Source organism: Microbacterium yannicii PS01 (assembly GCF_000304335.1).
In the GTDB taxonomy this organism is placed as follows: domain Bacteria; phylum Actinomycetota; class Actinomycetes; order Actinomycetales; family Microbacteriaceae; genus Microbacterium; species Microbacterium yannicii_A.
In genome coordinates, this window is record NZ_CAJF01000003.1 from 57,008 (window position 1) to 170,759 (window position 113,752).

Consider the following 113,752-nt stretch of genomic DNA (forward strand, 5'->3'; position numbering starts at 1 on the left):
TTCCTCTCCAGCGATTCGGCGCGGCGCCGATACTGGGTCGGAAGCCACCTGGGATGGAAGGCCTTCGCCGCCGCGACGCCGAACGGCGGTCACCGCGCGATCGCCGATCTCGAGTCACGCGGCCTCGCCACCGGGGTCGTCACCCAGAACGTCGATGGCTTGCATGTGCGCGCCGGCAGCCGCCGGGTGGTCGAGCTGCACGGCACGATGCGACGCGTCTTCTGCACCCACTGCGGCCAGGTGTTCGACCGTCGTGATCTGGCGCGCCGGGTCGAGGAGGACAACCCCTGGATCACCGTTCCCGAGAACGTGCCCCTCGGTCCGGACGGGGACGTGCTGCCCGAGAGCACCGACGGCTTCCGGATCCCCTCGTGCAGCGTCTGCGGCGGGATGCTGAAGCCCGACGTCGTCTTCTTCGGGGAGTTCATCCCGGCCGAGAAGTTCCGCGAGGCGGAGCAGCTGGTCCACGCGAGCGAGGGACTGGTGATCGCCGGCTCGTCGCTGGTCGTGAACTCCGGCATCCGGCTTCTCGAGCGCGCGCGCCGTCGGCGCCTGCCGGTCGTGATCGTGAACCGCGGGGCGACGCGCGCCGACGCCCGCGCGACCGTCAAGGTGGACGCCGGCACGAGCGAGGTCCTGCGGGCCCTCGCCGATCGGCTTCCCTCCCTGGGCTGATCCCCTGCTGAGCCCGGCGGGTAGGCTCGAGGGGTGACCGCGCTGATCCTGATCCGCCACGGCGAGACCGATTGGAACCGCGATCGCCGCATCCAGGGTTCGACCGACATCCCTCTCAACGACACGGGTCGGGACCAGGCCCGTGCCACTGCCGCGACGCTCCGCGGACGACTCGACCTGAGCCTGCCCGTGACAGTGGCGGCCAGCGACCTCTCTCGCGCCCGTGAGACGGCCGAGATCATCGCCGCCGAACTCGGCGTGGCGGAGCCGCGCACCTATCGCGGGCTGCGTGAACGCTCCTATGGCGAGGCCGAGGGCCTCGAGGTCGAGGAGTTCCGCCGCCGATGGGGCGACTGGCACGAGGCCGAGGTCCCCGGCGCCGAGCCGTGGCCCGACCTGCGCGCACGCGGCATCACTGCTCTCGGCCGCGCCGTCCGCGACCATCGCCGCGCGACGGCCCCGGCAGCGGGGACGCTGATCGTCGTGAGCCACGGCGCCCTGATCCGCGAGATCATCCGTCACGCCACCGCGGGCGAGCTGCCTCCGGTGGGCGAGCGCCTCGCGAACGGCTCCGCCCACGACTTCTTCTACGACCGCGACCACCTGCGGCTCGTCGCCTACGCCGGCATGGTGGTGTGATCAGCGCACGGTCGGACTCGACCTCAGTCGGTCACCGCGCGGCGCGCTCGAGCACGTGGCGTGCGTGGCGCAGGACGGGCTCGTCGACCATCCTCCCGTCGTGGGCGAACACGCCCCGCTCACGCTCGGCCGCGGTGAGGACCTCCCGGGCCCACGCGACCGATTTCTCGTCGGGCCGGTAGGCGGCCCGGATGATGGGCACCTGGCTGGGATGGATGCACGCGGTCGCCGTGAAGCCGGATGCCGCGGCATCCGCGGCCTCGATGGCCAGGCGCTTGACGTCGGCGATGTCGAGATGCACCGCGTCGATCGCCGCCTTTCCCCGGGCGCCCGCTGCCAGCAGCACCCGTGCGCGAGCATAGCGCGCGATGTCGCGATAGCGCCCGTTCGGCTTGCGGCTCGACGTCCCGCCGAGGCTGGCGACGAGGTCTTCGGCGCCCCACATGAGGGCGATCACGTTGTCGAGCGCGGCGAGGCGGTCCGCCTGGGCCACGCCCTTGGCCGTCTCGCACAGGGCGACGACCTCGAACCGGGCATCCAGGCGCCCGATCCGCTTCGGCGACTCGGACTTGGCCACCATGATCCGGCGGTAGTCGGTCTGCGACAGCGTCGCCAGGTCGGCGACGAAGGCATCGGTGTGCGGAGGGTTGACGCGCACGATGACGCGGGCGGGGTCCAGCTCGGACTCGATGAGGTGCCCGCGCGCCCTCGCCTTGTCAGCGGGAGACACGGCGTCCTCGAGGTCGAGGATGACGGCGTCCGCCCGCTCGTGCGCCTTGGCGAAGCGCTCGGGGCGGTCGGCAGGGCAGAACAGCAGCGCGGGGCCCAGTGCGAAACTCATGCGGTTCCTTCGCTCGAGGACGGTGCGCACCACATCAGCGCCACGCGGGTGGCGGTCGCCACGACCTCGCCGCGCTGGTTGCGGCCGGTGTGGCGCAGCGTGACGATGCCCTGTCCCGGCCGCGACGACGAGAGGCGCCGGTCGACGACCTCGGTCTCGGTGTAGAGGGTGTCGCCGTGGAAGAGGGGCGCGGGGAACGAGATGTCGGACAGCCCCAGCTGCGCGACGAGCGTGCCCTGTGTGATCTGCCCGACGGATGCGCCCACCATGGTGGCGAGCGTCCACATCGAATTCATGAGCCGCTGCCCGAAAGGCTGCTTCTCGGAGAACGCGGCGTCGAGGTGCAGGGCCTGCGTGTTCATCGTCAGCGAGGAGAACAGGACGTTGTCGGCCTCGGTCGCGGTGCGTCCCGGGCGATGCAGGTACCGGGCGCCGACCTCCAGCTCGTCGTAGTAGAGGCCGCGCTGCACGATGGCGGAGGCGTCCGTGGGCAGGCCGGTGTCGTCCACGTTCCTCACGCTACCCTCACGCGACCCCGAGCGCCCGGGCGATCACGAGCAGCTGCACCTCGTTCGTGCCCTCGCCGATCTCGAGGATCTTCGAGTCCCGGTAATGGCGGGCGACGGGGTACTCGTTCATGAAGCCGTTGCCGCCGAAGACCTGCGTGGCGTCGCGCGCGTTGTCCATCGCGGCGTCGCTCGCGGTCAGCTTGGCGATCGCCGCCTCGGTCTTGAAGGGCTTGCCGGCGTCGCGCAGACGCGCGGCGTGATGCCAAGCGAGCCGTGCGACGTGCACACGCTGCTGCATGCGCGCCAGGAGGAACTGGATGCCCTGCCGACCCGAGAGCGCTTCGCCGAACACCGTGCGCTTCTGGGCGTAGTCCACGGCCGCCTCCAGGCACCCCTCCGCGGCGCCCACCGAGAGCGCCGCGATCGCGATGCGTCCCTCGTCGAGGATGTGGAGGAAGTTGGCGAACCCGCGCCCGCGCTCGCCGAGCAGGTTCGCCTCCGGCACGCGGGCGTCTTGGAAGGTGAGCGGATGCGTGTCGGACGCGCGCCAGCCGACCTTGTCATAGCCGGGCTCGACGGTGAATCCCGGCGTGCCGTGCGGCACGACAATCGTGGAGATCTCCTTGCGCCCCTCCCGCTCCCCCGTCACGGCGGTGACGGTCACGAAGCGGGTGATGGCGGTGCCCGAGTTCGTGATGAACTGCTTCGATCCGTTGATCACCCACTGTCCGCCCTCGAGTCTCGCGGTGGTCCGGGTGGCTCCGGCATCGGAACCCGCCTCCGGCTCGGTCAGGCCGAAACCGGCGAGCGCGCGCCCGGCGAGGAGGTCGGGAAGGAGCTCGCGCTTCTGCTCCTCGGTCCCGAACCGGAAGACCGGCATCGCCCCGAGGCTCACTCCCGCCTCGAGCGTGATGGCGATCGACTGGTCGACGCGTCCGAGCGCCTCGATGGCGAGGCACAGCGCGAAGTAGTCGCCGCCCTGCCCGCCGTACTCCTCGGGGAACGGCAGGCCGAACAGTCCCAGCTCGCCCATCTGCGCGACGACGTCCATCGGCAGCGTGTGCGTCCGGTCCGCCTCATACGAGCGCGGCGCGACGACCTCGTCGGCGAACGCGCGCACCATCCCGGCGAGCTCCCGCTCGTCCTCGGTCAGGGCGTAGGTCCCGTAGTTGTCCATGATGCTCCTCGGTGGGTCAGGAGGGGGAAGGCGTCGCTGTTTCGTGGGCGGCCGCCGGGGATTCGGGGGAAGACGCGGTCACATGGGCGAGCACCTGATCGCGACGGACCTGGTCGCCGACGGCGATGTCGAACCGGACGACTCCTCCATGGGGTGCGACGACCGGGTGCTCCATCTTCATCGCCTCGATGGTCACGATGCGGTCGCCCGCCGCCACGGTGTCGCCGGGCGCGGCGTGCAATGCGACCACGGCTCCGGGCATCGGGGCCCGCAGCTCGGGATCGGTGGCGGTCGCGTCGCGCTCCCGCGCAGCGAGCCGTCGCTCCATCGCCTGACGGCGGGTCAGCGGGCGAAGCCGATGGGCGGCGCCCTCGGCGTGCACCCAGAGCCAGCCGTCGGCGTCGACGGCCGACACCGCACCGCCGGGGAGGGCACGCCCGATGGCCCGGTCTTCGCGCGGGCGTGTGCCCACCGAGACGACCGGCCCGTCATCACCGGGCATCGGCGCCGACACGAGCTCGCCGGCATCCGTCTCGAACGTGCACGTCACGGGGGCGGCCGGCCCACCGGGTCGCCAGCCGCTGCCCGAGCGCCACAGCGCGCTCGCGAACTCCCGCGACCGGTGAGACGTCACTCCCGCGACGAGACCGTGCACGCCCGCCGGACTCCCGTCACGGGGATTCCGTCGCGCGAACAGGGCGGCGGCGCCGAGCACCCCGGGGCCGGGCGTGGGAGCCGTGAACGGCGGCAGCCGGTCGATGAGGCCAGTGTCCATGTCACCGGCCCGGACGGCGGCGTCGTCGAGCAGCGACCGCAGGAAGGCGATGTTGGTGTCGACGCCGAGCACGACGGTGCCGGCGAGCGCGGTGTCGAGGCGCTCCAGCGCCTCCGCGCGATCGGCGCCGTGGGCGATGACCTTGGCGATCATCGGGTCGTAGTCGGACGACACGACACTGCCCGACTCCACCGCGGCATCCGTCCTCGCCGCCGAGGCCGCGCGCCACACGAGCACGTCGCCGGTGGCGGGGAGGAATCCGCGCTCCGGGTTCTCGGCGTACACGCGGGCCTCGATGGCGTGGCCCGCCAGTCGGATGTCGTCCTGTGCGAGCGCGAGGCGCTCACCCGCGGCGACACGGAGCTGCTGCTCGACGAGATCCACGCCGGTGACCAGCTCTGTCACCGGGTGCTCGACCTGCAGACGCGTGTTCATCTCGATGAAGAAGAACTCGTCCGGCCGGTCCGCGGCCACCAGGAACTCCACGGTCCCGGCGCCGCGATAATCGACCGATGACGCGGCCGCGCACGCCGCCGCGCCCAGGCGGGCCCGCGTCGCGACGTCGACGACCGGCGACGGCGCTTCTTCGATCACCTTCTGGTGCCGGCGCTGCAGCGTGCACTCCCGCTCGCCGAGGTGGATGACGCCGTGCGCGTCGGCGAGCACCTGCACCTCGATGTGGCGCGGCCGCTCGATCAGCCGCTCCAGCAGCAGGGCGTCGTCGCCGAACGCCGCCCCGGCGACTCGCCGCGCGGTAGCCAGCGCCGCAGCGAGATCGGCCGGCCCGCGCACCACCTGCATGCCCTTCCCGCCGCCGCCGGCGGACGGCTTCACCAGCAGCGGATACCCGGTCGCCTCAGCGGCGGCCGCGATCTCGTCATCCGTCATCGCTCGGCCGTCGTCGTGCACGGCATTGAAGCCGGGAACGGTCGGCACGCCATGCGCCTCGACGTGCTGCTTGGCGCGGATCTTGTCGCCCATGACCTCGAGGGCACGCTCCCCGGGACCGATGAACACCACGCCGGCCGCTGCGCACGCGCGCGCGAACGCCGCGTTCTCGGAGAGGAAGCCGTAGCCGGGGTGGACGGCCTGGGAGCCCGTCTCGCGGACGGCACGCAGGACGGCGTCGATGTCGAGATAGGAGGCCGTGGCGGCAGCCGGGCCGATCCGCACGGCGACGTCGGCGTCGCGGACGTGCGGCGCGCCGGCATCGGCATCGCTGTAGACCGCGACCGAGCGGATGCCGAGGCGGCGCAGCGTGCGGATCACCCGCCGCGCGATCTCGCCGCGGTTGGCGACCAGCACGGTCTCGAAGAGGGGGGCGCTCATCGGGTCACATCCGGAAGACGCCGAAGCGCTGGTCGGGCAGCGGAGTGCGCGAGACGACGTCCAACGCGAGTCCGAGCAGGTCGCGGGTGTCCAGCGGATCGACGATGCCGTCGTCCCACAGCCGCGCGGTGGCATAGAACGGGTTGCCCTGCTCCTCGTACCGCTCGCGGATCGGCGCCTCGAACGCGGCCTGCTCCTCGGCAGGCCACTCCTCTCCGCGCGCCTCGAGCTGGTCGCGCTTGACGGTCGACAGCACCGAGGCGGCCTGCGGCCCGCCCATCACCGAGATGCGGCTGGCGGGCCAGGTCCACAGGAACCGCGGCGAGTACGCGCGCCCGCACATCGAGTAGTTGCCGGCTCCGAACGACCCCCCGATGACGACCGTCAGCTTGGGCACACGGGTGGTGGCGACGGCCGTCACCATCTTCGCGCCGTCCTTGGCGATGCCGCCGGCCTCGGCGTCCCTGCCGACCATGAACCCCGAGATGTTCTGGAGGAACAGCAGCGGTACTCCGCGCTGATCGCACAGCTCGATAAAGTGCGCGCCCTTCTGCGCCGACTCGCTGAACAGCACGCCGTTGTTCGCCACGATCCCGACGGGGTGGCCGTGGATGCGCGCGAACCCGGTCACGAGCGTGTCGCCGTACTCGCGCTTGAACTCGTGGAACGCGCTCGCGTCCACGAGACGGGCGATGACCTCTCTGACGTCGTAGGGCTGGTTGACGTCGACCGGCACGACGCCGTACAGCTCTGAAGGGTCCGCGGTGGGCGGCACCGTCGGCTGGACGTCCCACGCCGGCGCTTCGGGAGCCGGAAGCGTGGCGACGATGTCGCGCACGATCTCGAGTGCGTGCTCGTCGTCCTCCGCGAGATGGTCGACGACGCCAGACCGGCGCGCGTGCAGCTCTCCGCCGCCGAGCTCCTCTGCCGTCACGACCTCGCCGATCGCCGCCTTCACCAGTGGCGGACCGCCGAGGAAGATCGTGCCCTGGCCGCGGACGATGACCGTCTCGTCGCTCATCGCGGGGACGTAGGCGCCGCCCGCTGTGCACGAGCCGAGGACGGCCGCGATCTGCGGGATGCGCGCCGCGGACAGGCGGGCCTGGTTGTAGAAGATCCGGCCGAAGTGATCGCGATCAGGGAAGACCTCGTCCTGCATCGGCAGGAAGGCGCCGCCCGAGTCCACGAGGTAGATGCACGGGAGCCGGTTCTCGAGCGCGATCTCCTGCGCCCGCAGATGCTTCTTGACCGTAAGCGGATAGTACGTCCCGCCCTTGACGGTCGCATCGTTGCACACCACGAGCACGTGGCGGCCGTGGACGAGCCCGATCCCGGCGATGACCCCGGCCGCTGGCGCGTCTCCTCCGTAGAGCCCCTCGGCGGCGAGCGGGGCGATCTCGAGGAACGGACTTCCCTCGTCGAGCAGACGCGTCACGCGCTCGCGGGGCAGCAGCTTGCCGCGGGCGACATGACGTTCGCGCGATGCCACCGGACCGCCCAGCGATGCCTCCGCGATCCGCTGTCGCAGCCGCTCCGCCAGTGCACGCTGGGCGTCGCGTGTGCGCGTGAACGCCTCGTCGTGTGCTGCTGCGGTGGCCGGCACGCTCATCTCGTCTCCCTCGCACATCGCCGTCGACGTCACGATCGGGTCACGCCCGTTGTCCGAGCAGGACCGCATTGGTTAGTGTTCACTAACTGGAGTTCAGGTTAGCGAGGATTAACTGGAATGACAAGCGGTGCGACGGATCGGGAGCGGGCGAAAGCCGACCGGCACGCGGCGATCCTGCACGAGGCGGCCACGCTCTTCGCCGAGCGCGGCTTCAGCGGGGTGAGCCTGGAAGAAATCGGCGGAGCGGTCGGCATCAGCGGACCGGCCCTGTACCGCCACTTCGCCAACAAGCAGGCGCTCCTTGGGGCGATCCTGGTCGAAGTGAGCGAACGTCTCCTCTCCGGCGGTCGCGCCGTCCTCGCCGCGCACGCGTCGCCGGGCGCTCGACTCGAGGCGCTCATCGACTTCCACGTCGCTTTCGCCCTGCGCGACGCCGATGTCATTCGCGTGCAGGACCGGGACCTCGCCAGCCTGAGCGATGAGGACCGCCATACCGTGCGACGACTGCAGCGAGAGTACGTAGAGGTGTGGATCGGCATCCTTTCCGCCCTGCACCCTGCACGCGACCCGGACGACCTGCGCGTGCGGGCTCACGCGTGCTTCGGACTCATCAACTCCACGCCCCACAGCGTCCGCGCGCTGCGCTCCCCCGGCGGGCACGATGTCCGCGGCATCCTCCGATCGATGGCGCACGCCTCGCTGACGGCCTGAGCCCGGGTGGCCCTACGCTGGATCCACGATGACGGGGCGGGGCGAGATGGGCGAGCAGGGCGAGCGGAATCGTGACGACAACGCGGGAGCCGACCTGGCCTCACGGCGCGACTTCCTGAAGTTCGGCGGCATCGCCGCCGCGGGCCTCGTGGTCGGCGGTGGTGTCGGCGCCGGTGCCGCCGGATCTCTCGCCTACGGTCAGGGATACCGCGAGGGCTCGATCGACATCGGAGCCGTACCCGCGCGGTCGGAGCCCGGGTTCGACCACGTCGTGGTCGTCATGGGAGAGAACCGCAGCTTCGACAATCTGCTCGGCTGGCTCTACCAGCCCGGAGACCTCGCCGACGGCGAGACCTTCGACGGCCTGGCCTTCGGGGACTATGCGAACCCGGCGCCCAGCGGCGAGAGCATCGCCGCGCACACCTACACCGGTCCGACGGACGAGGTGATGGGGCGGCCCAATCCCGACCCCGGCGAGGAGTTCCCGCACGTCAACACCCAGCTGTTCGGAACTGTCACGCCGTCCTCGAACGCGACGAGCCAGGTCGGAGACATGGCGGCGCCGTTCAACGCTCCGGCGGCCGGGACCGCGCCGAGCATGGACGGCTTCGTCGTCGACTACTGGAACAACATCGAGCGGCTGCACAAGGGCGCGGCGCCGACACTGGACGAGGCATCCCACATCATGGGCGGGTTCTCGCCCGAACAGCTGCCCGTCCTCTCCACGCTCGCGAAGGGGTTCGCCGTGTTCGACGCCTGGTTCGCCGCGGTTCCCTCGCAGACGTACTGCAACCGCTCGTTCTTCCACGCCTCGACCTCGCACGGGTTCGTGACCAACAAGCACGGCGGCGGCTACGACAAGTGGCTCGACGCCCCGGCCACCCCTACCATCTTCAATCGCCTGGAAGAGGCCGGCATCGCGTGGAAGATCTACTTCGACGAGATGCAGCTGGTGTCTCTGACAGGCGTCATGCATGCGCCGGTGCTCGAGAAGTACTGGCGCACCGGGCGCTTCGGCCACATGTCGGAGTTCTACGAGGATGCCGCAGCGGGGCGCCTGCCCGCGTACGCCTTCATCGAGCCGCGCATGGTGTACAACCACAACGACTTCCATCCGCCGTTCGGGAGCTTCCGCGAGAGCGACATCGGCGGGCAGCCCGTGCTGGACTCCGCGGTCTCCGACGTGCGCGCGGGAGAGAAGCTCGTGGCCGACGTCTACAACGCCGTCAAGAGCAGCGCGACGCCCGACGGCTCCAACGCGCTGAACACGCTGCTGCTGATCACGTTCGACGAACACGGCGGCACCTATGACCATGTCCCGCCGCCGGCAGCGACGCCACCCGTCGCGGGCGCCGAGCCTGGCGAGATGGGCTTCACGTTCGACCGTCTCGGTCTGCGCGTGCCCGCGATCGCCGTGTCGGCCTACACCCGCGCCGGCACCATCGTCCACGACGAGCTGCACCACGCCGCGGTGATCGCGACCCTCACGCGCCTGCACGGTCTCCGGCCGCTGACGCGGCGGGACGCGGAGGCCGGCGACCTCTTCTCCGTCGTCAATCTCGAGGCGCCGCGCGATCCGGCGACCTGGCCGGTCGTGCACCCCATGTACGTCCCGCCGAATCCGAACGAGGACGAGCAGATCGACCTGAAGGACGGGGCGCACAAGCACAAGCCGCTCAGCCCGCCCGGACGCGGACTGCTGGGACTCCTGCTCGCCAAGTACGCGCCGTCCGGTGCCGTCGAGCCCGAGACGTACGCCGAGGCCTATGACGTGCTGCAGAACCACGGGCTGGGGCTGTTCTATCCGAAGGACTCCTGACAAGTCCGCAGCCCCCGCCTGCGCTCTGATCAGCGCAGCAGCATCGCGCGGCCGGGCTCGCGCAGCACGTCCGCGACGTCTGCGAGGAAGCGCGACCCCTGCTCGCCGTCGACCAGACGGTGATCGAACGACAGGGCCAGTGTCATGACGTCGCGCAGCGCGATCTCGCCTCGGTGCTCCCACGGCTGGCGCCGCACCGCGCCGAGCGCGAGGATCCCCGCCTCCCCCGGATTGATGATCGGGGTGCCGGCGTCGACGCCGAACACGCCCACGTTCGTGATCGAGAACGTGCCGCCCATCATGTCGCCCGGTGTGGTCTTGCCCGCCCGCGCCGTCTCAGCGAGACCGCGGATGGCGTCCGCGAGCTCGACCAGGGTGAGGTCCTGCGCGTCGCGGATGTTCGGGACCACCAGGCCGCGGCCCGTAGCCGCCGCGATGCCGAGGTTGACGTAGTGGTGCTCCACGATCTCCCCGGCCCCGTCGTCCCACCGCGAGTTGAGCCCGGGGTGACGCCCCAGCGCGAGGCAGACGGCCTTCGCCGCGACGGCGAGGACGCCGATCTTGTGGTCCTGCAGGGAGCGGTCGTTCTTCAGGGAGGCGATCAGCTCGGTCGTCGCCGTCACGTCGGCCGTCAGGAACACCGTCACATGAGGAGCGGTGAACGCGCTGCTCACCATCGCCTCGGCGGTGAGCTTCCGCACCCCGCGGATGGGTGTCCGCGTGGTGCGCTCGCCCGATCCCCCGCGCTGAGTCGCGGTCGCCGGCGCCGGATCGACGGCCTCGGTCGCTCCAGCCGACGACGGCGCTGTCGCACCGACGCGCGCCGCATAAGCCTCGACATCCGAACGCGTGATGATCCCCGACGCGCCGGTCGCCTCGATCAGCGCGAGGTCCACGCCGAGCTGCTTGGCGAGCTTGCGCACCGGGGGCGTGGAGCGTGGTCGCTCGATGGGCCGCTCGGTGATGTCGCCGAACTGGATCGCGTCGTGCGGAGCCGCTTCGAGCACGGCGGTGTCGGACGGGGCGGGGCGCCCGGCGACCGCGCGTGATCGACGCTGCGGCCGTGCCGCGCCTCGAGGGGCGGCACCGTAGCCGACGAGGTTCGGCTCCGCTTTGGCGGGCTCGGCCTCCGGCGCAGCCGATGCCGGTGCAGCGGTCGCCGCGGGAGCCTCAGCAGCTGCGGGCGTCGGTGCCGCGGCATCCGCCCCTTGCGTGTCGAACGAGATCAGCACCGAGCCCACCGCGATGACATCCCCCGCGGCGGCGTGCAGCGCCGTGACGGTGCCCGCGTGCGGCGAGGGGAGTTCGACGACGGCTTTCGCGGTCTCGACCTCGGCGATGGTCTGGTTGAGCGCGACCTCGTCGCCCTCGGCGACAAGCCATTGCACGAGTTCCGCCTCGGGAAGCCCTTCACCCAGGTCGGGGAGCCGGAAGTCCTGGATCATGCCCACCTCTCCGCTCCCTTCATCGCCGTCCGCTTCGCGGCCGGGTCGCCCGCGCTCACGCTTCCACTCCGCTCATCGCCGTCCGCTTCGCGGCCGGGTCGCCCGCGCTCACGCTTCCACCAGGCCGGACAGGCTGTTCGGCCGGTCCATCACGCGGTCGACGGCATCGAGGATGCGGTCGAGATCAGGAACGTGGTGCTTCTCGAGCTTTGCGGGCGGATAGGGGATGTCGTGACCGGTGACGCGCTGCGGGGCGGCCTCGAGATAGTGGAAGCAGCGCTCGGTGACGCTCGCGATCAGCTCGGCGCCGACCCCCGCCTCGCGGGCCGCCTCGTGCGTGACGACGACGCGTCCGGTCTTGCGCACCGACGCCGTGACCGTGCGGTAGTCGACAGGAGAGAGCGAGCGCAGGTCGATGACCTCGATCGACACGCCCTCGTCCTCCGCTGCGGTCGCGGCGTCGAGGGCGATCGAAACCTGCGAGCCGTAGGTGAGCAGCGTGACGTCGCTGCCTTCCCGCACGACCCGCGCCAATCCCATCGGCGGCGCGTCCGCCAGCTGCAGGTCGAGGTCCACCTCGCCCTTGGTGTGGTAGAGCCGCTTGGGCTCGAAGTACACCACCGGGTCGTCCGACGCGATCGCCTGCCGGAGCGCCACATACGCATCCTGGGGGTTCGAGACGGCGATCACGCGCAGCCCCGACGTGTGCACGAAGTACGCCTCCGGCGATTCGGAGTGGTGCTCCGCGGCGCCCACGCCGCCTGCCCAGGGGATGCGGATCGTGATCGGCATCTTGACGTTGCCGCGCGTGCGGTAGTGGAGCTTCGCCACCTGACACACGATCTGGTCGAACGCGGGGTACACGAAGCCGTCGAACTGGATCTCGACGACGGGGCGGTAGCCGCGGAAGGCGAGGCCCACGGCGGTGCCGACGATGCCCGCCTCGGCGAGGGGGGTGTCGATGACCCGCTGGGCGCCGAACTGGTCGAGCAGCCCGTCGGTGATGCGGAACACGCCTCCGAGCTTTCCGATGTCCTCGCCCATCACGAGCACCTTGGGGTCGTCGGCCATCGCGCGGCGCAGGCCCTCGTTGATGGCCTTCGCCATGGTGAGCTGGGTCATCGTGCCTCTCCCACGGTCGCGGCCTCGGCGGGCGCGAAGCCGTCCAGGTAGGCGCCGAACCAGGCGCGCTGCTCGTCCAGCCCGGCATGCGGCTCGGCATAGACGTTGTCGAGCACGGTGAGGGGCTCGCGTGTGACGGCTCCCATCGCCGCAGCGCGCACCTCGGCGGCGAGCGCGTCCGCGTCGGCGGCGACAGCCGCCTCGAAGGCGTCGTCGAACTCGCCCTCCGCGCGCAGCAGCGCCTCGACGCGGGCGATCGGGTCACGCCGGCGCCAGCTCTCCACCTCTTCCTTGTCCCGGTAGCGGGTCGGGTCGTCGGACGTCGTGTGAGGGCCCATGCGATACGTGACGGCTTCGATGAAGGCCGGTCCGTTGCCGCGGCGAGCGTTGTCGAGGGCCCAGCGCATCGCGGCGAGGCACGCCAGGACGTCGTTGCCGTCGACGCGCATGCTCGGGATGCCGAATCCCGGCGCCCGCCCGGCGATCGGGAACTTCGCCTGGACGGCGACCGGCTCCGAGATCGCCCAGTGGTTGTTGGTGCACACGAACACGGTGGGAGCGCGGAAGGAGGATGCGAAGACCATGGCCTCGTTCACGTCGCCCTGGCTGGAGGCTCCGTCGCCGAAGTACGAGACGGCCGCCTGGTCGGTGCCGTCGCGCTGGATCCCCATCGCGTAGCCGACCGCATGAAGGGTCTGCGCGCCGATGATGATCTGCTGCGTCGCGGTGTTGATCTCGTACGGGTTGTAGGTGGAGTGCTCCTCGCCGCGCCAGGCCAGCACGAAGTCAGCCGGCCGGGCGCCGCGGGCGTAGACGACACCCGTCTCGCGATAGCTGGGGAAGACGAAGTCGTCGGCTCGGAGCGCGCGAGCCGTGCCGATCTGCGTGGCCTCCTGCCCCTGGCACGGCGGCCACAGTGCGAGCTGTCCCTGGCGCTGGAGGGCGACGCCCTCGGTGTCGATCCGGCGCACCAGCACCATGTCGCGGTACAGATCCCGCAGCGCGGCGGCGTCGACGTCCTTCACCCAGCGGTCCAGGTCCGGGTCGGCGATGCGCTCGCCGGCGGGTGTCAGCAGCCGTGCGATGTCGTCGATCTCGGTCGCGGGGTCCGCGGTCGGAGTCAGGGTGTGCGTCATCGTCATCACTCCTCGGTACGGAGCTCCCTCGTGAGGAGCCGCATCCAATGCCCGGCGTCGTCGCCGGATAGCCCGAGAGTACGTCGGCTCCGCACATGGCTCAAGCATGCGAGAAGTTCTTGAGCATGTTGACAAGCAAGGACGAGCAGGACCGTGCTATCGTTTCGCACTATGAGCGCTCTCGATCACGTCGACTTGGAGCTGCTGGCAGCACTCTCCGCCGACCCCCGCGCCACCGTCGTCGCGCTCGCCGAGCGGCTGGGACTGTCGCGCAACACAGTGCAGGCCCGCATGGCGCGGCTCGAGCGCTCCGGCGTCTTCCTCTCGTACGAGCGGGCGATCTCGTCAGCCGCGCTGGGCTTCCCGATCGAGGCGTTCGTGAGCGTCACCGTGCGGCAGGCCGAGCTTCCGCGCATCGCCGACGAGCTCGCCCGCGTGCCCGAGGTCGTGCAGGCCCACGGCCTGTCGGGTCAGGTCGATCTGCTGGTGCGCGTCGCCTGCCGCGACACCCAGCACCTGTTCGACACCGACGCCCGCATCCTCGCGATCGAGGGCGTCGAGCGCACCGAGACGTCGCTGGTGATGGGCGAGGTCATCCCCCACCGCGTCACGCCGCTCATGGAGCTGGCGCAGCGGGACTAGACGAGGCTCGAGCCGTCGCCCGGTCGCCCGATGAGGCGTCGGCCCGCACGAGGATGACGCCGACGAGGATGAGCGCGCCGCCGGCGAACTGGATCGGGGCGGGAACCTCACTGAGGAACAGCCACGCGAAGCCGAGGGCGAAGAGCACCTCCGACAGCCCGACGAACGACGCCACGCGTGAGCCGATGAGCGGCACCGCCATGACCCCGAACGCGTACCCCAGGGTCGTCGCGATCCCGGCGACCCAGAGCATGGGCACGAACCACGGCACCTCCGCCCCGGCGAGCACCACGGTGACCGGCGGAGCGATGAAGGGCATGATCCCGGTGAGGCACAGCACACCCATGACGAGGGCACCGGCGAGCAGTCCGCTCGCTGCGAGCGCGAGCGGAGGAAGGTCGTCGCCGGCGCGCTCCGAGATGACGAAGTACGCGCAGACGCACACGGCCGCAGCGAGCGCGAACAGGGTTCCCAGCAGGTCGAACGAGGCTCCCGAGACGTCGACCACGAGGACGAGCCCGATGATCGCCACCGCCGAGCCCCACAGCACGAGCGCCGAGGGGGACCTCCTCGTCCGTATCCACACCAGTGCGACGAGCATGACCGGCGCGAGGTATTGGATCAGCAGGGCCACGGCCACCGGCATCCGCTGCATGGCCGAGAAGAAGAAGAGCTGGCATCCGAGAACGGGCATGAGACCGAAGCCGGCGATCAGTCGCCAGTTCCGCCAGAGGAACGATCGCTGGCGCCGGATGGCGAGGAACAGCGCGGGCGAGAGCACCAGCCCGGCGATCCCCATCCGCATGAGCAGGGCGGCGCCGAGGGACCATCCCGCTTCGAGAAGGGGCTTGACGAAAGGGCCGCTGGACGAGAACGCCAGTGCCGACACGACGCCGAGGAAGAGGCCGGTGGTGCGCATCCGCGCTGTCGAGCCGGGCATGGCCACCACCGGGAGGACCGGGATCGGTGCGGTCGGAGCAGACATGGGCGTCATCCGGCTGTCAGGGGTGAATGGTGCTTACACTGGTGACAGTATCGAAGCGGATGTCAGGAGTCAACATGGTCTTCATTCATGACACGAAGCAGAATCTGGAAGCCGCGGTATACCTCGTGAACACGCTGCCCGGCTTCGACGGGGTCGACACCCTGACCACGCTGGCGGACTTCGACGCCTACCTCGCGGTCAACCCCTACACCGGAGTGATCCGGCGCGACGAGGCCGAGCTCTCCGCCGTGCGCGACGTGCGCGACCGGCTGCGGGAGTTGTGGAACGTCGACCGTGGCGGCGCCGTGCCGCTCGTGAACGCGATGCTCGAGGACGGCAAGGCGCTCCCCCGCCTCGTGATCCACGACGGCTTCGACTGGCACATCCATGCCACGAGCGACGACTCCCCTCTGGCCACCCGCGTCCTGGTGGAGGCGGCGATGGCATTCGTCGATGTCATCCGCGCCGATGAGTACGACCGTGTGCGCGTGTGCGCCGCGGACGACTGCGAGAGCGTCTACGTCGACTACTCGAAGAACGGCTCGAAGCGCTACTGCGACACCGGCAACTGCGGCAACCGCATGAACGTCAACGCCTACCGGCGTCGGAAGGCGCGAGAAACCGTGTGATCGCGTCGGCCGCGGCGGCCGGCGTCTCGTAGTGGATGAGGTGCCCGACGTCGGGGATCTCGATCAGGCGCGCATCGGAGAACATCTTCGCGAGGCGCCGCTCCGCCTCGATGGGGGTGATGTCGTCGCGCTGGGCCGCGATCAGCAGCGTGGGCTGCGCTATGCGCGGAGCGAAGGCGCGCACGTCGTGCGACACGGACGTGACGAAGGAGTCGTGCAGCACATCGCGATCGGCGAAGCGGGAGAAGTACGTGTCGTGCTGGTCGTGGACGAACCGACGGATGCCGGGGTCGCGGGTCTTCGCCATCGACACGCTCATCACCCGCACGATCAGCCCGTTGCGCAGGAGCGCATCCCCCCAGCGCCGAGGCAGGCGCGCGCCGGCCCAGTAGTAGAAGACCGCCAGCCGCGTGAGAAGGCCCCGCGGGCCCTCGAGCGCGGGCGCGCCGATCGGATTCACCAGGATCACGCGGGGCGTCTGAAGCCCCCCGGCGACCGCGGCCGCCACCACGATCGATCCGAACGAGTGGCCGAGGATCACCGCGCCCGGCGCGACGGCCGCGGCGAAGTCGGTGAGCCACTCCCGGAAGAGCGAGAGATCGTGCCGTCGCCCGGGCACCGGAGCCGTCTCGCCGAAGCCCGGGAGGTCGGGCGAGATGACGCGGACGCCGGGGAGATGGGCGACCACGGGCTCGAGCCCGTGATGCTCGCCCCGGAACCCGTGGACGGCGACGATCGTGGTCTCGGCGTCGGCGGGCCCGTACTCCCAGTACACCGTCGACCCGCCGAGCACCGCGACCTCGTGACGCGTCACCGGGATCTGCGCGAGCAGGGGGGCGTACGGATTGGTCACGGGCACCCGTCGAGTCTACGAGGCTGCGGCGGAGAGCCTCCGTGCCCATGTCGGACGCCCCACATACCGTGAGCGGCATGAGACGGATCCGGGCTGATCATCGCGACGATCCGTTCCTGAGCCCGTCGGCGAAGGACGCCCCCGAGTGGACGCGAGTGATCGGCGTCTTCGATCTCGAGACCACCGGAATCGACGTGACCTCCGACCGCATCGTGACGGCTCACGTCGGGCTGCTGGATGCCGCGGGCCGCGTCATCAGCGCGCGCGACTGGCTCGCCGATCCCGGTGTCGACATCCCGGAGGGCGCCAGTGCGATCCACGGGATCACCACGGCGCGCGCCCGCGCCGAGGGTCGTCGATCCCGGGATGTCGTGGCCGAGGTCGTCGAGGCGGTGCGCGCGCTGCTGCATGCCGGCATCCCCGTCGTCGCGTACAACGCCCCGTTCGACTTCTCCCTCCTCAAGTCCGAGGCGGTGCGCCACGGTCTCGAGCCGATCGTCGATCCGTTCCCGGTCATCGACCCCCTCGTCGTCGACAAGGCGTACGACCGGTGGCGCCGCGGCAAGCGCACACTGCAGGTCGTCGCCGCCCACTATGCGGTCAGGCTCGACGGCGCGCACGAGGCGGCGGCCGACGCCGCCGCTGCGGGCCGTGTGGCGCAGGCGCTGGCGGAACGGTTCGCGCCCTGGCTTCCGGGCACCGCCCACGAGCTTCACACCCGGCAGATCGCCTGGGCGCGCGCGCAGGCCGCGAGCCTGACCGAGTACTTCATCCAGATCGGACGGCTCGATCCCGACGACCGCGTCGACGGCCGCTGGCCGATCCGCTGAGGCGGACCACTCCGTCGCGAAACGACGAAGACCCCGCCGGACGGCGGGGTCTTCGACAGCGGGGCTTACTTGGAAGCGCCGCCGAAGTTCTTGAAGCGCTGGTTGAACTTCTCGACGCGGCCGGCCGAGTCCATGATGCGCTGCTTGCCCGTGTAGAACGGGTGCGAGGCCGACGAGATCTCGACGTCGATGACGGGGTACTCGACGCCGTCGAGCTCGATCGTCTTGTCGCTGGTCACCGTCGAGCGGGTGAGGAACGTGTCGCCCGAGCCGAGGTCGCGGAAGACGACCGCACGGTAGTCGGGGTGGATGTCAGTCTGCATGGTGGTCCTTTGAAGGTGGTGCGCTGGATTTTGCCAGTGCGGTCAAAGTCTGCGGTGCGAGCGCACCAAGGGTCGATTCTACCAGGCCGAAGCGGTCTCGGAGAATCGGCCCTCCGCGGGCTCAGGAACCCGCGACGGCGCTCGCAGCGCGCGCGGCGTAGCGGCCGTCCTCCTCCGAGAGCCGGATGGGCACCCCGAAGGAGTCGGTGAGGGCCTCGGGCGTGAGCGTCTCGCGGATCGGCCCGGCGGCCACGGCCTGACCCTCCCGCAGCAGCAGCACGTGGGTGAAGCCGACCGGGATCTCCTCGACGTGATGCGTGACCATGATCATCGCGGGCGTGGTCGGCGCCTGGGCGTAGCCGCCGAGCAGCGCGAGAAGCTCTTCCCTGGCCCCCAGGTCGAGGCTCGCGGTGGGCTCGTCGAGAAGGAGGAGCTCGGGGTCGGTCATCACCGCGCGCGCGATCTGGACGCGCTTCTGCTCGCCGTCGCTCAGCGTCCCGAAGGTGCGATCGGCGAGGTGGTCGAGCTTCCACTCCGCGAGCACCCGGAGGGCGCGGCGCTCGTCGATGTCCTCATAGTCCTCGCGCCAGCGGCCGAGCACGGAGTACGCGGCGGTCAGGACGACATTGAGCACGGTCTCCTCGGGCGGCACGCGCCGAGCCATCGCCGAGGAGGCGAAGCCGATGCGCGGGCGCAGCTCGAACACGTCGGTACGGCCCAGCCGCTCGGCCAGGATGGTCACGGTTCCCGACGTCGGGTGGAGCATCGTGTCGGCCATCTGCAGCACGGTCGTCTTGCCCGCGCCGTTGGGTCCGAGGATGACCCAGCGCTCGTCGTCGCGCACGGTCCAGTTCAGGTGATCGACGATGTTCCGGGCGTTTCGGCGGACGACGACGTCGGAGAATTCGAGCACCTGGGGCATGCCGCTAGCCTATCGGGCGGCCGTGGCGACCTCGTCGTACAGCGACGCCGTCTGCTCGGCGATGCGCTGCCAGCTGAAGTCGTTCGCCGCCCGTTCCCGACCTGCCGCGCCGTAGGCACGGGCCTGCTCTGGATCGCTCACCACCTCGGTGAGGATCCGCGCCAGGTCGGCGACATAGCGCTCCGGGTCGGTCGGCGTGCCGGTGCCGTCCTGCACCTGCTCGATGGGCACCAGGCGACCGGTCACCCCGTCGACGACGACCTCGGGGATGCCGCCTGTCGCGGTTCCCACCACGGCCGCCCCGCACGCCATCGCCTCCAGGTTCACGATGCCAAGCGGCTCGTAGACCGAGGGGCACACGAAGGTGGTGGCGGCGCTCAGGATCGTGCAGAGCTCGTGCCGCGAGAGCATCCGGTCGAGCCACACGACACCCTCGCGCGACTGCTGCAGGCCACGGACGAGCTCCTGCACCTCGGCCATGATCTGCGGCGTGTCGGGTGCGCCCGCGCACAGGATCACCTGGACGTCGGCGGGCAGCCGCTCGGCGGCGCGCAGGAAGTAGGGCAGGCCCTTCTGTCGGGTGATGCGGCCGACGAAGACGACGGACGGCCTCGCGGGATCGATGCCGAGCCCGGAGAGGAGCTCCGGGTCTTCGACGGGATGCCATGCCGAGACGTCGATGCCGTTGTAGATCACGCGCACGCGTGCGGGGTCCAGCGCCGGATAGCTGCGGAGGATGTCGGCCCGCATCCCTTCGCTCACCGCCACGACCGCCGCGGCGCTCTCGTACGCGCTCTTCTCGATCCAGCTCGAGACGGCATAGCCGCCGCCGAGCTGCTCGGCCTTCCACGGACGCAGCGGCTCGAGGCTGTGCGCGGTGACGATGTGAGGGATGCCGTGCAGGAGCGACGCGAGATGGCCGGCGAAATTCGCGTACCAGGTGTGGCTGTGCACCACGTCGGCGCCGGCGACATCCGAGACGATCTCGAGGTCGGTCCCGAGCGTCTGGACGGCGGCGTTGGCCGCCGTCAGCTCGGCCGGGACGCCGTAGGCCGTCGTTCCGGGTTCGTCACGGTCGGCGCCGAACGCCCGCACGCGGACGTCGACGAGCGTGCGAAGCGCCTTGACCAGCTCGGCGGCGTGGACCCCCGCACCCCCGTAGACCTCGGGCGGGTACTCCTTCGTGACGATGTCGACGCGCATGGCACGAAACCTAGTACACGCGGCGCACCTGGCAAACCCGCTACCCCGGTCGCACATCGGCGCCCTAGGGTGGTCCCATGCCAGCAGCGCCCAAGGTCTTCGGAATCATCCTCGCCGGCGGGGAGGGCAAGCGGCTGATGCCCCTGACCGCGGATCGCGCCAAGCCCGCGGTGCCGTTCGGAGGGCAGTACCGGCTCATCGACTTCGCGATCTCCAACCTGATCAACTCGGGGCTTCGCCAGATCGTGGTGCTCACGCAGTACAAGTCGCACAGCCTCGATCGCCACATCTCCCAGACCTGGCGGATGTCGGCGCTGCTGGACTCGTACGTCACATCGGTTCCCGCGCAGCAGCGCCTGGGCAAGCGGTGGTTCTCGGGATCGGCCGACGCCATCCTGCAGAGCCTCAACCTCATCAATGACGAGCAGCCCGACATCGTGGTGGTGATCGGTGCCGATCACGTGTACCGGATGGACTTCCGGCAGATGCTGGCAGCTCACATCGAGTCCGGCGCGCGGGCAACGGTCGCCGGCATCCGCCAGCCCATCTCGCTCTCGAACCAGTTCGGCGTCATCGACGTCGACAAGGACGACCCTGTCAAGATCAACGAGTTCCTCGAGAAGCCTCTCGACGCGACAGGTCTGGCGGATGCGCCGGATCAGGTCCTCGCGTCGATGGGCAACTACATCTTCGACGCCAACGCGCTCATCGAGGCCGTCGAGGCCGACGGCGAGCTGCCGACGTCGAACCACGATATGGGCGGCGACATCGTGCCGTACTTCGTCGGCCGCGGCGAGGCCGGGGTCTACGACATGAACCGCAACGACGTCCCCGGCTCGACGGACCGCGACCGGTACTACTGGCGCGACGTCGGAACGATCGACTCGTTCTACGACGCGCACCGCGACCTGATCTCGACCCTGCCGATCTTCAATCTGTACAACATGGACTGGCCGATCCACTCGCAGGCCGTCAACTCGCCGCCCGCCAAGTTCGTGCGCGACTCGGTGGGACGCATCGGCAACGCGATCGACTCGATCGTCTCGCTCGGCTCGGTGCTGTCGGGCACACATCTCGAGCGCAGCGTGGTGGGGCCGTGGACGCTCGCCGGCGGCGGGTCGACGATCACCGACTCGGTGCTCTTCGACCACGTGCACGTGGGCGCAGGTGCCCGCATCCACCGCGCGATCCTCGACAAGAACGTCGTGCTCGAGGAGGGCGCGACGGTGGGCGTCGACCGCGAACGAGACCTCGCGCGGGGCTTCACGGTCACCGACACGGGAATCACCGTGGTGGGCAAGGGCATCCGCGTCGAACGATGACCGGACCGGCGGGGACCGCCCGGCGCTCCCGCTAGCGTGGAGGGATGCCCGCCGCGCCCGTCCGCTTCCTCGTCGTGCTCGACGCCGACTCCACGCTGATCCGCAACGAGGTCATCGAGCTCATCGCTGACGAGGCGGGCCGCGGCCCCGAGGTCGCCGCGGCGACCGAGGCGGCGATGCGCGGCGAGGTCGACTTCGCCACGAGTCTGCGGTCCCGCGTCGAGGTGCTTGCCGGGGTGCCGGTGACGGCTTTCGCCCGGGTCCTCGCACGGATCGAGCCGACGCCCGGCGTGCACGAGCTGATCGACGCCGTCCACGACCGCGGCGGAGCAGTGGGCGTGGTGTCGGGCGGGTTCCACGAGATCCTCGACACGATCGCCCCCCGGCTCGGCGTCGACGTGTGGCGCGCGAACCGCCTGGCCACGGCGGACGAGGCGCTGAGCGGCCTCGTGGACGGAGACATCGTCGACGCCGCGGGCAAGGCGCAGGCTCTGGGCGAGTGGGCCGCCGAGCGCGGCGTCGCGCTGAGCCGCACCATCGCGATCGGGGACGGCGCGAACGACCTCCTGATGATGGCGGCGGCCGGCCTGGGCGTGGCGTTCAACGCCAAGCCCGCGGTCCGCGCCCAGGCCGACGTCGTCGTGGGCCCGGTCGATCTGAGCGAGATCATCCCGCTCCTCCCCTGAGTCCGGCGCGACGCGCATGTCGGAGACGCGGAGTACCGTCGGGGCATGCACATCATCCTCATTCCCGGTCTGTGGCTGGACGCGTCGACGTGGGGCGAGGTCACGCCTGCTCTCGAAGCGGCGGGTCACCGCACTCATCCGCTCACGATGCCAGGGGTCGGCGCTCCCGCGGCCGATTCGAGCCGCATCGGAATCGCCGACTGGGTCGCCGCCGTCGTCGACGAGATCGACGCTCTCGACGGCCCCGTCGCCGTCGTCGGTCACTCGGGTGGCGGCAACGTCGCGTACGGCGCCGCCGATGCTCGGCCCGAGCGCGTGACGCGCGTCGTGTTCCTCGACACCATCCCTCCCACCGACGGCGGCTCGATCTGGGAGTTCCCCGTGGTCGACGGAGTCATCCCGTTCCCGGGATGGGACTCGTTCGAAGAGGCCGAGATCGCCGACCTCGACCCGCAGACGAGAGCGGATGCCGCCGCCCGGGCGATGTCGGTGCCCGAGCGAGTCCCCACCGACCCGCTGCGGCTCACCGACGAGCGGCGGCGGGCCGTGCCCGCCACCATCATCACCAGCACGGTGCCGGCGGACGACATCCGGGAGTACATCGCGAAGGCTCCCGCGTGGGCGGCCGAGCTCGCCGCCATCGAGAATCTCGACATCATCGTCCTGAACGGGCCGGACGAGGCCACCGGCCACTGGCCGCAGTTCTCGAAGCCGGGCGCCGTGGCCGAGGCGATCCTTCAGGCGATCGGCTGAGCCGCGAGTCTTCGCTTCCGCTCAGTGCCCCATGCCCAGGCCGCCGTCGACCGGGATGACGGCGCCTGAGATGTACGCGGCGTCGTCCGAGGCGAGCCAGGCCACGACTCCGGCGACCTCGTCCGCCGTGGCGAAGCGCCCGGCGGGAATGCTCTTCTTGTACTCCGCCTGCGTCTCTTCGGCGAGCTCGGCGGTCATGTCGGTCTCGATGAAGCCCGGCGCGACGACGTTCGCGGTGATCCCGCGCGCCCCGAGCTCGCGCGTGAGCGACCGCGCGAAGCCGACCAGCGCGCTCTTGGAGGCGGAGTAGTTGATCTGTCCTGCGGAGCCGTAGAGGCCGACGACGCTGGAGATGAGGATGACGCGACCCCATCGGGCACGCAGCAGGCCCTTCGACGCGCGCTTGACGACACGGAAGGCGCCGCCGAGATTGGTCGCCACGACGCTGTCGAAGTCGTCCTCGGTCATCCGCAGCAGGAGCGTGTCCTTCGTGATGCCGGCGTTGGCGACGACGATCTCGACCGGACCCAGCTCCTTCTCGACCTGCGAGAATGCGGCGTCCACCGACGCGGCATCCGTCACGTCGGCTCGCACGGTGAGCGTGCCCTCGGGGCCTTCTCCAGACCGGGCGGTGACGGCGACGCGGTACCCCTGCGCCACGAAGCGCTCCGCAATGGCGCGGCCGATGCCGCGGTTTCCGCCGGTGACGAGGACGACGCGATCGCTGGACATTTGAGGCTCCCCGGGAAGTGACGGATCCGCCCCAGCCTACCGGCGCCCCGCGCGCGGGACGGCTCAGATTGACACTGCGCGACGTCCGCTGAAACTCTGGGGGCAGGACTTCGACGAAAGGCGCCCCGTGAGCGACACCACCCCCGAGCCCGGCCGACCCCCGCAGCCTGCTCCCGGCGCGTATCCGCCCCCGCCGGCGCAGGGCGCGTACCCTCCCCGGCACAGGGTTCCTACCCGCCGGCCTACGGCGCTCCCGCCCAGGGTGCGCCGGGACAGGCCTACGGTCAGGCGCCGGGGTACGGCGCTCCCTACGGCGCCGCACCGGCCTACGGCTACGGCGCACAGCCCAAGACGAACGTGCTCGCGATCGTCTCGCTCATCGCCTCGATCGTCGGATTCATCGGCATCCTGCCGATCATCGGCTCGATCGGCGCCGTCATCACGGGCCACATCTCCCTGAACCAGCTCAAGACCAACGGTGAGAACGGGCGCGGCATGGCGCTCGCCGGGACGATCGTCGGCTACGTTGGCCTGGCCTTCTGGATCATCGGTGCCATCGCCCTGTTCTCGTTCATCGCGTGGGCCGCGAGCCAGAGCTCGGGGTACACCTACAGCTCCTGACGGAGACGGCACGGCCCGACCGGCGTACGCTGGAAGGACCGTGAAGAGCTCGAACCGCGCCCCTTCCGCCACGTCGCTGCCCCGGGCACCTCGTGACGAGGCGGGTGCGCGCTCGGCGCGGTATCTCGTGATGATGGGGATCCGCATCCTCTGCTTCATCCTCATGGTCGTCATCACCCCGTACGGGTGGTACACCTGGGTGCTGGGAGCGGCGGCGATCCTGCTGCCCTACCTCGCCGTCGTCTCGGCGAATGTCGGCGAAGAGGCGCGCAGCAATCGCCGCGAAGACCCCGAGCGCGCTCTGCCCGCCGCGCCCAGAGCGACCACCGCCGCACCGCCGGAGCCGCAGGCGCGCGTCATCCGCATCGAGGAATCGCGACCGGTCGAGAGCCGAACGCCTCCTCCCTCCCCCGATCAGCCGGACCGCACCACATGAGCCACGCCCCATCCGAGCCGGCCGCCGACGCGACCTGCTCGCGCGCAGGCTGCCGCGCCGACGCGCGGTGGCGCATCGACTGGCGCAATCCGCGGATCCACAGCTCGGACCGCACGAAGACGTGGGTCGCGTGCGACGAGCATCGCGACTATCTGCGCGACTTCCTGGCCGCGCGCGACTTCCCTGTCGTGGTGGCAGCGCTCGCCGGCACCGAGGCGCCGCGATGAGCGCGCGGCGCGCCGTGAGCATGCAGGACGTGCCACGCGCCGGGCGCTGGGCGATCTACATCGGTCTGGCCGTCGTCTTCGCGATCGCCTGCGCGTTCCTGTCGAACTGGCAGTTCTCCCGGAACGAGGACCGCAGTGCGCAGCTCGAGCTGGTCGAGCAGAACTACGACGCGCCCCCCGTCCCCCTGTCAGAGCTGATCCCGGCGGGTGGCGAGCTCGACGGCTCGGACGAGTGGCGTCCGGTCGAGCTGATCGGCGAATATCTCGACGACGATCAGCTGCTGGCACGGAACCGCCCGCACGGCGGCACGTCCGCGTTCGAGGTGCTCGTGCCGTTCCGTCTCGAGGACGGCCGCGTGATCCTCGTCGATCGCGGGTGGGTTCCGCCGGGTCGGGACCAGCCCGACCCGGACGCCGTTCCGGCACCTCCTTCCGGCGAGGTGACGGTCATCGTGCGGCTGCGCCCCGGCGAACCGCTGCCCGGCTCGGGCCGGTCGGCGCCGGACGGTCAGGTGCCGACGATCCACCTCCCGCTCGTCGCGAAGACCGTGTCCCCCGCCGCCGGCGATGCGATGGAGGTCAGCGCGTACGGCGTGCTGGTCTCGGAAGACCCGGCGCCCGGGTCGGCGCCGAACGCCCTGGAAGCACCCTCCGAGGATCCTGGCCCGCATCTGTCGTACGCCATCCAGTGGATCCTCTTCGCCGTCATGGGCTTCGTCTTCATCGGCTACGTGATCCGCACCGAACGCCGTCACCGGCGGGAAGATGCCGAGGATGACAGCGTCGAGGACCCGCTCGATGCGTCCACGCCGTCCGTCGCGGCATCCCGTCGCAGACGCGATCGCGACGCCGACGACGAGGACGCGATCCTCGACGCGGCGCGCTGAGCAGGACCCGGGCCGCGACGACCGGACGCGAAGCGGATCAGGTCGGGTCGATCACGCGAGGCTGATCAGGTCGGCGTAGTCCCGGCCCCAGATGTCTTCGACGCCGTCGGGCAGGATGAGCACGCGCTCGGGATTGAGCGCCTCGACCGCCCCTTCGTCGTGCGAGACGAGCACGACGGCCCCTTCGTAGTGGGCCAAGGCACCGAGGATCTCTTCGCGCGACGCGGGATCGAGGTTGTTGGTCGGCTCGTCGAGCAGCAGCATGTTGGCACTCGAGACGACGAGCGTCGCCAGCGACAGCCGCGTCTTCTCGCCCCCCGAGAGGACACAGGCCGGCTTCAGCACGTCGTCGCCCGTGAACAGGAACGAGCCGAGCACCTTCCGCGCCTCTGTCGCGGTGATGTCGGGTGCCGCCGACATCATGTTGTCGAGCACGGAACGGCTCACGTCGAGGTTCTCGTGCTCCTGCGCGTAGTACCCGATCTTCAGCCCGTGGCCTGGCTCCAACTGACCGGTGTCGGGCTGGTCGACTCCGGCCAGGATGCGCAGCAGCGTCGTCTTGCCGGCGCCGTTCAACCCGAGGATGACGACCTTCGAGCCGCGGTCGATGGCGAGATCGACGTCGGTGAAGATCTCCAGGGAACCATACGACTTCGACAGGCCGGAGGCCATGAGCGGCGTCTTCCCGCACGGCGCCGGCTTCGGGAAGCGGAGCTTCGCGACCCGCTCCTCCTGGCGCACCTCGTCGAGCCCCGAGAGCATCTTCTCGGCCCGCGCGACCATCTGGTGCGCGGCGGCGGCCTTGGACGCCTTGGCGCCGAAGCGCGCCGCCTGCAGCTGCAGCGCGGTCGCCTTCTTCTCGACGTTGACGCGCTCCTTCTTGCGGCGCTCCTCGTCGGCCACCCGCTGACGCAGGTAGTTCTTCCAGTTCATGTTGTAGACGTCGATGATCTGTCGGTTCGCGTCCAGGTAGAACACGCGGTTCACCGTCTCGCCGACCAGCTCGACATCGTGGCTGATGACGATGAGGCCGCCCTTGTAGCCCTTCAGGAACTCACGCAGCCACACCACGCTGTCGGCATCGAGGTGGTTGGTCGGCTCATCGAGGATCATCGTCGCCGCGTCCGAGAAGAGGATCCGCGCCAGCTCGATGCGACGCCGCTGCCCGCCCGAGAGCGTCTTCAGCGGCTGATCGAGGATGCGGTCCGGCAGCGACAGGTTGTGCGCGATCGAGGCGGCCTCGGCCTCGGCGGCGTAGCCGCCCTGCGCCTCGAAGCGCTCGGTGAGATTCCCGTACTTCCGCATGGCGCGAGCTGCGGCATCCGCGTCATCGCTGGCCATGGCCAGGGATGCCTCGTGCATGCCGAGCGCGAGGGTTCCGAGTCCTCGCGCGTCGAGGATGCGGGTGCGCGCCAGCATCTCGGGGTCACCGGATCGCGGGTCCTGCGGCAGGTAGCCGAGCTCCCCGGAGCGATCGACACGACCCTCGGAGGGAAGAAGGTCGCCGGCGAGCACCTTGGTCAGCGTCGTCTTGCCCGCCCCGTTGCGGCCGACCAGTCCGATCTTGTCACCGTCGGACACGCGGAAGGAGACGTCCGACATGAGCACGCGGGCGCCTACGCGGATCTCGAGGTCGTGCACGGCGAGCACAGCGAATCGTCCGTTCCGTCGAGGGGAGGGTGAGTGGCCGAACGGCCAGCCTCCCAGTATAGGCGGCGGACGAACCGAACGAGCCGCCGCGCGTTTCGCCATGTGGCAGGGCCGATTCGACCCGCCTCCGTCTCGCAGGTAATGTAAGCCTGTCCTTACTTCCTCCCCTTCTTCTCCGGAGATCACCGTGCCTCGTACCCGAACCGCCGCCACGACCGCCCTGGTCGCCATCTCCGCCCTCGCCCTCGCCGGCTGCTCGAGCGCCGGCGCAGCGGACGACGCCGCGGGCGGCGCACCGGCCTCCGGCAGCGAAGGCGGCTTCCCTGTCACCATCGAGCACGCGTTCGGCGAGACGACGATCGAGTCCAAGCCGGAGCGCGTCGCGACGGTGTCGTGGTCGAACCAGGAGGTGCCGATCGCGCTGGGTATCGTGCCGGTCGGGATGGCCGAGGTCACCTGGGGTGACGACGACGGCGACGGCGTCCTCCCGTGGGTCGAGGAGAAGCTCGAGGAGCTGGGCGGCGAGGCTCCGGTGCTCTTCGACGAGACCGATGGCATCGACTTCGAGGCCGTCGCCGACACGCAGCCCGACGTCATCCTCGCCGCGTACTCCGGCCTCACGGAGGAGGAGTACGACACGCTCTCGAAGATCGCGCCCGTCGTGGCGTACCCCGACCTCGCCTGGGGCACCTCGTACGAAGACATGATCCGCCTGAACTCGCAGGCGCTCGGGCTCGCCGAGGAGGGCGAGACGCTGATCGAAGACCTGCAGGCCGAGGTCGACGAGGCGCTCGCCGCGCAGCCCGCCCTCGCCGACGCGACGGTGCTCTTCTCGTACATCGACCCGTCCGACTTCAGCAAGATCGGCTTCTACACGAGCCTCGACACCCGTCCCGGATTCCTCACCAGCCTCGGACTGCCCGAGCCGGCCGTCGTGGTCGAGGAGTCGGAGGGGAACGAGTCGTTCTACGCCGAGCTCAGCGCCGAAGAGGCCGACCGCTTCGCCGATGTCGATGTCTTCGTGACGTACGGGGACGCGAGCGGCTCGATCATCTCGCAGCTGCAGGCCGACCCGCTGCTGTCGCAGATCCCCGCGATCGCCGAGGGCCGCATCGCGATCCTCGAGGAGTCCACTCCCCTCGCCGCCTCGGCGAACCCGTCGCCGCTGTCGATCGGCTGGGGTGTGGACGAGTACTTCGCCGTCCTCGCCGACGCCCTGAACTGATCACCCCCACTCCCCCGTCACGAGGTCGGAACCGTTGACCCTCCTGCAGACGCAGACGCCCCTGCCGGACGCCGCAGCCCTGCGGCGTCCGGCGGTGGTGCGTCTGGCATGGTTCGGCGTCGGGCTGGCCGTGCTTGCGGCACTGTGCGTGGCGTCCGTCGCCTTCGGCGCGCGTGACGTGGCTCTTGAGGACGTGCTCGCCGGGCTCGCGGGCGGCACCGACGACGTCTCGCAGGCCGCGGTGGTCGCGCGGCTGCCGCGCACCGTGCTGGCACTCCTCGTCGGAGCCTCGCTCGCGATGGCGGGAACCGCGATGCAGGCGGTCACGCGCAACCCACTGGCGGACCCCGGCATCCTCGGGATCTCGGGCGGGGCGGCCCTCGCGGTCGTCATCGGCATCGCCTTCTTCGGCATGTCCACCCCGTACGCGTTCATCGCGGTCGCCGTCGCCGGCGCTGCAGGTGCCGCGGTCTTCGTCTACGGCGTCGGATCGTTGGGACGCGGTGGCGCCACCCCTCTCAAGCTCGCGCTCGCCGGCGCGGCGTCCACCGCCGCCTTCATGTCGCTCGTCAGCGCGATCCTGCTTCCCCGCGTCGACATCGCCGAGTCCTTCCGGTTCTGGCAGATCGGCGGTGTGGGCGGTGCGACCTGGGATCGGATCACCGTGGTCGCTCCGGTGCTGGCCATCGGGGCGCTCGTCTGCCTGCTCTGCGCGAGAGGTATGAACTCGCTCGCCCTCGGCGACGACGTCGCCGCGGGACTCGGCGAGCATGTGTTCCGCACGCGGCTCGTCGCCTTCGCCGGGGCCGTCATCCTCGCCGGTGCGGCAACGGCCATCGCCGGGCCGATCGCCTTCGTCGGGCTGATCGTCCCGCACATGTGCCGTCTTCTGGTGGGAACCGACCACCGGTGGCTGCTGCCGTTCTCCGCGGTGGTCGGGGCTGCGCTGCTGGTCATGGCCGATATCATCGGCCGCGTCATCGCCCGGCCGTCCGAGATCGAAGTGGGGATCATCACGGCCCTCGTCGGGGCGCCGTTCTTCATCTGGATCGTGCGTCGTCAGAAGGTGCGGGAGCTGTGAGCACGCCGACTCTCGAAGCCGCCCGCTCCCTGCCGGCCGATGTGCGCATCGCCGCCGTCGTGGCCGGGCGCAAGCGGCGCGGCAGGCGCCGGTGGCTCGTCACCGCCCTCCTCGCCGCGATGATCGTCGTCGTCTTCGTGGCGTCGCTGATGGTGGGCAAGTCGTTCTACGGGCTCGACGAGGTGATCCGGGTGGTGCTCGGCGAGACCGTGCCCGGGGCGTCGTTCACCGTCGGCGAGCTTCGGCTGCCGCGCGCCTCGCTCGCGGTCCTGGCCGGGTTCGCCTTCGGGATCGCCGGCGTCACCTTCCAGACCATGCTGCGCAATCCGCTCGCCTCTCCCGACATCATCGGGATCACCTCGGGCGCGAGCGCGGCGGCCGTCTTCGGCATCGTGACGCTGTCGCTGAGTGAGACGCTCGTCTCGCTCATGGCCGTCGCGGGTGCCCTCCTGACCGCCGTGGCGATCTATCTGCTCTCCAACAAGGGCGGCTTCGCCGGCACCCGGCTGATCCTCATCGGAATCGGCGTCGCCGCCATGCTCGACGCCGCCGTGACCTACATCCTCTCGGACGCCGCGGTGTGGGATCTGCAGGCCGCCATGCGCTGGCTGGCGGGAAGCCTCAACGGCGCGACCTGGTCCCTCACCCTGCCCCTCGCGCTGGCGAGCATCGTGCTGATCCCGCTCCTGCTCTCGCAGGGACGCGGCCTGGATGTCATGCGCATCGGCGACGATGCGGCGGCGAGCCTCGGCGTGCGGCTGAGCGCCACCCGGGTCACCGCGATCGTGGCCGCCGTCGCGCTGCTGGCGTTCGCCACCGCTGCGACCGGTCCGATCGCCTTCGTCGCGTTCATGGCCGGCCCGATCGCCGCGCGCATCGTCGGACCCGGATCCTCGCTCCTGGTCCCCTCCGGGCTCGTGGGGGCCCTTCTCGTGCTGGTGGCCGACCTCCTCGGCCAGTTCGCATTCGACAGCCGCTACCCCGTGGGCGTGGTCACGGGTGTGCTCGGCGCCCCGTACCTCATCTACCTCCTCATCAGGACGAACCGCTCCGGAGGCTCGCTATGACCGCATCCCACAGCCTCACCGCCGACGCGCTGACCCTCGCCTACGGCGACCGCGTCATCGTCGACGATCTCCAGCTGCAGGTCCCGCCCGGGAAGATCACGGCGATCGTGGGCGCGAACGGCTGCGGCAAGTCGACCCTGCTGCGCGCCCTCGCGCGTCTCATCTCCCCCAACGCAGGCCAGGTGGTGCTCGACGGCAAGGCGCTGCACGCCCGTCCGTCGAAGGAGATCGCCCGCACCCTCGGCCTGCTGCCGCAGAGTCCGATCGCTCCGGAGGGCATCGCCGTCGCCGACCTCGTGGGCCGAGGACGCCATCCCCACCAGAAGCTCCTCGCCCGCTGGAGCGCCCGCGACTACGAGGTGGTCGCTCAGTCCCTCGCCGTCACCGGCACCGACGACCTCGCAGAGAGGCCCGTCGACGAGCTGTCGGGCGGTCAGCGTCAGCGGGTGTGGATCGCGATGGCACTCGCGCAGGAGACCGACATCCTGCTCCTCGACGAGCCGACGACCTTCCTCGACGTCGCGCACCAGGTCGAGGTGCTCGACCTGCTCACAGACCTCAACCGGGATCGCGGCACGACCATCGTCATGGTCCTGCACGACATGAATCTGGCGGCGCGATACGCCGACCACCTCTTCGCGCTCCGGACGGGCCGGATCGTCGCGAGCGGCGCGCCGAACGAGGTCATGACGAGCGAGCTGATCCGCGAGGTGTTCGACCTCGACGCGCTCGTCGTCCCCGACCCGGTGTCGGGATCCCCCATCGTCCTTCCCCGCGGCCGCCACCATGTCTCGCCCGGAGGGGCCCGGATGGCGACCGTGACCACAACGACAGGATCAGAGTTCGCCGATGGCCGCTGACACCAACCGCTTCTTCCGTGTGCGCGTGACGGCGATCACGGACCTCACGCCCAGCTTCCGCCGGTTCACGTTCGCCGGCGACGATCTCGCGCACTACGGCGATCCCGGCTTCGACCAGCGGATCAAGATCGTCTTCCCGACACGGGCAGTGCCGCTGGCCGCCATGCCGACCGGCGACGACTGGTACACGGCCTGGCGCGCTCTGCCCGAGGCCGAGCGGCCGCCCTTCCGCACCTACACCACGCGCTACGTCCGCAACGACGTGAACGAGGTGGACGTCGACATGGTCTCGCACGACGTGCTCGGCCCGGCATCCGACTGGATCGCGCGCGCCGCGATCGGCGACGAGGTGCTGATCTTCGCGCCGACGACGGCGCACACCGGCGTCAGCTACGGGATCGACTTCGTGCCGCCCGCCCGGGTCGACAGCATCCTCCTCGCCGGCGACGAGACGGCCGCTCCGGCGATCGCCGCGATCCTCGAGCAGCTGCCGGCAGAGGCCACCGGTGTCGTGGCCCTCGAGGTGCCGCACGCGGACGACATCGCGTACCTGCCCCACCACCCGGGCTTCGAGTACCGGGTCGGCGCTCGCGATGCCGCCGGTCGGCACTCCCACCTCATCGCGTCGGTCACCGAGGCCGCCGCTGCACTGGCCCCTGCCGGCCGCGGAGCCGACGTCGAAGAGGTCGACATCGACCACGACATCCTGTGGGAGGTGCCGCGGACGGCCAAGGGCGGCGCTGCGCTCAAGAGCGCGCGCCTCTACGCGTGGCTCGCGGGCGAGGCGGGCGCGATCAAGTCCCTGCGCCGGCACCTCGTGGCCGAGCGGGGCGTCGACCGCCGCGCCGTTGCCTTCATGGGGTACTGGCGGGTCGGTCGCGCAGAGAACTGACGCCGGGCTCACCCGGCCTGCTCATCCGCAGGCCGGGGACGAGCGCCGCGAGGGCGAGCAGCCCGGCGATGGCGAACACGGCCGGGAATCCGGCATCCGTTCCCGCCAGCGCGGTGAACACGAGCCCGAGCACGGCGATCGCCGACGCAGCGCCGACGGAATCCGAGATCGACAGCGCGGACGAGTTGAACCCCTGGTTCTGCGGTGTGGAGTACGCCAGCGTGAGCACGGTCAGACGGGGATACATCAGCCCCATGCCGGCGCCTGCGAGCGACCAGCCACCGATGAGCACGGCGGGATGCAGCTGCCAGATCGCGGTCAGCGCGGCGATCACGAGCGAGGTCACCAGCAGCGCGGTGCCGATGAGGGTGATGCGCGCATTGCCGAGCCTGTCGCCGAAGCGCCCCTGCACGTCGGCGGCCGCGGCCCACGCGAGCGCCGCGGCGGTCAGGCCGAGCCCTGCCCAGGTCGGGGAGAAGCCGTAGTCGTCGATCAGAAGGTACGGCACGTAGATCTCGGCGCCGAACAGCGCTCCGGCGATCAGCCCACGCATCAGCACCACGCTCGGAAGACCGCGGGCGGCCACGAGCGTGCCGCGGGGCAGCAGCGGCCGGGATGCGAGGGCGATGACGACGACGGATGCCGCGACCGCCGCCCACGACCACGCACCGATCTCGCCGGCAAGGCTCAGCCCCAGCGCACCGACCGCCACCGCGATCGCGCACAGCAGGCGCGGCCAGACGCGGTCGGTGGCCGGCGTATCGGTCCTCAGCGGCTGGCCGTGCAGTCGCGCCACCACGAGCGCGAACGCGATGACCGTGAGGCCGGCGACCCCGAGGAACACCCACCGCCAGTGCAGGAACTCGGTGACAGCGCCGGCGAGGAAAGGACCGATGAGCGAGGGCACGACCCAGGCAGCCGAGAAGGCGGCGAACACTCGCCCGTGCAGCGCGGCCGGGTACACCCGCGCGACCACCACGTACAGCGCGACCGTCTGGCCGCCGGTCCCCAGCCCCTGCACGAGGCGGCCGACGACCAGGAGCGGCATCGTCGGCGCGAGCCCCGCGACGAGCAGGCCGATGACGAACAGCACGACCGCGGTCGTCAGCGGGGCGAGCACACCCCCGCGGTCGCACCACGAGCCCACGGCCACCATTCCGATGACGCTTGTGGCCAGGGTTCCTGCGAACGCGACGGCATAGAGCCGGTCGCCGTCGAGATCGGCGCTCACGACGGGCATCACGGTGGTCACCGCGAGGGACTGCATCGCCGCCAGGAAGATGAGCGCGACCGCGCCCACCGTCACCCAGACGTATCGCGACTGCCAGATGCCGACGGAATCAGTGCGATCCGGCGCCGTCGAGGTCATCCCTCCAGGCTAACGGCCGCCGAATGCACGGAGCGCGACCGCTTTCCGTTTCCTCCCGGCCGAGACGCCGCTAGCGCGCGAGCGCGCCGATGCGCTCGACGGCCTCGCGCAGCAGCTCGGGCGAGCAGCCGAAGTTGATGCGGACGTGCCCGGCGCCCTCAGCGCCGAAGAGCGGGCCGAGGTGCAGCGCGACTCTGGCGTCGCGCAGGATCTTGACGGCCGGGTTGTCGCCCCAGCCGAGGTCGGACAGGTCCACCCACGCGAGGAATCCGGCATCCGGAATCCGGTAACGCGCGGCCGGGACGTGCTCGGCGAGCAGGTCGGCCAGCAGCGCACGGTTCTCATGGAGCGCGACGAGCTGGGCGTCGAGCCACTCATCGCTCTCGGGCGAGAACGCGGCGACGGCGGCGATCGCGCCGAACAGGCCGGTACGCCACTCCACCTCGTCGGGCAGCGCGCGCAGCACCGAGCTGGTGGCGTCGTCAGCCGTGACCATCAGGGCGCATTTGAGCCCCGCGAGGTTGAACGCCTTGCTGGCGCTGGCCACCGTGTATCCGACGCGCGCGGCGACCGGCGAGGCATCGAGGAACGGCGTGAACCGCGCACCGGCTGCGCCGAGGCCGTCGGGAGCCGTGGGTGCGGTCAGCGGTGCGTGGATCTCATCGCTGATGACGACGGCGCCGAAACCGGCCGCGATGTCGGCGAGGGCGGCGAGGCTCTCCCGCGTGTGCACCGTCCCGGTCGGATTGTGCGGGTTGCAGAGCAGGATGGCGCGCGCACCCGCCGCGAAGGCCGCCTCGATGCCGAGCAGATCCAGCTCCCACGCGGTGCCCGTGTCGAGGAGGGGCACTCGCTCGACCGCGGCACCGGCCTCGGGAATGCACTCGTAGAACGGCGGGTACACCGGCGGCGTCACGATGACGCGGTCGCCGGGCTCGGTGACATGCCGCAGGATCTCGACGACGCCCATCATCACATCGCACGTCGTGCGCACCCGCGCGGGGTCGACCTGCCAGCCGAAGCGGCGCTGCGCGAAACCGGCGTACGCGGCCGCGATGCCGGCATCGGGCGGCGTGTAGCCGGTGTCGCCGAGCTCCACCGCGCGGTGCAGCGCGGCGGTGATGGCCGGCGCCGGCGCGAAATCGGTCTCGGCGACGAACAGCGGCAGCACGTCATCCGGATAGCGCCGCCACTTGGTGCTGGACCTCTGGCGCAGCTGGTCGATCGGCAGTGTCTGAAGGGGGGCGACGCTCACCTTTCGACCCTATCCAGGGCCGCCCGCAGGCTCCCGCTGTGCGTCATTGTGTGAAGCGCAGCGCCTCAGATCGCGAAGCCCAGCGCCCGCATCATGTCGCGCCCGTCGTCCGTGATGCGCTCGGGGCCCCACGGCGGCATCCACACCCAGTTGATGCGGAACCGGTCGACGACCTCGTCCAGCGCCTGCGCGGTCTGCTCCTCGAGCACGTCGGTCAGCGGGCACCCCGCCGACGTCAGCGTCATGTGGATGACCAGCGCGTCGTTCTCGTCGTCCCACGCGAGGTCGTAGATGAGGCCGAGGTCGACGACGTTGATCCCCAGCTCGGGGTCCATGACGTCCTTGAGAGCCTCGGTGACCTCGTCGTACTTCTCGGGCGTGAGGGTTGCGGTCATGTAACGATCCTACGCTTCGGTGGCGACGGGAGCCTCGGCGGGCTCCTCCTCGCCGGCCGGCAGATAGCGGTCGTAGCCCTCATCCTCCAGGCGATCGGCGAGCTCCGGTCCGCCCTCCTCCACGATGCGGCCGCCCACGATCACGTGCACGAAGTCGGGGTGGATGTAGCGGAGGATGCGCGTGTAGTGGGTGATCAGGAGGACGCCGAGGTCGTTGTCTGACTTGGCGCGGTTGACACCCTCCGACACGATCTTGAGTGCGTCGACGTCGAGACCCGAGTCGGTCTCGTCGAGCACTGCGATCTGCGGCTTGAGCAGCTCGAGCTGGAGGATCTCGTGCCGCTTCTTCTCGCCGCCGGAGAAGCCCTCGTTGACGTTGCGCTGAGCGAACTTCGGGTCCATCCGCAGGGCCTTCATCGAGGACTTGACGTCCTTGGTCCAGGTGCGGATCGAGGGCGCCTCGCCCTCGATGGCCGTTTTCGCCGTACGCAGGAAGTTGGTGACGGTCACGCCGGGGATCTCGACGGGGTACTGCATCGCGAGGAACAGGCCGGCACGCGCGCGCTCGTCGACCGACATCGCCAGGACGTCCTCGCCGTCGAGCGAGATCGACCCGCTGGTGACGTTGTACTTGGGGTGACCGGCGATCGTGTACGCCAGCGTGGACTTGCCGGAGCCGTTGGGGCCCATGATGGCGTGGGTCTCACCGGTGCGGATCGTGAGGGTCACACCGTTGAGGATGGGCGTGGTGCCGGCATCCGTCTCGACCGTCACGTGGAGGTCGCGGATCTCGAGGACAGACATCTTCAATACCTTCTTCAGTTCGCTTCGAGCTTGACGGTCGGGTCGATGAGCACATCGTCGCCGTCGATCGTGACCGCGAACACCGGGACCGGCTCGTACGCGGGGAGGTTGAGGGGCTTGCCGGTGCGCAGCGAGAACGCCGAGCCGTGGGCCCAGCACTCCAGCGTGTCGCCGTCGACGAAGCCCTCGGCGAGCGAGATGTCGCCGTGGGTGCAGGTGTCGCCGATCGCGTGCACGTCGCCGTTGCCGTCGAGCACGACGGCCATCGCGACGCCGTCGATCTCGACGCGGCGGGCCTCGTCCTGAACGAGCTCGCTGAGGGCGCACGCGCGCTGAGCGGTCATCGGGCGACCTCCCGGGCGAGCTCCTCCTCGATGGCGGCGAACAGCTCCGCCTCGAGGTCGGGGACGTTGATCTTCTGGACGATCTCGGCGAGGAAGCCCAGCACGACCAGGCGCCGCGCCTCGTCCTCGGGGATGCCGCGAGCCTGCAGATAGAACAGCTGCTCGTCGTCGAACCGGCCGGTGGCGCTGGCGTGGCCCGCACCGCGGATATCGCCGGTCTCGATCTCGAGGTTGGGGATCGAGTCGGCGCGGGCACCCTCGGTCAGCACCAGGTTGCGGTTCGCCTCGTACGAGTCGGTGGCCACGGCGTCCGGTCCGATGAGGACGTCGCCGATCCACACGCTGCGCGCGCCCTCGCCCTGCAGAGCGCCCTTGTACAGGACGTCGCCGCGGGTCTCAGCGCCCTTGTGGTGCAGGTACACCTGGCTCTCGAGGTGCTGGCCGGCGTCGGAGTAGCTGAGGCCGAAGAGGTCGGCGCTCGAGCCGGTGCCGGCGAGCTCGACGCTCGGGTTCACGCGGACGACCCCGCCGCCGAAGCTGACGACGATGTGGCGCAGGTTGCCGTCGCGCTCGACGCGAGCCTGGTGCGACGCCGTGTGCACCGCGTCGTCGTCCCAGCGCTGCACGGTGACGAGCTCGAGCTGGGCGCCCTCGCGCACGATGATCTCGACGTTCTGCGCGAGCTGGGCGGATCCCACGTGACGCAGCACGACGGTGGAGCGGCTGTGGCGGGATGCCTCGACCACGATGTGGGCGTGGGCGAGAAGGTCGGCGCCGCCGCCGACGGCCTCGATCACGATCGGCTCGTCGTACTCGGCCTCCACCGGCACCAGGATGTGCAGCGCCTGCGTCGACCGGCTCCAGGCGAGAGCCGCGGGACGATCCTCCGGCTGGAAGACCTCGCCGCGCGGCGCGGCGCCGATCGCCAGTCCGGTGGCCGCGACGGGGCCGCTCACCGTGAGCGACACGGCTCCTTCGTCGCCGGCAGCGTCGGTGAAGAGCCGGGTCAGACGCGCGACGGGCGTGTGCTTCCAGTTGACCTCGCGCCCGGTGGGGACCTCGAAGGTGGAGGGATCGAAGGAACGGTGTCGTTCGTCGCGGGTCTGCACGGGCACGAAGGCGCCCGCACCGTCGGTGTGGCCCTTCGCGCCGGGAATGGTGGCGGGGGCCTGAGTAGCGGAGCTCACTAGCCGACGGATCCTTCCATGCCCATCTCGATGAGCTTGTTGAGTTCGAGCGCGTACTCCATGGGCAGCTCTCGGGCGATCGGCTCGATGAAGCCGCGCACGATCATCGCCATGGCCTCGTCCTCCGGAAGTCCACGGCTCATGAGGTAGAACAGCTGCTCCTCGCTGACCTTCGACACGGTCGCCTCATGGCCGAGCTGCACGTCGTCCACGCGGATGTCGATCGCGGGATAGGTGTCCGAGCGCGAGATCGTGTCGACCAGCAGCGCGTCACAGCGGACGGTGTTCGCCGAGTGGTGCGCATTGGCGTCCACGCGGACCTCGCCGCGGTAGCCGGCGCGTCCACCGCCGCGTGCGATCGACTTCGAGACGATCGACGACTGGGTGTACGGCGCCATGTGGATCATCTTGGCGCCGGCATCCTGGTGCTGGCCGGGGCCGGCGAACGCCACGGACAGGGTCTCGCCCTTGGCGTGCTCGCCCATCAGGAAGATCGACGGGTACTTCATCGTGACCTTCGAGCCGATGTTGCCGTCGATCCACTCCATCGTCGCGCCCTCGTGGGCGACGGCGCGCTTGGTGACCAGGTTGTAGACGTTGTTCGACCAGTTCTGGATCGTCGTGTACCGAACGCGCGCGTTCTTCTTGACGATGATCTCCACCACGGCCGAGTGCAGCGAGTCGCTCTTGTAGATCGGGGCGGTGCAGCCCTCGATGTAGTGCACGTACGAGCCCTCGTCGGCGATGATGAGCGTCCGCTCGAACTGGCCCATGTTCTCGGTGTTGATCCGGAAGTAGGCCTGCAGCGGGATCTCGACGTGGACGCCCGGGGGCACGTAGACGAACGAGCCGCCCGACCAGACCGCCGTGTTCAGCGCGGCGAACTTGTTGTCGCCGGCGGGGATCACGGTGCCGAAGTACTCCTCGAAGAACTCGGGGTGCTCGCGCAGCGCGGTGTCGGTGTCCATGAAGATGACACCCTGCGCCTCGAGCTGCTCGTTGATCTGGTGGTAGACCACCTCGGACTCGTACTGGGCGGCGACTCCCGCCACGAGGCGCTGGCGCTCCGCCTCCGGGATGCCGAGCTTCTCGTACGTGCTGCGGATCTCCTCGGGGAGCTCCTCCCACGAGCCGGCCTGCTTCTCGGTCGAGCGCACGAAGTACTTGATGTTGTCGAAGTCGATCTCGCTGAGATCGGCGCCCCACGTGGGCATGGGCTTGCGGCCGAACAGCTGATAGCCCTTGAGGCGGGTCTTCAGCATCCATTCGGGTTCGTTCTTGAGCGCCGAGATTCCGGCCACGACCTTCTCGTTGATCCCGCGCTGCGCGACAGCGCCGGCGGCATCGGTGTCGTGCCACCCGAACTCGTAGGTGCCCAGGCCATCCAGCTCTGGGCGATCGATCAGCACATCAGACATCGTCTCGTTCTCCTCCGGTCCCTGCGGTGTCATCCGCCCCGGCATCCCGCTCCTCTGGTGGAGATACCGGAGGAGGATGCCGCTTCCTGGGCCCTCTCAGTGGCGCCGGCCATCGCGCCTAGACTGTCAGTGGTGCGCTGCGCACCATCCACATGGCTGGGTGCGCGCGCGACCGACCCCTCGATTCTACAGGCTCCACCCTGCCCCGGACGCGTTGTGTCCTGTCGGCGGAGGCCGCGACGCAACCGCGCGCGACCGAGTGGAGCAGCCCAGGAGGCGACGACCAGCATGTCCACGGACCAGGCGACCCGATCGACCGAGGCACCAGCGCGCGGCGTGTGGCAGCGCATGTGGACCTGGCTGCCCGACCGCGTCGACCGTCGTGTCGTCATCGCTGCCTGGGCGACCCTCGTCGTGCAAATCGGGATCGTCGGCACCGGCGGTCTGGTGCGCCTCACCGGCTCCGGGCTCGGCTGCCCCACGTGGCCGCAGTGCACGGCGGGCTCACTGGTGCCCACCGACGAGATGGGCATCCACGGCGTCATCGAATTCGGCAACCGCCTCCTGACCTTCGTGCTGGTGGTGGTGGCGATCGTGACGTTCCTCTTCGTGGTGCGCATGAGGCACGCGCGCCGCGACCTGTTCTGGCTGAGCCTCGCGATCGGCCTGTACGTTCCGCTGCAGGCGATCATCGGCGGCATCACCGTGCTGACGAACCTCAATCCGTACGTCGTCGGTCTGCACTACTTCGCTTCCGTCGTCCTCGTCGCCCTCGCGGCCGTGCTGGTCGCGCGCGTGTACGCCGTGCCGGGTCCGCGGAGCCTCGCGGTGCCGCGCTGGTACGCCGCGACGACGCACGCGACCAGCTTCCTCGTCCTCGTCACCGTGATCGTCGGGATTCTCGTGACCGGATCTGGCCCGCACGCCGGCGACGGCGGCGCGGCACGCAACGGCCTCAATCCCGAGTTCATGCAGCACGTCCACTCGTGGCCGGCCTACATCACCCTCGCGCTCACGCTCGTCCTCGTCGTCGGCGCCTCGCGCACTCCCCCGACGCTCCGGCTGCGCCTGTGGACCGGGCTCCTCCTGGCGGTCGAGATCGCGCAGACCGGGGTCGGCCTGTGGCAGGCGCGCGCCGGCCTTCCCATCTGGCTCGTGAACATCCATATGGTGCTGGCCGTGATGCTGGTCGCGGCGATGACGGCGGTCGTCATGAACCTCAAGAGGCCGGTCGCGGCTGCCGCCTGACGTCAGGACCGTCCGGGTGGCGCACACAGACGATCCATAGGGATCGCATCGCTGCCGCACGGGGTGACTTGCGAGGGTGGGATGCCGCGGCCACCCGGGCCGCGCGAAGAGGAGTGATCCCCCTATGCCCACCCGACCCCGTCTCGTCCGCAGCATCCCGTTCTGGGTGCTGCTCATCGTCTCCCTCGCGACCGCCGCCGCCGGCGCCTACATCTTGAGCGACCGACTGGGCGCGATGACGACGACCCTCACCGCGGGTACGGCGACCACCGTCGACGTCTACGTCGGCCAGTCCGTGGCCGTCGCCGGTGCGATCGTGCTCGGTGCCGGCATCGTCGGCGTGCTGCTCGCCCTCACGATCGCCGCGCTGTCGACCCTGCGGCCCCGGGCCGCCGTCGAGGCGGCCGAGGCCGTTCCGGCGATCGACGCCGACCCGGGTGACGAAGACGGCGATATCGCCGATGCGGGCCGCCACGGCTACGAGCGCGGCTTGGGCTACACCGAGGCGGTCGAGACGGTCCCCGCTGCGGCAGCGAACGCCGACACGGACGCCGACGCGCCGGTCCCCACCCGCTGACATCACCCCCGCGACGAGACACCACGCGTCCGCGTGGTGTCTCGTCGCGTGTACGGTGTCCGCGGCGTCGCGGGGTGGCTTCAGCCGCAGCCGGGCCCGCCCGGGTCCTCGGCGCACGTGCCGTCGACCAGAGCGGTGCGCACCTCGACGACCTCCACCGGGTAGGCGCCCGACGCCGCGGTCACGACCCCGTCGACGTGAATCCACCCGGTGCCGAAATCGACCGCGGCCGCATACTCGACCGCCACCGACGCACGGTAGGTGCCGCGCTCGCCGTACACGTGCGCGGTGCTGGTCGGCGAGAACTGCACGGTTCCCACCTGCGCCCAGGTCGCTCCCCCGCTCGCGCTGCGGGCCGACGCGCCGTCGCCGTAGGAGAAGACGAAAGCCGTCGGGGTGAAGCGCACCGTGACGGGGTAGCCGAGCAGCACCCCGGGAATCTCCTGCTCGGATGCCGCCGCCACGAAGTTCGTCGGCATCCCGACCACGCCGAATCCGGCCGGCTCCCCCGTCAGCTCGGGCGTGACCGGACGGAACGACTGCAGGTCGGCGAGAGTCACGGCCGGAAGGCCGGGATCGGTCGGTTCGGCGGGAAGGTCCGGCCGGAGGCACCAGCCACCGGGCGCATCGCATGGCCGCGCATTCGTCGGCTCGACGGGCAGCGACGGCTGAGGGACGTGTTCACCGTTGGTACCGCCCGCTTCCGAAGAGTGACCGCGACCCGCATATGCGTCCGAGATACTCACATCAACGCGATCACCGGTGTTCGTTGATCGAGCAGGGCAAGTGCCGGTGATCTGGGCCGCAGTGCTACAAGTCACCCCGCCTTTGACGGTCGCAAACGACACGGGCGTCGTCATCGAGACGACGACGACAACTAGTGACGTCAGGAGAGTCTTCAGCACGCGTCACTCGCGATTCCGATGATTTCACGGATGCGCAACTCGGTCTCGAGCTTCTCGAGGTGTACCTCTGCCAACACGGTGGGATCGCGATCCGGAAGAGTAACGTCCTCACCAACCTCGTTCACGACCCTGGTTGCGCTCGAGTCAAGGCAGGCTCGGATCACGACCTCTCCTGTCGCCGGATCAGCTGCGACCTGGCTTACTACACCCACTACCGAACTACCGACCACCGTGATTCCGACTTGATCCATCTCATTAGCGGAGAAGATGTCTTGCTCTAGCGCGTCCTCGACAAGAAAGGACTGTGGGTCCGGCTCGGAACGTCCGTCCGCCCACCGGGCGTTCACCGCGTCAATGTACGCCCGGTACGTCTCTTCCGCTGCGGCGAACGCCTCCTCCTCGCTGGCGAAGACGCCGGTCGGCGTGGGGGTCGGCTCCGGGCTCGTGCCGAGGCATCCGGTCAACACGAATGCCGCCATCGCCACGCCCGCTGCCGCGGTCACCACACGCCGAATCACCCGTCCACGGTATCCGCCGAGAGGAGTGCGGCCGCGGAGTTCTCCACAGCCCTGTCGGGATGCCGGTCAGCGGGCGATCAGAACGGCAGGAGCGGGTCGACCGCGATCGCGACGAAGAGCAGCGTCAGGTACGTGATCGAGGCGTGGAACACGCGCATCGGCCGCGGCTCGGTGCCGCGCACCGCGCGGTTGTACAGGCGGTGCGACTCGTAGATGAACCAGCCGCCGAACACGAGCGCCGAGACGGTGTACACCAGGCCCATGCCCGCGACCGGGATCAGCAGGAGCGAGCACGCGACGGTCGCCCACGCGTAGAGGATGACCTGCAGCCCCACCTGCGAGCCGTTGCGGGTCGCACCCAGCATCGGCACGTTGACCTCTTCATACTGCTCGCGGTACTTCATCGACAGCGGCCAGTAGTGCGGCGGCGTCCACAGGAAGACCAGCGCGAACAGGATGAACGGCGCCCACGCGAGCGATCCGGTGACGGCGGTCCACCCGATCAGTACCGGGAAGCAGCCGGCGATCCCGCCCCACACGATGTTCTGCTCGGTGCGGCGCTTGAGGATCATCGTGTAGATGACCACGTAGAAGAAGATCGCGCTCGCCGAGAGCGTCGCGGCCAGCCAGTTGGTGGTGAGCCACAACCAGACCGTGGATCCCACTGCCAGGCTCCACGCGAAGATCAGGGCACCGCGGGGCGAGACCTCGCCCGTCACGAGCGGCCGGTTGACCGTGCGCTGCATGTGCGCATCGATGTCGCGGTCGAGGTACATGTTGAACGCGGCGGCGGAGCCCGCGCTCGCGGTTCCGCCGATGACGGTGGCGAGCACCAGCCAGGCGTTCGGGAACCCGCCCTGAGCGAGGATCATGACCGGAACCGTCGTGACGAGCAGAAGCTCGAGCACACGCGGTTTCATCAGCGCGATGTAGGCGCGGACGGTGCGGCCGAAGCTCTGACGGGTCCGGCGGGACTGGTCGGCGGCGGATGCCGCGACCCCAGCCGTCTTCGTGATGTCCATCGCCCCCGCAATCGCCGTCTGCAGAACCCCACAAGTCTATGGCATCGGCTCCCACAGCCCTGGCCGGCCGGACGTCGTTCACCACCCCGGCGGCCTCACAACGGCCTGCGACGCGGCGTGAGCAGAACGTGACCGCCGCGACACGGTGCCGACACGGAACCCGAGGGGGCGTTCGCAAGACTGCGTCATACGAAGGCTCGCATGGCCTCAGCGGCACCCCGCTTCGCTATGCTGAGACCACACGCGCGCCCGCCGCCGATTCCCCCTTCTCCATCCGGACAAGGGCCGCGGACCGGCCTCACATCTGCGGGCGCACCTCCTCGAGAAAGGCGGCCCGGTGTCGGTTCTGCGTTGGGATGAGATCGATCGGCGCGCGGTGGACACCGCCCGTGTCCTTGCCGCGGATGCGGTGGAGAAGGTGGGCAACGGCCACCCGGGCACGGCGATGAGCCTGGCACCGGCGGCGTACCTGCTGTATCAGCGGGTGCTGCGCCACGACCCCGCCGACACGCACTGGCTGGGACGCGACCGGTTCATCCTGTCGGCCGGCCACTCGTCGCTGACGCAGTACGTGCAGCTGTACCTGGGCGGCTTCGGCCTGGAGCTGGACGACCTGAAGGCGCTGCGCACGTGGGGGTCGAAGACCCCGGGCCACCCGGAGTACGGGCACACCAAGGGCGTCGAGATCACGACCGGCCCGCTGGGCCAGGGCCTGGCCTCGGCGGTGGGGTTCGCCTACGCGGCCCGCTACGAGCGCGGCCTGTTCGACCCGGAGGCCGCGGCGGGCACGTCGCCGTTCGACCACTTCGTCTACGTCATCGCCGGTGACGGCGACCTGCAGGAGGGTGTCACGAGCGAGGCGTCGAGCCTGGCCGGGCACCAGCAGCTGGGCAACCTCATCGCCCTCTACGACTCCAACCAGATCTCGATCGAGGACGACACCAACGTCGCCTTCACCGAGGACGTGCAGAAGCGATACGAGTCGTACGGCTGGCAGGTGCAGGTCGTGGACTGGAAGAAGTCGGGCGAGTACGTCGAAGACGTCGCCGAGCTGTTCGCGGCGATCGAGGCGGCGAAGGGCGAGACCGACAAGCCGTCGCTGATCATCCTGCGCACCATCATCGGCTGGCCCTCGCCGGGCAAGCAGAACACCGGCAAGATCCACGGCTCCGCGCTGGGCGCCGACGAGCTCGCCGCGACGAAGAAGGTCCTCGGCTTCGACCCGGAGCAGTCCTTCGTTGTCGCCGACGACGTCCTCGCGCACACCCGGGCGCTGAAGGACCGCGCCGCCGAGGCGCGCGCCGAGTGGCAGACCGCGTTCGACGCGTGGGCCGAGGCGAACCCCGAGCGCAAGGCGCTGCTGGACCGTCTGGAGTCCGGCGAGCTGCCTCAGGACATCGCATCCGCGCTCCCCTCGTTCGAGGACGGCAAGGACGTCTCGACGCGTGCCGCGTCGGGCCTCGTGATCAACGCCCTGGCCGCCGAGCTCCCGGAGCTCTGGGGCGGATCGGCCGACCTGGCCGAGTCGAACCTCACCACCATCAAGGACTCGAAGTCGTTCATCCCGTCGGAGTGGTCCACCCACGAGTGGTCGGGCGACCCGTACGGGCGCGTGCTGCACTTCGGCATCCGCGAGCACGCCATGGGCGCGATCGTCAACGGCATCAAGCTGCACGGTCCGACCCGCCCCTTCGGCGGCACGTTCCTGATCTTCAGTGACTACATGCGTCCCTCGGTGCGTCTGGCCGCGCTGATGGACATCCCGTCGATCTTCGTGTGGACGCACGACTCCGTCGCGCTCGGCGAGGACGGCCCGACCCACCAGCCTGTCGAGCAGCTCGCGACGCTGCGCGCCATCCCGAACTTCACGGTGGTGCGCCCGGCGGACGCGAACGAGACCGCGGTGGCCTGGCTCGAGGTCCTCCGCCGTCAGGGCGGGCCCGCGGGTCTCGCTCTGACGCGCCAGAACATCCCGGTGTTCGCGCGGGGAGAGGGCGAGGCGTCCGGTGACGAGTTCGCGTCGGCCGACAACGTCGCCAAGGGCGCGTACATCCTCGCCGAGGCACCCGGCGGCTCGCCCGACGTGATCCTCGTCGCCACCGGCTCCGAGGTCCAGCTGGCGGTGCAGGCCCGCGAGACCCTCGCGGCCGAAGGCGTGAACGCCCGGGTCGTGTCGGCTCCCTCGCTGGAGTGGTTCGCCGAGCAGGACGAGGCGTACCGCGAAAAGGTCCTCCCCGCCGCCGTCAAGGCGCGCGTGTCGGTCGAAGCCGGCTCCGCGCTCACCTGGCGCGGCATCGTCGGCGACGCCGGCCGATCCGTCGCGATCGACCACTTCGGCGCGTCGGCGGACTACAAGACCCTGTTCGAGAAGTTCGGCATCACCGCCGAAGCGGTCGTCGCGGCGGCACGCGAGACCATCGGCGCCGCAGCAGCGGCGGCCGAGTGATACGAGGAGAAGGCACCATGAGCACCCCTACCGAGAACCTGGCCGCCCAGGGCGTCAGCATCTGGCTCGACGACCTGTCGCGTGAGCGGATCACGACGGGCAACCTGACGGAGCTGATCTCGACGCGCAACGTCAGCGGCGTCACCACCAACCCCACGATCTTCCAGGGCGCGATCGGCGGCGGCGGTCACGCCTACGACGAGCAGATCACGGCGCTCGCCCGCGGGGGCGCGTCGGTCGACGAGGCGATCTTCGCCGCGACCACCGACGATGTGCGCGACGCGGCCGACATCTTCCGTCCCGTCTTCGACGCGACCGACGGGATCGACGGCCGGGTGTCGATCGAGGTCTCTCCCGACCTCGCCCACGACACCGAGGCGACGATCGCGCAGGCCAAGGAGCTCGCGGCCACGGTGGCGCGTCCCAACGTGCACATCAAGATCCCCGCGACCAAGGCCGGCCTGCCGGCGATCACCGCGGTGCTGGCCGAGGGCATCTCGGTCAACGTCACGCTGATCTTCAGCCTGGAGCGCTACGCCAAGGTGATCGAGGCGTTCCTCGCCGGCATCGAGCAGGCGCAGGCGAACGGTCACGACATCTCGACCATCCACTCCGTGGCGTCGTTCTTCGTGTCGCGTGTCGACTCCGAGGTCGACAAGCGCCTGGTCGCGATCGGCACCGACGACGCGCTCGCGCTGAAGTCGCTCGCCGGAGTCGCCAACGCACGCCTGGCGTACGAGCTGTACGAGAAGGAGTTCGCCACCGACCGCGCGAAGGCGCTGACGGATGCCGGAGCCCACGTGCAGCGTCCGCTCTGGGCGTCGACCGGCGTCAAGGACCCGTCGCTGCCCGACACGTTGTACGTCACCGAGCTCGTCGCCCCCGGAACCGTCAACACGATGCCCGAGAAGACGCTCGAGGCCACCTTCGACCACGGCGAGATCGCCGGTGACACCGTCACGGGCACGTACGAGGCCGCGCACAAGGTGTTCGCCGACCTCGCCGCGGTGGGCGTGGACTTCGACGACGTCACCGAGGTGCTCGAGACCGAGGGCGTCGACAAGTTCATCGCGTCATGGCACGACCTCCAGGCAACGGTCAAGGCGGCGCTCGAGGGCGCCGTCGAGGCCGCTCGATGAGCTTCGACATCCATCTCAGCGGCCACGTCAAGTCGGTCGTCGAGGCGACGCTCCCCGGCCTGGTCGAAAGCCTGGTGGCGTCCGGGATCACGGCGGGTGACGGGAGCCTGTGGGGTCCCGCCGCCGAGGACGAGGCGTCGAACCGTCTGGGCTGGGTCGAGGCGGTCAGCGTCTCACGTCCGCTCGTCGCGGAGATCGAGGCGCTGCGCGCCGAGCTGCGGACCAAGGGCGTGACTCGCGTCGTCCTCGCCGGCATGGGCGGCTCGTCCCTCGCGCCCGAGGTCATCGCCCAGACGGCGGGCGTGCCGCTGGTGATCCTCGACTCGACGGCGCCCGGCCAGGTGCTCGCCGCGATCGATGGCGACGCCGAGGCGGGCGACCTGACCCGCACGGTGCTCGTGGTGGCGTCCAAGTCGGGCTCGACGGTCGAGACGGATTCGGCGAAGCGCGCGTTCGAGGCCGCCTTCCGCGACCTCGGCATCGACCCGCGGGAGCGGATCGTCGTCGTCACCGACCCCGACTCCCCGCTCGATCGGGCGGCGCGCGCCGACGGCTACACCGTGTTCAACGCCGACCCCACCGTCGGCGGGCGCTACTCGGCGCTCACCGCGTTCGGCCTCGTGCCGACCGGGCTCGCCGGCGTCGACATCCGCGAGCTGCTCGACGAGGCCGAGGCGACGCTTCTCGAGGTCGCGATCGACAGTCCCGACAACCCCGCTCTCGTCCTTGCCGCGGCGATCGCCGGCGGAGAGCCCCGGCGCGACAAGCTCGGTCTCGTGACCGACGGCACGCACATCGTGGGCCTGCCGGACTGGATCGAGCAGCTCGTGGCCGAGTCGACCGGAAAGCAGGGCACCGGCATCCTGCCCGTCGTCCTCCTCCCCGTCTCGCCCGAGCTCGAGACCCGGCCGGCGGATCTGCAGATCGTACGGCTCGTGGACGAGGCCAAGCAGTTCCACCTGTTCGAGCAGCACGAGGGCGAGGTGCTCGTCAGCGGCTCGCTGGGCGCGCAGTTCGTGGTGTGGGAGTACGCCACGGCGATCGCCGGACGCATGCTGGGGATCAACCCCTTCGACCAGCCCGACGTGGAGTCCGCCAAGGTGGCCGCCCGCGGTCTGCTCGACGCCCGGCCTGAGCCGATGGCCCCGGCGTTCACCGTCGAGGGCGTCGAGGTTCGCGTTTCGGACCCCGAGCTCGCGGCATCCGGAACCGTCGCCGGCGTCCTCGACGCCTTGTGGGCGCGCCTGCCCGAGGACGGCTACGTCGCCATCCAGGCCTACGTCAACCGGCTCGAGCTGCCTCAGCTCGCGGGACTGCGCGAGCTCGTCGCCGCGGACTCGGGACGCCCGGCGACGTTCGGCTGGGGTCCGCGGTTCCTGCATTCGACGGGTCAGTTCCACAAGGGCGGCCCCGCGAACGGCGTCTTCCTGCAGATCCTCGAGCAGACCGATGTCGACCTCGAGATCCCGGACCGCCCGTTCACGTTCGGCCAGCTCATCCAGGCCCAGGCCGCCGGCGACGCCGGCGTGCTCGCCGACGGTCACGGCCGCCCCGTGGTCACCCTCACCCTGACCGACCCTCAGATCGAAGTGCTGTCGCTGTTCGAAGCGGCCCAGTAGGAGCCCATCGCCCCATGACCGTCGAGATTTCGCGCGGGCACAACCCGCTGCGCGACCCCGAAGACCGCCGCCTCAACCGCATCGCCGGCCCGAGCGCGCTCGTCATCTTCGGCGTCACGGGAGACCTCTCCCGCAAGAAGCTCATGCCCGCCGTGTACGACCTCGCCAACCGGGGGCTGCTTCCCCCCGGGTTCGCCCTCGTCGGGTTCGCGCGCCGGGACTGGGAGGACCAGGACTTCGCCAAGGTCGTCTACGAGGCGGTGCGTCAGCATGCGCGCACCGAGTTCCGCGACGAGACGTGGCAGCAGCTGCTGGAGGGCATCCGCTTCGTCTCGGGCGAGTTCGACGACCCGGACGCCTTCCGCCGCCTGCGCGAGACCGTCGACCGCCTCGACACCGAGCGCGGCACCATGGGCAACCACGCGTTCTACCTGTCGATCCCGCCGAAGGCGTTCCCCGTCGTCGCCGAGCAGCTGAAGAGCTCTGGGCTCGTGGACGACACCGCCGATCGGCCGGACCGCTGGCGGCGCGTCGTCATCGAGAAGCCGTTCGGGCACGATCAGCAGTCGGCGCGCGCGCTCAACGACGTGCTGCGCTCGGCGTTCCCGACCGACTCGATCTTCCGCATCGACCACTACCTCGGCAAGGAGACGGTCCAGAACATCCTGGCGCTGCGCTTCGCGAACGAGCTCTACGAGCCGATCTGGAACCGCAACTACGTCGACCACGTGCAGATCACGATGGCCGAAGACATCGGCGTCGGCGGGCGGGCGGGCTACTACGACGGCGTCGGCGCCGCGCGCGACGTCATCCAGAACCACCTGCTGCAGCTCATGGCGCTCACCGCCATGGAAGAGCCCATCTCGTTCGATGCGAAGGATCTGCGCGCCGAGAAGGAGAAGGTGCTCGCGGCGGTGACCCTGCCGGACGACCTCGACCGCTCCACGGCGCGCGGGCAGTACGCCGGCGGATGGCAGGGCGGCGAGAAGGTGCTCGGCTTCCTCGAGGAGGAGGGCATGAACCCGCACTCCACGACGGAGACCTATGCCGCGGTCACGCTCGAGGTCAACACCCGCCGCTGGGCCGGGGTGCCGTTCTACCTGCGCACCGGCAAGCGCCTGGGGCGCCGCGTCACCGAGATCGCCGTGGTGTTCAAGCGCGCGCCCGAACTGCTGTTCTCGCGGAGCCAGACCTCGGGCCAGGGTCAGAACGCCCTCGTCATCCGCGTGCAGCCCGATGAAGGTGTCACGATCCGGTTCGGCTCGAAGGTTCCGGGAGCCGGCGCGCAGGTGCGCGACGTCACCATGGACTTCGGCTACGGCCACGCCTTCACCGAGGCCAGCCCCGAGGCGTACGAGCGACTGATCCTCGACGTGCTCCTCGGCGACCCGCCCCTCTTCCCGCGCCACGAGGAGGTCGAGCTCTCGTGGAAGATCCTCGACCCGATCGAGCGGTTCTGGGACGAGCAGGGCGGACCCGTTGAACAGTATTCGCCCGGGTCGTGGGGCCCGGCATCCGCGGACGAGATGCTCGCCCGCGATGGACGCAGCTGGAGGCGCCCGTGATCGTCGACCTTCCCGACACCACCGTCAGCAAGATCTCGCGCGCGCTGGTCAGCGTGCGCGAGGAGGGCGGCGCGGTCGCGCTCGGCCGTGTGCTGACGCTCATCATCCTGACCCGCGAGGGGGCGGTCGAGGAGGTCATCGAGGCCGCCAACGACGCCTCGCGCGAGCACCCGATGCGCGTCATCGTGCTGATGATCGGCGACGGCCTGGACGCCGACCCGCGCCTGGACGCGCAGATCCGCGTCGGCGGCGACGCCGGCGCGAGCGAGGTCGTGACCCTGCGTGTCTTCGGCGATGCCGGTCACTCCAACCTCGAGAGCCTCGTCACCGGGCTTCTGCTCCCGGATGCCCCCGTAGTGGTGTGGTGGCCGAACCGCACGCCCGAGGCGATCTCGCAGACCTCGATCGGCCGGATCGCACAGCGACGGATCACGGATGCCGCGACCAAGGCGGATCCGTCGGCCTTCGTCGCCGAGCTCGGCGGGCAGTACGCCCCCGGTGACACCGACCTCGCGTGGACGCGGCTCACGCGCTGGCGCGAGCAGCTGGCAGCGATCCTCGACCAGCCGCCGTACGAGCCGGTCACCGAGGTCCGGGTGCGGGGTGCGGCCGACTCCCCCTCCACGGCCCTTCTCGCGGCCTGGCTGCGACTGACGCTGGATGTGCCGGTGGACTGGGCGTACCTGGACGCCGAGGAATGGCCGCACGGCATCAAGTCCGTCGCCCTCGTGCGCCCTGGCGGCGAGGTGCTCCTCGAGCGCCCCACGCCCGGCCGTGCGACGCTCACCCAGCCCGGACAGCCCAGTCACGAGCTCGCCTTCCCCCGCCGGACGCTGCGCGAGTGCCTCGCGGAGGAGCTTCGTCGGCTCGACCCCGACGTCCTGTATGGTCGAGTGATCACCGAGGGCTGGGAGCTTCTGGACCCTCCGGCGACGAAGGAGACGCAAGACCGATGACGAGTGGTTCAGGTGTCGCCGATGGTTGAAGCCTGGGCCGAGAAACGCGTCGTGATCACGACCGATTCCACGACGCTCGCCGAGTCGGTCGCCGCGCGATTCCTCAGTCGCGTGGCCAAGCGCGTCGACGCCGGCAAGCTCGCTCATGTCTCGCTCACCGGCGGCGTCATGGGCGCCGCCGTGCTCGCCGCGGCCGCGCGCAACCGGCGCATCGAGCGCATCGACTGGTCACTGGTCCATTTCTGGTGGAGCGATGAGCGCTTCGTCCCCAGCGCCGACCCGGAGCGCAACGAGAAGCAGGCGCGCGAGGCGCTCCTGGACTCGCTCGACGTACCGAGCGCCAACATCCACGCGCTCGCCGCGAGCGGCGAAGGTCTGGATCTGGACGCTGCGGCCGCGGCGTACGCCGAAGAGCTCGGTCGCTATCCCGGCCCTGACGGCCCATGGCCGTCGTTCGACGTCTGCTTCCTCGGAGTGGGCTCCGACGCGCACATCGCTTCGCTGTTCCCCGACCGGCACGAGATCCAGATCACCGACCGGTCGGTCGTTCCCGTGCGCGACTCCCCCAAGCCGCCACCCGATCGCCTGACGATGACCCGCCCCGTCATCAACGGCTCCAAGCGCGTGTGGATGGTGCTGTCAGGCGAAGACAAGGCTTCGGCCCTGGGCCTTGCCCTCGCCGGCGCCAGCTACGAGAGCGTCCCCGCGGCGGGTGCCAAGGGCCGCAAGCGCACCGTCTTCTTCGTCGACGAAGCCGCCGCCTCCAAGGTGCCGCCTGAGCTCATCGACCAGGAGTACTGAAAGCAGAAGAGCGGATGCCGAGGCATCCGCTCTTCTGTCTGCGTCTGGTCGCGTCAGCCCTGACCGCGCCGTTCGCGCAGCTGCTTGAGCGCGTCGTCGAGAAGGGCCTCGGCCTCTTCTTCGGTGCGCCGCTCCTTCACGTACGCCAGGTGCGTCTTGTAGGGCTCGGTCTTGGCGACCGCGGGAGGGTTCTCCTTGTCGCGGCCGGCCGGGAGCCCGGAGTGCGGCGAATCGATCGTCTCGGGGATCTCCTCCTCGGGGATCCCGGCGGCGAAGTAGCGCACCGTCTCGTTGCCCAGGGCGTCCCAGTACGAGATCGCGATGCGGTCGGCGTGGTAGCCGTGGTCCTGCTCGCCCATCGGTCCGGCGCCGACACGGGTGCCGCGGATCGCGTTGCCTCCGGTAGCCATCAGACGGCCTGGAACTTCGTGATGAGGCCGAGCGCGACGATCGACGCGAACCAGGCGAGCGCCAGCACGATCGTGAATCGGTTGAGGTTGCGCTCCGCGAGACCGGAAGAACCGAGCGCCGAGGTCATGCCGCCGCCGAACATATCGGACAGGCCGCCCCCACGCCCCTTATGGAGCAGGATGAGGAGGGTCAGCAGGAGACTCGTGATGCCGAGAAGCACCTGCAGGACGAACTCGAGGATCTGCACAGTCGTGTAAGCCTTTCGCAGCGATCGGTCGCCGATCGCACAAGGGTCAAGTATAGCCACGGCCTTCCGCCCGCGCAGACAGGCTCGGCGGTCACCCGCCGAGCCTGTCGAAGCGCAGGTCAGACGCCGACGTGCTTCTGGTAGCGGATGATCGCCGCGAACTCGTCCACGACGAGGCTCGCACCGCCGACCAGAGCGCCGTCGACGTCGGGCTGCCGCATGAAGCTGGCGATGTTCGCCGACTTCACCGATCCGCCGTAGAGCACCCGCGTCCGTGCCGCGGCGTCGGGCCCGAGCTTCTCGGCGATGACCCCGCGAAGCTTGGCGCACACGTCCTGCGCCTGGTCGGGAGTCGCGGCCTGACCGGAGCCGATGGCCCACACCGGTTCGTACGCCACGACGATGTCGGCGTCGGGCTTGACGCCGTCGAGGGCCGCCGAGAGCTGGCTGACCGGCACGGCGCTGGCCCCGAACTTCTCGAGGTCCTCGCTGGTCTCGCCTACGCAGATCACCGGTGCGAGCCCGTGGCGGAGCGCCGCCTGCACCTTGGCGGCCACGACCTCGTCGGACTCGGCGTGGTACTGCCGGCGCTCGGAGTGGCCGATGATCACGTACCGGTTGTCGAGCTTCGCAAGGAAGGCTCCCGACACCTCGCCGGTGTAGGCGCCCGAGTCGTGCACCGAGAGATCCTGCGCGCCGAGCGCGAACGGGATCTTATCGGCGTCGAGCAGCGTCTGCACCGTGCGCAGGTCGGTGAACGGCGGGAAGACCGCCACCTCGACCGAGCCATCCTCGTGCTTGGCGTCCTTCAGCGTCCAATGCAGCTTCTGGACGAACGCGACCGCCTGCAGGTGGTCGAGGTTCATCTTCCAGTTGCCGGCGATGAGGGGTGTGCGTCTTTCTACTGCCATCCGAGGACCTCCAGTCCGGGGAGCTTCTTGCCTTCGAGGAACTCCAGGCTCGCGCCGCCCCCCGTCGAGATGTGGCCGAACGCGTCATCGGCGAAGCCGAGCTGACGCACGGCGGCGGCGGAATCGCCGCCGCCCACGACCGACAGGCCGTCGACCTCGGTGAGCGCCTTCGCCACGGCCTTCGTGCCGGCGGCGAATGCGGGCATCTCGAACACGCCCATCGGGCCGTTCCAGAACACCGTCTTGGACTCCCGCACCGCGTTCGCGAAAGCGGTCGCCGTCTCGGGGCCGATGTCGAGGCCGAGGCCGGACGCGCCGAAGGGCGTCTCCTCGAGCGCCGATGCCGGGGCGACGACGTGCTCGGCATCCGCTGAGAACGCCGAGGCCACCACCGCGTCGACCGGCAGAAGGATCTCGATGCCGCGTTCCTGAGCCGTCGCGAGGTACCGCTGCACGGTCTCGATCTGGTCCTGCTCGAGCAGGCTCGAGCCGACCTTGTGCCCCTGCGCGGCGAGGAAGGTGAACATCATACCCCCCGCCCACGAGCAGACGGTCGACGCGCGGCAGCAGGTGCTCGATGACGCCGAGCTTGTCGCTGACCTTCGATCCGCCGAGTACGACGGTGTAGGGGCGCTCCGGGTTCTCGGTCAGGCGATCGAGGACCTCGACCTCCTTCTCGATCAGCAGCCCCGCAGCGGAGGGCAGCAGCTCGGCGAGGTCGTAGACCGACGCCTGCTTGCGGTGCACGACGCCGAAACCGTCGGAGACGAGGACGTCGCCGAGCGCGGCGAGCTCCTCGGCGAAGGAACGACGCGTCGCGTCATCCTTCGATGTCTCGCCGGGGTTGAAGCGGAGGTTCTCGATGACCGCGACATCGCCGTCTTCGAGGGCGGCGGCCGCCTCTCGAGCGGACTCCCCCACCGTGTCGCGTGCGAACGCGACAGGCTTGCCGAGAAGCTCCGACAGCCGCTGAGCGACCGGAGCGAGGCTGTACTTCGCATCGGGAGCACCATCGGGGCGTCCGAGGTGCGAGCAGACCAGGACGCGTGCGCCCTGGTTGATCAGAGCGTTGAGCGTGGGGAGCGTAGCCCGCACACGGCCATCGTCCGTGATGACCCCGTCCTTCAGAGGGACGTTGAGGTCAGCACGGACGATGACGCGCTTGCCGGCCAGCGAACCCAGCGATTCGAGGGTGCGCAGAGCCATGACGACTTACAGTCGCTCGGCGACGTACTCGGTGAGGTCGACAAGACGGTTGGAGTATCCCCACTCGTTGTCGTACCAGGCCGAGACCTTGACGAGGTTGCCGCTGACGTTGGTCAGCTCCGAGTCGAAGATCGACGAGTGCGGGTTGAGCTGGATGTCGCTCGAGACGATCGGGTCCTCGGTGTACTCGAGGTATCCGGCGAGACGTCCCTCGGCGGCCGCAGCCTTGTAGGCCTCGTTGACCTGCTCGGCCGTGAGTCCCTCGGTGGGCGTGACGATCGTCAGGTCGACGATCGAGCCGGTGGGCACGGGCACGCGGTACGACGAGCCGCTGAGCTTGCCGTTGAGCTCGGGCAGCACACGGCCGATGGCCTTGGCAGCACCGGTCGAGGCGGGGACGATGTTGATCGCGGCGGCGCGAGCACGGCGCAGGTCGCTGTGCGGGCCGTCCTGCAGGTTCTGGTCGGCCGTGTAGGCGTGCGCGGTCATCATGAAGCCGCGCTCGATGCCGAACGCGTCGTTGAAGACCTTCGCGAGGGGCGCGAGACAGTTCGTCGTGCACGACGCGTTGGAGATGATGACGTGGTTCTCGGGGTCGTACTCGCCCTCGTTGACACCCATCACGATGGTGACGTCGTCGCCGGTGGCCGGAGCGGAGATCAGGACCTTCTTGGCACCGCCCGCGATGTGCTTCTTGGCGTCCTCGGCCTTGGTGAAGCGGCCGGTCGACTCGATGACGATGTCGACGCCGAGCTCGCCCCAGGGGAGGTTGGCGGGGTCGCGCTCCTCGAAGACCTTGATGGCCTTGCCGCCCACAGTGATGGAGTCGCCGTCGTAGGAGACGGTCTCGCTCAGCGGGCCGCCGACCGAGTCGTACGTGAGCAGGTGAGCCAGCGTCTTGTTGTCGGTGAGGTCGTTCACCGCCACGATTTCGAGGTCCGCACCCTGCGCGAGCGCCGCGCGGAGGAAGTTGCGTCCGATACGGCCGAAGCCGTTGATGCCGATCTTGACAGCCACGGAATTTCTCCTGAGATGTGTCGTGCGCGAGTGCGCGGTTTGGTGCGATTCAGACATGGACGACGGCGTCCCGGCGGGCGTACCCGCCGGGACGCCGCGCCTGTTATGACAGTACCAGCAGGCCTGCGGTCTTCTGCCGGGCGGCATCGAGGCGCTGAGCGACGTTCTGCCAGTCGACGATGTTCCACACGGCCTTCACGTAGTCGGCCTTGACGTTGAGGTAGTCCAGGTAGAAGGCGTGCTCCCACATGTCGAGCTGGAACACCGGGATGGTGCCCTGCGCGGTGTTGCTCTGCTGGTCGAAGAGCTGCTGGATGATGAGCTGCTCGCCGATCGGATCCCAGCTGAGGACGGCCCAGCCCGAGCCCTGGATGCCGGTCGCCGCGGCCGTGAAGTGGGCCTGGAACTTGTCGAAGCCGCCGAAGAACTCGTCGACCGCGGCGCGCAGCTCGCCCTCGGGCTCGCCGCCACCGTTCGGTGAGAGGTTCGTCCAGAAGATCGAGTGGTTGACGTGCCCGCCGAGGTTGAATGCGAGGTCCTTCTCGAGCTTGTTGACGTTGGCCAGGTTGCCGGTCTCGCGCGCCTCGGCCAGCTGCTCGATCGCGGTGTTGGCTCCGGTCACGTAGGTCTGATGGTGCTTGCTGTGGTGCAGCTCCATGATCTTGCCGCTGATGTGCGGTTCGAGCGCCGCGTAGTCGTAGGGGAGGTCGGGCAAGGTGTACTTCGCCATGTTCTCTTCTTCCTGTCGGCGCGCGCCGAATTCCTCGGCGCAGCGAGGGTGACGGGTTCATCCTACTGAGGGGCAACGTCCCCGAGTGGGGGTTGCTTCCCTCGATGACGTCGGATATCCGACGCCCCGGCTCAGTCCTCGAGACCCGCCGGGACGGCCGACTCGGTGCCGGGGATGCCGTCGACGTCGGCCTTCTTGTCGGCCATCGCGAGCAGCCGGCGGATGCGTCCGGCGACGGCGTCCTTCGTCAGCGGCGGGTCGGCGTGGTGCCCGAGCTCGTCGAGGCTCGCATCGCGGTGGGCCAGGCGGAGCGCGCCGGCCTCGCGCAGGTGCTCGGGCACCTCGTCGCCCAGGATCTCGAGGGCTCGCTCGACGCGTGCGCAGGCGGCGACGGCGGCCTGCGCGGATCGCCGCAGGTTGGCGTCATCGAAGTTGACGAGGCGGTTCACGCCGGCGCGCACCTCGCGCCGCTGGCGCATCTGGTCCCAGTCGGCGGCCGCGCGCGCCGCGCCCATGGCGGCCAGCGCCGCACGGATCGCCTCTCCCTCGCGGACGACGACGCGGGGCACGCCCCGCACCTCGCGGGCCTTGCCGGCGATCCCGAGCCGGTGGGCGGCGCCGACGAGGGCCATCGCGGCCTCGGAGGACGGGCACGTGATCTCGAGCGCAGCCGACCGGCCCGGCTCGCTGAGGGATCCGGCGGCGAGGAAGGCGCCGCGCCAGATGGCGGCGAGATCGCCGCGCGATCCGGTGGTCAGCTTGTTCGGCAGTCCGCGCACCGGTCGGCGGCGCTGATCGAGAAGCCCGGTCTGGCGCGCGAGCGTCTCGCCGCCCTCGATCACCCGGACGGCGTAGTGGCTGCCGTTGCGGGCGCCGGAGCCCTGCACGTGCACGAGCTCGGGGCGTACGCCGTAGAGCTCGACGAGATCGCGAGCGGTGCGCCGCGCGAGGATGTCGGAGTCGAGCTCGGCCTCGACGGCAACGCGGTTCGCGATCGAGTGGAGGCCGCCGGAGAAACGGAGCAGCGAGGTCAGCTCTGCCACGCGGGCCGTCGGGCGTGGGTCGCGCACGGTGATCAGCTCGGCCTTCACGTCAGCAGTGAGCGACACGGGTCTCCTTCGCGGATGGGTTCGGGAACGAGGGACAAGCCTACTCGGGCTGTCGACTCGCACCCAGCCCGGACCGGTTCATTCCCGGCCCAGGTCGCGATGCTTCACGCGCACAGCGACCCCGGGAATCGCCGCGAGGCGATCGGCCAGTTCCCGCGCCATGACGACGGACCGGTGCTTGCCGCCCGTGCACCCGACGGCGACCACGGAATGGCGCTTGTTCTCGCGCTGGTAGCCCTCGAGGACCGGGCGGAGAGCCGCGGCATACGCGTCGATGAACTCGGCCGCGCCCTCCTGCTCGAGTACGAAGGAGCGCACCTGGGCGTCCTCGCCGGTGAGGGCTCGCAGCTCCTCGCTCCAGAACGGATTCGGCAGGAAGCGCATGTCGGCGACCAGGTCGGCGTCCGGCGGCAGTCCGTACTTGAACCCGAAGCTGAGGATCGTGAGTGTGTGCCGGGCCGCGTTCGCCTCGGAGAACATGTCGCTCACCTGCGTCGCGAGCTGATGGATGTTGTAGGTCGAGGTGTCGATGATCACGTCCGCGCTCTCGCGAACCGCGGCCAGGCGCCCGCGCTCGGTGCGGATCCCGTCGAGGATCGTGCCGTCCGCCTGCAGCGGGTGCGGACGTCGCACCGCCTCGAACCTGCGCACGAGCACGTCGTCCGAGGCATCCAGGAACATCAGCCGGATCTGCCGGCGCTCACGGAGCGCGCGCATCGCCTCGGGAAGGTCCGAGAACAGGTCGCGTCCGCGCACATCGACCACGACGGCGACGCGCGGGAGCACACCGGCGGCCAGCTCGGTGAGGTCCAGGAGCGGCTTGAGCATCTGCGGCGGCAGATTGTCGACCACGTACCAGCCGAGGTCCTCCAGCGCGTTCGCCGCCGTCGACCTGCCCGCCCCCGACATGCCCGTCACGATCAGGACTTCGCCGGTCTGTCGAGCGTCGCTCTGTCGAGCGTCGCTGCGCGTCACCTCGGTCATGACCACCCCCGCTCTCCAGCCTAGCGATCAGGCGGAGAGGTGCGCGTGGACCGCGGCCGCGAGCTTCGGGCCGACGCCCGGCAGCTGCGCGATCTCGTCGGGGGTCGCCTTCTTGAGCGCCGAGACCGAGCCGAAGTGCCGCAGCAGCGCCTTGATCCGCGCGTCGCCGAGTCCCGGGACCTCGGTCAGGACGCTCTGGATGTCGCGGCGACGGCGCTTGCGCTGGTGGGTGATCGCGAACCGGTGAGCCTCGTCGCGGAGCCGCTGCAGCAGATAGAGCGCCTCGGATGTCCGCGGCAGGATGACGGGGTACTCCTCCCCCGGCAGCCAGACCTCCTCGAGGCGCTTGGCGATGCCGCACAGCGCGATCTCTTCGTGCCCGGCGTCGGCCAGCGCGCGCGCTGCCGCTTCGACCTGCGGCTTTCCGCCGTCGACCACGAGCAGCTGAGGGCGGTAGGCGAAGCGCGGGCGCTTCCGAGAGGTGACGACCTCGGCGTCGGGATCGGTGACGATCTCGTCCGTCGGGGCGACGACGGATGCCGCGTCCGTCGTCCCCGGGAAGACGGTGCCCGCTTCCGCAGCCGGGTCGTCCGGGCGATCGAGGTAGGCGAGGCGCCGCATCAGCACCTGATGCAGTGAATCGGTGTCGTCGGTCGTCTCGGCGACGCCGAACGAACGGTACTGGTCCTTGCGCGGCAGTCCGTCCTCGAACACGACCATCGACGCCACCACGTTGGTGCCGCCGAGGTGCGAGACGTCGAAGCACTCGATCCGCAGCGGAGCCTCGGCCAGGCCGAGCGCCTCCTGCAGATCGGTCAGCGCCTGCGAGCGCGCGACGTAGTCGCTGGTGCGCCGCGTCTTGTGCAGCATCAGCGCCTGCTGGGCGTTCAGGCTCGCCGTCTTCATGAGATCGGCCTTGCGTCCGCGCTGGGCCACCTGAATGGTCACCGACTTGCCCCGGCGCTCCCGCAGCCAAGCCTCCAGTTCGGCCGCATCCTCCGGCATGGAGGGGACGAGCACCTGCCGCGGGATGTCGGTGCTCGGGGCATTGCCGTAGGTGCGCTGCAGCACCTGATCGACGAGGTCCCCACCCGAGATGTCGAGCTCCTTCTCGATGGTGGTCGCCCGCACGCCTCGCACACGGCCGCCGCGGATGACGAAGTGCTGCACCGTGGCGGCCAGCTCGTCCTCGGCGATGCCGAACAGGTCGGCGTCGGTGTCGGCTGCGAGCACGAGCGCGCTCTTGTTGAGCACGGCGTCGATCGCCTGCAGCTTGTCGCGGTAGACCGCCGCGGCCTCGTAGTCCATCGCGGCCGACGCCTCGCGCATCCGCGCGGTGAGCTCGCGCGTGAACCGCTGATCGCCGCCCGCCATGAACGCCACGAAGTCGTCGACGACGGCTCGGTGCTCCTCGATTGTGACCTTCATCGAGCAGGGTCCGCCGCAGCGCCCGATCTGGCCGGGGAAGCAGGGCCGACCGCTGGCCATCGCCTTCTTGTACGAGGAGTCGCTGCAGGTGCGGATCGGGAAGACGCGGATCATCAGGTCGATGGTGTCGTGCACCGCCCACACCTTCGGGTAGGGCCCGAAGTACTTGGCGCCGGGAATGCGCCGGTTGCGTGTGACGATGACCCGCGGGGCCTCGTCGGCGAGCGTGATCGCCATGAAGGGGTACGACTTGTCGTCGCGGTAGCGGACGTTGAACGGCGGATCGAACTCCTTGATCCACTGGTACTCGAGCTGCAGCGAGTCGACGTCGGTGGCGACGACCGTCCACTCCACGGACGCGGCCGTCGTGACCATACGCCGCGTGCGCTCGTGAAGGGTGTGCAGCGGCGCGAAATAGTTCGACAGCCTCGCCCGCAGATTCTTGGCCTTGCCGACGTACAGCACACGCCCGTCGCCGTCGCGGAAGCGGTAGACGCCGGGATTCGTCGGGATCTCGCCGGGCCGGGGCTTGTACGAGACCGTGGGGGCGGATCGTGCCATCGCGTCAGCCGGCCTTGCGCGCCTCGACGAGCTCCCTCGATCCCAGGCCCAGCACCTCCGAGAGGAACGCGCCCGTGTGGCTGCCCTCGACACGCGCGACCTTCTCGGGCGTCCCGATGGCGACGACCTGCCCGCCGCCGGAGCCGCCCTCGGGTCCGAGGTCGATCACCCAGTCGGAGGACTTGATGACGTCGAGGTTGTGCTCGATGACGATGACGGTGTTGCCCTTGTCGACCAGCCCGTTCAGCACCTCGAGGAGCTTGCGCACGTCTTCGAAGTGCAGACCGGTCGTGGGCTCGTCGAGGACGTAGATGGAGCGGCCGTTGGTGCGTCGCTGCAGCTCGGTGGCGAGCTTCACGCGCTGCGCCTCGCCACCCGAGAGCGTCGTCGCGGACTGCCCGAGCCGGACATATCCGAGGCCGACGTCGACGAGGGTCTTGAGGTAGCGGTGGATGGCCTGGATCGGCTCGAAGAACTCGGCCGCCTCGGCGATCGGCATCTCGAGCACCTCGGCGATGTTCTTGCCCTTGTAGTGCACGGCGAGCGTGTCGCGGTTGTAGCGCTTGCCGTGGCAGACCTCGCAGTCCACGTAGACGTCGGGCAGGAAGTTCATCTCGATCTTGATCGTGCCGTCGCCCGAGCATGCCTCACAGCGCCCGCCCTTGACGTTGAAGCTGAAGCGGCCCGGCTGGTAGCCGCGCACCTTGGCTTCAGGGGTCTCGCTGAACAGCGTGCGGATGCGGTCGAACACACCGGTGTAGGTGGCGGGGTTGGATCGCGGCGTCCGGCCGATGGGCGCCTGGTCGACGTGCACCACCTTGTCGAGGTTGTCGAGCCCGGTCACGCGGGTGTGCTTGCCCGCGACGCGGCGTGCGCCGTTCAGGCGGGTCGCCAGCACCTGGTACAGGATGCCGTTGACCAGTGACGACTTGCCCGAGCCGCTGACACCGGTGACGGCAGTGAGCACGCCGAGCGGGAAGTCGACCGTCACGTTCTTGAGATTGTTCTCACGCGCGCCGACCACGGTCACCTGCCGGCTCTTGTCGATCTTGCGGCGCTTGGCCGGCGTCGGGATGGCCCGGCGGCCGGAGAGGTAGTCCCCCGTGATCGACGAGCGGTCGGCGAGCAGCTCGCCGAGGGGCCCGGAGTGCACCACGTCGCCGCCGTTGACGCCGGCGCCGGGGCCGATGTCGACCACCCAGTCGGCGGCGTGGATCGTCTCCTCGTCGTGCTCGACGACGATGAGCGTGTTGCCGAGGTCGCGAAGCGCCACGAGCGTCTCGATGAGACGGCGGTTGTCGCGCTGGTGCAGGCCGATCGACGGCTCGTCGAGGACATAGAGCACGCCGGTGAGGCCCGAGCCGATCTGCGTCGCCAGGCGGATGCGCTGCGCCTCGCCGCCCGAGAGGGTCGCGGCGGCGCGGCTGAGACTGAGGTAGTCCAGGCCGACCCTGATGAGGAAGTCCAGCCGGAGGCGGATCTCGCGCAGCACCTGCGCGGCGATGGTGGCCTCGCGCTCGGTGAGGGTCAGCTTCGCGAAGTACTCGCGCGCCTCGCCCAGGCTCAGGCGCGAGGCATCCGCGATGGAGTGTCCGTGCACCAGCACGGCGAGGACTTCCGGCTTCAGCCGGTCGCCGTCGCACACCGGGCAGGGCACCTCGCGCAGGTACTCCGACCAGCGCTGACGCTGTGTGTCGGACTCGGCCTGCGTGTACTGGCGCTCGATGTAGGGCACGACGCCCTCGAACCCTGACGAGTACCGCATCTCGCGGCCGTAGCGGTTCTTCCACTTGACGGTGACTTTGTAGTTCTCACCGCGCAGCACCGCCTCGCGCACATCCGACGGCAGCCGCTTCCAGGGGGTGTCCAGCGAGAAGCCGAGATCGCTGGCGAGGCCCTCGAGCAGCCGCTCGTAGTACTGGAAGAGCCCCTTGCCCTGCGTCGTCCACGGGATGAGCACGCCTTCGCGAATGGAGAGGTCTTCGTCACCGAGCATGAGCTCGGTGTCGACCGACATGCGGGTGCCCAGACCCGAGCAGGTCGGGCAGGCACCGAAGGGCGCGTTGAACGAGAACGTGCGGGGCTCGATCTCGGTCAGCTGAAGCGGGTGGCCGTTCGGGCACGCGAGCTTCTCGGAGAAGGACTGCCAGGCGGCATCCCCCTCCTCATCGACGAAGTTCACCTGCATGATCCCGCCGGCGAGCGACAGCGCCGTCTCGACCGAGTCGGTCACGCGGTCCAGGATGCCGGGGGCCGCGACCAGACGGTCGACGACGACCGCGATGTCGTGCTTGTAGCTCTTCTTCAGCTGCGGCGGCTCTGCGAGCTGGACCAGCTCGCCGTCGACGATCGCGCGTGCGTAGCCCTTCGCACCGAGCTCCTTGAAGAGGTCGACGAACTCCCCCTTCTTCTGGTTCACGACCGGGGCCACGATCTGGTACCTGGTGCGCTCGGGGAGCTCGACGAGCTGATCGGCGATCTGCTGCACGGTCTGCCGCTGGATGACCTCGCCGCATTCCGGGCAGTGCGGCACGCCGATCCGCGCCCACAGCAGGCGCATGTAGTCGTGGATCTCGGTGATGGTGCCGACGGTCGAGCGGGGGTTGCGGTTCGTCGACTTCTGGTCGATCGAGACCGCCGGGCTCAGCCCCTCGATGAAGTCGACATCCGGACGGTCGACCTGACCGAGGAACTGCCGGGCATAGGCGCTCAGCGACTCGACGTACCGGCGCTGCCCTTCGGCGAAGATCGTGTCGAACGCGAGGCTCGACTTGCCCGACCCCGACAGCCCGGTGAAGACGACCAGGGAGTCGCGCGGGATATCGAGGTCGACGTCCTTGAGGTTGTGCACGCGGGCACCGCGGACACTGAGCTTTCCGCTGTTGTTTCCGACAGCGTTTCCGGGCATGGCGACAGGGACGATGGGCACCAGACAAGTGTAGGCGGGGCCTCCGACACGGGCGCCGGAGACCCCGCCTTCACGGGTTGCTGTCAGGGGCGGCGGCTACCAGATGAGGACCGGGACTGCCGGGCTGTCGGATGGCGCCACCGACTCGCTGCCCCCGTACGCGGCTGAGAGCCGGTGGAGCCCCTTGCCGAGTGGAGGCAGCTGAACCTTGACGACGCCCCGATCGGATGCGGCGAGCGTCGCGGTCGCGATCACCTCATCGCCGTCGAGGATGGTCACGTCGCCGACGACCGGCACACCGCCCTCGGCGAGGACGATCGCGGTGAACTTCACCTTCGCGTTCGCCTTCGCGATGATCTTGTTCGCGAATCCGACCGTGGCGCTCTCGGCGCGCGCGAACACCGGGATCGTGATGTCGAGGCTCGTGCCGGTGGCGGTGGTGACCGTGAGGGGCACCGGCACGGACGTTCCGGCCGGCGCAGACCCCGTGGCCCCCTCGGGAACCGTCACCGTCACCGTGGCGGTGCCGCTGCCATCCGCGTGCGTGCTGGGCAGGGAGGGCGAGACGGCGCCGGATCCCGCGGCGACGCCGGCGATGGCGACGTCCACGGCCATCACGCGCGGCTCGGTGGTGCTGAAGTCGAGGGACGACAGCGCGACGTCGAACGTGCTCCCCTCCTCGTACCCCTGGGCGCCGGGTGCGGGCAGGGTCGCGCCGATCGAGCGCTGTGCGAGATCGGGCGTGGCGGTGCCGATCTCGGCCATGTACGCCACCATCGACTCGAGGTCGACCTGACCGGTGTCGCGCTTGTTCGTCCCCTGCCCGATGGCGGCGAAGTTGTCGCCGCCGGACGCCAGGAACGAGTTCGCGACGACGCGGTACGACGCCGTGGGGTCGATGTCGACGCCGTCGAGAGTCATCCGTGTGATGCGCGATCCCGGCGCAGCGGCCGGGTCGTAGACGTACTCGAAGCCGGCCGAGATCCCGAGCTTGAGGTACGGCCGCGTCGCGCCGGACGGCTGCCACTGCTGCTCGAGGGCCTGCCGGATCTGTTCTCCCGTCATGGAGAGTGTCACCAGCGTGTTCGCGAAGGACTGGACGGTCGCGGCTTCCTTGTAGGTGAGCACGCCGTCGGGTGCGAACGCCATGTCGGCGCGCAGGCCACCAGGGTTCATGAACGCGATCTGCGTCTGCGGGTCCGTCCGTCGCGCCGACCACAGCTGCGCATCCGCGACGAAATTGCCGAGCGTGGACTCACCGCCCCGGTTCTCCGCGCCGCTCGCCTGCTTCGCGCGGTTGAAGTCGGCGGTGATGTCGCCGAGCTTGACCGAGCCAGGGCCTTCGGCGGCCGCCACGGCGCTGGCGACCAACGTGGCGATCGGGTCGCCGGCGGGAACCGCGTAACGCGGCACGGTCGCGGTCGCGGGGTTCGCGTCGTGGTCCCAGTACATGTCGATGACGGTGTTGTCCATCGACAGCACCTGCTTCGTGTCGGGGTCGACGGTGATCCGCATGTCGCTGAACTTCTCGCCGTACTGGCCCGACGAGATGACGGGCCGCATGCCGGTGTCGCCGGCGTACGGAACCTCGTGGTTGTACGCCAGGTGCGTGTGGCCCGAGACGATGGCGTTGACCTTCGGCGTGACGTTGTTGACGATCTCGCCGAACGCGGTGCCGGGATCTGTCGAGGCTGCGAGCGAGGTGCCGGGGGCACCCTCGTGGATGAGCAGCACGAGCACGTCGGCTTCGAGGTTGGTGTCGGTGGCGACACCGTCGGTGAGAGTGTCGGCCACGGCGTTGACGCTCTGCACGATGTCGCGGACTTCGATGTCCTGGATCCCGGCCGGGCTCACCAGCGAGGGAAGCTCCTCGGTCACGGCGCCGATGAAGCCGACCTTGATGCCTTCCATCTCCTTCACCCATGACTCCGCGAGACCCGGCAGGCCCGTCGACTTCTCGTAGACGTTCGCGGCGATGTACTCCCAGTCGGCGAGATCCTGCACGCGACCTTCGAGGTCGGCCCAGCCCTTGTCGAATTCGTGATTGCCCGCGGCGCTGACCTCGAGGCCCGCCTCGTTGAGCGTCTCGATCGTCGGCACGTCGTTCTGGATGAACGATGTGAAGGTCGATGCGCCGATCATGTCGCCGGCCGCGGCGAAGACCGTGTTCGGGTTGCCGGCGCGCACCTGGTTCACGGCCTGGGCCAGTGCGGCGATGCCACCGGCGGGGGCCACCTGCTCGATCCGGCCGTGGAAGTCGTTCACGGTCACGAGATCGATCTCGACGGGGGTGGCGGCGCCCTGTGCGGCGGGCGCGACGAATGTCGCCGCGGCAAGCGCGCAGGCGGCGGCTGTCGCGCCGAGCGCGAGACGTCGGCGGAGGGGCGGGGATGCGGGACGCGGGCCAGATCGCATGGGTGCGTGCTTCTCTCTGTGAGCCGGTGCAGGAGGCGCGTCGTCAGTCCGCCGGGTGAGGAGGGCCACATCGCACCGCTTCCGACCCTAAGAGAAGACCCCGCATTCGCCTAGGACGGAATCGTGTTCCTCAGCGGTGACCCGCGAACGGGGCGAGCGCGTCGCGCAGCGCGAGAAGGCCCTCCGCGTCGGCGCCGACGCTGCGCATCACTTGCTCTGGCACCGTGAGCGCCCGCCTCCGCAGTGCCGCACCCGCCTCGGTGAGCCCGACATCGAGCACCCGCTCGTCGGCACCGCGACGTGCGCGGGTCACCAGGCCCTGCGCCTCCAGTCGCTTGACGAGGGGCGACAGTGTCGCCGGCTCGAGGGCCAGCTCGGTCGCGAGCTCGCGAAGCGACCGGGGCGAGTCCTCCCACAGTGCGAGCATCACCAGGTACTGCGGGTGAGTGAGACCGAGAGGCTCGAGGATGGGCCGGTAGATCCCGACCACATTGCGCGCGGCGGTGACGAGCGCGAAGCAGACCTGGTTCTCGAGCTTGAGCACGTCGTCGGGTGAGATCGAGGAAGTTGTCACGCTCAGATCTTATACACGCTAACTGTTAGTACACTAATAAACATGTCTGATCAGGATGCCCCCACTCCTCCCCGTCCGCCGCTGCGGGTCCGCGTACGCGAGGCCGGTGGGTGGTACGCCTGGTTCAACGCCAAGCTCATCCGCGCCGCCGGGCCCGCAGCCGTCGGGCCGTACGAGACCGCGCCCCCGCCGTCGGCGGCGGAGCGCGCCGAACGCGCATGCCCGCTCTGCGGCGCGCCGCTCTCGCAGCACACGTTCGACCGCTCGGGGCCGAAGCCGCTGATGCACTGCCCCTGAGCTTCGGCGGGCTCCGTCCGAAGTGCCTCGAATGACGCCGCTCGGCGCTCCGAGTCAGGCGTGACCGGCGCGCTCCATCGCCCGCAGCTCCTTCTTCAGGTCTTGGACCTCGTCGCGCAGGCGCGCCGCCAGTTCGAACTTGAGCTCTCCGGCGGCGGAGAGCATCTGGGTGCTGAGATCGGCGATCGTCGCCTCGAGCTGCTCGGCCCCCTCCGCTGCGATCCCCTCCCGGCGCAGCTGAGGAGTCGGAGACTTGCCCTTGCCCGACTTGGTCTTGGCGGCCGCCTTGCCCCGCAGCATCCGATCGGTGTCGGAGGCCTCGCGCGCGAGCACCTCGGTGATGTCGGCGATCCGCTTGCGCAGCGGCTGCGGATCGATGCCGTGGGCCGTGTTGTACGCGACCTGCTTCTCGCGACGGCGATCGGTCTCTTCGATGGCGTTGCGCATGGAGTCCGTCATCGTGTCGGCGTACATGTGGACCTGCCCCGAGACGTTGCGCGCCGCGCGGCCGATCGTCTGGATGAGCGAGGTCCCGCTGCGCAGGAATCCCTCTTTGTCGGCATCCAGGATCGACACGAGCGAGACTTCCGGCAGGTCCAGCCCTTCGCGGAGCAGGTTGATGCCCACCAGCACGTCGTACACGCCCGCGCGCAGCTCGCTCAGCAGCTCGACACGGCGAAGGGTGTCGACGTCGGAGTGCAGGTAGCGCACCCGCACGCCGTGCTCCCCGAGGAAGTCGGTGAGCTCCTCGGCCATCTTCTTGGTGAGCGTCGTGACGAGCACGCGCTCGTCACGTTCGACGCGGACGCGGATCTCTTCCAGCAGGTCGTCGATCTGACCCTTGGACGGCTTGACGATGATCTCGGGATCGACCAGGCCGGTCGGGCGGATGATCTGCTCGACGACGCCGTCGGCGACGCCCATCTCGTAGCGTCCCGGCGTTGCGGACAGGTAGACCGTCTGGCCCACGCGCGCCTTGAACTCGTCCCACCGCAGGGGTCGGTTGTCCATTGCGCTCGGAAGCCGGAAGCCGTGCTCCACGAGGGTGCGCTTGCGGGAGGCATCGCCCTCGTACATCGCCCCGATCTGCGGAACCGCGACGTGCGACTCGTCGATCACCATGAGGAAGTCGTCGGGGAAGAAGTCCAGCAGGGTGTGCGGGGGCTCCCCGGGCATCCGGCCGTCCAGGTGGCGTGAGTAGTTCTCGATCCCGGAGCAGAAGCCCAGCTGCTGCAGCATCTCGAGGTCGAACGTCGTGCGCATGCGCAGGCGCTGCGCCTCGAGCAGCTTGTTCTGCGACTCCAGCTCTTTCAGTCGGTGCTCCAGCTCGTGCTCGATCGTGCCGATCGCCCGCTGCACGGTCTCGGTGCCGGCGACGTAGTGCGACGCGGGGAAGATGGGGACCGACTCCATGCGCTGCACCACATCGCCCGTGAGCGGGTGCAGCATGTACAGCGCCTCGATCTCGTCGCCGAACATCTCGATGCGGATGGCGTACTCCTCGTAGACCGGGATGATCTCGATGGTGTCGCCGCGCACGCGGAAGTTGCCGCGGGAGAAGTCCACGTCGTTGCGGTTGTACTGCATGGCGATGAACTTGCGGATCAGCGCGTCGCGCGAGTAGACCTCGCCGACCTGCAGCGCCACCATCGCCCGCATGTACTCCTCTGGGGCGCCGAGGCCGTAGATGCACGAGACGGTGCTCACCACGATGACGTCGCGCCTCGAGAGCAGCGAGTTCGTGGTGGAGTGGCGCAGCCGCTCGACCTCGGCGTTGATCGACGAGTCCTTCTCGATGAACGTATCGGTCTGCGGCACGTAGGCCTCGGGCTGGTAGTAGTCGTAGTAGCTGACGAAGTACTCGACGGCGTTGTGCGGCATCAGCTCGCGGAACTCGTTGGCCAGCTGCGCCGCCAGGGTCTTGTTGTGCGCCAGGACGAGAGTGGGGCGCTGGACCGCCTCGACGAGCCAGGCCGTCGTGGCGGACTTTCCGGTGCCCGTCGCGCCGAGCAGGACGACATCGGTCTCGCCGGCGTTGATGCGCGCGGCGAGCTCGGCGATCGCCTGCGGCTGGTCGCCGGAGGGCTCATAGTCGCTGACGACCTCGAAGGGCCGCACGGATCGAGTGGTCTGCACGGATCAAGCGTAGGCGCCGGGTCCGACACGGGATCCGTGTTCGCGAAGGGCGGATGCCGCGGCTCAGCCGAACCCGCCACCGCCGCCGTCGAACCCGCCACCGCCGAAGCCGCCGCCGTCGAACCCGCCGCTGAAGCCGCCGCCGTCCACGCCGCCGCCGAAATCACCGCCGCCGCCGCCGAACCCACCGCCGTCGAGGCCCCCGGCACCGGGATCGTACGTCTCGCCCACCCAACCCGGCTCCGCGCCGAGGTGCAGGGACCCGGCGCCGACGGTGTAGTAGCTCATCACGGCGCTCGAGACCAGGACGTTGTTGGCGACCAGGAGCATGACGCCACTCGTGGCGAGCATCCCCCGCACGTCGACTTCGTCACGCCGGTCGTGCTGCGCATCCGGGTCGCCTGCGGTCGGTCGCACCGCCGTCGCAGTGGCGACGCCGGTCGCGGCATCCGCTCCCCCGCCGGCCGCGCGACGTGCGCGATGCTCCTCCGCCCGGCGCACCAGCTTCGCGAGCACGGTCGGGTCGTCCGAGGCGGCATCGCGCTCGGAGTCCGCCATGAACGGCCGCAGCTGCTCGAACATCTCGCGCCGTCGCTCGGGAGAGAGATCCTTGAAGGCGGTCGCGTGGGCGCTTTCGATGACCGACGCGGGAAGGGTGTTGAGGAGGTAGATGTAGCGCGAGATGCGCTCCTCGTCCGTGAGCGCCTGGTACGGCGCCTTGCGCCGCCGGAACCTCGAGAACACGCCCATGTGGCACCTCCGTCTTGACGACAGATTACGCCTTGCGAGGCTCCCGCGACACGGCCCGCCGGGAGAGATGGGCATCGAGATCCGTCCACAGCGCGTCGACCTGACGAAGCGTGTCATCCAGGCTCCCGGCTGTGTCGATCACCACGTCAGCGACCGCCAGCCGAGCGGCGTCCGGCACCTGCGAGGCGAGGCGGGCGGACGCCTCCTGCTCGCTCATCCCCCGCAGCTCGACCAGACGGCGCCGTCGGATGTCGGCGGGAGCGTGCGCGACGACGATGAGCTCCCACGGGTCGCTCACGCGCGCCTCCACGAGCAGCGGCACGTCGTACACGACGACCGCGGCGGGGTCGACCGTGAACGCCTCGGCGAACCGCCGCGCCGACTCGGCGCGCACCGCAGGATGGACGATCGCGTTCAGGCGCGCCACCGCGTCCGCGTCGCCGAAGACCGCAGCGCCCAGGGTCCCGCGGTCGAGCGAGCCGTCGGGGCGCAGCATCCCCTCGCCGAATTCCGCGGCGATGGCCGCAAGGACGGGTGAACCGGGCTGCTGCACCTCACGGACCAGCTGGTCGGCGTCGACGACGACGGCGCCGTGCTCGGCGAGCCGTCGGGCGATGGTGGACTTTCCGGAGGCGATGCCGCCGGTGAGCGCGACGAGAGGCATGACTCGAGGATGCCACGGCCGACACCACGACGGCGCAGGCAACCTTCGGCTCTTCCTGAGGAGCGCTTGAGGTGCCGCTGAGGACGCGCGAGTAACTTCGGTGTCACCCGAAGGACAGGCTCGCAGTGCGAACCAGGGGACGGTGCGGCACGATCGCCGGAGGTGACGAAGTGACATCCGGCGAATGTCCGCCCGAACGCATGAGGCACGCCCCACGTGGGCGCGCTGGGGACTGTTACGGGCACGGTGGAGCGGCGATCGTGGGGGCGATCGCCACTCCAGCCCGTGCCGCGGGTTCGCGCGCGGGGCGGGGCGTGGGGAAATCCCCCGCCCCTCGCGCGTCCCGGAGCGCGGCGAAATGCTGACGCCCGACGCCACCGGCCCGTTTCGATCCGTGTTCTGGGATATCCTGACCGACGTCCCGGAGGCGGCGATCGACTCGTCCGCCCCAGAAGGTGCATCGGTGGAACAAGCGCGCGTCGCCGTCGTGATCGAGGACGAGCAGGATATCCGCTCGCTCCTTGCCGCAGTGCTGTCCCAGGCAGGCTTCGAGGTGCACGGCGCCCCGGATGGCATGACCGGGATCGACCTGGTCCGCGAGCACCGTCCGCTCGTGACCACCCTCGACGTCAACATGCCGGGGATGGACGGGTTCGAGACGGCGAAGCGCATCCGCGCGATCAGCTCGACGTACATCGTCATGCTGACGGCGCGCACCGAGGAGATCGACGCGCTGCAGGGGCTCGAGGCCGGCGCCGACGACTACGTCGCCAAGCCGTTCCGGCCCCGTGAACTCCGCGCTCGCATCGACGCGATGCTCCGTCGCCCGAGGCACGTCGCCTCATCGCCCGCGGTCGGGCCTTCTGACGCGGGCGAGACCGCACCGGAGGAGGCCTGGCGCGAGCATCACGGCCTCCGGCTGAACGCTCAGACGCGGATCGTGACCGTGGACGGCGCCGACGTCGAGCTGACGCGCAGCGAGTTCGACATCCTCGCCGATCTGCTGGCCGGCGGCCGGCGAGTGCGCGGCAAGTCCGACCTTGCTCTCATGCTGCGAAGCGATCAGCCCGCCGGTGTGGACTTCGTCAGCGACAGCGACGCCCGGGCGATCGAGGTCCATGTGGCCAACCTGCGCCGCAAACTCGGCGAGTCCCCCGCCCAGCCGCGGTGGATCGAGACGGTCCGGGGGGTGGGGTACCGCCTCACTGCGTGACCGGCGCACCGCCGTCGGCGTCCCCGATCAGCACGGACGATTCGATGCTCGTCGCGGCCCGGCTGGCCGCCTCACGGGCCACCCGGATGAGATTCTCCGGCTCGCCGCCGACGCTGTCGGACAGGGCGATGCCGATGCCGACGACCGGGATCACGCCGCCGCCCACACGCCCGAGGTCGTCGAACACCCCACGGTAGATCGCTCCCGCCTGCCGACGCGCCTCCTGGGACGAGGGCACCGCGAGTGCCACGAGGAGGCCGGTCGCGCCGTCCTCGGCGACCATCGCGTTCGCGGGTGCATGCTTGCGCACACTCGCCCGCCACGTCTCGCCCACGGCACCGCCGACCTCGCTCCCGAACGCGCTGAAGATCTGCTCGAGATCGTCGATGCGCACCGACGTCACGGCCACCGGCTCCCCACGCACCGCCGCCCGGCCGCAGAGCTCGCCGAGGTTGCGGACGAATGCCGCATGCGGCTCGATCCCGCCGATCGCGCGGTGCTCCCCGGCCGGAGGCAGGTACCCGCGCATCGGGGCACGCGATGCACGGAGCACCGAGGTCACGACCACGGCGACGATGGTGAGCGTCACCGTGAGGAAGCTCAGGCCGAGCGTGCCGAACCCGGTCTGGAAGAGGGCGGTCTCGGGGCCCGCGACGATGAAGACCGTCGTGCGGGCCACGTAGTACAGCGACTGGAACGCCAGCACGGCGCCGAGCACCCACGCCGAGCGCGAGCGGCGCAGCGCACCGCGGAAGCACTCCACGGCGCCCGCCCCGGCGAACACCACGAGCGCGCCGAACATCCACAGCGCGCCCGCCCAGTCTCCGCCGGCGTCGCCCTCGACGGCGACCGAGAGGCCCGCAGCTGCCACGGCGACGGCTACCACCACCGCCGCCCACATCATCCGTCGTCCGTTGAATCGACGGCATCCCAGCCACATGAATCCGGTGCCGGCCACGAAGGCGGCGTTGCCCACGGCGATCGGCCACCAGACGCCGTCCGATTGCGCCCAGACCGCGTAGGCGAGGGTGGTGAGCATGGCCGCGAGGAAGCCGACCGACCAGATGCGCCCTGCCCCTTCGTCGCGCCGCAGGAAGGTCTCGAGGATGAACAGGATGCCGCTGACGTTCACGACGAGCGCCGTGATCACCACCACGCTGGAAAGGTGAAGACTCATGCCGTGCTCCCTTCCGCGGTCATCGCGGGCAGCTTGACGATGAAGGTCGACCCGGCACCCGGCGTGCTGCGCAGAGCGATCTCGCCACCGTGGGCGCGCACGATGTCGCGCGCGATCGCCAATCCCAGTCCCGTGCCCGCCCGCCGCGCAGCGCCCGCCTTGTAGTACCGGTGGAAGAGCCGCGAGCGGTCGGACTCGGAGATCCCGATCCCGGTGTCGCGGACGAGGATCCAGCTCGACGTGCCGTCGGTCGTGGTGCCGACGAACACGGTTCCCCCGTCGCGGTTGTAGTCGATCGCGTTGGACACCAGATTGTCGATGACCTGTCGCAGGCGCAGCGGGTCCGCCCACACCGGCGCCAGCTCGAGCCCCGTGGTGTCGATGGTGATGGCGCGCGTGGCTGCGCGCGGCAGAGCCGCCTCGGCCGCCGCGCGGGCGAGATCCTGTGCGTCGAGACGCTGTGGTGCGAGGGATGCCTCGACCGCCGACGGCGACGAGCTGGAGGCGGCCAGGATCTCGGCCACGATGCGGAGAAGCCGCTCGGCGTTCCGCTCCGCGATGTCGAGGTTCGCCCGCACCGGTTCGGGAAGGTCCGGATCCTCGATGGCGAGGTCGAGGTACCCGAGGATCGATGTGAGCGGTGTCCGCAGCTCGTGGGAGACGGAGGCCACCAGCTCGTCGCGCGCGCGCAGCGCGTTGAGCTCCGCCGTGACGTCACGCGAGACGACCACGGCTCCGGCGTCGGCGCCGTCGGAGTCGGCAAGGCGGCGGGCCGTGATCGTGAGGGCACGCCGGCTGCTCGAATCGGAACCGAACCACACCACCTGATCGTCGAAGGACTCGCCCCGGCGCACGCGCTCGATCGGAAGCTCGTCGGCGGGAAGAGGCGTCACGGCGTCGTCCCGGAACGCGCGCACGCCCGCATCGCCGACATCCAGTCCTTGCAGACGCCCGTGTGCGTCGTTGGTCACCGCTGCCCGTCCCGCCGCGTCCAGCCGGACGACGCCGAAGTCCACCGCGTCGAGCACCTCGAGGACGACCTGCTCCTGGCGGCGCGTGCGGGCGAGGACGCTGCGCAGCAGCTGGGACTGCTTGGCCAGAAGAGTGCGCTGCGCCTCCGCCCGTCGGGTGCCGAGGTGGCTCGTCACCGCCACGGCCAGCAGCACGAGCGGAAGCAGGAACGTACGATAGGCCGGTTCTGCGCCGGTCACGCTCGTCAGGAGGGCGACGGCGCCCAGGATTCCCGCGGCCACTCCGCACAGGCCGAGCAGCCCGAAGGCTCCGGCAAGCCATGTCGTGGGGAAGATCCACAGCAGTCCGAGGGCCGAATCGGGGGCGGCGAGCTGCATCGCGGTGATGGCGAGGAAGTCGACGGCCGGCACCACGGCGACCCAGCCGTACGGGAGCCGGTTCCAGGGCACGATGAGCGTCGCGCCGGTCGTCACGATGATCACGACGACACCCGCGAAGAACAGCATCGCGTCACCCGGAAACCGCCCCAGGGCGACGAACGTGCCGAGCGCGAAGACGACTGCCGCGAGGAGCAGCTGATTCAGCGTCGCGGTGCGATCGCGCGCCCGGTCCGCCACCTCGGGATCCTGCGACGGCGCGGGTCGCCCCGCGGAGCGCCCTCGGCTCGCGCCGGCGCGGCCGGGCGTCGCGGTGGTCATACCGCGACGGTAACGGATGCCGGGGCGTGCACGTCGAGGGCGCGCGACCGTTGCCGCGGGGAGCGGCGATGCGGGATGCCGTGGCGGCGCTCAGAACCCCATGTCGCCGAAGTCGCCGAAGCCGCCCGCGTCGCCCGAGGCCGCGTCGCCGCCCCAACCCGAGCCGGGATCGCCCCATCCGCCTCCGCCGTCGGCGGCGGCATCGGATGCCGCTCCGCCGCCGGACTCCCCCGCGCCGGCGTCTTCTGCTGCGGCCTCGCTCGAGCCGTCGGCTCCCTGCTCGGACGCGAAGGCGGGGCCGATGAACGAGCTCACCAGCGCCGACCCGATCACGTAGCCGACGACGGTGCCGAGGATCGACGAGCCGACCATCGAGCCGAATGACGGACCCTGGCGCTGCGGCCCCATCGTGCGCTCCATGAACCCCGGGTTCATGTACTCGGCGCGTGTCGCCGCCCGTGCCAGGGACCGCGGGTCGCTTGCCCGCGGCTGCTCCGAGGGCGGGAGACCGGCGGAGATGTCGGCGAGGACCTGCTGGCGCTGCGGCTCGGTCAGCTTGCCGAACGCCTCGGCATGCACCTGCTCGATCGTCTCGGGCGGCGCCGTGCGGAGCAGGTACCGGTAACGCTCGATCGCCCGTTCGTCCTCGCTCGGGGGCGGCTGGTTCGAGGGCGCGCCGTAGCCGCCGTCGTCCGGCTGCCCGGGGTACCTGTTCGAGGGGACGGGCGGTGCCTGACGGGCGGTGTCGTCGCCGCCGCCGAAGAGCCGGTCGAGGAATCCCATGGTGTCCTCCAGGGTGTCGGGCTGATCACGCTAGGCGCGCCAGCTTTGAACCTGCTGTGCACCAGCGGCTGTCGCCGGCGCCGTGGCTCACCCGCGGCGGGCGACCGCCTCGCTCACCCATCGCGCGTGCAGGCTCCAGGGATCCTCGACACCGGCGGCGACCTCGGCGACGTGGGCCAGCAGACGGTCCGAGGCCTGGAACCATTCGGTCCGCGGGAAGCGCTCCGCGGCGAACTCCGCGTGACGGCGTCGCTCGAGCGCCCGGTCGCCACGCTCGAACGCCAGCAGCTCCTCGTGCCAGATGGCGGCGAGGCGCTGACGCGGATGAGCGGACGTCCCGATCTTCACTCGATCGGCGTAGCGGAGGTAGTACACGACATCGACGCGCGGCGGCGGCAGCTCGTCGTCCGGGATGTCGCCGTGCCGCCACTCGCACACCGCGCAGACCCACCCCGACGGAAGTCGCACGCCCAGGCGCGACCCGCACAGCACGCATGCGGACGGCAGGGCGTCGGTGATCCCGTACCGGGCGTCGCCCCACTCGGCTGCCAGGCTCAGATGCCCCTCGCAGAGCGGAATGGGTGCGTCCGCCGGGACGGGACCGCGGCATCCGTGGTCATCGACGAGGCAGCGCGACTGACGGTTCCGGGGCACCACGCGAGACTACGCCGGGCCACCCCCACCGCCGCCGAACGGCGAAAGGCCGCCACGCACGGATCGCTCCGTGGTGACGGCCTTTCGGCTGCGTCGGTTCTACGACGTGTGGATCAGCGACCCGAGAGCTTCTCGCGCAGTGCGGCGAGGGCTTCGTCGTCGGCCAGCGTGCCGGCGGGGCCGCTGTCGGACGAGAACGAGTTCGAGTTCGAGTTCGAGCTCGAGCCGGTCTCGGCCGGAGCGGCGGCCTCGGCCTCCTGGGCCTTGATGACGGCAGCCTTGTGGGCCTCCCAGCGAGCGTGGGCGGCGGCGTACTCCTGCTCCCACTTCTCGCGCTGCTCGTCGAAGCCTTCCTTCCACTGGTTGGTCTCGGGGTCGAAGCCCTCGGGGTACTTGTACTCCCCGTTCTCGTCGTACTCCGTGACCATGCCGTAGAGGGCCGGGTCGAACTCGGTGCCGTAGGGGTCGACCGACTCGTTCGCCTGCTTGAGCGAGAGCGAGATGCGGCGACGCTCGAGGTCGATGTCGATGATCTTGACGAAGACCTCTTCGCCGACCGAGACGACCTGCTCAGCGAGCTCGACGTGCTTGCCCGACAGCTCCGAGATGTGCACGAGGCCCTCGATGCCGTCCGCGACGCGAACGAAGGCGCCGAACGGAACGAGCTTGGTGACCTTGCCCGGCGCGACCTGACCGATCGCGTGCGTACGGGCGAAGACCTGCCACGGGTCCTCCTGCGTCGCCTTGAGCGACAGCGAGACGCGCTCGCGGTCCAGGTCGACCTCGAGGATCTCGACGGTGACCTCCTGGCCCACCTCGACGACCTCGGACGCGTGCTCGATGTGCTTCCACGAGAGCTCGGAGACGTGCACGAGACCGTCCACGCCGCCCAGGTCGACGAACGCACCGAAGTTGACGATCGACGAGACCGTGCCCTTGCGGACCTGGCCCTTGTGCAGGTTGTTGAGGAACGTGGTGCGCGACTCGGACTGCGTCTGCTCGAGGAGCGCGCGGCGCGAGAGCACCACGTTGTTGCGGTTCTTGTCGAGCTCGAGGATCTTCGCCTCGATCTCCTGGCCGAGGTACGGCGTGAGGTCGCGGACCCGGCGCAGCTCGATGAGCGAAGCGGGGAGGAAGCCGCGCAGACCGATGTCGACGATGAGGCCACCCTTGACGACCTCGATCACGGAGCCGGTGACGACACCGTCGTTCTCCTTGATCTTCTCGACGTCGCCCCAGGCGCGCTCGTACTGCGCACGCTTCTTGGAGAGGATGAGACGGCCTTCCTTGTCCTCCTTCTGGAGAACGAGGGCTTCGACCTCGTCGCCGACCTTGACGACCTCGTTGGGGTCGACGTCGTGCTTGATGGAAAGCTCGCGCGAGGGGATGACACCCTCGGTCTTGTAGCCGACGTCGAGGAGGACCTCGTCGCGGTCGATCTTCACCACGGTGCCCTCGATCAGGTCGCCGTCGTTGAAGAACTTCAGAGTCTTCTCGACCGCGGCCAGGAAGTCCTCGGCAGATCCGATGTCGTTGATCGCGACCTGCTTGGTGGCCGGGGCGGTCGTTGCGCTAGTCATGTAGTGGGTTGTCCTTGTTGGGTTGGGGTGTCGGGCCCCGGTCCTGTTCACGACATCCGGCACGCTCGCGCGGACGGATGCCTCGAGCCGAGGCGAGGCGGATTGTTTTTCGTTGATGTCACACAGGACCGGCGAACCGGCGCCCAGGCGTGGCGAGACAGCCACACGCGTGACTCTTCAGGGTATCAGAACGCGGTCCTCGGCCGCGATGTTCCCCAGGAGTCGGGCGCGATCGCCGTCCGCCGGTCGGTCCTGCCACGATGGAGCCATGTGGATCGGCTGGATCGAGTTCGACCTGCTCCTCGGGGATGTCCGCTCGCTCAAGGAGAAGCGCAGCATTCTGCGTCCGCTCATCGCCGACCTGAGCCGGCGCACCGAGGCTGCCGTGGCAGAGGTGGGCGATCACGACCTGCACCGCCGCGCGGCAGTCGGAGTGTCGATCGTGGCGTCCGGCTCGTCGCACGTCCGTGATGTTCTGGACCGCGCCGAGCGCCTGGTGGCCGACCACCCGGAGGTCACCCTGCTCTCGGCTCGCCGAGGGCTGCACTCGAGTGAGGACTGATCCCGTCCGGCGCGCTCAGCCCGCGATCGCGTGACCGATGTGCTCCTCACCGCCGCCGAATCGGATGGTGCGCCCGATCGTGGAGTCGTCGGCGATGGATGCCGCGATGACGGCGGCGACATCGGCCCGCGACACCGCGCCATCGCCATCCGGATCGATCTCGATGCGGCCGGCGGGCGGATCCATGGTGAGCGTGCCGGGGCCGAGGATCGTCCAGTCCAGAGAGCTGTCCGCCAGGTGCGCGTCCGCGGCCCACTTCGCGTCGGCGTAGGCGAAGAACGATGAGTCGGGCGTCACGCCGTGGTCCTCCTTCGACCCGATCCACGAGACCATGACATAGCGCTCGACACCGGCGGCGGTCGCGGCATCCATCGACCGGATCGCGGTGTCGCGGTCGATCGCATAGGTGCGCCGAGGGTCGCCGCCCCCGGCGCCCGCCGACCACACCACGACGTCGTTGCCGCTGACGAGGTTCCTCAGCTGATCGAGGTCGAGCGCCTCGATGTCGGCGATCACCGGCTGCGCGCCGGTCGCCGCGACATCGGCCTCGTGATCGGGATTGCGGATGACGGCCGTCACGGTGTGCCCCTGCTCCACAAGCAGCGGCTCGAGCAGCAGCGCGACCTTTCCGTGTCCGCCGAGGATCAGGATGCGGGCCATGAGGGGTTCCCTTCGTCGTCGCCGTCGCCGAGCCGGCGCAGGTGCGGCGCGGCCAGGAATCATCGCACTTCGAGCCTATGCCGCCCGCGCCTGATCGGTGGAACCGGGGGCCTCGACCCGGCCCGGACCCGCTGCTAGCGTGCGAGGAGCGCGACCGGGATCCGCCGGCACGCCGCAGAAGGGACCGACGACGTGACCGATGCCTCGAATTCGACCAGCGGATCCGTTCCCGCCCGCCCCCGCGAGGAGTGGACCGGGCAGGTCGGCTTCATCCTCGCCGCCATCGGCTCGGCGGTGGGACTCGGCAACATCTGGCGCTTCCCCGGCGTCGCCTATGAGAACGGCGGCGGCGCGTTCCTCATCCCCTACCTCGTCGCCCTGCTGACGGCCGGCATCCCGATCCTCTTCCTCGACTACGCGCTGGGCCATCGCTTCCGGGGAGCCGCGCCGACGGCCTTCCGCCGCATCGGGCGCGCGTTCGGACGGTGGACGGAGTCTCTGGGATGGTTCCAGGTCGCGATCGCGTTCGTCATCGGCCTCTACTACACCGCCGTGATCGCATGGGCCCTGAGCTACTTCGTGTTCTCGTTCGACCTGCGATGGGGTGACGACCCGGCCGGGTTCTTCTCCGGCGAGTACCTTCGCACCGGAGACCCCGGCATCAGCCTCGAGTTCGTCCCCAACGTGCTGATTCCGCTCGCGCTCGTCTGGATCGCCGCGATCGTGGTGCTCGCGGCCGGCGTCGCGAAGGGCCTGCAGCGGGTGAACGTCATCTTCCTGCCCCTGCTCGTGGTGGCCTTCCTGATCCTCGTGGTGCGCGCGCTGTTCCTCGACGGCGCCGCCGAGGGTCTCAACGCCCTCTTCACGCCCGACTGGGCCGCTCTGGGTGATCCGAACGTCTGGATCGCCGCCTACAGTCAGATCTTCTTCTCGCTGTCGATCGCCTTCGGCATCATGATCACGTACGCCTCGTACCGGCGGCGCCGCTCCAACCTGACCGCGCCGGGCCTCGTGGTCGCCTTCGCGAACTCGTCCTTCGAGATCCTGGCCGGCATCGGCGTCTTCGCGACGCTCGGCTTCTTCGCGTTCCAGCAGGGCATCGCGGTAGCCGAGCTCGAGGGGCTGACCGGGGTCGGGCTCTCGTTCATCACGTTCCCGGCGATCGTGTCGCAGATGCCGGGCGGTCCGCTGTTCGGATGCCTCTTCTTCGGCTCCCTCGCGCTGGCCGGCTTCACCTCGCTCATCTCGGTGCTGCAGGTGGTCTCCGCGGCCATCCAGGAGAAGTTCCGGCTGTCGCCGCGGGCGGCGGCGGTGGGTGTGGGCCTGGTCTCGGCGGTGCTCTCGGTGCTGCTGTTCTCCACGACGACGGGCCTCCTGGCCCTGGACGTGACCGATCAGTGGGCGAACAACATCGGGATCGTGGCCTCCGCCGTCATCATGACGATCCTCCTGATCTGGGTGCTCCGCCGCGGACCCGAGCTGCGGTTCCATCTGAACGCCGTCTCGACGTTCAAGCTCGGCAAGGTGTGGGTGCTCCTCGTCGGCGTCCTCGCCCCGATCGTCCTCGGCTACATGCTCATCTCACGCATCGTCGCGCTGATCGTCGAGGGCTATGGAGACATGCCGGGCTGGTACCTCCTCCTGTTCGGCTGGGGCACCATCGCGTTCATCGTCGTGGCGGCCATCGTCATGACCGCGCTCCGATGGCGCGAGTCTCCCGATGACTTCAGTCCGTGGCCGGAGTACTCGCCCGCCACGCCTGCCGCATCCTCCGCCGCACGGAAGGGCTCGTCATGACACCGCTCGCCATCACCTTCCTGATCCTCGCTATCGCCATCGTGTGGGGCGGGCTCATCGCCAGCACGCTCTTCCTCCGGAACCGTCCGGAGGTGGCCGCGTACCCGCCCGGCGCCGCCGACGATCATCGGCAGGACGAGGCGCCGATCGTCCACGACACCTGAGCTCGCGCGAGGGGCGACCGCCGCGCTCGCCCGGAGGTCGCCGGCGACGCGGCGGAATCGGCCCGCGCCGCGGGCACTCCGGTTCCGGTCAGTTCAGAGCGCGCGTGCCCTCGGGGATCACGCCGTCGCCGTAGAGCTCGGCCGCCACGTCCTGCAGCGCGGTCAGAGCGACGCGCTGCGTCATGGGACCGTACGAGATGCGCGCGACGCCGAGCGCCTCGTACTCGGCCGCACTGAGCGCGCCCGGGAGCCCGATCACGCTGACCTTCCGCTCACCGATGCCGTCGACGAGCCGGCGGGTCACGTCCGCGTCCAGGATCCCCGGCACGAACACCAGGTCGGCGCCCGCGTCGAGGTACGCGCGGCCTCGCTCGATCGCGTCGGCGACCGACTCCTCGGCCGGCCGGCCGCCGCCGCGGACGAAGGCGTCGGTGCGAGCGTTCAGCGCGAACGGCACGCCCTCCGCCTCCCCGGCCGCGATGATGGCGCGCACGGCGCCGACGGCCTCGTCCAGCGGCCACAGGCGATCCTCCACGTTCGCGCCGACGACGCCCTTTCCGATCGCACGACGCACCGTCTCTCCCGCGTCGCCGAAGCCGGCATCCAGGTCGGCGGTGACCGGCAGGTCGCCGGCTGCCGCGACGATCCGCCCGAGCATGTCGAGGAGGAGGTCGAGCGGGATGTTCTCGCCGTCGGCGTAGCCGAACGTCGCCGCGATGGAGTGCCCCGCCGTCGCGATCGCGCGGGTCTCGGGCAGCGCGGCGATCGTCTTCGCCGACACCGCGTCCCACACGTTCACCACGCGGAGGATCTCGGGCGCAGCGTGCAGCCGCGCGAGGGTCTGTGCCTTTTCAGCCTGGGTGGTCATATCGGCAACGCTAGCGGGTGGTCAGGACCGCGGGATCCGCCGACGACCGGTCAGCGCACTTCGCCGTCGACGTACCACCACCGTCCGCTCTGCCGCACGAAGCGGCTGCGCTCGTGCAGCTCGCCGCGGTCGCGTCCCTGACGCCATGCGGCACGGAACTCCACCACTCCCCGCGTGTCACCCTCACCGCCTGCGTCCGTCTCGACGATCTCCAGCCCGGTCCACCGCAGAGCGGGATCGAGCGTCAGCTCCGCCGGCCGGGTGCCCGGGTGCCACGAGCCGGCGAGATGGCGCGCGTCGCCGACGACGAAGGCGGTGAACCGCGAGCGCATGAGCCGCTCGGGCGTCGGGGCGACGGCTCCGCGCAGCAGGGGGCCGCAGCATCCCTCATATCGCTCACCGCTGCCGCACGGGCACGGATCACTCGCGACGACGGCGGGGAATCCCGCGGTGGAGGGGTTTTCTGCGGCGGCTCCGAACGACACTCAGGCTCCCGCCTTCTCGGCGCATGCGACGCAACGGGTCGCGAAGGGCCGGGCACGCAGACGCGCGATGGGGATGCCGCGGCCGCAGTCGACGCAGACGCCGTAGGCTCCAGCCTCCCAGCGCTCCAGGGCGCCGTCGATCTCGAAGATCTCGCGACGGGCCGCCTCCTGCAGTCCGACCGCCCGCGCCCACTCCCCCGACAGCGTGACGCCCTCGGGGTCGTGCTCGTCGTCGGCGACAGCGGATCCGCGGTCCGCGCGCAACTCGGCGATGGTCTCGTCCATCGCGGAGAGACGTGCATCCGCACCGGCGCGCAGTTCGTCGAGAAGCGCCCGCAACTCGATGCGATGAGCGGCTGTGGTCATCGCACGAGGGTACGCCTGCGGGGCGATCGCAGGCGCCTCGGCATGCCGCTTACTGGGACACGCGCACCGTGAAGGTCAGGTTCTGTATCCCGCCGTCGGAGTTCGACATCACGACGGTCGTCGTGCCCTCGGCGAGAGCCTCGACACCGGGATCGAACGTCGCGCCGTCCGTTTCGCGCCCGGCCACGAATTCGGCCACCGCCGGGTCTTCGACCTCACCCGAGTAGCTGTCGACGGCGAGGTCTCCGGTGTCGATGTTCAGCATCTGTCCCACCTCGAGATCGACCGTCGCTCCCTGCAGCGAGCCGGCGCCTCGCGTGACCGGGGTGATCACCGGTCCCGCTGCGGCGCACGCGGTGAGCATCAGGGCGGCGCCGGCGAGAAGGACGGAGGCGGACGATCTGGCGAGGTTCATGCCCTCATGATGACAGCGGCGTCGGCCGCCCACCAGAGACGCTCCGGACTGTGGTCAGACCACAGGCGCTTCCCAGGTCGGCGTGCCATCCTGAGGATGACGTCGTACCGGGGATCCCAGCTCCCTCCTGCGGCGCCCACGGCGATGAGGCGAACGGGACCCCTCCTCGTGCCCGGCCCCCGGCGGGCACGAGGGGCGGTGTCATTGCGACCCACCCCGGAGCCGGCGATTGCGACCCCCAGCGCGATCGTCGGCTCTTTCGCTCAGCCCTCCCCGACAGGTACGGCCGCGAGGCGCGCGCGTGCCGAGCGGCGCACGCGGTGCCACAGTCGCAGCGCGGTCCGCAGCGGCAGGCCGATCGCGTACGCGACCGTCCCGGCCGTCGACGTGTCGCTGCGCCCGAGGGCGATCCTCCGCTCCCATGCGTCGCGCAGCGCTCCCCCGCGGCGGTCGAGGGCGGGACGCGACACGAGCGCACCCGCGTGTCGCCGCGCGATGAGATCGAGGGCGCACTCCTCCCAGTCATCCGCATCGGCGGCGTGGAAGTAGTTGTCGTCCCGCCACGCCGGGTCCGGATGCCGGAACCTCCGATGTACGACGTCGTCCTCGGCGCCGAGCAGACCGGCGTCGGCGAGCGTCTCGTTGATGAGCTTCGACGAGACGCCGAACATGTCGAGCGCGATGACGGGGATGCCGCCGGCGACGGCCTCGATGGCCGCGGTCGAGCTGACCGTGACGAGACCTTCGGCGGTGGCCAGCGCCTCGCCCATCGAGACGGTCGACGTCACGAGGTTCGGCGGCAGCGGGCCGAGCGTCGAGAGCAGCTCCGGGTAGCCGTCGTGCTCCACATGCGTCTGCTGCTCGCCGTGGACGGCGCGCAGCTTCACCACGACCCGGCGGGAGGGGTCCGCCTCGGCCGTGCGAACGAGAAGGCGTGCGATGCGCAGTCGATCGGGGCGGGTGGCAGGCACCCGCGCCTGCGTCGCGAAGACGAGGTCGGTCGCGGGCGCCCGGTCGGGCTCGACTCCGGCGTCGGCGTCGGCGTCGGCGTCGGCACCGACTGCGGCACGCGCGAAGGGCAGGGTGGCAAGTGCGAACCGCTGGTGGAAGCCCGTTCGGTCGGCCAGTGCCGTGAACTCGCGCAGCTCGCGGCGCGAGTGGACGATGAACAGATCGCACTGGGTGCGATAGACGAGAGCCTTGCGCGTCGCGGGGATCGAGATGCCGGGAAGCCCGGTGACGATCACCGGCCTGGGCTTCAGGTCGGCGACGTCGCGAGCCAGCACCCGCACGAGCGGTCCGCGTGCGGCGATCAGCACCGCGTCGGGTCGCAGCGCCGCCAGCTGCGACGAGAGGCGGGAGTACTCGACCCGCTCCACCCGTTCGGGAGCAAGGCCGCTCCCCTTCACAGCAGCGGCGCGCTGGGGCTCACTCACGACCAGCGGCGTCTCCAGAACGAGGAGCGAGGCATCCCAGCGCTCACCGGCGCCGCCGAGCAGGGCCGCCGCCCACTTCACGTACGAGTCGGTGTCGGCGATGGCGACGATGCGCGGGCGGGACGCGCCACGTGAGCCGGTCGTCACGCCGGAACGCGCCGCAGCTTCGCCTTGGGGGCGAGCTCGCTCTCGTAGACCCGCTTGACGCCGTCGCCGAGCGCGGATTCGATCACGCGGATGTCGCGCACGAGGTGCTGCAGCCCCGTCGGCTCGAGCGAGGCGGCGTGATCCGAGCCCCACATCGTGCGGTCGAGGGTGATGTGCCGCTCAACGGCGACCGCACCCAGAGCCACCGCTGCCAGCGAGATCTGCAGACCGCGCTCGTGGCCGGAATACCCGACGGGCACACCCGGGAAGCGATCGCGCAGCGCCGGGATCATCCGCAGGTTGGCCTCCCCGGGCTCCATCGGATACGTGGAGGTGGCGTGCATGAGCAGCAGACGCTCCGTGCCGATCACCTCGACGGCGTCGTCGATCTCGTCGATCGTCGACATGCCCGTCGACAGGATGACGGTCTTGCCGGTGTCGCGCAGAGCGCGCAGCAGCGCGTGATCGGTGAGAGACGCCGACGCGACCTTGTGGGCGTGGACCCCCAGGTCCTCGAGGAACTCCACGCTCGGCTCGTCCCAGGGTGAGGCGAACCACTCGAGGCCGCGCAGCATGGCGTGGTCCGAGATCTCGATGTACTGGTCGCGGTCGAACTCGACGCGGTGGCGGTACTCGAGGTAGCTCATCGTGCCCCAGGGCGTCTCACGCGGGATGTCGCGCATGTGGGAGGGCGTGGCGATCTCGGGCGTGCGCTTCTGGAACTTGACCGCGTCGGCCCCCGCATCGGCGGCGACGTCGATCAGTCGCTTGGCGAGATCCACGTCGCCGTTGTGGTTGAGCCCGATCTCGGCGATCACGTAGGCGGGGCGACCGCCCCCGATCACGCGGGATCCGATGGATACGGTCATGATGCCTCCTGTGGTGCGGTGGGACCGGATGCCTCGTCTCGCTGCCGGCGCTCGGGCGACGGGTCGGCGGCGCGCGCCGCGAGGACGCGCTCGGCGAGGTCGCGCACGGCGCCCTCGCCGCCGCGGCGCTCCAGGACGACGCGGGCGGCCGCGAGGACGAGGGGGTGGGCGTCGGGGACGGCGGTGGGCCACCCGACGATCTCGAGACACGGCAGGTCGTTGACGTCGTTGCCGAGATACGCGATGCGCGCGAGCGGGATTCCGCGGTCGGCCGCCCACGCGCGGATCGCCGCAGCCTTGTCGCCGGCGCTCTGGCGCACGTCGACGCCGAGCTTGCGCGCCCGTGCCGACACCACCGGATTGACCTCGGTCGAGAGGATGAGGAACGGGATGCCGGCCGCGCGCAGCAGCGAGACGCCCATGCCGTCCGCGCGGCTCACCGTCACGGCTTCGACGCCGTCCTGATCAACGCGGACGGTGTCGTCGGTGTGCACGCCGTCGAAGTCGGTGACCACAGCGGCCGCGTCGATCGGCGCGGGCCGGTCGACGAGAGCGCCCAGGGCCCTGGCCACCTCCAGCTCGTCGGTGGTGTCGATCTCGATCGCCGTGCGCGGTGCGACCTCTGCGATTCCGACGCTGCCGAAGAAGCGATGGCGCGACGACCGGAACCCGGCTGCCCGCAGAACGTAGAAGGCACCGGTCTCGAGATACTGCGGGGCGCGGTCCTGGCGGCGGGGACGCACGTCGACATCGTGGTTCACCGCCTGCGCCGCTCCTCCCGAGCCCTTCTCCCAGAGGAACCCGTAGGTCTCGATCGCCGAGAAGACGCTGTCGCGGCGGCGTGACCGCACCAGGCGCACGGCGCCCGCCAGGGCGTCGACATCGATGAACGGCGATGTCGCCTGAAGGAACGCGATGATCCCCACGTCCACGCCCCGGGCGTCCAGCTCCTCGAGGGCGTGCAGCAGGGCGCTCTCCGACGAGGACTCGTCGGCCGCGAGCACCCCCGGACGATCGATGATCTCGGCGCCCCACTCGGCGGCGACGGCGGCGATCTCGCCATCGTCGGTGCTCACGACCACGCGGTCGATGCCCGGGCAGCGCAGGGCGGCATCCACGGCCCGTGCCACGAGGGGCACGCCGCCGACGCGCCGCAGGTTTTTGCGCACGACGCCCTTGGACCCGCCGCGGGCGGGGATGATGGCCACGACCTCGCTCATGCGACGCCCGCCCGCTTCGAGCCGCGCGCGGCGCCGATGTGCAGGCGCGCGCCGGTGCCGGCGAGGACGAGCGGGAGCGTCGTGACCGTGCTGGACTGAAGAGTGTGGATGTCGAGGGCCTCGGACGCACCGGCGAGGACGAGCTCCACGGGCAGCTTCGTCTCGTGGATGCGCACGCCCGGCACCGCCGCGACCGCGTCGAGCTGTTCCGGCGTCTCCCGGCGATGCGGGAGGTACACCGCGCCACCGGCGGTCGCACCCCGGACCCACCGCACGTACTCCGGCAGCGGCATCCGTCCGTCCACCGGCCCGGCGCTGCCCAGCACGATGCGGCGTCCGAGTTCGGGAGCGCGCGGCGCTGTCGAGCGCGTCCAGGCGAAGTCATGGCGGCGGATGCCGAAGCCGCGGTCCGTGAGGGCGTCCGAGCGGTCGGCGCCGAGGTCGAACGCGGTGAAGAGCGCCGCCCGCCGCGCGACCGCGCGCCGGGCGATGATCTCGGCCGTGAACGGCGCGACCGCGGTCGTCAGGCGGCCCTCCGCCTGGTGCGGACGCGCGTACGGGCGACGCCCGAGCAGCGTGTCGGCGTAGGCGAGAGCGAGCGCGCCGTCGTCGAGAAAGGTGAGGCGGCGCGGGCGGAGCACGGCCGCGGCGAGGCGGAACTGTCCCGAGAACCCGTCGCCGACCAGCCAGTGCCCGTGGCGGGCGAGGAGGCTCCACGGGATGCCGAGGTACGGCTCGAGCTGACCGAACCGGGCACCCCGCGCGACCAGCGCATCCGCGGTCTCGGAGATCTGCGGCGTGAGGCGACCGGCGACCGGGATCGTCGTGCGATGGGCGTCGGCCCATTCCGCCGCGCCCACCAGCTGCAGCGGCGACTCGACCCACGCGAGAGCGTCGTCCCGGCTCATGTCGCCTCCTTTTCCGGCCGTGTCCCCACGGTGCGCGGAGGATGTGAACGCGGTGGGTGCGCGCAGGCGACCGGAAGCCGACCGGAAGGTGAACGACGGGTGGCACCCGCCGCGTCGGGGAGGCGTGCCAGGATGATCCCGTGACCGACCGCCTCATGCTCCTCGACTCGGCCTCGCTGTACTTCCGGGCCTTCTACGGCGTGCCCGACACCGTGCGCGCGCCGGACGGCACTCCCGTCAACGCGGTGCGCGGGTTCCTCGACATCATCACCAAGCTCGTGACGACATATCGCCCGACCCACCTGGTGGCCTGCTGGGACGACGACTGGCGTCCGCAGTGGCGGGTCGATCTGATCCCCACCTACAAGACCCACCGCGTGGCCGAGGTCGTCGCGGGCGCGCCCGACGTCGAGGTCGTGCCCGACCCGCTCGAGGTGCAGGTGCCGGTGATCCGAGAGGCTCTGGAGGCGCTCGGCATCCGAATCGTCGGCGCACCGGCGCATGAGGCCGACGATGTGATCGGCACCCTGGCGACCACGGCCTCGATGCCGGTCGACATCGTCACGGGCGACCGCGACCTGTTCCAGCTCGTCGACGACGCACGCGACGTCCGCGTGATCTACACCGCGCGCGGCATGAGCAACCTCGAGCTGGTCACCGACGCCACCGTCGTCGCCAAGTACGGCGTCCTGCCCGGCCAGTACGCCGACTTCGCGACGCTTCGCGGCGACTCCTCCGACGGTCTTCCCGGCGTCGCAGGCATCGGCGAGAAGACCGCGGCGACGCTGCTGGCAGCGCACGGCGACCTCACCGGCATCGTGGCCGCCGCCGAGGCGGGCGAGGGCATGTCGGCCGGAGTGCGCGCGAAGATGCTCGCCGGCGCGCCCTACCTCGCTGTGGCGCCGCAGGTGGTCGCGGTCGTGCGCGACCTGCCGCTCACGATTCCCGACTCGACGCTTCGCCCCCTCGACGATGAGGCCAGGGACCATGCGACCGCGCTCGCCGAGCGCTGGGCGCTCGGCACGGCGATGAGCCGCATCCTCGACGCCCTCGACGGACTCGGCTCGAACGCCGCGTCCGCCTGAGCACCGTTCAGGCGGTGCGGTCCCGCTGCGTCCACTGCCTCAGCCGCTCCAGCGGCCACGTGGTCACGATCCGCTCCGCAGGTACACCGAGCCGCTCGGCGCGCTCGGCGCCGTAGTCCAGCAGAGAGAGCTGACCCGGCGCGTGGGCGTCGGAGTCGATGGAGAAGAGGCATCCGATCTCGAGCGCGAGCTCGATCAGCTCGTCCGGGGGGTCCTGACGCTCGGGCCGGGAGTTGATCTCCACGGCGACGCCGTTCGCGGCGCACGCCTCGAACACCGGCCTCGGGTCGAACGTGGAGGGCGGACGCGTGCCGCGGGACCCCTCGACGAGGCGCCCCGTGACGTGCCCGAGCACGTCGACGTGGGAGCTGGAGGCGGCGGCGACCAGCCGGCGTGTCATCGGCCCCCGCTCCATCCGCAGCTTCGAGTGCGCGGATGCGACCACCACGTCGAGCTCGTCGAGCAGCTCCGGCTCCTGGTCCAGGGCGCCTCCGTCGAGGATGTCGACCTCGATGCCCGACAGCAGCGTGAAGCCCGAGCCGCTCATGCCCGCGACGATCTCGAGCTGAGCGCGCAGACGCTCCGGCGAGAGCCCGTTGGCGACGCGCAGGCGCGGGGAGTGATCGGTGAGCGCGAGGTACTCGTGGCCGAGTGCCCGTGCGGCGTCGACCATGAGGTCGATCGAGGTGAGTCCGTCGGACCAGTCGCTGTGCGAGTGGAGATCTCCGCGCAGCAGTCCGCGCAGCGTCGACGCGCGCTGCACGCCCGCGCGCTCGCGGAGATCGGCGAGGTACGCGGGAACCGCGCCGCCCAGCGCCTCCTGGATCACGGCGAACGAGGAGTCTCCGATGCCTTTGCGACGACGCAGCGTCCCGCTGTCGTGCAGCTCCGCGTCGCTCAGACCCTCGATCGCATCAGCGGCCGCGCGGAAGGCCTTCGACTTGTACCGGGACGACCGCTCGCGTTCGAGAAGCGTTGCGATCTCGGTGAGTGCGTCGTGCGGGTTCACGGGTGTTCCGTCGTCATGGGGCGTGGCCTCGGGTCACACCGCGGGCGTGACCGCGAGTTCGCGGGTGGTGGCCACCCAGGTGTCGAGCGTCGAGAGCGCCGCGCCGCCGTCGATCGCCGCCGCGGCGTCGTCGCGCGCCTCGGCGAGCCGCTCGAGGATCGGGCGCTGGACCTGCGTCGCGTCGCGGAACAGGCGATACGCGACGATGCCCGCGGCGGCGTTGAGCAACACGATGTCGCGGACCGGCCCCGTCTCGCCGCCGAGCACGCGGCGCACGACCGCGGCGTTGTGAGCCGGGTCGCCGCCGAGCAGATCGTCGATGTCCGCCAGCGGGATGCCGAGATCGCGCGGATCGAGGTCATGCTCGTGGATATCGCCGCGGCTCACCTCCCACAGCCGGCTGTGGCCCGTGGTGGTCAGCTCGTCGAGGCCGTCGTCACCGCGGAACACCAGCGCCGTGGCGCCGCGCGTGCGGAAGACGCCTGTGATGAGCGGCACGCGGTCGAGGTGCGCGACCCCCACCGCGTTCGCTTCGGCGCGCGCGGGGTTGCACAGCGGCCCCAGGAAGTTGAACACGGTGGGCACGCCGAGCTCGCTGCGCGTCGCGCCGGCATGCCGGAACCCGGGGTGGAAGGCCGCCGCGAACGCGAACGTGATGCCCGCGCGCGAGAGCGTCTCAGCCACCGCCTCGGGCGGAAGCGACAGATCCAGTCCGAGCGCGCCGAGGACGTCCGATGAGCCCGACGCGGAGCTCGCCGCCTTGTTGCCGTGCTTGACGACGGGGATCCCGGATGCCGCGGCCACGAGTGCGGCCATCGTCGAGACGTTGACCGTGCCGAACCGGTCCCCGCCGGTGCCGACGATGTCGAGCACGGCGGCGTCCACCGGGAGCGGGAGCGCGGCCTCGAGGATCGCATCGCGGAAGCCGACGATCTCGTCGACCGTCTCCCCCTTGGCGCGCAGCGCCACCAGGAACCCCCCGAGCTGCGACGGCGACGCGGTCCCCGACATGATCTGGCGCATCGCCCACGTCGACTCCGCGACGCTGAGATCACGCCGCTCCAAGAGGGTGCTGAGAATTCCCGGCCAGGTGTAGAGCTCCGCCATAACGCACAACCCTAGCGCCGGGCCGGAATCGGGACCTTTTCGTGACACCCGGTCGCCGGGAGAGCGATTCTGCGTCTTCATCACGTGTTCACGGGGAACTCGCGGTGGGCTCTTAGGACACCCTAAGTCGGAATGGGTGCAAGAAGGTGTCGCCTGATGCGAATACAGGCGCCGAGCATCGGCCATAATGGGGAGTGTGACGACCTCCACAGCGACCTACTCCCAGGCCATGCGGTCCGTCAAGCGGCCGGATCCGGTCGCCGTCGGCACCATCGTCTGGCTCGGCAGCGAGGTGATGTTCTTCGCGGGCCTGTTCGCGATCTACTTCACCCTCCGCAGCACGTCCCCCGACCTGTGGGCGGAAGAGACCCAGCTGCTGAACATCCCCTACGCGACCGTCAACACGATCATCCTCGTGCTGTCGTCGGTCACGTGCCAGATGGGCGTGTTCGCGGCGGAGCGCTTCCAGCCCTACACGGTGAAGTCGAACTCCTTCTGGCAGCGCTGGGGCATGGTCGAGTGGTTCTGGCTGACCTTCGCGCTCGGCGCGATCTTCGTGTCGGGCCAGGTCTGGGAGTACGCCCAGCTCGTCGCCGAGGGGATGCCGATCAGCGCGAACTCCTACGCGTCGGCGTTCTACCTCACCACGGGCTTCCACGCCCTCCACGTCACCGGCGGCCTCATCGCGTTCCTCCTCGTGATCGGACGCGCGTACGCCGTCAAGAACTTCGGGCGCAAAGAGATGACGTCCTCGATCGTCGTGTCGTACTACTGGCACTTCGTCGATGTCGTCTGGATCGCCCTATTCCTCGTCATCTACTTCCTGAAGTAAGAGCGGAGCTGATTCACCGACATGGCACGAGAGACCACGCGCCGCTCGAAAGGACGCCGGAGCCCCTGGGCTGCCGCCGCACTCATCGGCATCGGCCTGCTCATCACCGGCGGCGTGTACGCCGGCGCCTCGGCGGCGATGGCCGCGAGCACCCCTGAGACCGCCGTCGACTCGGCACTCACCGTCGAAGACGGCGAGCGTCTGTTCCAGGCCAACTGCGCCACGTGCCACGGCCTCGACGTGCAGGGCACCGACGACGGTCCCTCGCTCTACGGTGTGGGCGAGCTCGCCGTTCACTTCCAGATGAGCACGGGCCGCATGCCGCTGCAGATGCAGGGACCGCAGGCCCCGCAGAAGCCGGTGCAGTTCACCGACGAGCAGATCGCCGCGATCGGCGAGTACATCCAGTCGATCGCCCCCGGCCCCAGCTTCCCCGACGAGGAAGTCATCGACGGCGAAGGCAACGCGTCCGAGGGTGGCGAGATCTTCCGCATCAACTGCGCGATGTGCCACAACGTCGCCGGTGCGGGCGGTGCGCTCACCGAGGGCAAGTACGCCCCCGCCCTTCATGAGGTGAGTCCCCTCAACATGTACGCCGCGATGGTGACCGGTCCGCAGAACATGCCGGTCTTCAACGACATGACGCTCACAGCCGAAGAGAAGCGCGACATCATCACGTACCTGCTCTACCTGCAGGAAGAAGAGTCTCCGGGCGGGTTCACGCTCGGCTCGCTGGGCCCCGTCTCCGAGGGCCTCTTCATCTGGATCTTCGGGATCGGTTCGCTGATCGCCCTGACCGTGTGGATCACGGCGAAGTCCAACTGATCGACGAACGACACGCAACACTGACGAGGAGCAGCATGGCACACGAGGACGACCCGCTCGAGCACGAGAGGGCTTCTTGGAAGCCCTCGCCCGGGCTCGCCGTCGCGGTGACCGACCCGGTGCGCAACCCGGAGCTCCCCCCTCACCGCGAGCGGATGACCGACACCGATCCGGCGGCGATGAAGCGCGCCGCCCGGACCGTCTACACCCTGTTCTACCTGTCGATCGCCGGCAGCATCTGGGCCATCGCGGCCTACATGCTGTTCCCGATCGAGAGCGGCCGGGCCGTCGACATCCGCCAGAACAACCTCTTCATCGGCCTCGGCATCACGCTCGCTCTGCTGGCAATCGGCATCGGCGCGATCCACTGGTCGAAGGCGATCATGTCGGACAAGGAGTTCATCGAGCCGCGGCACGCGACTCGTGGCCGCGACACGACGCGCGCCGCCGCCATCCAGGCCTTCTCCGACGCGAACGACGAGTCCGGCTTCGGCCGACGCGTGATGATCCGCAACTCGCTCATCGCGGCCCTCGTCGCATCGGTGGCTCCCGGCATCGTGCTCTTCCGCGGCCTCGCCCCGCAGAGCTCTCCCGAGCACCCGCACGGGGGCGACCCGGTGTACCTCCTCGAGCACACCATGTGGAAAGAGGGCATGCGCCTGGCGCACGACCCCAGCGGGGAGCCGATCCGTGCGGCGGATCTCACCCTCGGCTCCGCGGTGCACGTCATCCCCGAGGAGCTGGCCTCGCTCTCGCACAGCGACGGCTACCTGGAGGAGAAGGCCAAGGCCATCGTCCTGCTCATGCGCCTGCTCCCCGAGGACCTCGTCGAGGACGAGGATCGCAAGGAGTGGTCGTACAACGGCATCGTCGCGTACTCGAAGGTCTGCACGCACGTCGGCTGCCCCGTGGCGCTCTACGAGCAGCAGACGCACCACCTGCTGTGCCCGTGTCACCAGTCGCAGTTCGACGTCACCAACCATGCGCAGGTGATCTTCGGACCGGCTGCCCGCCCGCTGCCGCAGCTGCCCATCACCGTCGACGATGAGGGCTACCTCGTCGCGCGCAGCGACTTCACCGAACCCGTCGGCCCGAGCTTCTGGGAGCGTCATTGAGTACCACTCACCCCACCGAGAACGTCACTCGGGAGCCGGCCGTCTCCACGGTGCCGCCTCCCCCGCGTGACAAGCCGCTGGGCGGACGCTTCATCGGCGCCACCGCCAACTACATCGATGAGCGCACGAGCCTGTCGGGCTTCGTCAAAGAGCTCGGTCGCAAGATCTTCCCCGACCACTGGTCGTTCATGCTGGGCGAGATCGCGCTGTGGGCGTTCGTCGTCGTGCTCCTCTCGGGCACGTTCCTGACGTTCTTCTTCCAGGCGTCGATGGTCGAGACGCACTACGACGGCGCCTACCTCCCCATGCGCGGCATCGAGATGTCGGCCGCCATGGCATCCACGCTCGAGATCTCCTTCGACCTCCGTGGCGGGCTCCTTGTCCGGCAGATCCACCACTGGGCCGCGCTCGTGTTCATCGCCGGCATCGGCGTCCACATGCTCCGCGTGTTCTTCACGGGCGCCTTCCGCAAGCCGCGCGAGCTCAACTGGGTGATCGGCTTCATCCTGTTCATCCTCGCCCTGGGCGAGGGCTTCACCGGCTACTCGCTCCCCGACGACGTGCTGTCCGGCAACGGCCTGCGCATCATCGACGGCATGGTCAAGGGCATCCCCCTGATCGGCACCTGGACCTCGTTCCTGCTCTTCGGCGGCGAGTTCCCGGGCACGGCCATCGTGGGGCGCCTGTACACGCTGCACATCCTGCTGCTCCCCGCCATCCTCGTGGGTCTGCTGGTGGTCCACCTGATGTTGATGGTGATCAACAAGCACACGCAGTTCGCCGGCCCGGCCCGCTCGAACAGCAACGTCGTCGGCTACCCGATGATGCCGGTCTACATGTCGAAGATGGGCGGATTCCTGTTCATCACGTTCGGTGTGATCGTCCTCGTCGCCTCGCTGTTCACGATCAACCCGATCTGGAACTACGGCCCCTACGACCCGTCGCCCGTGTCGGCGGGCACGCAGCCCGACTGGTACATCGGCTTCGCCGACGGCGCCCTGCGCCTGGTGCCGCCCGGCTGGGAGTTCGTGCTGTTCGACCGCACCTGGTCGTTCAACATCCTGGTCCCGCTCGTCGGGCTCGGCCTGTTCATCGTCGTGGTGCTGATCTACCCCTTCATCGAGGCGTGGGTCACCGGAGACAAGCGCGAGCACCACATCGCGCAGCGGCCTCGCAACGCGGCGACGCGCACCGCGATCGGCGCCGCGGGCGTCACGTTCTACGCGGTGCTCTGGGCCGCGGCGGCCTCCGACATCATCGCGACCCACTTCTGGCTCACGATGGAGGGTGTCATCCACACCCTTCAGGCGCTGCTCATCGTGGGTCCGATCGTCGCCTACTTCGTGACCAAGCGCATCTGCCTCGCGCTGCAGAAGAAGGATCGCGAGATCGCTCTGCACGGCTTCGAGTCGGGTCGCATCGTCCGCCTGCCCGGCGGCGAGTACATCGAGGTGCACCAGCCCGTCGACGAGTACGAGCGCTACCGTCTCGTGGACTTCGAGACGTACGAGCCGCTGGTCGTCCGCCCCAACGCCAAGGGACGCATCCCCTGGCACGAGAACCTGCGCGCGTCGATCTCGCGCTGGTTCTTCGAGGACCGCCTCTCCCCCGTCACGCAGAGCGAGCTCGACGCGGCGCTGGCCCACCAGCACCACTCGCTGGAGCACATCGCCTCCGAAGAGCACGCCGAGCTGCAGGGCGCACACGAGCGCGCCGGCGTCCCCGACGCCCCGCACATCCCGATCGACGACGGACACAACTCCGAGACGGCCGTACGCCCCTCGAACGTGATCGTCCCGAATCCGGATCCCGGTACCAAGCCGCCCCGGAACCGCGAGAAGGAGTCCGGCTCCTGAGCCCAGCCCACGGCGGCACCGGATGCCTCGGCACGATCTGAACGGATCGTGCCGAGGCATCCGTCGTCTCACCCGGCGGTCAGGATCAAGCGAGAGAACGGCAGGAATCCGCCGACGGGTGACGCGCCTCCGGGCGGGAGGCCGACCGGGGCCCGCTTAGCCTGAAGACATGACAGACGCACTCTCGTACTTCTCCGCCAAGCTCGAGCTCGAGACCGACGCGTCCGATGTGTACGCGGCGCAGAAGGCCGGTGAGGACTTCGTCCTCGTCGACGTGCGCGGCGAGGAGGCCTGGGCGCAGGGGCGGATCCGTGGGGCGGTGCACATGCCCTACCGGGAGATCGCTGAGCGGGCGTCGGACGAGATCGCGGCCAGGACACCGGTCGTCGTGTACTGCTGGAGCCCGGGCTGCAACGCCGGCGCGAAAGGCGCCCTCGAGTTCGCGCGCCTCGGCTACCGGGTCAAGGAGATGATCGGCGGATACGAGTACTGGGTGCGCGAGGGGCAGCCCGCGGAGAACGACGAGGGCGCGCTGCCCCGCGTCTTCGATCGTCAGGTCATGGTCGTGCGCGCCCCGGTCGCGGGCTGACGACTCAGGCCGACTCCAGGCCTTCCATGAACCTCGCGGCGGCGGCGCCGTAGAAGGAGGTCGAGGGCCGGTGCGCCAGGTCCCCCGTCGGGTTCATGGGCGCCCCCAGGGCCACGTCGCACACCACGACGGTCACGTTGTCGTAGGTGCCCGCTTCGATCGCGAGCGCGACGCACGCGCCCGCTGCGTCCTCCGCGGCGTCGTACGCGACGAGGAGGCGCTCGATGTCGGCCTCGGGCACGTAGTCCGTCAGCCCGTCGCTGCACAGCAGCCACCGATCGCCGATCCTCGGCACGTGAACAGCGACGGTCGCCGCGTCCCGCTCGGCACCGCTGAGGGACGCCGTGATGACGTTGCGCCGCGGGTGGGAGGCCGCCACCTCGGCCGTCATGAGTCCGCTGTCGACGAGGACCTGCACGAGCGAGTCGTCGCGCGTCTGCCGCGACAGCAGGCCGTCTCGAAGAAGATAGGCCCTCGAGTCTCCGGTGTGGGCGAGGAGGAGCTCCTCGGCGTCGGAGAGGAAGATGCCGGTGAAGGTCGTCGCCATGCCGTGCAGGGCCGGATCTCGCTCGACGTGGGCGCGCAGATCCCAGTTGGCCTCGCGGACCCGGACGGCCAGCAGTTCGGGCTCGAGGGGTCCGGGCATTCCTGCTGCGAGGCGGTGGATGAACGCCGCGGAGGCGAGATCGCCGGCCGGCCCGCCGCCGACGCCGTCGGCGACGGCGGCGCCCCACGACGCCGTGAACGCCGCGTCCTGGTTCACCGCGCGATGCGGTCCCACATCCGAGACGGCGGCGCCGCGCAGGGCAACGCGAGGCCCCATCATCGATGGAGCCTCACGCGTGTGAGCCGGAAGGGCACGAAGACGATGCGGACCGCGTCGATCAGCGGGCGAAGTAGCCGCGGTAGTACTCGTACACCCAGCCGACGATCGCGATGACGAAGATCGCGATGCCGATGGGCATGAGCCAGGCGCCGACGGCGAGGCCGATCATGGCGATCGCAGCCGAGAAGGCCAGCACGATCGGCCACCATGACCACGGGCTGAACTCGCCGAGCTCGGGGTCGCCGTCATCGATGTCGGCGGTCAGTCGGTCTTCGGGCAGCTCGCCGCCCTGTGCCTTGTGGACCTTGCCGATGTAGAACGCGATCAGCGCGCCCATGAACGCCGTGAAGAGAAGGGCGACGCTTCCCACCCACTCGATGGACAGAGTCACCGACTCCCAGTAGGACTGGCCGCCGGTGGCGTTCGTGTCCCAATTCGAGAGCAGGTTCCACGCGGTGTAGACCACCGCTACCAGCAGGAAGAATGCGGAGAGCAGCCACCACAGTCCGGTGTTGGTGCGCACTTACTTCACCTCTCCCTCGGCGATGTCGGCAACCGGGGCGTCAGGGGCGTCCTTCGCCGGCCCGACGCCGACGGGGATGCCGGCCTCGGGGTGGTTCAGGTCGAACGCGGGACGCTCGCTGCGGATGCGCGGGATCGACGTGAAGTTGTGACGCGGCGGCGGGCAGGACGTGGCCCACTCGAGCGATGCCCCATAGCCCCACGGGTCGTTGACGGTGACCTTGGGCGCCCGGCGCGCGGTGATCCACACGTTGAACAGGAACGGGATCATCGACGCGCCCAGGATCATGGCGCCGATCGTCGAGACCTGGTTGCCCCACGTGAAGCCGTCCTGATCGGCGTAGTCCGCGTAGCGGCGGACCATTCCGTCGACACCCAGCCAGTGCTGGATGAGGAACGTCATGTGGAAGCCGATGAACAGCATCCAGAAGTGGATGTAGCCCAGGCGCTCGTTGAGCATCTTGCCGGTCCACTTCGGCCACCAGAAGTAGAAGCCGGCGAACATCGCGAACACCACCGTGCCGAAGACGACGTAGTGGAAGTGCGCCACGACGAAGTACGAGTCCGACAGATGGAAGTCCAGCGGCGGCGATGCGAGGATGACGCCGGTCAGACCACCGAAGACGAACGACACGAGGAAGCCGAGGGCGAACACCATCGGCGTCTCGAACGTCACCGAACCGCGCCACATCGTGCCGATCCAGTTGAAGATCTTCACACCCGTGGGCACCGCGATCAGCATCGTCATGAGCGCGAAGAACGGCAGCAGCACCGCTCCGGTCACGTACATGTGGTGGGCCCACACCGCGACCGACAGCGCTGCGATCGCGATCGTCGCGTATACGAGGGTCTTGTATCCGAAGATCGGCTTGCGGCTGAAGACCGGGAAGATCTCCGAGACGATGCCGAAGAACGGCAGCGCGATGATGTACACCTCGGGGTGTCCGAAGAACCAGAACAGGTGCTGCCAGAGGAGCACGCCGCCGTTCGCCGGGTCGTAGATGTGGGCGCCGAGAACGCGATCGGCGGCGGCCGCGAGGATCGCGGCGGCGAGCACCGGGAACGCCATCAGGATCAGGATGCTGGTGACCAGCGTGTTCCAGGAGAAGATCGGCATGCGCCACATGGTCATGCCGGGCGCGCGCATCGTGATGATCGTCGTGATGAAGTTCACCGCGCCGAGGATCGTGCCGAAACCGCTCATGCCCAGACCCAGCATCCACAGGTTACCGCCCGCGCCGGGCGAGAACGAGGCGTTTGCCAGCGGCTGATAGGCGAACCACCCGAACGACGCCGCTCCCTGAGGAGTGAGGAAGCCGGCGACCGCGATCGTCGAGCCGAAGAGGAACAGCCAGAACGCGAACGCGTTCAGCCGCGGGAAGGCGACGTCGGGCGCGCCGATCTGCAGGGGCAGGATCGCGTTGGCGAAGCCCGCGAACAGGGGCGTCGCGAACATCAGCAGCATGATCGTGCCGTGCATCGTGAAGAGCTGGTTGTACTGCTCCTTCGTGGGCACGATCTGCATGCCGGGCTCGAAGAGCTCCGCACGGATGATCAGCGCCATCACGCCTCCGAGGAGGAAGAAGATGACGGACGCGATGAGGTACAGGTAGCCGATCGTCTTGTGGTCGGTGGAGGTGATCCACTTGACGATGATGTTGCCCTTCTGCTCGACGCGCGAGGCGCTGAGCAGTGCGGCCTGACGCGGCGGCAGGGTGGTCGGGCGACCCTGCGTCGTCTCCTGGAGCGGAAGCGTCGTCGCCATGATCAGTTGTCTCCCTCTTCGTCCTCAGGGGTCCCACCCGTGCCCGGCTGGTTCTGCAGACGGTCGTAGGCGTCGTTGATGTCTCCGGTCTGACCGGCGTCGCGGAGGGAGTCGAGGTAGTCCTCGTACTCGGCTTCGCTCACGACCTCGACGTTGAACAGCATCATCGAGTGGTACTCGCCGCACAGCTCGGCGCACTTGCCGGCGTACTCGCCCTCACGCGTCGGAGTGAAGGACCAGTAATTGTCCTTCCCGATGTACATGTCCTTCTTGTAGAGGAAGTCGATGATCCAGAACGAGTGGATGACGTCGCGCGACTGCAGCTTGATCTTGACCGTCTGGTCGACCGGAAGCACGAGTGTGGGCAGCTCGCTCACGATGTCGCCGCGCTCGTCGGTCTGCGCCTGGACGCCCATGGTCCACACGGTGTCGTCGTCGGACTCGGCGTCGTACTGGAAGTCCCACGACCACTGCTTGCCGATCGCCGTGATCTCGACATCCGGCTCGTCGTACTGCGTCTCGAGGATCGTCTGGTCGCGCGCGGTGAAGGCGAAGAAGCCGATCACGAGGATCAGCGGGACGATCGTGTAGAAGATCTCGATCGGCATGTTGTAGCGCAGCTGCACCGGGAGTCCGCGCTGTCCCTTGCGGCGACGGTATGCGATGGCCGCCCAGCCCATGAGACCCCACGTGATGACGCCGACGGCGAGCAGCACGATCCAGGAGTTGACCCACAGTCCCGCGACCATGTCGGTGCGGTTCGTCGTCGGCTGGCCGCTCTCGATGAAGCCGGGGAGGAAGCCGTGCAGCTCGGTCGGGGTGCATCCGGCGAGGACTGCAGCCGTTGCGATCCCGATCGGGAGAACGGCCCAGCGGATACGGCGTTTCGAAGGCACGGTGCACCTTTCCGGATCGCGAACAAGACTCTTGCCAGTCTAGGGCAAGCATCCAGGCGATTCAGGCCATGCGCCCAGGTTGACGCGTGTCCCCGGGAGCGAAAAAGGCGGGCCCGGGCGCCAATCGAGGCGCACCGGGCCCGCCGGAAAACTACCCGGGCGGGCGGAGCTCAGTGGAAGCTGTCGCCGCACGCGCAGCTGCCCGCTGCGTTGGGGTTGTCGATCGTGAAGCCCTGCTCCGAGATCGTGTCCTTGAAGTCGATGCTCGCGCCGTCGAGGTACGGGACGCTCATGTCGTCGACGATGACTTCGACGCCGTCGAAGTCGACCGTCTTGTCGCCCTCGAGCATGCGCTCGTCGAAGTACAGCTGGTAGATCAGGCCGCTGCAGCCTCCGGGCTGCACGGCGACGCGCAGACGCAGATCGTCGCGGCCTTCCTGCGACAGCAGGCTCTTGACCTTCAGCGCGGCGGCATCGGTCAGCAGCACGCCGTGCTCCTGCGCCGCGCCGGTCTGCGGCGCCTGGTCAGTCGTCAGTGCGGTGTCGGTCATGGCACTCCTCCGGACGGGCCGCCGGGGATGGTGGTCCCGAAAGGCGGCGGGATGCCTCGATTGTACGCGCGCCCGCCGGGAGGAGGCTCCGAGGCACCCGGGTTTCGGATCGAATGCCCTGCTCAGGCATCCGACGTGCGAGCGTCCAGCTTCTCCAGCAGCAGCGCCTCCGACAGCACCGCGTTGCGGAAGGTCTCCAGGTGCAGGGACTCGTTGGGGCTGTGAGCCCGCGAGTGGGGATCCTCGACACCCGTCACAAGGATCTGGGCACCGGGGAACTCCCGCACCAGGTCGGCGATGAAGGGAATGGAGCCCCCGACGCCGATGTCGACGGATTCCACCCCGTAACCCTCGTGCAGGGCCTCCCGTGCTGCGGCGACCGCCCAGCCGGAGGTGTTGACGAGGAAGGCGTCGCCGTAGTCCTGGTCCGAGAACTCCAGCTGGGCTCCGAAGGGGGCGTGCGCGCGCAGGTGCGCCTCGATCGCGGCGTAGGCGTCGCGCGCGGGCTGGCCGGGCGCGACGCGCGCACTGATGACGACAGAGACCTCGGGGCTCAGGGTGTTGGAGGCGTTCACGACGCTCGGCGCGTCGATGCCGGTCACCGTGATCGACGGCTTGTTCCAGATGCGGCTGAGGATCGTGCCGCGGCCGACCGGCGTCACACCGTCAGGCAGTCCGGCCTCGTCGCGCAGCGTCTCCTCGCTGTAGGGCGGGGTCTCGGCATCCCGCTCGGTCAGCCCCTCGACCGCCACGGCGCCGTCGTCGTCCCAGAGCGTCGCCAGCAGCCGGACGGTGGCCATCATGGCGTCGGGTACGGCGCCCCCGAACATCCCGGAATGAGAGGCGTGCTCGAGGGTCTTCACACGCAGCGTGAAGCGCGTGTTGCCGCGCAGCGAGACCGTCAGGGCCGGCGTCTTCGCGTCCCAGTTGCCCGAATCGGCGACGACGATCACGTCGGCGCGGAGCGCGTCGGCGTTGTCGGACAGGAACTGTGCGAAGGAGCGCGAACCGGCCTCCTCCTCCCCCTCGAAGAAGAGCGCGACGCCGAGGTCGAAGTCGTCGCCCACAGCCTCCTTCAGCGCGCGAAGGGCGGCGATGTGGGCCATGATGCCCGCCTTGTCGTCCGCCGCGCCGCGTCCGTAGAGCCTTCCCCCGCGCACCGTCGGCTCGAAGGGCGGCGACTCCCACAGCGCCTCGTCACCCACGGGCTGAACATCGTGATGCGCGTACAGCAGGATCGTCGGGCGGCCGTTGCGCGCAGCGCGCGTCGCGAGCACCGCGGGATTGCCCTGCTCGGTCATGCCCGGCACCGCGGCCGTGCGGACCTCGACCGTGTCGAAGAGCCCGGTGTCTCGGACGAGGTCGGCCACGGCGTCGGCGCTGCGCGCCACCTGTCCCGGGTCGAAGCCCGGGAACGCGACGGACGGGATCCGCACCAGCGCACCGAGATCGGCGATGGCGGAAGGGATGCCGGAGGCCGCGGCTTCGCGCACAGCATCCTGTCGGGGCAGCTCAGAGGTCATGCGGGTAATCTTAAGTCCACCCCGTCAACGCATTCCTTCTCAATCCAAGGACCTCCCGTGGCCAAGACACCCGCAGCTCCCGCCTCGAACGAGGCCCCCTCCGAGGGAACCGTTCTGAACGGCGCACCCGTCGGTGCCACACCCAAGGGCCGGCCCACCCCCAAGCGCTCCGAGCAGGAGGCCGCGCGCAAGCGCCCCCTCGTGCCCGACACGAAGGAGGCGAAGGCCCGCGCCCGCGCCGACCTGGCCGCGCAGCGCGAGAAGGCGCGCCTCGGCATGGCTGCGGGCGATCCCCGCTATCTGCCCGCCCGCGATCAGGGCGCGCAGCGGAAGTTCGTGCGCGACTGGGTCGACGGGGGCTGGCACCTCGGCGAGGCGGTCATGCCCGCCATGGTGCTGGTGATCCTCGCGACGTTCATTCCTGCCCCGGCCGTGCAGTACTACGCGTTCATCGGCCTCTGGATCTTCATCCTCTTCGTCGTCGGCGACATGATCATCACCTCGATCACGGTCAAGCGCAAGGTCAAGGAGAAGTTCGGAGCCGACAAGCTCGAGAAGGGTCTCGGCTGGTACGGGGCGATGCGCATGGTCCAGATGCGGTTCCTTCGCCTTCCGAAGCCACAGGTCAAGCGCGGCCACAAGCCCGCCTGACCCGCCTCCGCTCAGCGGGGCAGCGCCGCCAGACCGCGGTTGATCTGCCTCGCCCACAGCGGGCCTCGGTAGAGGAACGCGGTGTATCCCTGCACCAGGGTGGCGCCGGCATTCAGCCGCTCCTGCACATCGGTCGCCGTCTCGATGCCGCCCACCGAGATCACGCAGAAGTCGGCGGGCACCGCCTGTTTCACCAGTCGCAGCACAGCCAGTGAGCGCTCTCTCAGCGGTGCGCCGGACAGACCGCCCTCCCCCGCCGCGGCGACCGTGGCCGGGTCGGTCGTAAGTTCGGCGCGGGAGATCGTCGTGTTCGTGGCGATGAGCCCCGCCAGACCCAGATCGACGGCGAGGCGTGCGACCGCCGTCACCTCCTCGTCGGGAAGGTCGGGGGCGATCTTGACGAGGAGCGGCGTCGATCCCGCCGCGTCGCGCACCTCGGTGAGCAGCGGACGCAGAGTCTCCACCGCCTGCAGTCCGCGCAGTCCCGGCGTGTTGGGCGAAGACACGTTGACGACGAGGTAGTCGGCGAGCGGGGCGAGCAGCGACGCGCTGCGCACGTAGTCGGCGGTCGCCGCCGACACGTCGACCACGCGGCTCTTGCCGATGTTCACGCCGAGCACCGCGCGTCGCGACCGGCGGCGGAGCCTCCGGAGCCGGACGGCCGCGGCCTCGGCTCCGTGGTTGTTGAATCCCATGCGATTCACCACGGCACGATCCGGGACCAGACGGAAGAGCCGCGGACGGGGATTGCCCGCCTGCGGAATCGCCGTCACCGTTCCGACCTCGACGTGGCCGAAACCGAGCGCGTACAGACCGAGCGCACCCTTCACGTCCTTGTCGAAGCCGGCGGCGACGCCGAAGGGCGATTCGAACCGCAGACCCAGCGCGGTAGTGGTCAGGCGCGGGTCCGGGCGGGTGAGCGCACGCGCTGCCCAGGAGAAGGGCGGGGCCCCCAGCACGCGGATCACCGCCATCGCCGCATGATGCGCGGTCTCGGGATCGAGGCGTGAGAGAACCGTGCGAAAGAGGAGGGGATACATCGCCTCCAGGCTATCCGGTCGCCCGGGTGCGCCCGGTTCGTCGGACCCGGTCGGGACCGGCCGTCAGTCGCCCGTCTGGCCCGACATCTCCCGCTCGGCCCGTGCGGCGCCGTGATCCACCCGCAGCTGCTCGATGGCCGCCTCGAAGTCCTCGAGCGAGTCGAAGGCCTGGTAGACGCTCGCGAAGCGGAGATAGGCCACCTCGTCGAGTTCCCGCAGCGGCCCGAGGATCGCGAGCCCGATCTCGTTCGCGTCCAGCTGCGACGCTCCGGTCTGCCGGATGCTCTCCTCCACGGTCTGCGCGAGCACGGCCAGATCGGCCTCGGTCACGGGCCGCCCCTGGCATGCCTTGCGCACGCCCGACATGACCTTCTCCCTGCTGAACGGCTCGATCACCCCGGATCGCTTGATGACGTTCAGGCTGGCGGTCTCGACCGTGGTGAAGCGGCCACCGCACTGGGGGCACTGACGACGGCGACGGATGCTGAGACCGTCGTCGCTGGTGCGCGAATCGATCACACGCGAATCAGCGTGGCGGCAGAACGGGCAGTGCATAGCAGAGACAGCCTAACCGCGAACGCCCGTCAGGACTCGAAACGGACCGTGATCGCATCACCGTGCGCGGGAAGGGCCTCAGCCTCCGCGAGCGTCACGATGGCCTCGCGCACGACGGCAAGGGCGGCGCGGTCGTACTCGATCACCTGCTGCGGGCGGAGGAACGTCGCGGCCGACAGCCCGGCGGAGTAGCGGGCCTGGCCCCCGGTCGGCAGAACATGGTTGCTGCCCGCCAGGTAGTCGCCGAGGCTCACCGGGGAGGACTCCCCCACGAAGACGGCGCCGGCGTGCACGAAGTCCTCGGCACGCGGCTCGGCGAGGTGCAGCTCGAGGTGCTCGGGGGCGTAGGCGTTGCTGAAGGCGGTGGCGGCCTCGAGGTCGTCGACGAGGACGATGGCGGACTGCGGTCCGCGCAGTGCTGCCGCGACCCGCTCGGCGTGGTGGGTCGCCGCGACGCGTGGCCCGAGTGCGTCGGCCACCGCCTCGGCGAGGGTCTCGGATGCGGTCACGAGGACCGCCGAGGCCTGCTCGTCGTGCTCGGCCTGGCTGATCAGGTCGGCGGCGACCAGGCGAGGGTCGGCGGTGTCGTCAGCGACGATGAGGATCTCTGTGGCGCCCGCCTCGGCATCCGTCCCCACCACCCCGGCGACCGCGCGCTTGGCGGCCGCGACGAAGTTGTTGCCGGGACCGGTGACGACGTCCACCGGGTCGAGGCCGAGTCCCGCCACTCCATGCGCCAGAGCGCCGATCGCACCCGCCCCGCCCATCGCATAGACCTCGGAGACGCCGAGGAGTTTCGCGGCGCCGAGGATGACAGGGTGGACGCGCCCGCCGAACTCCCGCTGCGCCGGTGACGCGAGGGCGATCTCGGCGACGCCCGCGACCTGTGCCGGCACGACGTTCATGACGACGCTCGAGGGGTACACCGCCTTGCCGCCGGGGACGTACAGACCCACCCGGCGGACCGGCTGCCAGCGCTGAATCACACGGGCGCCGGGGCCGAGCTCGGTGACCGAGGGCGCAGGGACCTGCGCCGCGGACGCGCGGCGCACGCGGGCGATCGCCTCTTCGAGGGCCGCCCGGACGGCGGGTTCGAGCGCGCCCAGCGCCTCGTCGAGGTGGCTGGTGGGAACGCGCACGTCGTGCCCGGTGACGCCGTCGAACTGCTCGGCCTGCTCGCGCAGCGCGGTCTCGCCTCGAGCGGCGACGTCCTGGACGATCCGGGCAGCGGTGGAGAGTGCCTCTTCCCGGGCCGCCCCGGCGCGCGGGACGACGGCGAGGAGTTCGGCTGGCGAGAGCGCGCGGCCGCGCAGATCGATCGTCCGGAGCATCCTTCTACGGTACCGCGCCGCTCGTGCCGGCTAGCCTCGCGTGACGCCCGTGGTGTCGTGCAGGTAGCCGATGCGGCCGTCCTCGTGACGCACCACGAAGACCTCGCCGCGGTCCTCGATGACGAGGGCCCACGCGGTCGGGCCGATGCGGAACACCGGGATCCCGATCTCGTCGACCACGTCGCGTTCCTCGGGTACGAGCGCCCAGAACGCCTGCTGACGGGGCGCGGCCGCCGCTGCGGGCTCGGCAGTCGGGGCCGAGGTGTCGACCGGCTCGAACGACTCGCGCGCTTGAGCCGGCGCCGCTGACTCGGCCGCCTCGGTGTCGGCGACCGTATCGGTGGCCTGGTCGTTGCTGACCGGGTACGCGGTGGTCTCAGGGTACGCCGTGGTCTCGGGGTACGCGGTGGTCTCCGCGGTTCGCGTCGGCTCCGCCTGAGCCGTGGCGGCGGGAGCCGGCGCCGCGGTCGGGGCGTCGTGATCGGCGGCGCCGCCATACGCGGCCCCCTCGGTCGCTGCCTCGGCGCGCGGAGCAGGCGCGGGACGCGCCGTGACCGGGCGGACCGGCCGTGCGTTGCGGTGGGCCACGATCTCGGGCCGGCCGCGGAAGTCCTGCGCGAAGGGGGCGATGAAGGGTGCGAAGACCGTCAGCAGCACGCCGGCGAGGAGGAGGAAGAACTCGACCCACACGACCCACGTGGCGACGAAGACGCGCTGATTGGCGAGCGTGATGAACGAGTTCCAGATCATCGTGAGCCAGAGCAGGGTCGCCACGGAGAACGCGACGGATGCGAACTGATCGATGCCGAGCGAGCCGACGCGGCGGATGCCCTGGGGCGAGAGCCGGCGCAGCACGATGAGGAACACCGCGACCGTCGGCAGCCCGATCGTGAGCACCCAGTCGATGCCGTTGCTCCACACCGAGGGGCCGACACCGATCGCACCCGCGATCGGGAAGAACGAGATCACGAAGGCGACGAGCCAGGTGCCGATCAGCGCCACCTCGCGAATCGAGAACGGCCCGACGCCGTACTGCTCATCGGCGGCGTCCGCCCCGGATGCGGTGTGCTCTTCGCGCTGGTCCTCGCGCTTGTCGTCGGTCACGATCATCCCTTCCGGCGGGCGTCCGAGGCCCGCGCCGTCCTGATCCTACTCACGCCGCATGAGACGTCGATGAGACTCGACGCCTCGGACGGCAGTCTTGAAATCGGCTGCTTCGGCCGTCTCACCCTAGGCACTGCGGGCCCAACAGGCCCTTCAGCTCGCCGTAGAGGTCGGGGGTGATGCGCACCGTGTGCGGCACCTCGAAGACCTTCGCGACGGCGCCGCTGTGGAGCTTCATCGTGATCTCGGTGTCGCCTCGATGCCGCTCGAGCATCTGCAGCAGCTCGCCGATCACGGCCTCGTTGGCACGCCTCTCCGGCATCACGAGCACCAGCGCCCCCGACTCGTCCATCGAGCCGAGATCGGGGCTGAAGGCCGACTGCGCGTGCAGGTTCATGCCGTCGTCGCGGCGCGAGACGCGTCCGCGCACGACGAGGATCGAGTCGGCCACCAGCATCGGAGCGAATTCGGTGTACGTCTTGCCCATGAACATCACGGTGATCTCACCGTCGAAGTCCTCCACGGTGATCATGCCGTAGGGGTTGCCGCTCTGCTTGGCGACGCGGTGCTGGACGCTCGTGACCAGCCCTGCGACCGTCACCTGATCGCCGTCGCCGACGTCCTCGGACGCCAGCAGGTCGTGGATGCTCGTCGACGCATGCTTGGCGAGCGGGATCTCGAGGCCGGCGAGCGGATGATCGGAGACGTAGAGACCGAGCATCTCGCGTTCGAACGCGAGCTTGTCCTTCTTGTTCCATTCCGGCCGAGGCGGCACCTTGGGTGGAGCGACCTCTTCGACGGCGTCGTACAGACTGTCGAAGTCGAAGCCGATGGCTCCCTGCGCCTCATTGCGCTTGCGATCGACGGCGGCCTCGGTGGCGTCCTCGTGCACCTCCATGAGTGCTCGGCGGGTGTCGCCCATCGAGTCGAACGCGCCCGCCTTGATGAGGGATTCGATGGTCCGCTTGTTCGTGACGTGCATCGGAGCCTTGGTCAGGAAGTCGTGGAACGAGGTGAACGCCGCGTCCTTCCGAGCCTGCACGATCCCGTCGACCACGTTCGCACCGACGTTCCGCACCGCCCCCAGCCCGAAGCGGATGTCCTCCCCGACGGCCGCGAAGTAGCGGATGGATTCGCCCACGTCGGGCGGCAGCACCTTGATTCCCATGCGCCGGCACTCGTTGAGGTAGACGGCCATCTTGTCTTTGGAATCTCCCACGCTCGTCAGCAGGGCAGCCATGTACTCGGCCGGGAAATGGGCCTTGAGGTACGCCGTCCAGTACGACACGAGGCCGTACGCGGCCGAGTGCGCCTTGTTGAAGGCGTAGTCCGAGAACGGCAGCAGGATGTCCCACAGTGATTTGATCGCCGCGTCGCCGAACCCGCGCTCCTTCATTCCTCCGGAGAAGCCCTCGTACTGCTTGTCGAGCTCGGACTTCTTCTTCTTTCCCATCGCGCGCCGCAGGATGTCTGCCTGACCGAGGCTGAAGCCTGCGACCCGCTGCGCGATCGCCATGACCTGCTCCTGATAGATGATCAGGCCGTAGCTGGTGTCGAGGATGTCCTTCAGCGGCTCCCCGAGCTCGGGGTGGATCGGCGTGATGTCCTGCTGGCCGTTCTTGCGGAGCGCGTAGTTGATGTGCGAGTTGGCGCCCATCGGGCCCGGCCGGTACAGCGCGATGACGGCCGAGATGTCTTCGAAGTTGTCGGGCTTCAACAGGCGCAGGAGGGACCGCATCGGCCCGCCGTCGAGCTGGAAGACGCCGAGTGTGTCGCCGCGCGCCAGGAGGTCGTACGCGGCGCGGTCGTCGAGCTCGAGGTGCTCGAGATCGAGCTCCTGGCCCTTGTTCATCCGGATGTTGTCGAGGGCATCCGAGATGATCGTGAGGTTGCGCAGCCCCAGGAAGTCCATCTTGATCAGCCCGAGCGTCTCGCACGACGGATAGTCGAACTGCGTGACGATCTGGCCGTCCTGCTCGCGGCGCATGATCGGGATGATGTCGAGCAGCGGCTCGCTCGACATGATCACGCCGGCGGCGTGCACGCCCCACTGACGCTTGAGGCCCTCCAGACCGAGCGCTCGGTCGAAGACCGTCTTGGCCTCGGGGTCGGTCTCGATCAGGGCACGGAACTCGCTGGCTTCCTTGAATCGCGGATGCTGCGCGTCGAACATGCCGCTGAGCGGCATGTCTTTGCCCATGACCGCGGGAGGCATGGCCTTGGTCAGCCGCTCCCCCATGCTGAACGGGAAGCCCAGGACGCGTCCGGCGTCCTTGAGCGCCTGCTTCGACTTGATCGTGCCGTAGGTGACGATCTGGGCGACCCTCTCGGAGCCGTACTTCTCGGTGACGTAGTCGATCACCTCGCCGCGGCGCCGGTCGTCGAAGTCCACGTCGAAGTCGGGCATCGAGACGCGATCGGGGTTGAGGAAGCGCTCGAAGATGAGCCCGTGCTCGAGCGGGTCGAGATCGGTGATCCGCATGGCGTAGGCGACCATCGAGCCGGCGCCCGAGCCGCGGCCGGGGCCGACGCGGATGCCGTTGTTCTTCGCCCAGTTGATGAAGTCGGCGACGACGAGGAAGTAGCCGGGGAAACCCCCATCTGAAGGATGATGCCCGTCTCGTACTCGGCCTGCTTCCGCACCCTGTCGGGAATGCCGTCGGGGTACCGGTAGTGCAGCCCCGCCTCGACCTCCTTGACCAGCCAGCTGTCTTCGGTCTCGCCCTCGGGGACGGGGAAGCGCGGCATGTAGTTCGCGCTCGTGTTGAACTCGACCTCGCACCGCTCGGCGATCAGGAGGGTGTTGTCGCACGCTTCCGGGTGATCGCGGAAGATCTGCCGCATCTCCTGCGCGGTCTTGATGTAGTAGCCGTCGCCGTCGAACTTGAAGCGGTTCGGGTCGTCGAGCGTGGACCCCGATTGCACGCAGAGAAGGGCGGCGTGCGCGTCGGCCTCGTGCTGGTGCGTGTAATGCGAGTCGTTCGTCGCGACGAGCGGGATGTCGAGGTCTTTCGCCAGGCGCAGCAGGTCGGTCATGACCCGGCGCTCGATCGAGAGCCCGTGGTCCATGATCTCGGCGAAGTAGTTCTCCTTGCCGAAGATGTCTCGGAAGTCCGCGGCCGCCGCGCGGGCGGCGTCGTACTGACCGAGGCGCAGACGTGTCTGCACTTCGCCGGAAGGGCATCCGGTCGTCGCGATGAGCCCCTTGCCGTACGTCTCGAGCAGCTCCCGATCCATCCGGGGCTTGAAGTAGTAGCCCTCCATGCTCGACAGCGAACTGAGCCGGAAGAGGTTGTGCATGCCCTCCGTGCTCTGACTCCACATCGTCGTGTGGGTGTACGCGCCGGAGCCCGACACGTCGTCGCTCTTCTGCTCAGGGCTGCCCCACGCGACGCGGGACTTGTCGCTGCGGTGGGTGCCGGGGGTCACGTACGCCTCGAGGCCGATGATCGGCTTCACCCCCGCCGCTTTGGCGGCGTTGTAGAACTCGAACGCGGCGAAGGTGTTGCCGTGATCGGTCACGGCGATCGCGGGCATGCCGTAGTCGGCTGCGGCCTGCGTCATCGCGCCGATCTTGGCGGCGCCGTCGAGCATCGAGTACTCGCTGTGCACGTGCAGGTGAACGAAGGAGTCGGATGCCACGGATCGAGTCTACGAACCTGTTCCGACACGATCGGCCCGCGCGCCGGTCGTGCACGGAACGGCGGTCGCAGGTCGCTTCAGGTTCGACCTGAAGGTGAAAGTCGAGCCTTCATCGATTCGACGGACAGGATCAGCGCAGGTCGAGGCGCATCAGCACGCGCGGGAATCCCGAGAGCACCGACGTCGTGTCGGCCGCCTTGGCGAACCCGGCGCTCTCGAACAGCCGCCGCGTGCCGACATAGGCCATGGTCAGGTCGACCTTGGCGCCGTCGTTGTCGACGGGATACCCCTCGACCGCCGGCGCGCCCTGCGCCCGGGCGAAGTCGACGGCGCCGTCGATGAGCGCGTGCATGACGCCTTTCCTGCGGTGCCCGGGACGGACCCGGAAGCACCACAGCGACCACGCCTCGAGGTCGTCGACGTGCGGGATCTTCCGGAAGGTCGCGAAGTGGGTGCGGCCGCGTGGCGCCACCGCGGCCCAGCCGACGACCTCATCGCCGTCGTAGGCCAGCACGCCGATCGGACCCTCCTCGTCCATCAGCCGGCGGACGCGTTCGCCCCGCTCGGGCCCGCGGAGCGCCGTCGCCTCTTTCGATGGGATGCGGTAGCTGAGGCAGAAGCACACGGTCGACTCGGGCTTCTTCGGCCCGATGACCGCGGCGACGTCATCGAAGACGGTCGCGGGCCTGACCTCGATCGCCATGCCGACACTCTGCCCCCGTCCTCTGACATCGTCCAGTGGCGCCCGTAGGGTGAGTGCATGCCGACCCCGGATTTCGTCCTCGAGCTGCGCCGCAAGATCGGCACAGACCCGCTGCCGCTCGCCGGTGTGACCGCTGTGGTCTTCCGCGACGACAAGGTGCTGCTCGGCCGTCGGAGCGACAACGGAGCGCTGACGCCCGTGACGGGGATCGTCGATCCGGGCGAAGAGCCGGCCGACGCGGCCGTCCGCGAGACGCTGGAAGAGGCGGGCGTCGTGTGCCGCGCGGAGCGGCTGGCCTGGGTGCACCAGATCCCGCGGGTGACGTACGAGAACGGCGACCAGTCCGACTACCTCGACCTGACCTTCCGCTGCGTCTGGGTCTCGGGCGATCCGTACCCGGCGGACGGCGAGATGAGCGAGGTCGGCTGGTACGACCTCGACGCGCTGCCCGATCTCGGAACGGACATGCGCCGCCGCATCGCGTCCGCGATCGCCGAGGACGATGTCGCGCGCTTCGAGGGCGGTCGCTGAGGAGGGCGCACGTCCCGGCGCTGCTCTCAGTCGCCGCGCAGCAGGTCGAGCGCGTGCTGGAGGTCGGCCGGGTAGGCCGAGACGAAGGTGACCCACTCGCCCGACGCGGGGTGCGCGAACGACAGCTGGTGAGCGTGCAGCCACTGGCGCGTGAGCCCGAGACGGGTAGACAGGGTCGGGTCCGCTCCGTAGAGCGGGTCTCCGACGCAGGGATGCCGGTGCGCGGCCATGTGCACGCGGATCTGGTGCGTTCGCCCCGTCTCGAGGTGGATCTCGAGCAGCGAGGCGCCCGGGAACGCCTCGAGCGTCTCGTAGTGCGTGACCGAGTCCTTGCCGGCGGGTGTCACCGCGAACTTCCACGAGTGCGTCGGATGACGTCCGATGGGCGCGTCGATCGTTCCGGCGAGCGGATCCGGGTGCCCTTGGACGACCGCGTGGTAGATCTTCTCGACCTCGCGCTCCTTGAAGGCGCGCTTGAGCGCCGTGTACGCGCGCTCGGTCTTCGCGACCACCATGAGGCCGCTCGTGCCGACATCCAGGCGATGCACCACGCCCTGACGCTCGGCAGCGCCGGTCGTGGCGATCCGGTATCCGCCGGCAGCGAGGGCTCCGAGCACCGTCGGGCCCTCCCAGCCGACCGAGGGGTGCGCCGCGACCCCGGAGGGCTTGTCGACCACGACGATGTCGTCGTCGTCGTAGACGATGCCGAGATCGGGCACGGCCACGGGAACCACCCTCGGCTCCTCTTTGGGAGACCACGACACCTCGAGCCAGGCGCCGCCGCGCAGCTTGTCGGACTTGGCGAGCTGTCGCCCGTCCATCACGACGCCGCCGGCCTCGGCGACGTCGGCCGCGAACGTGCGCGAGAAGCCGAGCATCTTCGCCAGAGCCGCATCGACCCTCGCGCCGTCGAGCCCGTCGGGCACGGGAAGGCTGCGCGAATCCACGTCAGTCCTTCGTCTGACCGGATGCCTCGGCATCCGACTGCTCGTCCCCGCTCGGCGCGTCGGACTCGGCGCCCCGACGCTCGCGGGTGCCGTCGAGGTGCAGCCCGACGAGGACCAAGAGTGCGACGCCGATCATCATCGTGACGATGAAGATGTCGGCGACGTTGTAGATCGCCGGCATCATCCATGGGGTGTTGATGAAGTCGACGACGTGGCCGACGGGAAACCCGGGTTCGCGCAGTACCCGGTCGGTGAGGTTGCCCAGCACACCGCCCAGCAGCAGCCCGAGGGCGACCGCCCACAGGCGCGACGAGACCCGGGTCACCGCGAGGTACACGATGACGAGAGCGACGGCGGCCAGAGCGATCGTGAAGATCCAGGTCACGCCTTCGCCGAGCGAGAACGCGGCCCCGGGATTGCGGGTGAGGTAGAAGATCAGGAAGTCGCCGAGGACGTGGACCGGCTCCTGGTAGGGCAGGTTCTCGAGCGCAAGGTGCTTCGCAAACTGGTCGGCGGCCAGTACCAGCACCGCGAGGACCGCGATGATGGTACCGGCCGCCGCCTTATGAAGCGGGGGTCGGCCTGACAAAGGCCGGCTCAGAGACCGATCGCCGAGACCGGCTGCGAGCCGGACGTCGTCGTGGTCTCGAGATCACGCAGCTTGCCTTCGATGTAGCTGCGCAGCTGCGCGCGGTAATCGCGTTCGAAGTTGCGCAGCTCGGTGATGCGACCCTCGAGGGTGGTGCGCTCGCGCTCGAGCTTCGACAGCTCCTCGCGACCGCGGGTCTCGGCCTCGGACACGATCGAGGCGGCCTGCGCCTTGGCATCGGAGATGAGCTGGTCGCGCTGGGCGATGCCCTCGGCCACGTGCTCGTCGTGCAGGCGCTGAGCCAGCTCGATGATCCCGGCGCTCGCTGCGGGAGCCGCGGCAGCCGGTGCGGCGGCCGCCGGAGCAGGCGCCTCCACCACAGGAGCCGGTTCGGCGGCTCGTGCGGGCGCTTCGCCCGACTCGTACGCCGCCAGCTTCGCCTTCAGCTCTTCGTTCTCAGCCAGTGCCTTGCGCCACTCGACGACGATCTCATCGAGGAAGTCATCCACCTCGTCGGGGTCGAACCCCTCCTTGAAGCGGACGTGCTGGAACTGCTTGGTGACGACGTCATCGGGGGTCAATGCCATGATGGGTTCCTCTTTCGAGCGTCTGGACCGTGCCGATCGGTTGGCCGGTTCCCGGGGGCCGATGTCGG

109 protein-coding genes and 2 pseudogenes (1 of these 111 only partly in view) are annotated in these 113,752 nt (G+C 69.8%); 40 read left to right on the forward strand and 71 right to left on the reverse strand.

Translation table 11 applies throughout. The features are described from left to right. Together WYM_RS02500 and WYM_RS02505 are read left to right on the forward strand one after the other, a co-directional pair. Positions 1-675: the 3' portion of a Sir2 family NAD-dependent protein deacetylase gene (locus tag WYM_RS02500; protein ID WP_019179246.1), read on the forward strand. 180 nt of this gene lie to the left of the window's left edge; only the last 675 of its 855 coding nucleotides appear in the window; the start codon falls outside the window, past its left edge; it ends in the stop codon at positions 673-675. A 33-nt stretch (positions 676-708) separates the two neighbouring features. Beyond that, complete coding sequence (locus tag WYM_RS02505; protein ID WP_019179247.1) at positions 709-1,314, forward strand: histidine phosphatase family protein; 606 nt, start codon at positions 709-711, stop codon at positions 1,312-1,314. 31 nt (positions 1,315-1,345) lie between these two features. On the opposite strand, the gene WYM_RS02510 is transcribed toward WYM_RS02505, so the two are convergent. Genes WYM_RS02510 through WYM_RS02530 form a run of 5 tightly spaced genes read right to left on the reverse strand, consistent with a single transcriptional unit; the run spans position 1,346 to position 7,554 of the window. Further along, positions 1,346-2,155: an HpcH/HpaI aldolase/citrate lyase family protein gene (locus WYM_RS02510; RefSeq protein ID WP_019179248.1), complete on the reverse strand. Its 810-nt coding sequence runs from the start codon at positions 2,153-2,155 to the stop codon at positions 1,346-1,348. Then, positions 2,152-2,664 (reverse strand): MaoC family dehydratase, encoded by a 513-nt coding sequence (locus tag WYM_RS02515; RefSeq protein WP_019179249.1) that lies wholly within the window; start codon positions 2,662-2,664, stop codon positions 2,152-2,154. Before WYM_RS02515 ends, WYM_RS02510 begins: the two co-directional genes overlap by 4 nt. 16 nt (positions 2,665-2,680) lie before the next feature. Beyond that, entirely contained in the window at positions 2,681-3,841 is a 1,161-nt protein-coding gene (locus WYM_RS02520; RefSeq protein WP_019179250.1) for an acyl-CoA dehydrogenase family protein, read from the reverse strand. 16 nt (positions 3,842-3,857) lie between these two features. After that, complete coding sequence (locus tag WYM_RS02525) at positions 3,858-5,945, reverse strand: acetyl/propionyl/methylcrotonyl-CoA carboxylase subunit alpha (protein ID WP_019179251.1); 2,088 nt, start codon at positions 5,943-5,945, stop codon at positions 3,858-3,860. 4 nt (positions 5,946-5,949) lie between these two features. After that, the gene (locus WYM_RS02530; RefSeq protein ID WP_026059488.1) at positions 5,950-7,554 is read right to left on the reverse strand and encodes a carboxyl transferase domain-containing protein; all 1,605 of its coding nucleotides are present in this window, start codon (positions 7,552-7,554) and stop codon (positions 5,950-5,952) included. 117 nt (positions 7,555-7,671) lie between these two features. Between WYM_RS02530 and WYM_RS02535 the strand changes: the two genes are divergently transcribed. Together WYM_RS02535 and WYM_RS02540 are read left to right on the forward strand one after the other, a co-directional pair. Further along, positions 7,672-8,265 (forward strand): TetR/AcrR family transcriptional regulator, encoded by a 594-nt coding sequence (locus WYM_RS02535; protein WP_019179253.1) that lies wholly within the window; start codon positions 7,672-7,674, stop codon positions 8,263-8,265. A 28-nt stretch (positions 8,266-8,293) separates the two neighbouring features. Then, on the forward strand, positions 8,294-10,084 hold the full coding sequence (locus WYM_RS02540; protein ID WP_237739280.1) for an alkaline phosphatase family protein: 1,791 nt from the start codon (positions 8,294-8,296) through the stop codon (positions 10,082-10,084). Between the two features lie 29 nt (positions 10,085-10,113). On the opposite strand, the gene WYM_RS02545 is transcribed toward WYM_RS02540, so the two are convergent. The 3 genes from WYM_RS02545 to pdhA form a co-directional block, all read right to left on the reverse strand. After that, on the reverse strand, positions 10,114-11,529 hold the full coding sequence (locus WYM_RS02545; protein ID WP_019179255.1) for a dihydrolipoamide acetyltransferase family protein: 1,416 nt from the start codon (positions 11,527-11,529) through the stop codon (positions 10,114-10,116). A gap of 108 nt (positions 11,530-11,637) precedes the next feature. Then, positions 11,638-12,651, reverse strand: a complete 1,014-nt coding sequence (locus tag WYM_RS02550; RefSeq protein ID WP_019179256.1) for an alpha-ketoacid dehydrogenase subunit beta — start codon at positions 12,649-12,651, stop codon at positions 11,638-11,640. Continuing rightward, a complete protein-coding gene (gene pdhA, locus WYM_RS02555; RefSeq protein ID WP_019179257.1) occupies positions 12,648-13,793 on the reverse strand; it encodes a pyruvate dehydrogenase (acetyl-transferring) E1 component subunit alpha in 1,146 nt (381 codons plus the stop codon). Before pdhA ends, WYM_RS02550 begins: the two co-directional genes overlap by 4 nt. A 165-nt stretch (positions 13,794-13,958) precedes the next feature. Between pdhA and WYM_RS02560 the strand changes: the two genes are divergently transcribed. Beyond that, positions 13,959-14,429 (forward strand): Lrp/AsnC family transcriptional regulator, encoded by a 471-nt coding sequence (locus tag WYM_RS02560; protein WP_019179258.1) that lies wholly within the window; start codon positions 13,959-13,961, stop codon positions 14,427-14,429. On the opposite strand, the gene WYM_RS02565 is transcribed toward WYM_RS02560, so the two are convergent. Further along, positions 14,404-15,414, reverse strand: coding sequence for an EamA family transporter (locus WYM_RS02565; protein WP_019179259.1), 1,011 nt, complete (start codon positions 15,412-15,414; stop codon positions 14,404-14,406). The genes WYM_RS02560 and WYM_RS02565 overlap by 26 nt on opposite strands. Positions 15,415-15,488: 74 nt before the next feature. Here WYM_RS02565 and WYM_RS02570 point away from each other — a divergent pair, with 74 nt between their 5' ends. Next, positions 15,489-16,043 carry a CGNR zinc finger domain-containing protein gene (locus WYM_RS02570; RefSeq protein ID WP_019179260.1) on the forward strand — a complete coding sequence of 185 codons (555 nt, stop codon included), beginning with the start codon at positions 15,489-15,491 and terminating at the stop codon, positions 16,041-16,043. Here WYM_RS02570 and WYM_RS02575 read toward each other — a convergent pair. After that, positions 16,003-16,902 (reverse strand): alpha/beta fold hydrolase, encoded by a 900-nt coding sequence (locus WYM_RS02575; RefSeq protein ID WP_019179261.1) that lies wholly within the window; start codon positions 16,900-16,902, stop codon positions 16,003-16,005. The two genes, WYM_RS02570 and WYM_RS02575, sit on opposite strands and share 41 nt — an antisense overlap. Positions 16,903-16,943: 41 nt before the next feature. On the opposite strand from WYM_RS02575, the gene WYM_RS02580 reads away from it, so the two are divergent. Beyond that, positions 16,944-17,726 carry an exonuclease domain-containing protein gene (locus tag WYM_RS02580; protein WP_019179262.1) on the forward strand — a complete coding sequence of 261 codons (783 nt, stop codon included), beginning with the start codon at positions 16,944-16,946 and terminating at the stop codon, positions 17,724-17,726. A 65-nt stretch (positions 17,727-17,791) separates the two neighbouring features. Here the strand turns inward: WYM_RS02580 and WYM_RS02585 are convergent, their stop codons facing one another. From WYM_RS02585 to glgA, 3 genes are all read right to left on the reverse strand, one after another. Then, positions 17,792-18,049: a type B 50S ribosomal protein L31 gene (locus WYM_RS02585; protein ID WP_019179263.1), complete on the reverse strand. Its 258-nt coding sequence runs from the start codon at positions 18,047-18,049 to the stop codon at positions 17,792-17,794. A gap of 121 nt (positions 18,050-18,170) precedes the next feature. Further along, complete coding sequence (locus tag WYM_RS02590) at positions 18,171-18,971, reverse strand: ABC transporter ATP-binding protein (protein WP_019179264.1); 801 nt, start codon at positions 18,969-18,971, stop codon at positions 18,171-18,173. 9 nt (positions 18,972-18,980) lie between these two features. Further along, positions 18,981-20,174: a glycogen synthase gene (glgA, locus tag WYM_RS02595; RefSeq protein ID WP_019179265.1), complete on the reverse strand. Its 1,194-nt coding sequence runs from the start codon at positions 20,172-20,174 to the stop codon at positions 18,981-18,983. A gap of 77 nt (positions 20,175-20,251) precedes the next feature. On the opposite strand from glgA, the gene WYM_RS02600 reads away from it, so the two are divergent. Genes WYM_RS02600 through WYM_RS02610 form a run of 3 tightly spaced genes read left to right on the forward strand, consistent with a single transcriptional unit; the run spans position 20,252 to position 22,935 of the window. Then, the gene (locus WYM_RS02600; protein ID WP_019179266.1) at positions 20,252-21,496 is read left to right on the forward strand and encodes a glucose-1-phosphate adenylyltransferase; all 1,245 of its coding nucleotides are present in this window, start codon (positions 20,252-20,254) and stop codon (positions 21,494-21,496) included. Between the two features lie 44 nt (positions 21,497-21,540). Next, positions 21,541-22,182: a phosphoserine phosphatase SerB gene (serB, locus tag WYM_RS02605; protein ID WP_019179267.1), complete on the forward strand. Its 642-nt coding sequence runs from the start codon at positions 21,541-21,543 to the stop codon at positions 22,180-22,182. A 45-nt stretch (positions 22,183-22,227) separates the two neighbouring features. Next, positions 22,228-22,935 (forward strand): alpha/beta fold hydrolase, encoded by a 708-nt coding sequence (locus WYM_RS02610; RefSeq protein ID WP_019179268.1) that lies wholly within the window; start codon positions 22,228-22,230, stop codon positions 22,933-22,935. A gap of 21 nt (positions 22,936-22,956) precedes the next feature. Here the strand turns inward: WYM_RS02610 and WYM_RS02615 are convergent, their stop codons facing one another. Further along, positions 22,957-23,667: a beta-ketoacyl-ACP reductase gene (locus tag WYM_RS02615; RefSeq protein ID WP_019179269.1), complete on the reverse strand. Its 711-nt coding sequence runs from the start codon at positions 23,665-23,667 to the stop codon at positions 22,957-22,959. Between the two features lie 357 nt (positions 23,668-24,024). Here WYM_RS02615 and WYM_RS22130 point away from each other — a divergent pair, with 357 nt between their 5' ends. From WYM_RS22130 to WYM_RS02635, 4 genes are read left to right on the forward strand one after another with little or no spacing between them, the layout of a single operon-like run. Further along, entirely contained in the window at positions 24,025-24,288 is a 264-nt protein-coding gene (locus WYM_RS22130) for a DUF4190 domain-containing protein (protein WP_019179270.1), read from the forward strand. Between the two features lie 40 nt (positions 24,289-24,328). Beyond that, positions 24,329-24,724 carry a DUF3099 domain-containing protein gene (locus WYM_RS02625; RefSeq protein ID WP_019179271.1) on the forward strand — a complete coding sequence of 132 codons (396 nt, stop codon included), beginning with the start codon at positions 24,329-24,331 and terminating at the stop codon, positions 24,722-24,724. Beyond that, complete coding sequence (locus tag WYM_RS02630; protein WP_019179272.1) at positions 24,721-24,951, forward strand: hypothetical protein; 231 nt, start codon at positions 24,721-24,723, stop codon at positions 24,949-24,951. Before WYM_RS02625 ends, WYM_RS02630 begins: the two co-directional genes overlap by 4 nt. Continuing rightward, positions 24,948-25,838 carry an SURF1 family protein gene (locus tag WYM_RS02635; RefSeq protein ID WP_019179273.1) on the forward strand — a complete coding sequence of 297 codons (891 nt, stop codon included), beginning with the start codon at positions 24,948-24,950 and terminating at the stop codon, positions 25,836-25,838. The genes WYM_RS02630 and WYM_RS02635 overlap by 4 nt, the downstream gene beginning before the upstream one ends. A 51-nt stretch (positions 25,839-25,889) precedes the next feature. Here WYM_RS02635 and WYM_RS02640 read toward each other — a convergent pair whose 3' ends face one another. Continuing rightward, the gene (locus WYM_RS02640) at positions 25,890-27,488 is read right to left on the reverse strand and encodes an ABC-F family ATP-binding cassette domain-containing protein (RefSeq protein ID WP_019179274.1); all 1,599 of its coding nucleotides are present in this window, start codon (positions 27,486-27,488) and stop codon (positions 25,890-25,892) included. A gap of 187 nt (positions 27,489-27,675) precedes the next feature. On the opposite strand from WYM_RS02640, the gene WYM_RS02645 reads away from it, so the two are divergent. From WYM_RS02645 to WYM_RS02665, 5 genes are read left to right on the forward strand one after another with little or no spacing between them, the layout of a single operon-like run. Beyond that, entirely contained in the window at positions 27,676-28,713 is a 1,038-nt protein-coding gene (locus WYM_RS02645; protein ID WP_019179275.1) for an iron-siderophore ABC transporter substrate-binding protein, read from the forward strand. Positions 28,714-28,747: 34 nt separating this feature from the next. Beyond that, on the forward strand, positions 28,748-29,794 hold the full coding sequence (locus WYM_RS02650; protein ID WP_019179276.1) for an iron ABC transporter permease: 1,047 nt from the start codon (positions 28,748-28,750) through the stop codon (positions 29,792-29,794). Further along, positions 29,791-30,861: a FecCD family ABC transporter permease gene (locus tag WYM_RS02655; RefSeq protein ID WP_019179277.1), complete on the forward strand. Its 1,071-nt coding sequence runs from the start codon at positions 29,791-29,793 to the stop codon at positions 30,859-30,861. The genes WYM_RS02650 and WYM_RS02655 overlap by 4 nt, the downstream gene beginning before the upstream one ends. Then, positions 30,858-31,721, forward strand: coding sequence for an ABC transporter ATP-binding protein (locus WYM_RS02660; protein ID WP_019179278.1), 864 nt, complete (start codon positions 30,858-30,860; stop codon positions 31,719-31,721). Before WYM_RS02655 ends, WYM_RS02660 begins: the two co-directional genes overlap by 4 nt. Then, entirely contained in the window at positions 31,711-32,613 is a 903-nt protein-coding gene (locus WYM_RS02665; RefSeq protein ID WP_019179279.1) for a siderophore-interacting protein, read from the forward strand. The genes WYM_RS02660 and WYM_RS02665 overlap by 11 nt, the downstream gene beginning before the upstream one ends. Here the strand turns inward: WYM_RS02665 and WYM_RS02670 are convergent. From WYM_RS02670 to sufB, 7 genes are all read right to left on the reverse strand, one after another. Further along, entirely contained in the window at positions 32,576-33,982 is a 1,407-nt protein-coding gene (locus WYM_RS02670) for an MFS transporter (protein WP_019179280.1), read from the reverse strand. The two genes, WYM_RS02665 and WYM_RS02670, sit on opposite strands and share 38 nt — an antisense overlap. A gap of 70 nt (positions 33,983-34,052) precedes the next feature. After that, positions 34,053-35,237 carry a MalY/PatB family protein gene (locus tag WYM_RS02675; RefSeq protein ID WP_019179281.1) on the reverse strand — a complete coding sequence of 395 codons (1,185 nt, stop codon included), beginning with the start codon at positions 35,235-35,237 and terminating at the stop codon, positions 34,053-34,055. A 65-nt stretch (positions 35,238-35,302) separates the two neighbouring features. After that, positions 35,303-35,632, reverse strand: coding sequence for a metal-sulfur cluster assembly factor (locus WYM_RS02680; RefSeq protein WP_019179282.1), 330 nt, complete (start codon positions 35,630-35,632; stop codon positions 35,303-35,305). Between the two features lie 9 nt (positions 35,633-35,641). Continuing rightward, on the reverse strand, positions 35,642-36,436 hold the full coding sequence (gene sufC / locus WYM_RS02685) for a Fe-S cluster assembly ATPase SufC (RefSeq protein WP_019179283.1): 795 nt from the start codon (positions 36,434-36,436) through the stop codon (positions 35,642-35,644). 14 nt (positions 36,437-36,450) lie between these two features. Beyond that, the gene (locus WYM_RS02690) at positions 36,451-36,780 is read right to left on the reverse strand and encodes a non-heme iron oxygenase ferredoxin subunit (RefSeq protein WP_019179284.1); all 330 of its coding nucleotides are present in this window, start codon (positions 36,778-36,780) and stop codon (positions 36,451-36,453) included. Next, entirely contained in the window at positions 36,777-37,967 is a 1,191-nt protein-coding gene (sufD, locus tag WYM_RS02695) for a Fe-S cluster assembly protein SufD (RefSeq protein ID WP_019179285.1), read from the reverse strand. The genes WYM_RS02690 and sufD overlap by 4 nt, the downstream gene beginning before the upstream one ends. After that, on the reverse strand, positions 37,967-39,385 hold the full coding sequence (gene sufB / locus WYM_RS02700) for a Fe-S cluster assembly protein SufB (RefSeq protein WP_026059490.1): 1,419 nt from the start codon (positions 39,383-39,385) through the stop codon (positions 37,967-37,969). Before sufB ends, sufD begins: the two co-directional genes overlap by 1 nt. A gap of 288 nt (positions 39,386-39,673) precedes the next feature. Between sufB and WYM_RS02705 the strand changes: the two genes are divergently transcribed. Next, positions 39,674-40,633: a COX15/CtaA family protein gene (locus WYM_RS02705; RefSeq protein WP_019179287.1), complete on the forward strand. Its 960-nt coding sequence runs from the start codon at positions 39,674-39,676 to the stop codon at positions 40,631-40,633. A 124-nt stretch (positions 40,634-40,757) separates the two neighbouring features. Continuing rightward, the gene (locus WYM_RS19020; protein WP_019179288.1) at positions 40,758-41,210 is read left to right on the forward strand and encodes a hypothetical protein; all 453 of its coding nucleotides are present in this window, start codon (positions 40,758-40,760) and stop codon (positions 41,208-41,210) included. An 80-nt stretch (positions 41,211-41,290) separates the two neighbouring features. Here the strand turns inward: WYM_RS19020 and WYM_RS20955 are convergent, their stop codons facing one another. The 3 genes from WYM_RS20955 to WYM_RS02725 form a co-directional block, all read right to left on the reverse strand. Next, positions 41,291-41,770: a hypothetical protein gene (locus tag WYM_RS20955; RefSeq protein ID WP_019179289.1), complete on the reverse strand. Its 480-nt coding sequence runs from the start codon at positions 41,768-41,770 to the stop codon at positions 41,291-41,293. Positions 41,771-42,108: 338 nt separating this feature from the next. Then, entirely contained in the window at positions 42,109-42,633 is a 525-nt protein-coding gene (locus WYM_RS02720; RefSeq protein ID WP_026059492.1) for a hypothetical protein, read from the reverse strand. Between the two features lie 77 nt (positions 42,634-42,710). Beyond that, positions 42,711-43,655: a heme o synthase gene (locus tag WYM_RS02725; protein ID WP_019179291.1), complete on the reverse strand. Its 945-nt coding sequence runs from the start codon at positions 43,653-43,655 to the stop codon at positions 42,711-42,713. Positions 43,656-43,992: 337 nt separating this feature from the next. On the opposite strand from WYM_RS02725, the gene tkt reads away from it, so the two are divergent. Genes tkt through pgl form a run of 6 tightly spaced genes read left to right on the forward strand, consistent with a single transcriptional unit; the run spans position 43,993 to position 52,181 of the window. Further along, on the forward strand, positions 43,993-46,101 hold the full coding sequence (gene tkt, locus WYM_RS02730; protein ID WP_019179292.1) for a transketolase: 2,109 nt from the start codon (positions 43,993-43,995) through the stop codon (positions 46,099-46,101). A 17-nt stretch (positions 46,102-46,118) separates the two neighbouring features. After that, positions 46,119-47,240, forward strand: a complete 1,122-nt coding sequence (gene tal, locus WYM_RS02735) for a transaldolase (RefSeq protein ID WP_019179293.1) — start codon at positions 46,119-46,121, stop codon at positions 47,238-47,240. Then, positions 47,237-48,859, forward strand: a complete 1,623-nt coding sequence (locus WYM_RS02740; RefSeq protein WP_019179294.1) for a glucose-6-phosphate isomerase — start codon at positions 47,237-47,239, stop codon at positions 48,857-48,859. The genes tal and WYM_RS02740 overlap by 4 nt, the downstream gene beginning before the upstream one ends. A 14-nt stretch (positions 48,860-48,873) precedes the next feature. Next, positions 48,874-50,424 carry a glucose-6-phosphate dehydrogenase gene (gene zwf, locus WYM_RS02745; protein ID WP_019179295.1) on the forward strand — a complete coding sequence of 517 codons (1,551 nt, stop codon included), beginning with the start codon at positions 48,874-48,876 and terminating at the stop codon, positions 50,422-50,424. Then, positions 50,421-51,380, forward strand: coding sequence for a glucose-6-phosphate dehydrogenase assembly protein OpcA (locus WYM_RS02750; RefSeq protein ID WP_026059493.1), 960 nt, complete (start codon positions 50,421-50,423; stop codon positions 51,378-51,380). Before zwf ends, WYM_RS02750 begins: the two co-directional genes overlap by 4 nt. A 21-nt stretch (positions 51,381-51,401) precedes the next feature. Next, positions 51,402-52,181, forward strand: coding sequence for a 6-phosphogluconolactonase (gene pgl / locus WYM_RS02755; RefSeq protein ID WP_026059494.1), 780 nt, complete (start codon positions 51,402-51,404; stop codon positions 52,179-52,181). A gap of 53 nt (positions 52,182-52,234) precedes the next feature. Here the strand turns inward: pgl and WYM_RS02760 are convergent, their stop codons facing one another. The 12 genes and pseudogenes from WYM_RS02760 to WYM_RS02815 all read right to left on the reverse strand — a co-directional run bounded on the left by WYM_RS02760 (position 52,235) and on the right by WYM_RS02815 (position 66,682). Beyond that, positions 52,235-52,591, reverse strand: coding sequence for an RNA polymerase-binding protein RbpA (locus WYM_RS02760; RefSeq protein WP_019179298.1), 357 nt, complete (start codon positions 52,589-52,591; stop codon positions 52,235-52,237). Next, on the reverse strand, positions 52,591-52,839 hold the full coding sequence (gene secG / locus WYM_RS02765; protein WP_019179299.1) for a preprotein translocase subunit SecG: 249 nt from the start codon (positions 52,837-52,839) through the stop codon (positions 52,591-52,593). Before secG ends, WYM_RS02760 begins: the two co-directional genes overlap by 1 nt. A gap of 119 nt (positions 52,840-52,958) precedes the next feature. Beyond that, entirely contained in the window at positions 52,959-53,750 is a 792-nt protein-coding gene (tpiA, locus tag WYM_RS02770; protein ID WP_026059495.1) for a triose-phosphate isomerase, read from the reverse strand. Continuing rightward, positions 53,741-54,956 (reverse strand): annotated as a pseudogene (locus WYM_RS19025) (phosphoglycerate kinase). Before WYM_RS19025 ends, tpiA begins: the two are co-directional and overlap by 10 nt. Before the next feature lie 6 nt (positions 54,957-54,962). Next, positions 54,963-55,973 (reverse strand): type I glyceraldehyde-3-phosphate dehydrogenase, encoded by a 1,011-nt coding sequence (gene gap / locus WYM_RS02780; RefSeq protein ID WP_019179302.1) that lies wholly within the window; start codon positions 55,971-55,973, stop codon positions 54,963-54,965. Positions 55,974-56,076: 103 nt separating this feature from the next. Next, positions 56,077-56,703 carry a superoxide dismutase gene (locus WYM_RS02785; RefSeq protein ID WP_019179303.1) on the reverse strand — a complete coding sequence of 209 codons (627 nt, stop codon included), beginning with the start codon at positions 56,701-56,703 and terminating at the stop codon, positions 56,077-56,079. Between the two features lie 131 nt (positions 56,704-56,834). Beyond that, positions 56,835-57,812, reverse strand: a complete 978-nt coding sequence (gene whiA, locus WYM_RS02790; protein WP_019179304.1) for a DNA-binding protein WhiA — start codon at positions 57,810-57,812, stop codon at positions 56,835-56,837. Between the two features lie 78 nt (positions 57,813-57,890). Continuing rightward, positions 57,891-58,796 carry an RNase adapter RapZ gene (gene rapZ, locus WYM_RS02795; protein WP_051008041.1) on the reverse strand — a complete coding sequence of 302 codons (906 nt, stop codon included), beginning with the start codon at positions 58,794-58,796 and terminating at the stop codon, positions 57,891-57,893. A gap of 27 nt (positions 58,797-58,823) precedes the next feature. Further along, entirely contained in the window at positions 58,824-60,785 is a 1,962-nt protein-coding gene (uvrC, locus tag WYM_RS02800; RefSeq protein ID WP_019179306.1) for an excinuclease ABC subunit UvrC, read from the reverse strand. 4 nt (positions 60,786-60,789) lie between these two features. After that, positions 60,790-63,714, reverse strand: coding sequence for an excinuclease ABC subunit UvrA (gene uvrA, locus WYM_RS02805; protein ID WP_019179307.1), 2,925 nt, complete (start codon positions 63,712-63,714; stop codon positions 60,790-60,792). A gap of 75 nt (positions 63,715-63,789) precedes the next feature. Continuing rightward, positions 63,790-66,108: a 5'-nucleotidase C-terminal domain-containing protein gene (locus WYM_RS02810; protein ID WP_019179308.1), complete on the reverse strand. Its 2,319-nt coding sequence runs from the start codon at positions 66,106-66,108 to the stop codon at positions 63,790-63,792. A 130-nt stretch (positions 66,109-66,238) separates the two neighbouring features. Then, positions 66,239-66,682, reverse strand: a complete 444-nt coding sequence (locus WYM_RS02815) for a MarR family winged helix-turn-helix transcriptional regulator (RefSeq protein ID WP_192813701.1) — start codon at positions 66,680-66,682, stop codon at positions 66,239-66,241. Between the two features lie 42 nt (positions 66,683-66,724). Between WYM_RS02815 and WYM_RS02820 the strand changes: the two genes are divergently transcribed. Beyond that, positions 66,725-66,979, forward strand: a complete 255-nt coding sequence (locus WYM_RS02820; protein WP_019179310.1) for a hypothetical protein — start codon at positions 66,725-66,727, stop codon at positions 66,977-66,979. Positions 66,980-67,033: 54 nt separating this feature from the next. Here the strand turns inward: WYM_RS02820 and uvrB are convergent, their stop codons facing one another. The 3 genes from uvrB to coaE all read right to left on the reverse strand — a co-directional run bounded on the left by uvrB (position 67,034) and on the right by coaE (position 70,529). Further along, complete coding sequence (gene uvrB / locus WYM_RS02825; protein ID WP_019179311.1) at positions 67,034-69,115, reverse strand: excinuclease ABC subunit UvrB; 2,082 nt, start codon at positions 69,113-69,115, stop codon at positions 67,034-67,036. A gap of 63 nt (positions 69,116-69,178) precedes the next feature. Continuing rightward, on the reverse strand, positions 69,179-69,865 hold the full coding sequence (locus tag WYM_RS20960) for a hypothetical protein (protein ID WP_019179312.1): 687 nt from the start codon (positions 69,863-69,865) through the stop codon (positions 69,179-69,181). Positions 69,866-69,890: 25 nt separating this feature from the next. Then, positions 69,891-70,529: a dephospho-CoA kinase gene (coaE, locus tag WYM_RS02835; RefSeq protein ID WP_019179313.1), complete on the reverse strand. Its 639-nt coding sequence runs from the start codon at positions 70,527-70,529 to the stop codon at positions 69,891-69,893. A gap of 463 nt (positions 70,530-70,992) precedes the next feature. On the opposite strand from coaE, the gene WYM_RS02840 reads away from it, so the two are divergent. Further along, positions 70,993-71,742 (forward strand): response regulator transcription factor, encoded by a 750-nt coding sequence (locus tag WYM_RS02840; protein WP_026059497.1) that lies wholly within the window; start codon positions 70,993-70,995, stop codon positions 71,740-71,742. Here WYM_RS02840 and WYM_RS02845 read toward each other — a convergent pair. The 5 genes from WYM_RS02845 to rpsA all read right to left on the reverse strand — a co-directional run bounded on the left by WYM_RS02845 (position 71,732) and on the right by rpsA (position 77,606). Beyond that, a complete protein-coding gene (locus WYM_RS02845) occupies positions 71,732-72,919 on the reverse strand; it encodes a hypothetical protein (RefSeq protein WP_040568980.1) in 1,188 nt (395 codons plus the stop codon). The genes WYM_RS02840 and WYM_RS02845 overlap by 11 nt on opposite strands. After that, positions 72,916-74,589, reverse strand: coding sequence for a sensor histidine kinase (locus tag WYM_RS02850; protein WP_083866121.1), 1,674 nt, complete (start codon positions 74,587-74,589; stop codon positions 72,916-72,918). Before WYM_RS02850 ends, WYM_RS02845 begins: the two co-directional genes overlap by 4 nt. Before the next feature lie 90 nt (positions 74,590-74,679). Continuing rightward, positions 74,680-75,372 carry a hypothetical protein gene (locus WYM_RS02855; protein ID WP_019179317.1) on the reverse strand — a complete coding sequence of 231 codons (693 nt, stop codon included), beginning with the start codon at positions 75,370-75,372 and terminating at the stop codon, positions 74,680-74,682. A gap of 87 nt (positions 75,373-75,459) precedes the next feature. Beyond that, positions 75,460-76,029 carry a GIY-YIG nuclease family protein gene (locus WYM_RS02860; RefSeq protein ID WP_019179318.1) on the reverse strand — a complete coding sequence of 190 codons (570 nt, stop codon included), beginning with the start codon at positions 76,027-76,029 and terminating at the stop codon, positions 75,460-75,462. 110 nt (positions 76,030-76,139) lie between these two features. After that, positions 76,140-77,606 carry a 30S ribosomal protein S1 gene (rpsA, locus tag WYM_RS02865; RefSeq protein WP_019179319.1) on the reverse strand — a complete coding sequence of 489 codons (1,467 nt, stop codon included), beginning with the start codon at positions 77,604-77,606 and terminating at the stop codon, positions 76,140-76,142. A gap of 268 nt (positions 77,607-77,874) precedes the next feature. Between rpsA and WYM_RS02870 the strand changes: the two genes are divergently transcribed. Further along, a complete protein-coding gene (locus WYM_RS02870) occupies positions 77,875-78,168 on the forward strand; it encodes a DUF503 domain-containing protein (protein WP_019179320.1) in 294 nt (97 codons plus the stop codon). Between the two features lie 15 nt (positions 78,169-78,183). Here the strand turns inward: WYM_RS02870 and WYM_RS02875 are convergent, their stop codons facing one another. Next, positions 78,184-78,828: an SDR family oxidoreductase gene (locus WYM_RS02875; protein ID WP_019179321.1), complete on the reverse strand. Its 645-nt coding sequence runs from the start codon at positions 78,826-78,828 to the stop codon at positions 78,184-78,186. Between the two features lie 192 nt (positions 78,829-79,020). On the opposite strand from WYM_RS02875, the gene WYM_RS02880 reads away from it, so the two are divergent. Both WYM_RS02880 and WYM_RS21355 read left to right on the forward strand, forming a co-directional pair. Further along, positions 79,021-80,625 (forward strand): sodium-dependent transporter, encoded by a 1,605-nt coding sequence (locus WYM_RS02880; protein WP_019179322.1) that lies wholly within the window; start codon positions 79,021-79,023, stop codon positions 80,623-80,625. Continuing rightward, the gene (locus tag WYM_RS21355) at positions 80,622-80,789 is read left to right on the forward strand and encodes a methionine/alanine import family NSS transporter small subunit (protein WP_019179323.1); all 168 of its coding nucleotides are present in this window, start codon (positions 80,622-80,624) and stop codon (positions 80,787-80,789) included. Before WYM_RS02880 ends, WYM_RS21355 begins: the two co-directional genes overlap by 4 nt. A gap of 88 nt (positions 80,790-80,877) precedes the next feature. Here WYM_RS21355 and WYM_RS02890 read toward each other — a convergent pair whose 3' ends face one another. The 8 genes from WYM_RS02890 to WYM_RS02925 all read right to left on the reverse strand — a co-directional run bounded on the left by WYM_RS02890 (position 80,878) and on the right by WYM_RS02925 (position 87,503). Beyond that, complete coding sequence (locus tag WYM_RS02890) at positions 80,878-81,657, reverse strand: isocitrate lyase/PEP mutase family protein (protein WP_019179324.1); 780 nt, start codon at positions 81,655-81,657, stop codon at positions 80,878-80,880. 50 nt (positions 81,658-81,707) lie between these two features. Then, complete coding sequence (locus tag WYM_RS02895; RefSeq protein ID WP_019179325.1) at positions 81,708-82,142, reverse strand: YchJ family protein; 435 nt, start codon at positions 82,140-82,142, stop codon at positions 81,708-81,710. Beyond that, complete coding sequence (locus tag WYM_RS02900) at positions 82,143-82,508, reverse strand: TraR/DksA family transcriptional regulator (RefSeq protein ID WP_019179326.1); 366 nt, start codon at positions 82,506-82,508, stop codon at positions 82,143-82,145. It abuts the gene before it with no gap. Between the two features lie 49 nt (positions 82,509-82,557). Beyond that, positions 82,558-82,923 carry a hypothetical protein gene (locus WYM_RS19035; RefSeq protein ID WP_019179327.1) on the reverse strand — a complete coding sequence of 122 codons (366 nt, stop codon included), beginning with the start codon at positions 82,921-82,923 and terminating at the stop codon, positions 82,558-82,560. 263 nt (positions 82,924-83,186) lie between these two features. After that, complete coding sequence (locus WYM_RS02910; protein ID WP_051008035.1) at positions 83,187-84,506, reverse strand: DUF6716 putative glycosyltransferase; 1,320 nt, start codon at positions 84,504-84,506, stop codon at positions 83,187-83,189. Continuing rightward, positions 84,503-85,375, reverse strand: coding sequence for an N-acetylneuraminate synthase family protein (locus tag WYM_RS02915; RefSeq protein ID WP_019179328.1), 873 nt, complete (start codon positions 85,373-85,375; stop codon positions 84,503-84,505). Before WYM_RS02915 ends, WYM_RS02910 begins: the two co-directional genes overlap by 4 nt. Then, a complete protein-coding gene (locus WYM_RS02920) occupies positions 85,372-86,595 on the reverse strand; it encodes an acylneuraminate cytidylyltransferase (protein WP_019179329.1) in 1,224 nt (407 codons plus the stop codon). Before WYM_RS02920 ends, WYM_RS02915 begins: the two co-directional genes overlap by 4 nt. Next, the gene (locus tag WYM_RS02925) at positions 86,592-87,503 is read right to left on the reverse strand and encodes a hypothetical protein (RefSeq protein ID WP_019179330.1); all 912 of its coding nucleotides are present in this window, start codon (positions 87,501-87,503) and stop codon (positions 86,592-86,594) included. The genes WYM_RS02920 and WYM_RS02925 overlap by 4 nt, the downstream gene beginning before the upstream one ends. A gap of 140 nt (positions 87,504-87,643) precedes the next feature. On the opposite strand from WYM_RS02925, the gene WYM_RS02930 reads away from it, so the two are divergent. Continuing rightward, positions 87,644-88,588, forward strand: coding sequence for a 5'-3' exonuclease (locus tag WYM_RS02930; protein WP_019179331.1), 945 nt, complete (start codon positions 87,644-87,646; stop codon positions 88,586-88,588). A 7-nt stretch (positions 88,589-88,595) separates the two neighbouring features. On the opposite strand, the gene WYM_RS02935 is transcribed toward WYM_RS02930, so the two are convergent. Both WYM_RS02935 and trpD read right to left on the reverse strand, forming a co-directional pair. After that, complete coding sequence (locus WYM_RS02935) at positions 88,596-89,597, reverse strand: PHP domain-containing protein (protein ID WP_019179332.1); 1,002 nt, start codon at positions 89,595-89,597, stop codon at positions 88,596-88,598. Between the two features lie 33 nt (positions 89,598-89,630). Next, the gene (gene trpD, locus WYM_RS02940; RefSeq protein ID WP_019179333.1) at positions 89,631-90,704 is read right to left on the reverse strand and encodes an anthranilate phosphoribosyltransferase; all 1,074 of its coding nucleotides are present in this window, start codon (positions 90,702-90,704) and stop codon (positions 89,631-89,633) included. Between the two features lie 187 nt (positions 90,705-90,891). Here trpD and WYM_RS02945 point away from each other — a divergent pair, with 187 nt between their 5' ends. From WYM_RS02945 to WYM_RS02965, 5 genes are all read left to right on the forward strand, one after another. Next, positions 90,892-91,536, forward strand: a complete 645-nt coding sequence (locus WYM_RS02945; protein ID WP_026059499.1) for a cytochrome c oxidase subunit 3 — start codon at positions 90,892-90,894, stop codon at positions 91,534-91,536. A 21-nt stretch (positions 91,537-91,557) separates the two neighbouring features. Then, positions 91,558-92,361, forward strand: a complete 804-nt coding sequence (locus tag WYM_RS02950; RefSeq protein ID WP_019179335.1) for a cytochrome c — start codon at positions 91,558-91,560, stop codon at positions 92,359-92,361. Positions 92,362-92,396: 35 nt separating this feature from the next. Beyond that, complete coding sequence (locus tag WYM_RS02955; protein WP_019179336.1) at positions 92,397-93,476, forward strand: ubiquinol-cytochrome c reductase iron-sulfur subunit; 1,080 nt, start codon at positions 92,397-92,399, stop codon at positions 93,474-93,476. 50 nt (positions 93,477-93,526) lie between these two features. Beyond that, the gene (locus WYM_RS02960; RefSeq protein WP_019179337.1) at positions 93,527-95,332 is read left to right on the forward strand and encodes a cytochrome b; all 1,806 of its coding nucleotides are present in this window, start codon (positions 93,527-93,529) and stop codon (positions 95,330-95,332) included. 169 nt (positions 95,333-95,501) lie between these two features. Further along, entirely contained in the window at positions 95,502-95,921 is a 420-nt protein-coding gene (locus tag WYM_RS02965; protein WP_019179338.1) for a rhodanese-like domain-containing protein, read from the forward strand. A gap of 4 nt (positions 95,922-95,925) precedes the next feature. Here WYM_RS02965 and WYM_RS02970 read toward each other — a convergent pair whose 3' ends face one another. From WYM_RS02970 to WYM_RS02995, 6 genes are all read right to left on the reverse strand, one after another. After that, positions 95,926-96,747: a PP2C family protein-serine/threonine phosphatase gene (locus tag WYM_RS02970; RefSeq protein WP_237739282.1), complete on the reverse strand. Its 822-nt coding sequence runs from the start codon at positions 96,745-96,747 to the stop codon at positions 95,926-95,928. 58 nt (positions 96,748-96,805) lie between these two features. Continuing rightward, positions 96,806-97,270 carry a cytochrome c oxidase subunit 4 gene (locus tag WYM_RS02975; protein WP_019179340.1) on the reverse strand — a complete coding sequence of 155 codons (465 nt, stop codon included), beginning with the start codon at positions 97,268-97,270 and terminating at the stop codon, positions 96,806-96,808. Continuing rightward, on the reverse strand, positions 97,271-99,034 hold the full coding sequence (ctaD, locus tag WYM_RS02980; RefSeq protein WP_019179341.1) for a cytochrome c oxidase subunit I: 1,764 nt from the start codon (positions 99,032-99,034) through the stop codon (positions 97,271-97,273). Between the two features lie 2 nt (positions 99,035-99,036). After that, positions 99,037-99,930: a cytochrome c oxidase subunit II gene (gene coxB, locus WYM_RS02985; RefSeq protein WP_019179342.1), complete on the reverse strand. Its 894-nt coding sequence runs from the start codon at positions 99,928-99,930 to the stop codon at positions 99,037-99,039. Between the two features lie 170 nt (positions 99,931-100,100). After that, a complete protein-coding gene (gene erpA, locus WYM_RS02990; protein ID WP_019179343.1) occupies positions 100,101-100,481 on the reverse strand; it encodes an iron-sulfur cluster insertion protein ErpA in 381 nt (126 codons plus the stop codon). Between the two features lie 122 nt (positions 100,482-100,603). Next, complete coding sequence (locus tag WYM_RS02995; RefSeq protein WP_019179344.1) at positions 100,604-102,004, reverse strand: dipeptidase; 1,401 nt, start codon at positions 102,002-102,004, stop codon at positions 100,604-100,606. Between the two features lie 57 nt (positions 102,005-102,061). Here WYM_RS02995 and WYM_RS03000 point away from each other — a divergent pair, with 57 nt between their 5' ends. Beyond that, complete coding sequence (locus WYM_RS03000; protein ID WP_019179345.1) at positions 102,062-102,655, forward strand: DUF3043 domain-containing protein; 594 nt, start codon at positions 102,062-102,064, stop codon at positions 102,653-102,655. A gap of 11 nt (positions 102,656-102,666) precedes the next feature. Here WYM_RS03000 and WYM_RS03005 read toward each other — a convergent pair whose 3' ends face one another. The 6 genes and pseudogenes from WYM_RS03005 to WYM_RS03030 form a co-directional block, all read right to left on the reverse strand. Continuing rightward, positions 102,667-103,695, reverse strand: a complete 1,029-nt coding sequence (locus tag WYM_RS03005; protein ID WP_019179346.1) for a quinone-dependent dihydroorotate dehydrogenase — start codon at positions 103,693-103,695, stop codon at positions 102,667-102,669. A 63-nt stretch (positions 103,696-103,758) separates the two neighbouring features. Next, a complete protein-coding gene (gene nrdR / locus WYM_RS03010) occupies positions 103,759-104,250 on the reverse strand; it encodes a transcriptional regulator NrdR (protein WP_026059500.1) in 492 nt (163 codons plus the stop codon). Positions 104,251-104,279: 29 nt separating this feature from the next. After that, entirely contained in the window at positions 104,280-105,581 is a 1,302-nt protein-coding gene (hisD, locus tag WYM_RS03015) for a histidinol dehydrogenase (protein ID WP_019179348.1), read from the reverse strand. Positions 105,582-105,611: 30 nt separating this feature from the next. Beyond that, positions 105,612-106,691 carry a hypothetical protein gene (locus WYM_RS03020; RefSeq protein ID WP_019179349.1) on the reverse strand — a complete coding sequence of 360 codons (1,080 nt, stop codon included), beginning with the start codon at positions 106,689-106,691 and terminating at the stop codon, positions 105,612-105,614. A 115-nt stretch (positions 106,692-106,806) separates the two neighbouring features. Further along, positions 106,807-110,279 (reverse strand): annotated as a pseudogene (gene dnaE / locus WYM_RS19040) (DNA polymerase III subunit alpha). Between the two features lie 178 nt (positions 110,280-110,457). Beyond that, positions 110,458-111,030 carry a GNAT family N-acetyltransferase gene (locus tag WYM_RS03030; RefSeq protein WP_019179350.1) on the reverse strand — a complete coding sequence of 191 codons (573 nt, stop codon included), beginning with the start codon at positions 111,028-111,030 and terminating at the stop codon, positions 110,458-110,460. Between the two features lie 57 nt (positions 111,031-111,087). Between WYM_RS03030 and WYM_RS03035 the strand changes: the two genes are divergently transcribed. Continuing rightward, complete coding sequence (locus WYM_RS03035; protein WP_019179351.1) at positions 111,088-111,561, forward strand: NUDIX hydrolase; 474 nt, start codon at positions 111,088-111,090, stop codon at positions 111,559-111,561. A gap of 26 nt (positions 111,562-111,587) precedes the next feature. Here the strand turns inward: WYM_RS03035 and WYM_RS03040 are convergent, their stop codons facing one another. From WYM_RS03040 to WYM_RS03050, 3 genes are all read right to left on the reverse strand, one after another. Further along, positions 111,588-112,508 (reverse strand): RluA family pseudouridine synthase, encoded by a 921-nt coding sequence (locus WYM_RS03040; RefSeq protein WP_019179352.1) that lies wholly within the window; start codon positions 112,506-112,508, stop codon positions 111,588-111,590. 1 nt (position 112,509) lies between these two features. Beyond that, a complete protein-coding gene (gene lspA, locus WYM_RS03045; protein WP_019179353.1) occupies positions 112,510-113,037 on the reverse strand; it encodes a signal peptidase II in 528 nt (175 codons plus the stop codon). Between the two features lie 68 nt (positions 113,038-113,105). Beyond that, positions 113,106-113,684, reverse strand: coding sequence for a DivIVA domain-containing protein (locus WYM_RS03050; protein ID WP_019179354.1), 579 nt, complete (start codon positions 113,682-113,684; stop codon positions 113,106-113,108). Positions 113,685-113,752 lie beyond the last annotated feature (68 nt).

Bases quoted from the DNA above. Each gene is read 5' to 3' on its own strand.
- WYM_RS02510 (WP_019179248.1), bottom strand. From the start codon at position 2,155: ATGAGTTTCGCACTGGGCCCCGCGCTGCTGTTCTGCCCTGCCGACCGC.
- WYM_RS02520 (WP_019179250.1), bottom strand. From the start codon at position 3,841: ATGGACAACTACGGGACCTACGCCCTGACCGAGGACGAGCGGGAGCTC.
- WYM_RS02525 (WP_019179251.1), bottom strand. From the start codon at position 5,945: ATGAGCGCCCCCCTCTTCGAGACCGTGCTGGTCGCCAACCGCGGCGAG.
- WYM_RS02530 (WP_026059488.1), bottom strand. From the start codon at position 7,554: ATGAGCGTGCCGGCCACCGCAGCAGCACACGACGAGGCGTTCACGCGC.
- WYM_RS02535 (WP_019179253.1), top strand. From the start codon at position 7,672: ATGACAAGCGGTGCGACGGATCGGGAGCGGGCGAAAGCCGACCGGCAC.
- WYM_RS02540 (WP_237739280.1), top strand. From the start codon at position 8,294: ATGACGGGGCGGGGCGAGATGGGCGAGCAGGGCGAGCGGAATCGTGAC.
- WYM_RS02545 (WP_019179255.1), bottom strand. From the start codon at position 11,529: ATGATCCAGGACTTCCGGCTCCCCGACCTGGGTGAAGGGCTTCCCGAG.
- WYM_RS02550 (WP_019179256.1), bottom strand. From the start codon at position 12,651: ATGACCCAGCTCACCATGGCGAAGGCCATCAACGAGGGCCTGCGCCGC.
- pdhA (WP_019179257.1), bottom strand. From the start codon at position 13,793: ATGACGATGACGCACACCCTGACTCCGACCGCGGACCCCGCGACCGAG.
- WYM_RS02560 (WP_019179258.1), top strand. From the start codon at position 13,959: ATGAGCGCTCTCGATCACGTCGACTTGGAGCTGCTGGCAGCACTCTCC.
- WYM_RS02565 (WP_019179259.1), bottom strand. From the start codon at position 15,414: ATGTCTGCTCCGACCGCACCGATCCCGGTCCTCCCGGTGGTGGCCATG.
- WYM_RS02570 (WP_019179260.1), top strand. From the start codon at position 15,489: ATGGTCTTCATTCATGACACGAAGCAGAATCTGGAAGCCGCGGTATAC.
- WYM_RS02580 (WP_019179262.1), top strand. From the start codon at position 16,944: ATGTCGGACGCCCCACATACCGTGAGCGGCATGAGACGGATCCGGGCT.
- WYM_RS02585 (WP_019179263.1), bottom strand. From the start codon at position 18,049: ATGCAGACTGACATCCACCCCGACTACCGTGCGGTCGTCTTCCGCGAC.
- WYM_RS02590 (WP_019179264.1), bottom strand. From the start codon at position 18,971: ATGCCCCAGGTGCTCGAATTCTCCGACGTCGTCGTCCGCCGAAACGCC.
- glgA (WP_019179265.1), bottom strand. From the start codon at position 20,174: ATGCGCGTCGACATCGTCACGAAGGAGTACCCGCCCGAGGTCTACGGG.
- WYM_RS02600 (WP_019179266.1), top strand. From the start codon at position 20,252: ATGCCAGCAGCGCCCAAGGTCTTCGGAATCATCCTCGCCGGCGGGGAG.
- serB (WP_019179267.1), top strand. From the start codon at position 21,541: ATGCCCGCCGCGCCCGTCCGCTTCCTCGTCGTGCTCGACGCCGACTCC.
- WYM_RS02610 (WP_019179268.1), top strand. From the start codon at position 22,228: ATGCACATCATCCTCATTCCCGGTCTGTGGCTGGACGCGTCGACGTGG.
- WYM_RS02615 (WP_019179269.1), bottom strand. From the start codon at position 23,667: ATGTCCAGCGATCGCGTCGTCCTCGTCACCGGCGGAAACCGCGGCATC.
- WYM_RS02630 (WP_019179272.1), top strand. From the start codon at position 24,721: ATGAGCCACGCCCCATCCGAGCCGGCCGCCGACGCGACCTGCTCGCGC.
- WYM_RS02635 (WP_019179273.1), top strand. From the start codon at position 24,948: ATGAGCGCGCGGCGCGCCGTGAGCATGCAGGACGTGCCACGCGCCGGG.
- WYM_RS02660 (WP_019179278.1), top strand. From the start codon at position 30,858: ATGACCGCATCCCACAGCCTCACCGCCGACGCGCTGACCCTCGCCTAC.
- WYM_RS02665 (WP_019179279.1), top strand. From the start codon at position 31,711: ATGGCCGCTGACACCAACCGCTTCTTCCGTGTGCGCGTGACGGCGATC.
- WYM_RS02670 (WP_019179280.1), bottom strand. From the start codon at position 33,982: ATGACCTCGACGGCGCCGGATCGCACTGATTCCGTCGGCATCTGGCAG.
- WYM_RS02680 (WP_019179282.1), bottom strand. From the start codon at position 35,632: ATGACCGCAACCCTCACGCCCGAGAAGTACGACGAGGTCACCGAGGCT.
- sufC (WP_019179283.1), bottom strand. From the start codon at position 36,436: ATGTCTGTCCTCGAGATCCGCGACCTCCACGTGACGGTCGAGACGGAT.
- WYM_RS02690 (WP_019179284.1), bottom strand. From the start codon at position 36,780: ATGACCGCTCAGCGCGCGTGCGCCCTCAGCGAGCTCGTTCAGGACGAG.
- sufB (WP_026059490.1), bottom strand. From the start codon at position 39,385: ATGTCTGATGTGCTGATCGATCGCCCAGAGCTGGATGGCCTGGGCACC.
- WYM_RS02705 (WP_019179287.1), top strand. From the start codon at position 39,674: ATGTCCACGGACCAGGCGACCCGATCGACCGAGGCACCAGCGCGCGGC.
- WYM_RS19020 (WP_019179288.1), top strand. From the start codon at position 40,758: ATGCCCACCCGACCCCGTCTCGTCCGCAGCATCCCGTTCTGGGTGCTG.
- WYM_RS02725 (WP_019179291.1), bottom strand. From the start codon at position 43,655: ATGGACATCACGAAGACGGCTGGGGTCGCGGCATCCGCCGCCGACCAG.
- tal (WP_019179293.1), top strand. From the start codon at position 46,119: ATGAGCACCCCTACCGAGAACCTGGCCGCCCAGGGCGTCAGCATCTGG.
- WYM_RS02740 (WP_019179294.1), top strand. From the start codon at position 47,237: ATGAGCTTCGACATCCATCTCAGCGGCCACGTCAAGTCGGTCGTCGAG.
- zwf (WP_019179295.1), top strand. From the start codon at position 48,874: ATGACCGTCGAGATTTCGCGCGGGCACAACCCGCTGCGCGACCCCGAA.
- pgl (WP_026059494.1), top strand. From the start codon at position 51,402: ATGGTTGAAGCCTGGGCCGAGAAACGCGTCGTGATCACGACCGATTCC.
- WYM_RS02760 (WP_019179298.1), bottom strand. From the start codon at position 52,591: ATGGCTACCGGAGGCAACGCGATCCGCGGCACCCGTGTCGGCGCCGGA.
- tpiA (WP_026059495.1), bottom strand. From the start codon at position 53,750: ATGGCAGTAGAAAGACGCACACCCCTCATCGCCGGCAACTGGAAGATG.
- WYM_RS02785 (WP_019179303.1), bottom strand. From the start codon at position 56,703: ATGGCGAAGTACACCTTGCCCGACCTCCCCTACGACTACGCGGCGCTC.
- rapZ (WP_051008041.1), bottom strand. From the start codon at position 58,796: ATGACCGAGGTGACGCGCAGCGACGCTCGACAGAGCGACGCTCGACAG.
- uvrC (WP_019179306.1), bottom strand. From the start codon at position 60,785: ATGGCACGATCCGCCCCCACGGTCTCGTACAAGCCCCGGCCCGGCGAG.
- WYM_RS02810 (WP_019179308.1), bottom strand. From the start codon at position 66,108: ATGCGATCTGGCCCGCGTCCCGCATCCCCGCCCCTCCGCCGACGTCTC.
- WYM_RS02820 (WP_019179310.1), top strand. From the start codon at position 66,725: ATGTCTGATCAGGATGCCCCCACTCCTCCCCGTCCGCCGCTGCGGGTC.
- WYM_RS20960 (WP_019179312.1), bottom strand. From the start codon at position 69,865: ATGGGCGTGTTCTCGAGGTTCCGGCGGCGCAAGGCGCCGTACCAGGCG.
- coaE (WP_019179313.1), bottom strand. From the start codon at position 70,529: ATGCCTCTCGTCGCGCTCACCGGCGGCATCGCCTCCGGAAAGTCCACC.
- WYM_RS02845 (WP_040568980.1), bottom strand. From the start codon at position 72,919: ATGAGTCTTCACCTTTCCAGCGTGGTGGTGATCACGGCGCTCGTCGTG.
- WYM_RS02850 (WP_083866121.1), bottom strand. From the start codon at position 74,589: ATGACCACCGCGACGCCCGGCCGCGCCGGCGCGAGCCGAGGGCGCTCC.
- WYM_RS02855 (WP_019179317.1), bottom strand. From the start codon at position 75,372: ATGGGATTCCTCGACCGGCTCTTCGGCGGCGGCGACGACACCGCCCGT.
- rpsA (WP_019179319.1), bottom strand. From the start codon at position 77,606: ATGACTAGCGCAACGACCGCCCCGGCCACCAAGCAGGTCGCGATCAAC.
- WYM_RS02870 (WP_019179320.1), top strand. From the start codon at position 77,875: ATGTGGATCGGCTGGATCGAGTTCGACCTGCTCCTCGGGGATGTCCGC.
- WYM_RS02875 (WP_019179321.1), bottom strand. From the start codon at position 78,828: ATGGCCCGCATCCTGATCCTCGGCGGACACGGAAAGGTCGCGCTGCTG.
- WYM_RS21355 (WP_019179323.1), top strand. From the start codon at position 80,622: ATGACACCGCTCGCCATCACCTTCCTGATCCTCGCTATCGCCATCGTG.
- WYM_RS02890 (WP_019179324.1), bottom strand. From the start codon at position 81,657: ATGACCACCCAGGCTGAAAAGGCACAGACCCTCGCGCGGCTGCACGCT.
- WYM_RS02900 (WP_019179326.1), bottom strand. From the start codon at position 82,508: ATGACCACAGCCGCTCATCGCATCGAGTTGCGGGCGCTTCTCGACGAA.
- WYM_RS19035 (WP_019179327.1), bottom strand. From the start codon at position 82,923: ATGAACCTCGCCAGATCGTCCGCCTCCGTCCTTCTCGCCGGCGCCGCC.
- WYM_RS02915 (WP_019179328.1), bottom strand. From the start codon at position 85,375: ATGACCGTATCCATCGGATCCCGCGTGATCGGGGGCGGTCGCCCCGCC.
- WYM_RS02920 (WP_019179329.1), bottom strand. From the start codon at position 86,595: ATGAGCGAGGTCGTGGCCATCATCCCCGCCCGCGGCGGGTCCAAGGGC.
- WYM_RS02925 (WP_019179330.1), bottom strand. From the start codon at position 87,503: ATGAGCCGGGACGACGCTCTCGCGTGGGTCGAGTCGCCGCTGCAGCTG.
- trpD (WP_019179333.1), bottom strand. From the start codon at position 90,704: ATGGCGGAGCTCTACACCTGGCCGGGAATTCTCAGCACCCTCTTGGAG.
- WYM_RS02945 (WP_026059499.1), top strand. From the start codon at position 90,892: ATGGGGAGTGTGACGACCTCCACAGCGACCTACTCCCAGGCCATGCGG.
- WYM_RS02950 (WP_019179335.1), top strand. From the start codon at position 91,558: ATGGCACGAGAGACCACGCGCCGCTCGAAAGGACGCCGGAGCCCCTGG.
- WYM_RS02955 (WP_019179336.1), top strand. From the start codon at position 92,397: ATGGCACACGAGGACGACCCGCTCGAGCACGAGAGGGCTTCTTGGAAG.
- WYM_RS02965 (WP_019179338.1), top strand. From the start codon at position 95,502: ATGACAGACGCACTCTCGTACTTCTCCGCCAAGCTCGAGCTCGAGACC.
- WYM_RS02970 (WP_237739282.1), bottom strand. From the start codon at position 96,747: ATGATGGGGCCTCGCGTTGCCCTGCGCGGCGCCGCCGTCTCGGATGTG.
- ctaD (WP_019179341.1), bottom strand. From the start codon at position 99,034: ATGGCGACGACGCTTCCGCTCCAGGAGACGACGCAGGGTCGCCCGACC.
- erpA (WP_019179343.1), bottom strand. From the start codon at position 100,481: ATGACCGACACCGCACTGACGACTGACCAGGCGCCGCAGACCGGCGCG.
- WYM_RS02995 (WP_019179344.1), bottom strand. From the start codon at position 102,004: ATGACCTCTGAGCTGCCCCGACAGGATGCTGTGCGCGAAGCCGCGGCC.
- WYM_RS03005 (WP_019179346.1), bottom strand. From the start codon at position 103,695: ATGTATCCCCTCCTCTTTCGCACGGTTCTCTCACGCCTCGATCCCGAG.
- nrdR (WP_026059500.1), bottom strand. From the start codon at position 104,250: ATGCACTGCCCGTTCTGCCGCCACGCTGATTCGCGTGTGATCGATTCG.
- hisD (WP_019179348.1), bottom strand. From the start codon at position 105,581: ATGCTCCGGACGATCGATCTGCGCGGCCGCGCGCTCTCGCCAGCCGAA.
- WYM_RS03020 (WP_019179349.1), bottom strand. From the start codon at position 106,691: ATGATCGTGACCGACGACAAGCGCGAGGACCAGCGCGAAGAGCACACC.
- WYM_RS03030 (WP_019179350.1), bottom strand. From the start codon at position 111,030: ATGGCGATCGAGGTCAGGCCCGCGACCGTCTTCGATGACGTCGCCGCG.
- WYM_RS03035 (WP_019179351.1), top strand. From the start codon at position 111,088: ATGCCGACCCCGGATTTCGTCCTCGAGCTGCGCCGCAAGATCGGCACA.
- WYM_RS03050 (WP_019179354.1), bottom strand. From the start codon at position 113,684: ATGGCATTGACCCCCGATGACGTCGTCACCAAGCAGTTCCAGCACGTC.